Origin of the sequence: Pseudoxanthomonas beigongshangi (genome assembly GCF_016820515.1) — a bacterium.
In the GTDB taxonomy this organism is placed as follows: Bacteria; Pseudomonadota; Gammaproteobacteria; order Xanthomonadales; family Xanthomonadaceae; genus Pseudoxanthomonas_A; species Pseudoxanthomonas_A beigongshangi.
Genome location: NZ_JADHDV010000005.1, coordinates 55,327 through 165,934 on the forward strand (window position 1 = coordinate 55,327; position 110,608 = coordinate 165,934).

105 protein-coding genes and 1 pseudogene (2 of these 106 running past the window's edge) are annotated in these 110,608 nt (G+C 68.2%); 64 read left to right on the forward strand and 42 right to left on the reverse strand.

The features are described from left to right. The 4 genes from IQ458_RS05220 to IQ458_RS05235 form a co-directional block, all read left to right on the forward strand. On the forward strand, positions 1–177 hold the 3' portion of the coding sequence (locus tag IQ458_RS05220; protein ID WP_203322125.1) for a bifunctional 2-methylcitrate dehydratase/aconitate hydratase. The gene continues 1,275 nt to the left of window position 1, outside the view; 177 of the gene's 1,452 nt are visible here — the last part of the coding sequence; its start codon lies off the left edge, out of view; its stop codon occupies positions 175–177. Between the two features lie 202 nt (positions 178–379). Continuing rightward, positions 380–1,471, forward strand: coding sequence for an OmpA family protein (locus tag IQ458_RS05225; protein WP_203322126.1), 1,092 nt, complete (start codon positions 380–382; stop codon positions 1,469–1,471). 215 nt (positions 1,472–1,686) lie between these two features. Then, on the forward strand, positions 1,687–2,187 hold the full coding sequence (locus IQ458_RS05230; RefSeq protein WP_183638590.1) for a hypothetical protein: 501 nt from the start codon (positions 1,687–1,689) through the stop codon (positions 2,185–2,187). Positions 2,188–2,210: 23 nt separating this feature from the next. Further along, positions 2,211–2,999, forward strand: a complete 789-nt coding sequence (locus tag IQ458_RS05235; RefSeq protein WP_192199258.1) for a pseudouridine synthase — start codon at positions 2,211–2,213, stop codon at positions 2,997–2,999. A gap of 181 nt (positions 3,000–3,180) precedes the next feature. Here the strand turns inward: IQ458_RS05235 and kbl are convergent, their stop codons facing one another. Continuing rightward, entirely contained in the window at positions 3,181–4,380 is a 1,200-nt protein-coding gene (gene kbl, locus IQ458_RS05240) for a glycine C-acetyltransferase (RefSeq protein WP_192199259.1), read from the reverse strand. A gap of 170 nt (positions 4,381–4,550) precedes the next feature. Here kbl and IQ458_RS05245 point away from each other — a divergent pair, with 170 nt between their 5' ends. From IQ458_RS05245 to IQ458_RS05270, 6 genes are all read left to right on the forward strand, one after another. Beyond that, positions 4,551–6,017, forward strand: a complete 1,467-nt coding sequence (locus IQ458_RS05245; protein ID WP_203322127.1) for an OprO/OprP family phosphate-selective porin — start codon at positions 4,551–4,553, stop codon at positions 6,015–6,017. Between the two features lie 14 nt (positions 6,018–6,031). Then, positions 6,032–7,051, forward strand: a complete 1,020-nt coding sequence (locus IQ458_RS05250) for a sulfate ABC transporter substrate-binding protein (protein ID WP_203322128.1) — start codon at positions 6,032–6,034, stop codon at positions 7,049–7,051. 37 nt (positions 7,052–7,088) lie between these two features. Further along, a complete protein-coding gene (gene cysT / locus IQ458_RS05255) occupies positions 7,089–7,949 on the forward strand; it encodes a sulfate ABC transporter permease subunit CysT (RefSeq protein WP_203322129.1) in 861 nt (286 codons plus the stop codon). Then, positions 7,946–8,908, forward strand: coding sequence for a sulfate ABC transporter permease subunit CysW (gene cysW / locus IQ458_RS05260; RefSeq protein WP_203322130.1), 963 nt, complete (start codon positions 7,946–7,948; stop codon positions 8,906–8,908). Before cysT ends, cysW begins: the two co-directional genes overlap by 4 nt. A gap of 9 nt (positions 8,909–8,917) precedes the next feature. Next, entirely contained in the window at positions 8,918–9,997 is a 1,080-nt protein-coding gene (locus IQ458_RS05265) for a sulfate/molybdate ABC transporter ATP-binding protein (RefSeq protein ID WP_203322131.1), read from the forward strand. Between the two features lie 134 nt (positions 9,998–10,131). Further along, positions 10,132–10,941 carry a TorF family putative porin gene (locus tag IQ458_RS05270; RefSeq protein ID WP_183638566.1) on the forward strand — a complete coding sequence of 270 codons (810 nt, stop codon included), beginning with the start codon at positions 10,132–10,134 and terminating at the stop codon, positions 10,939–10,941. Positions 10,942–11,076: 135 nt separating this feature from the next. Here IQ458_RS05270 and tdh read toward each other — a convergent pair whose 3' ends face one another. Next, positions 11,077–12,111 carry an L-threonine 3-dehydrogenase gene (gene tdh / locus IQ458_RS05275; RefSeq protein ID WP_183638563.1) on the reverse strand — a complete coding sequence of 345 codons (1,035 nt, stop codon included), beginning with the start codon at positions 12,109–12,111 and terminating at the stop codon, positions 11,077–11,079. A gap of 206 nt (positions 12,112–12,317) precedes the next feature. Here tdh and IQ458_RS05280 point away from each other — a divergent pair, with 206 nt between their 5' ends. The 8 genes from IQ458_RS05280 to IQ458_RS05315 all read left to right on the forward strand — a co-directional run bounded on the left by IQ458_RS05280 (position 12,318) and on the right by IQ458_RS05315 (position 21,181). Further along, positions 12,318–14,489, forward strand: a complete 2,172-nt coding sequence (locus IQ458_RS05280; protein ID WP_203322132.1) for a S46 family peptidase — start codon at positions 12,318–12,320, stop codon at positions 14,487–14,489. 124 nt (positions 14,490–14,613) lie between these two features. Next, positions 14,614–15,258 (forward strand): histidine phosphatase family protein, encoded by a 645-nt coding sequence (locus tag IQ458_RS05285; protein ID WP_183638557.1) that lies wholly within the window; start codon positions 14,614–14,616, stop codon positions 15,256–15,258. Between the two features lie 21 nt (positions 15,259–15,279). Next, entirely contained in the window at positions 15,280–15,858 is a 579-nt protein-coding gene (locus tag IQ458_RS05290) for a hypothetical protein (RefSeq protein WP_183638553.1), read from the forward strand. A gap of 2 nt (positions 15,859–15,860) precedes the next feature. After that, the gene (gene folC, locus IQ458_RS05295) at positions 15,861–17,138 is read left to right on the forward strand and encodes a bifunctional tetrahydrofolate synthase/dihydrofolate synthase (protein WP_203322133.1); all 1,278 of its coding nucleotides are present in this window, start codon (positions 15,861–15,863) and stop codon (positions 17,136–17,138) included. Between the two features lie 67 nt (positions 17,139–17,205). Continuing rightward, complete coding sequence (locus IQ458_RS05300; protein ID WP_183638547.1) at positions 17,206–18,198, forward strand: SPOR domain-containing protein; 993 nt, start codon at positions 17,206–17,208, stop codon at positions 18,196–18,198. A gap of 16 nt (positions 18,199–18,214) precedes the next feature. Further along, positions 18,215–18,802 (forward strand): CvpA family protein, encoded by a 588-nt coding sequence (locus IQ458_RS05305; protein WP_225562510.1) that lies wholly within the window; start codon positions 18,215–18,217, stop codon positions 18,800–18,802. 21 nt (positions 18,803–18,823) lie between these two features. Continuing rightward, the gene (gene purF / locus IQ458_RS05310; protein ID WP_183638541.1) at positions 18,824–20,293 is read left to right on the forward strand and encodes an amidophosphoribosyltransferase; all 1,470 of its coding nucleotides are present in this window, start codon (positions 18,824–18,826) and stop codon (positions 20,291–20,293) included. Between the two features lie 69 nt (positions 20,294–20,362). After that, positions 20,363–21,181, forward strand: a complete 819-nt coding sequence (locus IQ458_RS05315; RefSeq protein WP_203322134.1) for a ferritin-like domain-containing protein — start codon at positions 20,363–20,365, stop codon at positions 21,179–21,181. Positions 21,182–21,574: 393 nt separating this feature from the next. On the opposite strand, the gene lpxH is transcribed toward IQ458_RS05315, so the two are convergent. Next, on the reverse strand, positions 21,575–22,324 hold the full coding sequence (gene lpxH, locus IQ458_RS05320) for a UDP-2,3-diacylglucosamine diphosphatase (protein WP_183638535.1): 750 nt from the start codon (positions 22,322–22,324) through the stop codon (positions 21,575–21,577). A gap of 190 nt (positions 22,325–22,514) precedes the next feature. Between lpxH and gltX the strand changes: the two genes are divergently transcribed. Both gltX and IQ458_RS05330 read left to right on the forward strand, forming a co-directional pair. Further along, positions 22,515–23,921, forward strand: coding sequence for a glutamate--tRNA ligase (gene gltX, locus IQ458_RS05325; protein WP_203322135.1), 1,407 nt, complete (start codon positions 22,515–22,517; stop codon positions 23,919–23,921). Positions 23,922–23,934: 13 nt separating this feature from the next. Next, complete coding sequence (locus IQ458_RS05330) at positions 23,935–24,435, forward strand: transcriptional repressor (RefSeq protein WP_203322136.1); 501 nt, start codon at positions 23,935–23,937, stop codon at positions 24,433–24,435. A 111-nt stretch (positions 24,436–24,546) separates the two neighbouring features. On the opposite strand, the gene IQ458_RS05335 is transcribed toward IQ458_RS05330, so the two are convergent. The 3 genes from IQ458_RS05335 to IQ458_RS05345 form a co-directional block, all read right to left on the reverse strand. Beyond that, positions 24,547–25,773: an MFS transporter gene (locus tag IQ458_RS05335; RefSeq protein ID WP_203322137.1), complete on the reverse strand. Its 1,227-nt coding sequence runs from the start codon at positions 25,771–25,773 to the stop codon at positions 24,547–24,549. After that, positions 25,770–26,207 (reverse strand): MarR family winged helix-turn-helix transcriptional regulator, encoded by a 438-nt coding sequence (locus IQ458_RS05340; RefSeq protein ID WP_203322138.1) that lies wholly within the window; start codon positions 26,205–26,207, stop codon positions 25,770–25,772. Before IQ458_RS05340 ends, IQ458_RS05335 begins: the two co-directional genes overlap by 4 nt. 220 nt (positions 26,208–26,427) lie before the next feature. After that, positions 26,428–28,611, reverse strand: coding sequence for a TonB-dependent receptor (locus IQ458_RS05345; RefSeq protein WP_203322139.1), 2,184 nt, complete (start codon positions 28,609–28,611; stop codon positions 26,428–26,430). Positions 28,612–28,707: 96 nt separating this feature from the next. On the opposite strand from IQ458_RS05345, the gene IQ458_RS05350 reads away from it, so the two are divergent. Both IQ458_RS05350 and IQ458_RS05355 read left to right on the forward strand, forming a co-directional pair. Continuing rightward, the gene (locus tag IQ458_RS05350) at positions 28,708–29,115 is read left to right on the forward strand and encodes a MerC domain-containing protein (protein ID WP_183638521.1); all 408 of its coding nucleotides are present in this window, start codon (positions 28,708–28,710) and stop codon (positions 29,113–29,115) included. Between the two features lie 113 nt (positions 29,116–29,228). Next, positions 29,229–29,405 (forward strand): 30S ribosomal protein THX, encoded by a 177-nt coding sequence (locus tag IQ458_RS05355; protein ID WP_203322140.1) that lies wholly within the window; start codon positions 29,229–29,231, stop codon positions 29,403–29,405. 108 nt (positions 29,406–29,513) lie between these two features. Here IQ458_RS05355 and IQ458_RS05360 read toward each other — a convergent pair whose 3' ends face one another. From IQ458_RS05360 to IQ458_RS05380, 5 genes are all read right to left on the reverse strand, one after another. Then, entirely contained in the window at positions 29,514–30,146 is a 633-nt protein-coding gene (locus IQ458_RS05360; protein WP_203322141.1) for a LysE family translocator, read from the reverse strand. Positions 30,147–30,233: 87 nt separating this feature from the next. Beyond that, entirely contained in the window at positions 30,234–31,466 is a 1,233-nt protein-coding gene (gene hutI / locus IQ458_RS05365) for an imidazolonepropionase (RefSeq protein WP_203322142.1), read from the reverse strand. A gap of 26 nt (positions 31,467–31,492) precedes the next feature. Then, entirely contained in the window at positions 31,493–31,999 is a 507-nt protein-coding gene (locus IQ458_RS05370; RefSeq protein ID WP_203322143.1) for a methylated-DNA--[protein]-cysteine S-methyltransferase, read from the reverse strand. After that, positions 31,996–33,519, reverse strand: coding sequence for a DNA-3-methyladenine glycosylase 2 (locus tag IQ458_RS05375; RefSeq protein WP_203322144.1), 1,524 nt, complete (start codon positions 33,517–33,519; stop codon positions 31,996–31,998). The genes IQ458_RS05370 and IQ458_RS05375 overlap by 4 nt, the downstream gene beginning before the upstream one ends. Before the next feature lie 49 nt (positions 33,520–33,568). After that, positions 33,569–34,852, reverse strand: coding sequence for an alkaline phosphatase family protein (locus tag IQ458_RS05380; RefSeq protein WP_203322145.1), 1,284 nt, complete (start codon positions 34,850–34,852; stop codon positions 33,569–33,571). A gap of 56 nt (positions 34,853–34,908) precedes the next feature. Here IQ458_RS05380 and IQ458_RS05385 point away from each other — a divergent pair, with 56 nt between their 5' ends. After that, positions 34,909–35,442: a YybH family protein gene (locus tag IQ458_RS05385; protein ID WP_183638504.1), complete on the forward strand. Its 534-nt coding sequence runs from the start codon at positions 34,909–34,911 to the stop codon at positions 35,440–35,442. Here the strand turns inward: IQ458_RS05385 and IQ458_RS05390 are convergent, their stop codons facing one another. Continuing rightward, positions 35,443–36,180 (reverse strand): ThuA domain-containing protein, encoded by a 738-nt coding sequence (locus IQ458_RS05390; RefSeq protein ID WP_183641155.1) that lies wholly within the window; start codon positions 36,178–36,180, stop codon positions 35,443–35,445. 140 nt (positions 36,181–36,320) lie between these two features. Here IQ458_RS05390 and IQ458_RS05395 point away from each other — a divergent pair, with 140 nt between their 5' ends. Beyond that, entirely contained in the window at positions 36,321–38,507 is a 2,187-nt protein-coding gene (locus IQ458_RS05395; protein ID WP_203322146.1) for an amylo-alpha-1,6-glucosidase, read from the forward strand. Between the two features lie 107 nt (positions 38,508–38,614). On the opposite strand, the gene IQ458_RS05400 is transcribed toward IQ458_RS05395, so the two are convergent. Then, entirely contained in the window at positions 38,615–38,971 is a 357-nt protein-coding gene (locus tag IQ458_RS05400; RefSeq protein WP_183641153.1) for a DUF1428 domain-containing protein, read from the reverse strand. Positions 38,972–39,210: 239 nt separating this feature from the next. On the opposite strand from IQ458_RS05400, the gene IQ458_RS05405 reads away from it, so the two are divergent. From IQ458_RS05405 to IQ458_RS05435, 7 genes are all read left to right on the forward strand, one after another. Further along, entirely contained in the window at positions 39,211–39,921 is a 711-nt protein-coding gene (locus IQ458_RS05405; RefSeq protein ID WP_235996629.1) for a GNAT family N-acetyltransferase, read from the forward strand. An 86-nt stretch (positions 39,922–40,007) separates the two neighbouring features. Then, complete coding sequence (locus IQ458_RS05410) at positions 40,008–40,628, forward strand: glutathione S-transferase family protein (protein ID WP_203322147.1); 621 nt, start codon at positions 40,008–40,010, stop codon at positions 40,626–40,628. A gap of 98 nt (positions 40,629–40,726) precedes the next feature. Next, positions 40,727–41,239 (forward strand): hypothetical protein, encoded by a 513-nt coding sequence (locus tag IQ458_RS05415; protein WP_225562512.1) that lies wholly within the window; start codon positions 40,727–40,729, stop codon positions 41,237–41,239. 76 nt (positions 41,240–41,315) lie between these two features. After that, positions 41,316–41,708 (forward strand): SpoIIAA family protein, encoded by a 393-nt coding sequence (locus tag IQ458_RS05420; RefSeq protein ID WP_183638495.1) that lies wholly within the window; start codon positions 41,316–41,318, stop codon positions 41,706–41,708. Positions 41,709–41,973: 265 nt separating this feature from the next. After that, positions 41,974–42,801 carry an AraC family transcriptional regulator gene (locus IQ458_RS05425; RefSeq protein WP_203322148.1) on the forward strand — a complete coding sequence of 276 codons (828 nt, stop codon included), beginning with the start codon at positions 41,974–41,976 and terminating at the stop codon, positions 42,799–42,801. Positions 42,802–42,877: 76 nt separating this feature from the next. After that, a complete protein-coding gene (locus IQ458_RS05430; RefSeq protein WP_183638490.1) occupies positions 42,878–43,852 on the forward strand; it encodes a DMT family transporter in 975 nt (324 codons plus the stop codon). Between the two features lie 43 nt (positions 43,853–43,895). Further along, positions 43,896–44,351 (forward strand): nuclear transport factor 2 family protein, encoded by a 456-nt coding sequence (locus tag IQ458_RS05435; protein WP_203322149.1) that lies wholly within the window; start codon positions 43,896–43,898, stop codon positions 44,349–44,351. Between the two features lie 367 nt (positions 44,352–44,718). Here the strand turns inward: IQ458_RS05435 and IQ458_RS05440 are convergent, their stop codons facing one another. Both IQ458_RS05440 and IQ458_RS05445 read right to left on the reverse strand, forming a co-directional pair. Next, positions 44,719–45,354: a cation efflux transmembrane domain-containing protein gene (locus IQ458_RS05440; protein ID WP_183638487.1), complete on the reverse strand. Its 636-nt coding sequence runs from the start codon at positions 45,352–45,354 to the stop codon at positions 44,719–44,721. A gap of 74 nt (positions 45,355–45,428) precedes the next feature. Further along, on the reverse strand, positions 45,429–48,098 hold the full coding sequence (locus tag IQ458_RS05445; protein ID WP_328805087.1) for a bifunctional diguanylate cyclase/phosphodiesterase: 2,670 nt from the start codon (positions 48,096–48,098) through the stop codon (positions 45,429–45,431). Positions 48,099–48,596: 498 nt separating this feature from the next. Between IQ458_RS05445 and IQ458_RS05450 the strand changes: the two genes are divergently transcribed. From IQ458_RS05450 to IQ458_RS19850, 4 genes are all read left to right on the forward strand, one after another. Further along, positions 48,597–48,890, forward strand: a complete 294-nt coding sequence (locus tag IQ458_RS05450; RefSeq protein ID WP_183638484.1) for a MoaD/ThiS family protein — start codon at positions 48,597–48,599, stop codon at positions 48,888–48,890. Position 48,891: 1 nt separating this feature from the next. Next, positions 48,892–49,992 carry a WD40/YVTN/BNR-like repeat-containing protein gene (locus IQ458_RS05455; protein ID WP_203322150.1) on the forward strand — a complete coding sequence of 367 codons (1,101 nt, stop codon included), beginning with the start codon at positions 48,892–48,894 and terminating at the stop codon, positions 49,990–49,992. Between the two features lie 248 nt (positions 49,993–50,240). Next, positions 50,241–51,290 (forward strand): COG3904 family protein, encoded by a 1,050-nt coding sequence (locus IQ458_RS05460; RefSeq protein WP_203322151.1) that lies wholly within the window; start codon positions 50,241–50,243, stop codon positions 51,288–51,290. A gap of 62 nt (positions 51,291–51,352) precedes the next feature. Then, positions 51,353–51,550, forward strand: coding sequence for a DUF6500 family protein (locus IQ458_RS19850; protein ID WP_203322152.1), 198 nt, complete (start codon positions 51,353–51,355; stop codon positions 51,548–51,550). A 42-nt stretch (positions 51,551–51,592) separates the two neighbouring features. On the opposite strand, the gene IQ458_RS05470 is transcribed toward IQ458_RS19850, so the two are convergent. From IQ458_RS05470 to IQ458_RS05480, 3 genes are read right to left on the reverse strand one after another with little or no spacing between them, the layout of a single operon-like run. Continuing rightward, positions 51,593–51,811 carry an RNA-binding S4 domain-containing protein gene (locus IQ458_RS05470; RefSeq protein WP_183638476.1) on the reverse strand — a complete coding sequence of 73 codons (219 nt, stop codon included), beginning with the start codon at positions 51,809–51,811 and terminating at the stop codon, positions 51,593–51,595. 37 nt (positions 51,812–51,848) lie between these two features. Further along, complete coding sequence (locus IQ458_RS05475) at positions 51,849–52,511, reverse strand: serine/threonine protein kinase (protein ID WP_183638473.1); 663 nt, start codon at positions 52,509–52,511, stop codon at positions 51,849–51,851. 6 nt (positions 52,512–52,517) lie between these two features. After that, a complete protein-coding gene (locus IQ458_RS05480; protein ID WP_225562528.1) occupies positions 52,518–53,012 on the reverse strand; it encodes an RNA polymerase sigma factor in 495 nt (164 codons plus the stop codon). A 243-nt stretch (positions 53,013–53,255) separates the two neighbouring features. On the opposite strand from IQ458_RS05480, the gene IQ458_RS05485 reads away from it, so the two are divergent. After that, positions 53,256–55,175: a DEAD/DEAH box helicase gene (locus IQ458_RS05485; RefSeq protein ID WP_203322153.1), complete on the forward strand. Its 1,920-nt coding sequence runs from the start codon at positions 53,256–53,258 to the stop codon at positions 55,173–55,175. Positions 55,176–55,234: 59 nt separating this feature from the next. Here the strand turns inward: IQ458_RS05485 and IQ458_RS05490 are convergent, their stop codons facing one another. Next, a complete protein-coding gene (locus tag IQ458_RS05490; RefSeq protein WP_183638466.1) occupies positions 55,235–55,624 on the reverse strand; it encodes a hypothetical protein in 390 nt (129 codons plus the stop codon). 193 nt (positions 55,625–55,817) lie between these two features. Here IQ458_RS05490 and ku point away from each other — a divergent pair, with 193 nt between their 5' ends. Next, a complete protein-coding gene (gene ku, locus IQ458_RS05495; protein WP_203322154.1) occupies positions 55,818–56,732 on the forward strand; it encodes a non-homologous end joining protein Ku in 915 nt (304 codons plus the stop codon). A 40-nt stretch (positions 56,733–56,772) separates the two neighbouring features. Here the strand turns inward: ku and IQ458_RS05500 are convergent, their stop codons facing one another. Then, a complete protein-coding gene (locus IQ458_RS05500; RefSeq protein WP_183638462.1) occupies positions 56,773–56,973 on the reverse strand; it encodes a hypothetical protein in 201 nt (66 codons plus the stop codon). A gap of 64 nt (positions 56,974–57,037) precedes the next feature. On the opposite strand from IQ458_RS05500, the gene ligD reads away from it, so the two are divergent. Next, the gene (ligD, locus tag IQ458_RS05505; protein ID WP_203322155.1) at positions 57,038–59,632 is read left to right on the forward strand and encodes a DNA ligase D; all 2,595 of its coding nucleotides are present in this window, start codon (positions 57,038–57,040) and stop codon (positions 59,630–59,632) included. Between the two features lie 25 nt (positions 59,633–59,657). Here ligD and IQ458_RS05510 read toward each other — a convergent pair whose 3' ends face one another. The 5 genes from IQ458_RS05510 to IQ458_RS05530 form a co-directional block, all read right to left on the reverse strand. Then, positions 59,658–60,956, reverse strand: coding sequence for an acetamidase/formamidase family protein (locus IQ458_RS05510; protein ID WP_203322156.1), 1,299 nt, complete (start codon positions 60,954–60,956; stop codon positions 59,658–59,660). Between the two features lie 283 nt (positions 60,957–61,239). Beyond that, positions 61,240–62,799, reverse strand: coding sequence for a serine hydrolase domain-containing protein (locus tag IQ458_RS05515; protein WP_203322157.1), 1,560 nt, complete (start codon positions 62,797–62,799; stop codon positions 61,240–61,242). Positions 62,800–62,917: 118 nt separating this feature from the next. After that, entirely contained in the window at positions 62,918–63,682 is a 765-nt protein-coding gene (locus tag IQ458_RS05520) for a LytR/AlgR family response regulator transcription factor (RefSeq protein WP_203322158.1), read from the reverse strand. Beyond that, on the reverse strand, positions 63,679–64,764 hold the full coding sequence (locus IQ458_RS05525; protein ID WP_203322159.1) for a sensor histidine kinase: 1,086 nt from the start codon (positions 64,762–64,764) through the stop codon (positions 63,679–63,681). Before IQ458_RS05525 ends, IQ458_RS05520 begins: the two co-directional genes overlap by 4 nt. Positions 64,765–64,842: 78 nt before the next feature. Further along, positions 64,843–65,421 carry a Cif family virulence factor gene (locus IQ458_RS05530; protein WP_203322160.1) on the reverse strand — a complete coding sequence of 193 codons (579 nt, stop codon included), beginning with the start codon at positions 65,419–65,421 and terminating at the stop codon, positions 64,843–64,845. 238 nt (positions 65,422–65,659) lie between these two features. Here IQ458_RS05530 and IQ458_RS05535 point away from each other — a divergent pair, with 238 nt between their 5' ends. From IQ458_RS05535 to IQ458_RS05555, 5 genes are all read left to right on the forward strand, one after another. Then, a complete protein-coding gene (locus IQ458_RS05535; protein ID WP_203322161.1) occupies positions 65,660–66,067 on the forward strand; it encodes an MliC family protein in 408 nt (135 codons plus the stop codon). A 254-nt stretch (positions 66,068–66,321) separates the two neighbouring features. Then, positions 66,322–68,712: a putative bifunctional diguanylate cyclase/phosphodiesterase gene (locus IQ458_RS05540; protein ID WP_203322162.1), complete on the forward strand. Its 2,391-nt coding sequence runs from the start codon at positions 66,322–66,324 to the stop codon at positions 68,710–68,712. A gap of 39 nt (positions 68,713–68,751) precedes the next feature. Continuing rightward, positions 68,752–69,471 carry a pseudouridine synthase gene (locus tag IQ458_RS05545; protein ID WP_203322163.1) on the forward strand — a complete coding sequence of 240 codons (720 nt, stop codon included), beginning with the start codon at positions 68,752–68,754 and terminating at the stop codon, positions 69,469–69,471. Positions 69,472–69,476: 5 nt separating this feature from the next. After that, the gene (locus IQ458_RS05550) at positions 69,477–70,637 is read left to right on the forward strand and encodes an AAA family ATPase (RefSeq protein ID WP_203322164.1); all 1,161 of its coding nucleotides are present in this window, start codon (positions 69,477–69,479) and stop codon (positions 70,635–70,637) included. Positions 70,638–70,740: 103 nt separating this feature from the next. Beyond that, the gene (locus tag IQ458_RS05555; protein ID WP_183638435.1) at positions 70,741–71,163 is read left to right on the forward strand and encodes a universal stress protein; all 423 of its coding nucleotides are present in this window, start codon (positions 70,741–70,743) and stop codon (positions 71,161–71,163) included. 142 nt (positions 71,164–71,305) lie between these two features. Here the strand turns inward: IQ458_RS05555 and IQ458_RS05560 are convergent, their stop codons facing one another. Beyond that, on the reverse strand, positions 71,306–72,262 hold the full coding sequence (locus IQ458_RS05560; protein ID WP_203322165.1) for a DMT family transporter: 957 nt from the start codon (positions 72,260–72,262) through the stop codon (positions 71,306–71,308). Positions 72,263–72,328: 66 nt separating this feature from the next. Between IQ458_RS05560 and IQ458_RS05565 the strand changes: the two genes are divergently transcribed. The 3 genes from IQ458_RS05565 (at position 72,329) to IQ458_RS05575 (ending at position 75,140) form a co-directional block, all read left to right on the forward strand. Further along, positions 72,329–72,670, forward strand: coding sequence for a TfoX/Sxy family protein (locus IQ458_RS05565; protein WP_203322166.1), 342 nt, complete (start codon positions 72,329–72,331; stop codon positions 72,668–72,670). A gap of 238 nt (positions 72,671–72,908) precedes the next feature. After that, positions 72,909–73,556 carry a Pr6Pr family membrane protein gene (locus tag IQ458_RS05570; RefSeq protein WP_203322167.1) on the forward strand — a complete coding sequence of 216 codons (648 nt, stop codon included), beginning with the start codon at positions 72,909–72,911 and terminating at the stop codon, positions 73,554–73,556. A 300-nt stretch (positions 73,557–73,856) separates the two neighbouring features. Continuing rightward, the gene (locus tag IQ458_RS05575) at positions 73,857–75,140 is read left to right on the forward strand and encodes an MFS transporter (RefSeq protein WP_203322168.1); all 1,284 of its coding nucleotides are present in this window, start codon (positions 73,857–73,859) and stop codon (positions 75,138–75,140) included. A 78-nt stretch (positions 75,141–75,218) separates the two neighbouring features. Here IQ458_RS05575 and IQ458_RS05580 read toward each other — a convergent pair whose 3' ends face one another. Together IQ458_RS05580 and IQ458_RS05585 are read right to left on the reverse strand one after the other, a co-directional pair. Next, a complete protein-coding gene (locus tag IQ458_RS05580) occupies positions 75,219–76,037 on the reverse strand; it encodes a DUF72 domain-containing protein (RefSeq protein ID WP_203322169.1) in 819 nt (272 codons plus the stop codon). A gap of 17 nt (positions 76,038–76,054) precedes the next feature. Then, on the reverse strand, positions 76,055–76,480 hold the full coding sequence (locus IQ458_RS05585; RefSeq protein ID WP_183638418.1) for a VOC family protein: 426 nt from the start codon (positions 76,478–76,480) through the stop codon (positions 76,055–76,057). Between the two features lie 144 nt (positions 76,481–76,624). On the opposite strand from IQ458_RS05585, the gene IQ458_RS05590 reads away from it, so the two are divergent. After that, positions 76,625–77,659, forward strand: coding sequence for a lipid A deacylase LpxR family protein (locus IQ458_RS05590; RefSeq protein ID WP_220094201.1), 1,035 nt, complete (start codon positions 76,625–76,627; stop codon positions 77,657–77,659). A 20-nt stretch (positions 77,660–77,679) separates the two neighbouring features. Further along, positions 77,680–78,156, forward strand: coding sequence for a ribonuclease E activity regulator RraA (rraA, locus tag IQ458_RS05595; protein WP_203322170.1), 477 nt, complete (start codon positions 77,680–77,682; stop codon positions 78,154–78,156). Between the two features lie 146 nt (positions 78,157–78,302). On the opposite strand, the gene IQ458_RS05600 is transcribed toward rraA, so the two are convergent. Next, positions 78,303–80,111: a DUF885 domain-containing protein gene (locus tag IQ458_RS05600; RefSeq protein ID WP_203322171.1), complete on the reverse strand. Its 1,809-nt coding sequence runs from the start codon at positions 80,109–80,111 to the stop codon at positions 78,303–78,305. 122 nt (positions 80,112–80,233) lie between these two features. Between IQ458_RS05600 and IQ458_RS05605 the strand changes: the two genes are divergently transcribed. The 4 genes from IQ458_RS05605 to IQ458_RS05620 all read left to right on the forward strand — a co-directional run bounded on the left by IQ458_RS05605 (position 80,234) and on the right by IQ458_RS05620 (position 84,893). Continuing rightward, on the forward strand, positions 80,234–80,581 hold the full coding sequence (locus tag IQ458_RS05605) for a GFA family protein (protein ID WP_141455997.1): 348 nt from the start codon (positions 80,234–80,236) through the stop codon (positions 80,579–80,581). Positions 80,582–80,589: 8 nt separating this feature from the next. Further along, complete coding sequence (locus tag IQ458_RS05610; RefSeq protein WP_203322172.1) at positions 80,590–81,375, forward strand: DUF4349 domain-containing protein; 786 nt, start codon at positions 80,590–80,592, stop codon at positions 81,373–81,375. A 43-nt stretch (positions 81,376–81,418) separates the two neighbouring features. Further along, on the forward strand, positions 81,419–82,303 hold the full coding sequence (locus IQ458_RS05615) for a DUF2785 domain-containing protein (protein ID WP_203322173.1): 885 nt from the start codon (positions 81,419–81,421) through the stop codon (positions 82,301–82,303). 178 nt (positions 82,304–82,481) lie between these two features. Next, complete coding sequence (locus tag IQ458_RS05620; protein ID WP_203322174.1) at positions 82,482–84,893, forward strand: TonB-dependent receptor plug domain-containing protein; 2,412 nt, start codon at positions 82,482–82,484, stop codon at positions 84,891–84,893. A 21-nt stretch (positions 84,894–84,914) separates the two neighbouring features. On the opposite strand, the gene IQ458_RS05625 is transcribed toward IQ458_RS05620, so the two are convergent. Next, positions 84,915–85,841, reverse strand: a complete 927-nt coding sequence (locus tag IQ458_RS05625; protein WP_183638404.1) for a LysR substrate-binding domain-containing protein — start codon at positions 85,839–85,841, stop codon at positions 84,915–84,917. Between the two features lie 158 nt (positions 85,842–85,999). Here IQ458_RS05625 and IQ458_RS05630 point away from each other — a divergent pair, with 158 nt between their 5' ends. The 3 genes from IQ458_RS05630 to IQ458_RS05640 all read left to right on the forward strand — a co-directional run bounded on the left by IQ458_RS05630 (position 86,000) and on the right by IQ458_RS05640 (position 87,913). Continuing rightward, positions 86,000–86,860 carry a DMT family transporter gene (locus IQ458_RS05630; RefSeq protein ID WP_183641137.1) on the forward strand — a complete coding sequence of 287 codons (861 nt, stop codon included), beginning with the start codon at positions 86,000–86,002 and terminating at the stop codon, positions 86,858–86,860. After that, positions 86,857–87,099: a cyclase gene (locus tag IQ458_RS05635; protein ID WP_203322175.1), complete on the forward strand. Its 243-nt coding sequence runs from the start codon at positions 86,857–86,859 to the stop codon at positions 87,097–87,099. Before IQ458_RS05630 ends, IQ458_RS05635 begins: the two co-directional genes overlap by 4 nt. A 67-nt stretch (positions 87,100–87,166) precedes the next feature. Further along, the gene (locus IQ458_RS05640; protein WP_203322176.1) at positions 87,167–87,913 is read left to right on the forward strand and encodes an SGNH/GDSL hydrolase family protein; all 747 of its coding nucleotides are present in this window, start codon (positions 87,167–87,169) and stop codon (positions 87,911–87,913) included. An 87-nt stretch (positions 87,914–88,000) separates the two neighbouring features. On the opposite strand, the gene IQ458_RS05645 is transcribed toward IQ458_RS05640, so the two are convergent. From IQ458_RS05645 to IQ458_RS05660, 4 genes are all read right to left on the reverse strand, one after another. Continuing rightward, entirely contained in the window at positions 88,001–89,407 is a 1,407-nt protein-coding gene (locus tag IQ458_RS05645) for a DUF2867 domain-containing protein (RefSeq protein ID WP_203322177.1), read from the reverse strand. Between the two features lie 36 nt (positions 89,408–89,443). Next, positions 89,444–89,758 carry a metalloregulator ArsR/SmtB family transcription factor gene (locus IQ458_RS05650; protein WP_183638387.1) on the reverse strand — a complete coding sequence of 105 codons (315 nt, stop codon included), beginning with the start codon at positions 89,756–89,758 and terminating at the stop codon, positions 89,444–89,446. 183 nt (positions 89,759–89,941) lie between these two features. Then, positions 89,942–90,856, reverse strand: coding sequence for a peptidylprolyl isomerase (locus IQ458_RS05655; RefSeq protein ID WP_192199304.1), 915 nt, complete (start codon positions 90,854–90,856; stop codon positions 89,942–89,944). A 66-nt stretch (positions 90,857–90,922) separates the two neighbouring features. Then, entirely contained in the window at positions 90,923–91,195 is a 273-nt protein-coding gene (locus tag IQ458_RS05660) for a metal/formaldehyde-sensitive transcriptional repressor (protein WP_183638380.1), read from the reverse strand. 63 nt (positions 91,196–91,258) lie between these two features. Between IQ458_RS05660 and dmeF the strand changes: the two genes are divergently transcribed. The 4 genes from dmeF (at position 91,259) to IQ458_RS05680 (ending at position 94,143) form a co-directional block, all read left to right on the forward strand. Beyond that, complete coding sequence (dmeF, locus tag IQ458_RS05665) at positions 91,259–92,278, forward strand: CDF family Co(II)/Ni(II) efflux transporter DmeF (RefSeq protein ID WP_183638377.1); 1,020 nt, start codon at positions 91,259–91,261, stop codon at positions 92,276–92,278. Positions 92,279–92,408: 130 nt separating this feature from the next. Next, positions 92,409–92,726 (forward strand): hypothetical protein, encoded by a 318-nt coding sequence (locus tag IQ458_RS05670; protein ID WP_192199306.1) that lies wholly within the window; start codon positions 92,409–92,411, stop codon positions 92,724–92,726. 146 nt (positions 92,727–92,872) lie between these two features. Further along, the gene (locus IQ458_RS05675; RefSeq protein ID WP_183638373.1) at positions 92,873–93,235 is read left to right on the forward strand and encodes a PadR family transcriptional regulator; all 363 of its coding nucleotides are present in this window, start codon (positions 92,873–92,875) and stop codon (positions 93,233–93,235) included. Then, positions 93,232–94,143 (forward strand): sensor domain-containing protein, encoded by a 912-nt coding sequence (locus tag IQ458_RS05680; RefSeq protein WP_203322178.1) that lies wholly within the window; start codon positions 93,232–93,234, stop codon positions 94,141–94,143. Before IQ458_RS05675 ends, IQ458_RS05680 begins: the two co-directional genes overlap by 4 nt. A gap of 82 nt (positions 94,144–94,225) precedes the next feature. Here IQ458_RS05680 and IQ458_RS05685 read toward each other — a convergent pair whose 3' ends face one another. The 5 genes from IQ458_RS05685 to IQ458_RS05705 all read right to left on the reverse strand — a co-directional run bounded on the left by IQ458_RS05685 (position 94,226) and on the right by IQ458_RS05705 (position 102,738). Then, positions 94,226–96,370 carry a prolyl oligopeptidase family serine peptidase gene (locus IQ458_RS05685; RefSeq protein WP_203322179.1) on the reverse strand — a complete coding sequence of 715 codons (2,145 nt, stop codon included), beginning with the start codon at positions 96,368–96,370 and terminating at the stop codon, positions 94,226–94,228. A 47-nt stretch (positions 96,371–96,417) separates the two neighbouring features. Continuing rightward, entirely contained in the window at positions 96,418–98,556 is a 2,139-nt protein-coding gene (locus IQ458_RS05690) for a TonB-dependent receptor (RefSeq protein ID WP_203322180.1), read from the reverse strand. A gap of 136 nt (positions 98,557–98,692) precedes the next feature. Then, positions 98,693–101,059: a TonB-dependent receptor gene (locus tag IQ458_RS05695; RefSeq protein ID WP_203322181.1), complete on the reverse strand. Its 2,367-nt coding sequence runs from the start codon at positions 101,057–101,059 to the stop codon at positions 98,693–98,695. 15 nt (positions 101,060–101,074) lie between these two features. Next, entirely contained in the window at positions 101,075–102,166 is a 1,092-nt protein-coding gene (locus tag IQ458_RS05700; protein ID WP_203322182.1) for a FecR family protein, read from the reverse strand. Then, positions 102,163–102,738 carry an RNA polymerase sigma factor gene (locus IQ458_RS05705; RefSeq protein WP_183638358.1) on the reverse strand — a complete coding sequence of 192 codons (576 nt, stop codon included), beginning with the start codon at positions 102,736–102,738 and terminating at the stop codon, positions 102,163–102,165. The genes IQ458_RS05700 and IQ458_RS05705 overlap by 4 nt, the downstream gene beginning before the upstream one ends. Before the next feature lie 431 nt (positions 102,739–103,169). On the opposite strand from IQ458_RS05705, the gene IQ458_RS05710 reads away from it, so the two are divergent. Next, on the forward strand, positions 103,170–103,388 hold the full coding sequence (locus IQ458_RS05710) for a DUF6289 family protein (protein WP_183638355.1): 219 nt from the start codon (positions 103,170–103,172) through the stop codon (positions 103,386–103,388). 75 nt (positions 103,389–103,463) lie between these two features. Here the strand turns inward: IQ458_RS05710 and IQ458_RS05715 are convergent. Continuing rightward, a pseudogene (locus IQ458_RS05715) lies at positions 103,464–104,705 on the reverse strand (polyhydroxyalkanoate depolymerase); the annotation flags it as partial. Between the two features lie 80 nt (positions 104,706–104,785). After that, the gene (locus IQ458_RS05720) at positions 104,786–105,382 is read right to left on the reverse strand and encodes a class I SAM-dependent DNA methyltransferase (protein ID WP_183638349.1); all 597 of its coding nucleotides are present in this window, start codon (positions 105,380–105,382) and stop codon (positions 104,786–104,788) included. 144 nt (positions 105,383–105,526) lie between these two features. Here IQ458_RS05720 and IQ458_RS05725 point away from each other — a divergent pair, with 144 nt between their 5' ends. After that, positions 105,527–105,988: a CopD family protein gene (locus IQ458_RS05725; RefSeq protein ID WP_328805089.1), complete on the forward strand. Its 462-nt coding sequence runs from the start codon at positions 105,527–105,529 to the stop codon at positions 105,986–105,988. A gap of 744 nt (positions 105,989–106,732) precedes the next feature. Here the strand turns inward: IQ458_RS05725 and IQ458_RS05730 are convergent. Next, on the reverse strand, positions 106,733–108,436 hold the full coding sequence (locus IQ458_RS05730; protein WP_203322183.1) for an alkaline phosphatase family protein: 1,704 nt from the start codon (positions 108,434–108,436) through the stop codon (positions 106,733–106,735). 140 nt (positions 108,437–108,576) lie between these two features. On the opposite strand from IQ458_RS05730, the gene IQ458_RS05735 reads away from it, so the two are divergent. The 3 genes from IQ458_RS05735 to IQ458_RS05745 form a co-directional block, all read left to right on the forward strand. Further along, on the forward strand, positions 108,577–109,914 hold the full coding sequence (locus IQ458_RS05735; protein WP_203322184.1) for a dicarboxylate/amino acid:cation symporter: 1,338 nt from the start codon (positions 108,577–108,579) through the stop codon (positions 109,912–109,914). Further along, positions 109,898–110,323, forward strand: coding sequence for a GNAT family N-acetyltransferase (locus tag IQ458_RS05740; RefSeq protein ID WP_183638337.1), 426 nt, complete (start codon positions 109,898–109,900; stop codon positions 110,321–110,323). Before IQ458_RS05735 ends, IQ458_RS05740 begins: the two co-directional genes overlap by 17 nt. A gap of 87 nt (positions 110,324–110,410) precedes the next feature. Continuing rightward, a protein-coding gene (locus tag IQ458_RS05745) for a M16 family metallopeptidase (RefSeq protein WP_203322185.1) crosses the window boundary here: on the forward strand, positions 110,411–110,608 show its 5' portion. Its footprint extends 1,176 nt past the window's final position; 198 of the gene's 1,374 nt are visible here — the first part of the coding sequence; its start codon is at positions 110,411–110,413; the stop codon falls past the right edge of the window.

Genomic DNA, 110,608 nt, shown 5'->3' on the forward strand with positions numbered 1-110,608 from the left:
GGCCACCGGCGTCGGCGGCAGGAGGGCATGCCGCTGCTGATGGCCAAATGCGAGGCGGCACTGAGGAGGTGCCTGCCGGAGGACCAGGTCGACCACCTGATGGCGTTGGCGAGGACCCCGGAGCGCCTGGATGCGCTGGCCATGGACGACCTGATGGCGCTGTGCCGGGCCGCATGAATTGCCGGCACGGACGAGACAATTTCCTTGGCCGGGTGGACTTGTTATGGTACCGTTAACGCTGTCTTCACTTCCTCCCGCATAATCTGTTCAGGATGGCGAGCGTGACGGCCGTCCGCACAACCATAAGAAAGCTGGAAAAAACGCGAGTTTTAAGTACGTCGGTTTTTCTACAACTGCTGATTTAGACAAGGAGCTGCAAATGAACAAGAAACTGCTTTGTGCCGCGCTGCTGAGCGGTCTGAGCCTGGCGCAGGCTGCTTCCGCCCAGGAGTTCGACGACCGTTGGTACCTGACCGGTTCCGCCGGCATCAACGTCCAGGACAACGACCGCAACACCGACGACGCCCCGTTCGGTGCCATCGGTCTGGGCAAGTTCATCAGCCCGAACTGGTCGCTGGATGGTGAAATCAACTACCAGAACACCCAGTTCGAAAAGAACGTCAACCTGAACTGGAGCCAGTACGGCATCTCGCTGGACCTGCGCCGCCACTTCTGGCTGTCGGACCGCAACTGGCATCCGTACCTGCTGGCCGGCCTTGGCCTGCAGCGTTCGGAAGAAGAGTTCGACGCGTTCCCGAACGCGAACTCGCCGGGTGAGCGCAAGGACAACAACTTCGCCGCCAAGCTGGGTGGTGGTATCCAGGCCAAGCTGGGCCGCGTCGGCGTCCGCACCGAACTCGCCTACCGCATCGACTTCGACGACCAGGCCATCGGCCCGTCGTACGACGGTTCGATCGATGACGGCGACGACTTCGCCGATCTGCTGGCTTCGGTCGGCATCATCATCCCGCTGGGTCCGGAAGCCGCTCCGCCGGCCCCGCCGGCTCCGGCACCGGCTCCGAGCTGTGCGGATTTGGATGACGACGGCGACGGCGTCAACAACTGCGACGACAAGTGCCCCGGTTCGCAGGCTGGCCAGACCATCGGTCCGGACGGCTGCCCGGTCCCGGTTTCGATCGACCTGAAGGGCGTGAACTTCGACTTCGACAAGTCGGTGCTGCGTCCTGACGCGGTCGCCATCCTGGGCGAAGCCGTCGAAATCCTGAAGCGCTACCCCGACCTGAAGGTCGAAGTCGCCGGCCATACCGACGCCGTCGGTACCGACGCCTACAACCAGGGTCTGTCGGAGCGTCGCGCCAAGGCCGTGTACGAGTACCTGACCAGCAATGGTGTTGACGCTTCGCGTCTGATTGGCCCGAACGGTTACGGCGAGAGCCGTCCGATCGACACCAACGACACCAAGGAAGGCCGTGCGCGCAACCGTCGTACGGAACTGAACGTCCAGAACTAATCGGACGTCGCTTCCCGCAACACGCAAAGCCCGGCCTCGTGCCGGGCTTTGTTTTTGCATCGCCGACAGGGCACGCCAGTGCGCTCTTCCGCCGCCTCGTCCGTGCGCACAGGCACAGAAGCGTCAACCACTTGGCGGAAACAGGTGAGGCTTTTCTTGATATCGCGAACGACGCTTCTTACACTGCGGATTCGTTCGATTGCCGGGGTATCCGCATGCGCCATCTTCTCCTTGCCGGGCTGACCGGCCTTGTCGCCATCCCCGCCGCGAACGCCGCCCAGAACTGCAGTGGCAGCCTGGTCCAGCCCCCGTTGCCGGTTCGTGCCACGGTGCTGGAACCGGTGGCGTCCGAGTTCACGCCCACGGTATCCCAGCTGGGTGCGCCCAGCGGCGTGCTGACGCAGGCGTTGGACGAGGCGCTGTCGGTGGATCGGGTCCTGATGCGTCTGCGCATCGAAGGTTGCCAGAACGTGGCCAAGGCGATGCCCGCACTGCCCGCGGCGGCCAATGCGAACGATCCTTCGGGCTACAAGCCGAAGACCCAGTACGACAACACGCCGTGGCGCTTCGACATGAACCAGAACGGCAAGCGGATGACCGCCGAGGAATTCGACGCCTGGATGAAGGCACGCGGCGTGCGCGTGGCCAAGGGCGCCGGCACCGCAGCCCCCGCGCCGGCGGCACCGGCCGCACCCGCGCCCGAAGCCAAGAAGTAATCCCGACCTGCGCAGCGGCGGCCATGGCCCGGCATGACCATGGCGCCCGCGCGCGTCCACGCAACGCATCGAACGGGCCAGTTGTCGGCGATCGCGCCGTGCCGCCGCGCCATGGGTTGGCGCGCGTCCTTTCCAAGCTCGGGGTCTGTTCCCGTACTGAAGCCGCCCGCTGGGTCCTGGCCGGTCGCGTCGCCGTTGACGGTCGGGTTGTCCGGGATCCCGAATTCCCGATCCTCCAGGACAGACACCGCCTCAGCGTCGATGGCGTGTCCGTCGGCGCCGGCGAGCGTTTCTACCTGATGCTCAACAAGCCGCGGGGGCTGCTGACCACCGCCCGCGACGAGCAGGGACGCGATACCGTCTACCGTTGCTTCGATGGCGCCGGGCTACCGTGGATCGCTCCCGTCGGGCGGCTGGACAAGGCCAGCGAAGGCCTGCTGTTGTTCTCCAACGATCCCCAGTGGGCCGCCGCCATCACCGATCCCGCGCGCGGACCCGACAAGACCTACCACGTCCAGATCAATCGCATTCCTGACGACGCACTGCTGGAGAACCTGCGCAACGGCGTCGTCGCGGGCGATGAAATCCTGCGGGCGAAGTCGGCGGTGCTGCTGCGTGCCGGGGAAAAGAACGCGTGGTTGGAAATCCAACTGGATGAAGGCCGCAACCGGCAGATACGACGCCTGCTGGAAGCCTTCGACATCCAGGTACTGCGGCTGATCCGGGTAGCGATCGGCCCCTTGGCGCTTGGCGCACTGGCGAAGGGGACCTGGCGTCCCCTGACCATGGACGAAGTCGGTGCCCTCCCGTAGAGCGGAGCTCGCTCCGCCGCTTTTCCAGGGAAGGCCCCAGCCGAGCAAGCTCGGCTCTACGGGAACGCATGGAGCGGAGCTTGCTCCATTGTTTTTTGAGGGAAGGCCCGAGCCGAGCAAGCTCGGCTCTACGGGAACGCGTGGAGCGGAGCTTGCTCCGCTGCTTTTGGCGGTAGCCGCCTCAGCCCTTCAACACCCCAAGCTCCCGCCCGATTCGGGTGAACGCGTCGATCGCGCGATCCAGGTGCTCGCGGGTATGCGCGGCGCTCATCTGGGTGCGGATGCGGGCCTGGCCCTTGCCGACCACCGGGAAGAAGAAGCCGATGGCGTAGATGCCTTCTTCCAGCAGGCGCGCGGCAAAGCGCTGCGCCAGCGGCGCGTCGTACAACATCACCGGGCAGATCGGATGCACGCCGGGCTTGATGTCGAAACCGGCGGTATCCATGCGCTCGCGGAAGTAGCGGGTGTTTTCCTGCAACTGCTCTCGCAGGTCACCGGCCGAGGACAGCATCTCGAAGGCCTTGATGCCGGCCGCGACCACGTGCGGCGGCAGCGAATTGGAGAACAGGTAGGGGCGCGAGCGCTGGCGCAGCAGCTCGATCACTTCCTTCTTCGCGGTGGTGAATCCGCCCAGCGCACCGCCCATCGCCTTGCCGAGGGTGCCGGTGAAGATGTCGATGCGGTCCAGGACGCCCTTCACCTCGGCCGACCCGCGGCCAGTGGCGCCGAGGAAACCGGTGGCGTGGCATTCGTCGATGTGCACCAGTGCGTTGTACTTCTTCGCCAGGGCGGTGATCTCGTCGAGTGGGGCGATGAAGCCGTCCATCGAGAACACGCCGTCGGTGGTGATCAGCTTGGTCCGGCAGCCGGCGGCGTCGGCTGCCTGCAACTGCGCCTCCAGATCGGCCATGTCGCAGTTGGCGTAGCGGAAGCGCTTGGCCTTGCACAGGCGCACGCCGTCGATGATCGAGGCATGGTTGAGCGCGTCGGAGATGATCGCGTCGTTCTCGTCCAGCAGCGGTTCGAACAGGCCGCCGTTGGCATCGAAGCAGGCCGCGTACAGGATGGTGTCCTCGGTGCCGAAGAAGTCCGCGATGGTCTTTTCCAGTTGCTTGTGCAGGTCCTGGGTGCCGCAGATGAAGCGCACCGAGGCCATGCCGAAGCCGTGGCTGTCCAGGGCCTGCTTGGCGGCGGCGATGACATCGGGGTGGTCGGCCAGCCCGAGGTAGTTGTTGGCGCAGAAATTCAGCACCGTGCGTCCGTCGGCCAGGGTGATCTCGGCCGATTGCGGGCTGGTGATGATGCGCTCGGACTTGAACAGGCCCTGCGCCTGCAGGTTCTCCAGCTCGGCGGCGTAACGGGCGGTCAGCGATTCGGACATGGACGGCTCGGGGACGGAGGAAAGTCGCCATTTTAACGGCCTCCGCCGTGTCCCTGCCGGTGTCATGCCGATGCGGCATAAGGAACGCCCCTCAAGTCATTTCCCGGCGACGATGTGCATCCGCAGCATCAACGGTTCCGGTCGAAAGGCCACAGACGGGAAACCTTGCGATGCGTGGACACGGGCAGGCGGTGCGGGCGAAACAGCGGATCACGCGGCTGGCCGCCGTGCTGCTGTGTTCGCTGGCGTTGCCGGTGGCCGCGCAGCAGCACAAGCCCACGGTCGAGGAACTGCAGCAGCGGCTGGAGGCGCTGGAGCGCCGCCTCGGTGGCACCGTCGCCACGGAGGCTGGCGAGGGGGGCGAGGTCGGCCTGGCGGATCTGGACCAGCGCCTGCGGGTGCTGGAACGGCGCCTGGAACTGCAACAGGAAGAACAGGTGGCCAAGGCGAAGGAGGCGCCGGTCATCGCGGTCAACGACAAGGGCGCCTCGTTCAAGTCGGCCGGCGGCGATTACGAGATCCGCCTGCGCGGGCTGATCCAGGGCGATGGCCGGTTCTTCCTCGACGATCATGCGCCGGCGCAGAACGACACCTTCCTCCTGCGCACCGCGCGACCGACGATCGAAGGCTCGCTGGGCAAGCTGGTCGGCTTCCGCCTGACCCCGGAATTCGCGGGCGACAACGCGAGCATCGTCGATGCCTACGTGGATCTGCGCTTCGATCCCGCCTACACCCTGCGGATCGGCAAGTTCACCTCGCCGGTGGGCCTGGAACGGCTGCAATCGTCTTCTGCGCTGTCGGCGGTGGAACGTTCGCTCCCCAGCGAACTGGCGCCCAACCGCGACATTGGCGTACAGCTCCAGGGCGAAGTCGCCGATGGCCGCTTCAGCTATGCGCTGGGCGTGTTCAACGGGACAGTCGATGGCCGCGACGCGGTCACCAGCAATCCAGACAACGAGTTCGAGTACGCGGGCCGGGTGTTCTTCGAGCCGTTCCGCAACGATGCCAATGCGCTGTCCGGGCTGGGGTTCGGACTGGGCGCGAGCATCGGCGACAAGCGCGGCACCGGCAACAACTTCCTGCCGCGTTATCGCACGGCGGGGCAGGCGCAGTTCTTCACCTATCGCTCGGCGGTGAACGCGGACGGCGAGCATTTCCGGTGGTCGCCGCAGGCGTACTACTACCTGGGCCGGTTCGGTCTTCTGGGTGAATACATCCAGTCGCGCCAGGAAGTCGTGATAGCCAGCGGGGTGAATGCCGGACGCCGCGACAAGCTGGAAAACACCGCCTGGCAGGCCACCGCGCAGTGGGTGTTGACCGGCGAGGATGCCGGCTACCGGGGCGTGGTGAAGCCGTCGCGCCCGTTCCGTCCGGGCGAGGAGGGTTGGGGCGCGTTCGAACTGGTTGCCCGCTACGGTGCGCTGGACATCGATGACGATGCGTTCCCGCTGTTCGCCGATGCTGCCACATCCGCACGCCAGGCCCGCAACTGGACGCTCGGCCTCAACTGGTATCTCACCAGCAATCTCAAGCTTGTCTTCAACTACCTGGACACGACCTTCAAGGGCGGTGCCGCCGACGCCACCGATCGCGAGGACGAGAAGGCGATCTTCTCGCGCCTGCAGGTCGCTTTCTGATTCCGGAGATCCCCATGAGCCACCATTCCCTGCGACGCCACCTGCGCACCCTGCTGATCGCCTTCGGCCTGACCGTGGCCGCAGCGGCCGGCGCGCGCGACGTGAAGTTGCTGAACGTTTCCTACGATCCCACCCGCGAGTTCTATCGCGAGTTCAATGCCGCCTTTGCCAGGGAGTGGCAGCAAAAGAAAGGCCAGAAGGTCGAAGTCGAGACCTCGCACGGTGGCTCCGGCAAGCAGGCGCGTGCGGTCATCGACGGGCTGGAAGCCGACGTGGTGACGCTGGCGCTGGCCTACGACGTGGATTCCATCGCCCAGCGTGCGCGCCTGTTTCCGGCCAACTGGCAATCGCGCCTGCCGGAGAACAGCGCGCCGTACACGTCCACCATCGTGTTCCTGGTGCGCAAGGGCAATCCGAAGAAAATCAAGGACTGGGTGGATCTGGTGAAGCCGGGTACCTCGGTGATCACGCCGAACCCGAAGACGTCCGGCGGCGCGCGCTGGAACTACCTCGCCGCCTGGGCCTATGGCCTGAAGATCTTCAAGGGCGACGAAGCCAAGACCCGCAACTTCGTGCGCGCGCTGTTCCGCAACGTGCCGGTGCTGGACACCGGCGCACGCGGCGCCACCACCACCTTTGTCCAGCGCGGCATCGGCGACGTGCTGCTGGCGTGGGAGAACGAGGCGTTCCTGTCGATCGAGGAGCTGGGGCCTGACAAGTTCGACATCGTGGTGCCGTCGCTGTCGATCCTGGCCGAGCCGCCGGTGGCGCTGGTCGACAGGAACGTCGACAAGCACGGTACCCGCGAGGCCGCGCAGGCCTATCTGCAGTTCCTGTACTCGCCGACCGGACAGCGATTGGCGGCCAAGCACTACTACCGGCCGCGCTATCCGCAGTACGCGGCGCCCGCCGACGTGGCACGGTTTCCGAAGCTGGAACTGGTGACCATCGACAAGGTGTTCGGTTCGTGGGCCAAGGCCCAGGCCACGCACTTCGCCGATGGCGGGGTGTTCGATCAGATCCAGGCGAAGTGAGCATGCGGCCTTGGCGTATTCCTGTCGGAGGCCGTGAATGGCCGCCGTGATTGATGCGCGGGCGAATCCGGTACGCCGTCGCCGGATCATCCCCGGCTTCGGCCTCAGCCTTGGCTACACGCTGGCTTGGCTGGGCCTGATCGTGCTGATTCCGTTTGTGGGGCTGTTCGTCAAGGCGAGCGGCCTGGGCCTGGAGGGCCTTTGGCGGATCTGGACCGAGCCGCGCGTGCTGTCGGCGCTGTGGGTGAGCTTTGGAACCGCACTGGCGGCGGCGGCATTCAACGCGGTGATGGGTACCTGGGTGGCATGGGTATTCGTGCGCTACCGGTTCCCCGGCAAGCGCCTGTTCGACGCGATGATCGATCTGCCGTTCGCGCTGCCGACCGCGGTGGCCGGCATCGCGCTCACCGCGCTGTACGGACCGACCGGTTGGCTGGGGCGCTGGCTGGAAGCGGCGGGATTGAAAGTGGCCTATACCCCGCTGGGCATCACCGTGGCGCTGGTGTTCATCGGCCTGCCGTTCGTGGTGCGGGTGGTGCAGCCGGTGCTGGTCGAAACCGAGCGCGAACTGGAGGAGGCCGCCGCGACCCTGGGCGCGAACCGCTGGCAGACCATCCGCCGCGTCGTGTTGCCGGGCCTGTGGCCGGCGGTACTGGCCGGATTCGCGCTGGCGTTCGCGCGCGGGGTCGGCGAGTACGGTTCGGTGATCTTCATCGCCGGCAACCTGCCCGGTGTATCCGAGATCGCGCCACTGTTGATCACCATCAAGCTGGAGGAATTCGATTACGCCGGCGCGACCGCGATCGCCGCGGCGATGCTGTTGCTGTCGTTCGTCCTGCTGCTGGCGATCAACAGCCTGCAATCGCGGCTGGCGCGCACCGCGCGGAGCCAGGGATGAGCGAGGCCATATCCGTCGTGATCCCGCTGCCGCATGATTCCCTTGCCGAGGTTTCTTCCGAAGCCAGGGCGCACCGCAGGCGATCGGCAACCACCGAACCGCGCTGGGTGCAGCTGCTGCTGATCGCCGGCGCGCTGGGTTTCCTGCTGGCGTTCCTGCTGCTGCCGCTGCTGCTGGTGTTCGTGGAAGCGCTGCGTGGCGGATGGACGGCGTTTCTCACCGCGATCCGCGAACCCGATGCGCTGGCGGCGATCCGGTTGACCCTGCTGGTCACCGCCATCGTGGTACCGCTGAACCTGGTGTTCGGCGTCGCCGCGGCTTGGGCGGTCAGCAAGCACGAGTTTCCCGGCAAGCGCTGGCTGGTGACATTGATCGATCTGCCGTTCGCGGTCTCGCCGGTGGTGGCGGGCCTGATCTTCGTGCTGATCTTCGGTGCGCAGGGCTGGGCCTGGCCGCTGATCGACGAGGGCTGGCGTTTCTCGCTGCCGCTGGTGGGCGAGGTGACGCTGCAGTTGCCGAAGATCATCTTCGCGCTGCCGGGCATCGTGCTGGCGACGATCTTCGTGACCTTTCCCTTCATCGCCCGCGAACTGATGCCGCTGATGGAGCAGCAGGGCATCGACGAGGAGCTGGCCGCGCTCAGCCTCGGCGCCAGCGGCTGGCAGGCATTCTGGCGGGTGACCCTGCCCAACATCCGTTGGGCGTTGCTGTATGGCGTGCTGCTGTGCAGTGCGCGCGCGATGGGCGAGTTCGGCGCGGTGTCGGTGGTATCCGGGCATATCCGCGGGCGGACCAACACGCTGCCGCTGCACGTGGAAATCCTCTACAACGAATACGCCTACGGCGCCGCGTTCGCCGCCGCGTCACTGCTGGCGCTGTCCGCGCTGGTGACGCTGGCGCTGAAGTCGTACCTGGAATGGCGCCACGGCGAGGCGCTGGCCGCCAATCATCGGCACTGAGGCAGAAGCATGGGCATCACCATCGAACACGTGGGCAAGCAATTCGGCGATTACGCGGCGCTGCAGGACATCCGGCTGGAGGTGCGGCAGGGCGAACTGCTGGCGCTGCTGGGGCCCTCCGGATCCGGCAAGACCACGCTGCTGCGGATCATCGCCGGACTGGAACACGCCGATCGCGGCCGCGTGCTGCTGGACGGCGAGGATGCGGCCGGGCTGAGCGTGCAGGCACGCCGGGCCGGTTTCGTCTTCCAGCACTATGCGCTGTTTCGCCATCTCGACGTGGCCGACAACATCGCCTTCGGCCTGCGGGTCCGGCGCGGTGCGCAGCGCTGGCCCGAGACGCGCATCCGTGCGCGCGTCGAGGAACTGCTGGCGCTGGTGCAGTTGGAAGGGCTGGGCGGGCGCTATCCCGCGCAACTGTCCGGTGGCCAGCGGCAGCGGGTGGCGCTGGCGCGCGCGCTGGCGATCGAACCACGCGTGCTGCTGCTGGACGAGCCTTTCGGCGCGCTTGACGCCCAGGTACGCCGCGATCTGCGCCGCTGGCTGCGTGAACTGCACGATCGCACCGGCCTGACCACGCTGTTCGTCACCCACGATCAGGAGGAAGCGCTGGAGCTGGCCGATCGGGTGGCGATCCTCAACGGCGGCAAGCTGGAACAGGTCGGCACCCCGGCCGAGATCTACGACGCGCCGGCCTCGCCCTTCATCTATTCCTTTGTCGGCGCGGTCAATCGCTTGCCCGCGCACTGGCACCAGGGCGAGCTGCGCGCGGAGGGCGGAACCCTGTCGCCGGGCGGACGCGCAGGCGGCGAAGGTGCGGCGGAACTGTTCGTGCGGCCGGAGGACCTGCGCGTGGATCCGGCCGGCCACGGCTGGCCGGCGACGGTGCTGTCCGGCCAGCGCAACGGACCGCGCCTGCGCCTGCGGGCGGAACTGGCCGGCTCGGGCCGGGAGGTGGAGGTGGAACTGCCGGCCCACGAGGCTGGCTACGCGGCCGGGCAGCGCCTGCATCTGGTGCCGGCGCGGTTCGGCTGGTTCCCCGCGAACGTGGACGGAGCTGGGGGCGGAATGGCGGCTTCGGGCACTTGACGGCGGCGATTGTTGCATCGCAATATCCGGCAGACGGTTAAAAAACCGTAAACACGTGCTTCAGGCACGTGTCCAAGGTCGGAGTGGGACCGGCCTGCGCGATCAACGCCGATACCAACCTGGAGAGAGCCCGGATGAAGCCAGTCAAATTGTGTACCGCCCTTGCCGTCGCCCTGTTGGCGGCGGTTCCGTTCGTTTCGTTTGCGCAGGAGGCCGCGGCGGAAGCCGAGGCCGAGTCCGAATCCCCCGTCACCTGGTCGGTCGCGGTTACCACCGACTACGTCTTCCGTGGCGTTTCCCAGACCGACGAAGGTCCCGCCTTTCAGCCGGGCCTGACCTACACCGCGCCGTTCGGCCTGTACGTGGGCGTTTGGGGCTCCAACGTCGACTTCGGCGATCCGGATCCGGAAGCCGGGCTGCGCGGCCCGAACTTCGAACTCGATGCCTTCGTCGGCTACAGCTACGACTTCAACGACAGCTGGAACCTGGACGTCAGCGCGGTCCGCTACACGTACCACGGCGCCAGCTCCGGCGTGCCGAGCGGCGACTACAACGAGTACATCGCCAAGCTCACCTGGGCCGGCCCGGTGGAAATCTCCGGCATGCTCGCCTACGCGCCGGACTACGGTGATCTGACCCCGAAGGCCAAGGAGAGCTATGCCAACCTGGCCGCCGCCTACGAGTTCGGCGAAAGCGGTTTCTCGGTCGGCGCCTCGGTCGGCTACACCTCGATCGACAACGGCGAGGAATGGATCGAGGGCGAGCGCTTCAACTATGGCGTCACCGATTACTTCGACGGTGCGCTGACCCTCAACAAGACCTTCGGTCCGGCCACCGCGACCCTCGGTTACTACACGACCTTCGGCTCCGATGCCGACGTGCTGAAGGCCGATGGCGACATCTACGACAACCGGGTCGCGCTGACGATCAGCATCGGCAACTGAGTCTGCCGCATGCGGGCAAGGAAAAAGGGCGCCGCAAGGCGCCCTTTTTTGCGGTTGGCTGTTGCGAAGCACCTTCGGTGCTTGCCCCCATCCGCCTTCGGCACCTTCCCCCGCTCGCGGGGGAGGAACCAGGACTCAGGTCCAGCTCAGTACGACCTTGCCGGCCTTGCCCGCTTCCATCAGGTCGAAACCCTTCTGGAACTCGTCGATCGGCAACTGGTGGGTCAACACCTTGCCCAGCGGGAAGCCGGACAGCACCAGTTGGGTCATCTTGTACCAGGTCTCGTACATCTTGCGGCCGTAGATGCCCTGCACGGTCAGGCCCTTGAAGATGATCCGATCCCAGTCCACGCCGGCGCCCTTGGGCAGGATGCCGAGCAGGGCGATCTTGCCGCCGTGGTACATGCAGTCGAGCATGTCGTTGAACGCGCGCGGGTTGCCGCTCATTTCCAGGCCCACGTCGAAGCCTTCCATGTGCAGGTCGGCCATCACCTCCTTGAGCGAGGTGTTGGCGACGTTGACCACGCGGGTGGCGCCCATGTCGGCGGCCAGTTTCAGGCGATAGTCGTTGACGTCGGTGACCACCACGTTGCGTGCGCCGATGTGCTTGCAGATGCCCGCGGCAATGATGCCGATCGGACCGGCGCCGGTGATCAGCACGTCCTCGCCGATGACGTCGAATTCCAGCGCGCAGTGCGCGGCGTTGCCGTAGGGATCGAAGAACGCGGCCAGCTCGCTGGGGATCTGGTCCGGAATCGGCCACAGGTTGCTGGCCGGCATCACCATGTACTCGGCGAATGCGCCGTCGCGGTTGACGCCGATGCCGACGGTGTTCGGGCACAGGTGCGGGCGCCCGCCGCGGCAGTTGCGGCAGTGGCCGCAGACGATATGGCCTTCGGCCGAGACGCGCTGGCCAACGGTGTAGCCGGTGACGCCGGGGCCGATCTGGGCGATGCGACCGACGAACTCGTGGCCGATCACCAGGCCCGGGCGGATGGTGCGCTGGCTCCATTCGTCCCACAGGAAGATGTGCAGGTCGGTACCGCAGATGGCGGTCTTCTCCAGCTTGATCAGCACTTCGTTCGGGCCGGGCTGCGGCACCGGCACCTCTTCCAGCCAGATGCCCTTGGCCGCTTCGCGCTTGACCAGCGCCTTCATCATTTGCGTCATGGAATGTGTTCCGGACCGGGACGGTGAGGGCGCGGATTATACGCGGGCGGCCGGAACCGTATGGTAAGGCGCCGCCCGTGCTGGCTTTCGTTCCGTCGGATGCCGGCGCGCGCGCGGGCGCCCACGGACCTAGGCCGAAAGTCATGGTCGGCCCGGCGGCCCCGACCGTTACAATCTAACGCTCATTTTTCCGAGGGGATGTACCCATGCGCCTTAACCTGCTTGCTGCCTCACTCGCCGTGGCCTGCCTCGCGCCGGCCGGCCTCACCCATGCCGGAGAGGGCATGTGGGTGCCGCAGCAACTTCCGGAGATTGCCGGCCCGCTGAAGAAGGCCGGCCTGAAACTGTCGCCGGAGCAGTTGTCCAACCTGACCGGCGACCCGATGGGCGCCGTCGTCGCGCTGGGCGGCTGCACCGCCAGCTTCGTCTCCCCGCAGGGCCTGGTGGTCACCAACCACCATTGCGCGTATGGCGCCATCCAGCTCAATTCCACCGCCGAGAAGAACCTGATCAAGGATGGTTTCAACGCGCCCACCCTGGCCGACGAGGTCAGCGCCGGTCCGAACGCGCGCGTCTACGTGCTGGACGAGATCAAGGACGTGACCGCCGAGGCCAAGGCCGCGATCGCCGCCGCCGGCAACGATCCGCTGGCGCGTACCCAGGCGCTGGAAGCGTTCGACAAGAAGCTGGTCGCCGACTGCGAGGCCGAAGGCGGCTTCCGCTGCCGCCTGTACAGCTTCTCCGGCGGCAACACCTACCGGCTGTTCAAGAACCTGGAAATCAAGGACGTGCGCCTGGCGTACGCGCCCCCGGGCAGCGTCGGCAAGTTCGGCGGCGACATCGACAACTGGATGTGGCCGCGCCACACCGGCGATTTCTCGTTCTACCGCGCCTACGTCGGCAAGGATGGCAAGCCGGCCGCGTTCTCCAAGGACAACGTGCCGTACCAGCCCAAGCATTGGCTGAAGTTCGCCGACCAGCCGCTGGGCGCCGGTGACTTCGTGATGGTGGCCGGCTATCCGGGTTCCACCAACCGCTATGCGCTGGCCACCGAGTTCGACAACACCGCCAGCTGGACCTACCCGACCGTCGCGCGCCATTACAAGGCGCTGATCGAAATGGTGAAGGCGGCCGGCAAGACCAACCCGGACATCGCGGTGAAGTACGCCAGCAGCATGGCCGGCTGGAACAACACCAGCAAGAATTTCGAGGGCCAGCTGGAAGGCTTCAAGCGCATCGACGCCGCCGGCCAGAAGCATGCCGAGGAGACCGCGGTGCTGAACTGGCTCAAGGGCCAGGGTGGCCAGGGCAAGGCGGCCCTGGACGCGCACGCCAGGCTGGTGGCGCTGGCCGAGCAGGCCAAGAGCACCCGTGATCGCGATCTGGTGGTCGGCCAGTTCGGCAACAGTGGCGTGATCGGCGTGGCGAGCACGCTGTACCGCCTGGCGATCGAGAACGAAAGGCCCAACGCCGAGCGCGAATCCGGTTACCAGGAACGCGATCTGCCGGGCATCGAAGGCGCGATGAAGCAGATGGAGCGCCGTTACGTGCCGGCGATGGATCGCCAGATCCAGCAGTACTGGCTCAACGAGTACGTCAAGCTTCCGGCCGCCCAGCACGTGGCCGCGGTCGACGCCTGGCTGGGCGGCAATGACGCCGCCGCGGTCAACCGCGCGCTCGACAAGCTGGCCGGCACCCAGCTGGGCAACACCGAGGAACGCCTGAAATGGCTGAAGGCCGATCGCAAGGCGTTCGAGGCCAGCAACGATCCGGCCATCCAGTACGCGGTGGCGGTGATGCCGACCCTGCTGAAGCTCGAACAGGAGCGCAAGACCCGGATGGGCGAGGCGCTGGTCGCGCGCCCGGTGTTCCTGCAGGCGCTGGCCGATTACAAGAAGAGCCAGGGCGAGTTCGTCTATCCGGACGCCAACCTGTCGCTGCGCATCACCTTCGGCAACGTGATGGGTTACGAGCCCAAGGACGGCGTGGCCTACACCCCGTTCACCACCCTGGAAGGCGTGGTGGCCAAGGAGACCGGGCAGGATCCGTTCGACTCGCCGAAGGCGCTGCTGGACGCGGTCAAGGCCAAGCGCTACGGCGGCCTGGAAGACAAGCGCATCGGCTCGGTGCCGGTGAACTACCTGTCGGATCTGGACATCACCGGCGGCAACTCCGGTTCGCCGGTGCTGGACGCGAACGGCAAGCTGGTCGGCCTGGCCTTCGACGGCAACTGGGAATCGGTCAGCTCCAACTGGGTGTTCGATCCCAAGATGACCCGCATGATCGCGGTGGACGGCCGTTACCTGCGCTGGATCATGCAGGAGGTCTACCCGGCGCCGCAGCTGCTGAAGGAAATGAACGTTCCCGCGGCGAAATAAGCGGTAACCAAATGGTCTGACCTTCGAAAAAAGGGCGGAACCGGGCGACGGGAGCGGTATGATCCGCTCCCGTTGCCGTTTCCGGGGTTGGAAATGGCGCTCCCCCAGCCGGAATCCCCCACGCATGCGCATCCTGCTTGCCCGCCACGGCGAAACGCCGTGGAACGCCGAAGGCCGCTACCAGGGCCAGATCGACATTCCCCTTTCACCCATTGGTGAATCGCAGGCGCAGGCGCTGGGCCAACGGTTGCAGGATCTTCCGATCTCCCGCGCGGTGGCTTCGCCGCTGACGCGCGCGGCCACCACGGCCCGCTACGCGCTGGGTGCGACGCGTGCCGATATGCTGACCACCGACGAGGATCTGCAGGAAATCGCCCACGGCGAGTGGGAAGGCCTGCTGGCCAGCGAAATCCACGAGAAGGATCCGGCGCGCCTGCAGGCGTGGCGCGAGGAACCCGACACGGTGCTGATGCCGGGCGGCGAATCGTTGCGGCAGGTGCTGGACCGCTCGTGGCGTGGACTGGCGCGCGCGGCAGAAGGCCTGGGTGATGGCGACACCCTGCTGGTGGTCGCGCATGACGCGGTGAACCGGGTCATCCTGTGTCGCGTGCTCGGCCTGCCGATCGCCAAGCTGTGGACCTTCCGCCAGGCGCCGACCACCCTGAACCTGCTGGAAGGCCCGGACGTGGAGCGGCTCGAAGTGGTGCGCCTGAATGATTGCGCCCACCACACGCCGTTCTTCGGCGAAGCCAAGCACCGCGCGCTGTAACCCGCTCGCAGGGCGTCCGGCATGGGCTGGAAGCAGGGCGCGTTCGGCACCGAACAGCCGACCCGCGAACAATGGATCAGCACGTCGGCGGCAATAGCGGTGCTGATCCTCGTGTTCGTCGGCATGTTCGTCGACTTCGCACCGGCGCCGGCATTGCGGGGTATCCACGTGGCGGTGATCTTCCTGATCGTCGGCGTGATCGAGACCGCGCTGCTGTTCGCCCATGCCAGCCGCAAGGGACGCATGGGCCAATTCGTGGATCGGGGCCTGCTCCGGTTCCTGTTCCTGCTGCTGGCCATCCCGTTGATGCTGGGCTTAGTTTCCTGGCTGATCGCCATCAAGACCCTGCCGTGGGCGTTCACCCGCGTCTTCGGCAACGAAGTCCGCGAAATCCACGCGATGGAAACCCGCTACAGCCGCAGCCGCCGTTCCTGCGACCATCGGCTGTACGGCGGCCCGATGGAAGGCGCGTTTCCCTCCTATCTGTGCATCCGCGAAGCGTTCTACGATCGTCATCCGAATCAGCAGGTCGAGGTCGTATTGGCCGGCCGCCGCTCCGCGCTGGGTTTCAGCATCCAGCACGTCTACTCACAGGATTGAACATGGTTTCCTCTCTTCCGCAGACCCTCGATGACTGGCTCGCCTACATCGAGCGCCAGCATCCGAAATCAATCGAGATGGGCCTGGAGCGCGTGCGCGCGGTGGCCGACGCGCTGGGACTGGCCCGGCCGGCCGCGCAGGTGATCACGGTGGGCGGGACCAACGGCAAGGGCTCGACGGTCGCTTTCATCGAATCCATCGCCCGCGCCGCCGGCTGGCGGGTGGGCGCGTACACCTCGCCGCACCTGCTGCGCTACAACGAGCGCGTGCGCATCGATGGCGACGAGGCCGGCGACGCGCAACTGATCGCCGCGTTCGCCGCGGTGGAGGCCGCGCGTGGCGAGGTGCCGTTGACCTATTTCGAATTCGGCACGCTGGCGGCGTTGTGGCTGTTCCAGCAGGCGCAGCTGGATCTGGCGGTGCTGGAAGTGGGCCTGGGCGGACGCCTGGACGCGGTGAACCTGATCGATGCCGACGTCGCGGTGATCACCACGGTGGACATCGATCACGTCGACTGGCTGGGACCGGATCGCGAGAGCATCGGCCAGGAGAAGGCCGGCATCGCACGCGCATGGAAACCGCTGGTGCTGGGCGAGATCGATTCGCCGTCCAGCGTGCTGCGCCACGCCTACGCGATTGGCGCCAACGCATTGCGGCTGGGCAGCGATTTCTTCCAGGAACCGATTGACGGGCAGCGCTGGCGCTGGCGCGAGGTCGGTGCGGAACTGGAACTGCCGAATCCATCCCTGGCCGCCCCGATCCAGCGCAACAACGCCGCCGCGGCGATCGCCGCGCTGCGCGCGCTCGGCACTCCGCCGCCGGAAGCCGCGTTCGCCGAAGGCATCGCCGCGGCGCGTCTTCCGGGGCGTTTGCAGGCCTTGGTGCGCGACGGCGTCGACATCGTCGTCGACGTCGGCCACAACCCGCAGGCCGCGCGCGAACTGGCGGCATGGCTGCGCGCGCAGCCGACCGCGCCGACGCAGTTGGTCTATGCCGCGCTGGCCGACAAGGACGCGGCGGGCGTGGTGGCCGCCTTCGATGGACTCGACGTGCGCTGGCATCTGGCAGGACTGGAGCCTGGAACCGCGCGCGGACAGGACGTGGACGCGCTCGCCGCGCGACTGGGGGAGACCGCCGCCGCGAACGGAAGCCGTCACGCCAGCGTGGCCGATGCGCTGGCCTCGGCGCGGGACGGGGCGATCAACGGCTCGCGGATCCTGGTCTTCGGTTCCTTCCACACCGCCGCCGAAGCGCTGCTCGCCCTGCGTTCATCCGAATGACGGGAAGCCCGGAATCGGCACCGTATAATCCCTGCGGCATTCTCGCCGCGGCGTAGCGTGGGTTCTGATGGATACTGCTCTGAAACAGCGTCTGATCGGCGCGATTGTCCTGGTCGCGCTGGCGGTCATCTTCCTGCCGATGCTGGTCAAGGGACCGGCCCCCGACAGCGGCGTTTCGGATGTGCCGCTGAAAGTGCCCGATGCGCCCGAAGGACAGTATGAAACCCGCGAACTGCCGCTGGTCACGCCGGACGGCGCCCCCGCCAACGGCGCGGTCGGCCTGCCCGCGGCGACTCCGGCGACCTCGCCCGATGCCGCCGCGCCGGCCGATCGCGGATTGATGCCGGCGGCGACCGCCGGCGGCAACTACGCGGTCAGTTTCGGTGCCTACGCGACTGCCGCCGACGCCGATGCGGTCATCGCCCGGCTCAAGCAGGGCGGGTTGCCCGGTTACCGCGAGGCCGCCACCATCAATGGCCGCAGCGCCTACCGCGTCCGCATCGGACCCTATCCGGATCGCGCCATCGCCGAATCCCGGCGGCTGGAAGCGGTGAAGATCCGCAGCGACGTGAAGGCCCAGGTGGTGGTGCTCGATGCCGGCGCGGAGACCGCCTCGGCTCCGGCCGCCGCGACGACCACGCCCTCGGTGGCCCAGGCCGCCGCCCCGGCACCCGCGGTGACCACCCAGGCGCTGCCGCCGGAACCGGCCAGACCCGCGCCGGCCAAGCCCGTTCCGGCGCCGGCCACGACGGCCGCCACCGCCCCGGCCAAGCCCCCGACCGCGCCGGCGGCCAAGCCGGAGCCGCCCAAGCCGGCCGCCAGCAACGTCGGCTTCGCCGTGCAGTTGGGTGCATTTTCCAAGCCCGAGGAAGCCACCGCGCTGCGCGACAAGGTGCGCGCCGGCGGCTTCAGCGCCTTCGTCGAGCAGGTCCGCACCGACAAGGGCACCCTCAGCCGCGTGCGGGTGGGTCCGGTGGCCAGCCGCGCCGACGCCGATCAGCTGAAGGCGCAGGTGGCGGCCAAATTCGGCATCAGCGGCATGGTCCGTCCGCATCCCTGATGCCTGACGGATGCCGATGATCGACCTCGTGCTGGCCGCCGTCATCGGCGCGTCGGCCCTGTTCGGCCTGCTGCGCGGTTTCATCGGCGCACTGGCGTCGTTGCTGGCCTGGCTGCTGGCCGGCTGGGTGGCATTCCACTACGGCGCGCAGGTCGCCGGCATCCTCGCCGAGGGCGGCACGCCGGGCGCGACCGAACTGTTCGGCGGCTATGCGCTCAGCTTCATCGTGGTGATGATCGTGGTCGGCCTGGTCGGCTGGCTGGTCCGGCTGCTGGTCAAGGCGATTGGCCTGTCGGCGCTGGACCGCTTGCTGGGGCTGGCGCTGGGCCTGGCGCGCGGCGCGCTGGTGGCCTGCATCCTGATCCTGCTGGCCGGTTTCACCGACCTGCCGCGCGAGCCGTCCTGGGCGCAGTCGCGGCTGGTACCCGTGCTGCTGCCGGGCGCGCAATGGCTGAGCCGCTGGCTGCCGGAATGGACCGTATCGGAACTGGATTTTGGCTTCGGCGCTCCGGCAGGCGATAATGGCGTCCTTCCCGCCTTGCCCCCGCCGCTGGACGAAGCCGGCGCGCAGCAAGCTCCAGATTCCCCGCCAGCTTCGAACTGATCGAACCGGAGAGCGTCATCCATGTGCGGTATCGTCGGCATCGTCGGCAACCAGAATGTTGCCGGCCAGCTCTATGACGGGCTGACCGTCCTTCAACACCGAGGGCAGGACGCCGCCGGCATCGCCACCGCCGACGGCACCCGCCTGCGCGTGCACAAGGACAACGGCCTGGTCCGCGACGTGTTCAACGCCAAGGCCATGAGCGTGCTGGAAGGCCGCGTGGGCATCGCCCACTGCCGCTATCCCACCGCCGGTTCCGAGGGCATGGACGAGGCGCAGCCCTTCTACGTCAATTCACCCTACGGCATCGCCCTGGCGCACAACGGCAACCTGATCAACACCGAGGCGCTGCGCCAGGAAGTGTTCGCCCAGGATCGCCGCAACATCAACACCGAATCCGACAGCGAAGTGCTGCTGAACGTGTTCGCCCACGAACTGGACCTGCAGCGCACGCTGTCGCCGGAAACGGCCATCCGCGCGGTCGCCGGCGTGCATCGCCGGGTGCGCGGCGGCTATGCCGTGGTCAGCGTGGTGCTGGGCCTGGGCCTGGTGGCGTTCCGCGATCCCAACGGGATCCGTCCGCTGGTACTGGGCAAGCGCGAGCACAACGAGGGCTTCGAATACATCGTCGCCTCCGAGTCGGCGGCGCTGGACATCCTGGGCTTCCAGCGGGTGCGCGACGTGCTCCCGGGCGAGGCGCTGGTGATCACCGCGCGCGGCGAGCTGTTCTCCGAGATCTGCGCCGAGCCGAAACAACACGCGCCCTGCATCTTCGAATACGTCTACTTCGCCCGCCCGGACTCGATGATCGACAACGTGTCGGTGCACAAGGCGCGCATGCGCATGGGCGTGAAGCTGGGCGAGAAGATCCTGCGCCTGCGCCCTGATCACGACATCGACACCATCATCCCGATTCCGGATACCTCGCGCGACGCCGCGCTGGAGATTTCCAACGTGCTGGGCGTGAAGTACCGCGAAGGGTTCATCAAGAACCGCTACGTGGGCCGCACCTTCATCATGCCGGGCCAGAGCGAGCGGGTGAAATCGGTGCGCCGCAAGCTCAATCCGATCCACCTGGAATTCCGCAACCGGGTGGTGCTGCTGGTCGACGATTCGATCGTGCGCGGCACCACCTCGCAGCAGATCGTGCAGATGGCCCGCGACGCGGGCGCGCGCAAGGTCTATCTCGCGTCGGCGGCGCCGCCCGTGCGCCATCCCAACATCTACGGCATCGACATGCCGGCGGTGGACGAACTGGTCGCGCACGATCGCAGCGTCGAGGAAATCGAGAAGCTGCTCGGCTGCGACTGGCTGGTCTACCAGGACCTGGAAGACCTGGAAGCGGCGGTGCGCGAAGGCAATCCGCAACTGACCAGGTTCGATTCGTCCTGCTTCGACGGCGAGTACGTCACCGGCATCGAGTCCGGCTACTTCGAGCGCATCCAGCAGGCGCGTTCGGACGAAGCCAAGCGCAAGCGCCGGGTGTCTTGAGGGCGGGGATTGGGGATTCGGGATTGGCAAAAAGCCGGGAACGAATTACCTGAAGCATCCAGACTTGTCATGAGTGCTTTGCCGGGCAATCTGTTCGACGCCGCGCGCATCTGCCTGGATGCGGCGATCGTCGATGACAAGGTGGCGTTGACCCAGCGGTTCGCCGACGCCTTCCAGCGCGGCGAACTGGCGGTTCCGACGGAAGCACCGGCACCCGAACCGATCCGCATGCCGGGGCGACCGCCGCGACCGGCGCTGGTGCATCCGCGCGATCTGCCGCGCCGCGGCCTGGGCAATCCGCAGGGCAGGGCGGCCTTCATCCATGCCATCGCGCATATCGAGCTCAACGCCATCGATCTGGCGTGGGATGCGGTGTATCGGTTCCGTGGCCTGCCGGCGGATTTCTACGCCGACTGGGTGGGCGTGGCCTGCGACGAATCACGTCATTTCATGCTGCTGCGGGATCGCCTGCGCGGGTACGGCCATGACTACGGCGACTTCGACGCCCACAACGGCTTGTGGGAAATGACCGAGAAGACCGCGCACGACGGCCTGGCGCGGATGGCGCTGGTGCCGCGCGTGCTGGAGGCGCGCGGGCTCGATGTCACACCCGGAATGATCGTCAAGCTGCGTGAACTGGGCGACGATGCCACGGCCGACATCCTGGAAATCATCCTGCGCGAGGAAGTCGCGCATGTCGCCGCCGGGTCGCGTTGGTACCGCTGGTACTGCGAACACGCCGGCATCGAGCCGCGCGAGCGATTCCGCGAATTGTTGAAGGAGTACGCGGGCGGCTACCTGCATGGTCCGTTCAACCTGCAGGCGCGGTTGATGGCAGGCTTCGACGAGGACGAACTGCTCGCCCTGCAGGCGGAAGCGCAGCGTTAGCGGAGCAAGCTCCGCTTTACGTGTAGCGCCGAGCTTGCTCGGCGGTGGGACGTTTCGGTGTGTGGAAGGCGCCAGCGGAGCAAGCTCCGCTCTACGTGTAGCGCCGAGCTTGCTCGGCGGCGGGGGCGTTGCGGTGTGTGGACGGTGCCAGCGGAGCAAGCTCCGCTCTACGTGTAGCGCCGAGCTTGCTCGGCGGCGGGGGCGTTTCGGTGTGCGGATGGCATCAGCGGAGCAAGCTCCGCTCTACGTGTAGCGCCGAGCTTGCTCGGCGCGGGGGCGTTGCGGTGTGTGGACGGTGCCAGCGGAGCAAGCTCCGCTCTACGTGTAGCGCCGAGCTTGCTCGGCGGTGGGGTGTTTCGGTACGCGGATGGCATCAGCGGAGCAAGCTCCGCTCTACGGGGTGAAGGGCAGGGATTCGAGGATCCAATCGTTCGCGTCCACCCGCAGCACCGAGCCCTGTTCGTACCAGTCGCCCAGCACGATGCGCCGGCAGGCGCGGCCATCGATGCCGAGGTCGTGGATGGCGGGACGGTGGGTATGACCGTGGATCAACGTATCCACGCCAAACCGGCGCAGGGTGGCTTCCACGGTGGCCGGGGTCACGTCGGTGACGGTTTCGAACTGCGCACGGTCGTCCTGGATCATGCCCTGCTGGCGTGCCTGGCTGGCAGCGCGCGCCTGCGCGGCGAACGCCAGGCGCGCGGCCAGCGGTTGGCCGAGGAACTGTCGTTGCCAGGCCGGATCGCGGGTCTGCGCGCGGAACTGCTGGTAGGGGACGTCGTCGGTGCACAGCAGGTCGCCGTGCATCAACAGGGTCGGGCGGCCGTACAGGGTCACCACCGCCGGATCCGGCAGGATGCGCATGCCGGCGCGCCGGGCGAAAGCGTCCCCGACCAGGAAATCGCGGTTGCCGCGGATGAAATACACCGGCACGCCGAGATCGACCACTTCGCGGATGCGGTCGGCCACGTAGGCGCCGGTTTCGGACGGGTCGTCGTCGCCGACCCAGGCTTCGAACAGGTCGCCCAGGATGTACACCGCCTCGGCCTGGCGCCCTTCGCGATGCATGAAGGCACCGAACAGTTCGGTGATGGCCGGGCGTTCGGCATCCAGGTGCAGATCGGAGATGAAGAGCGTGGTCATGGGGGGATGATAAGGCAGCCGGGATTGGGGATTCGGGATTGGGGATTGGGGGTTGGGGGTTGGGGGGATAAGCCATTCGCGGAGGAAACCGAAGTTTTCATGCGGTCGAGCTTTTCCGAATCCCCAATCCCGAATCCCCAATCCCCGCCTTCAAGGTAAAATCGCCCCATTCAGTTTGCCGAGTCCGTCCATGACCTGCCGTACCCGTTTCGCCCCCAGCCCCACCGGCTACCTGCATATCGGCGGTGCCCGCACCGCGCTGTACTGCTGGCTGGAGGCGCGGCATCGCGGTGGCGATTTCATCCTGCGCATCGAGGACACCGATCGCGAGCGCAGCACCCAGGCCGCCATCGATGCGATCCTGGAAGCGATGGACTGGCTGGGGCTGGACTACGACGAAGGCCCGATCTACCAGACCCAGCGCGTCGATCGGTACCGCCAGATCGCCGAGCAGCTTGTCGCCGACGGCAAGGCGTACTACGCCTACGAGAGCAAGGAGGAACTCGACGCCATGCGCGAGGCGGCGATGGCCGCCCAGCAGAAGCCGCGCTATGACGGCCGCGCCCGCGACCTGAACCTGCCTTGCCGCGAGGATCCCAACCGGGTGATCCGGTTCAAGAATCCCACCGAAGGCAGCGTGGTGTTCGACGATCGCATCAAGGGCCGCATCGAGATCAGCAACAGCGAACTCGACGACATGGTGATCTTCCGTCCGGACGGCTTTCCCACCTACAACTTCGCGGTGGTGGTCGATGACTGGGACATGCGCATCACCGACGTGATCCGTGGCGACGACCACATCAACAACACCCCGCGCCAGATCAACATCTACGAGGCGCTGGGCGTGCCGGTGCCGAAGTTCGCGCACATGCCGATGATTCTGGACGAACAGGGCGCCAAGCTGTCCAAGCGCACCGGCGCGGCCGACGTGATGCAATACAAGGACGCCGGCTACCTGCCGCACGCGCTGATCAACTACCTGGCGCGGCTTGGCTGGTCGCACGGCGACCAGGAAATATTCAGCCGCCAGGAGCTGATCGACCTGTTCTCGGTGGAGGACGTCAATTCCAAGGCCGCGCGCCTGGACATGGCCAAGCTGGGCTGGGTCAACCAGCATTACCTGAAGTCGGACGAGCCGGATGCCATCGCACCGCACCTGGAATACCAGCTGCGCAAGCTGGGCCTGGATGTCGGGCAGGGTCCGCGTCCAGCCGAAGTGGTGGTGGCGATGCGCGATCGCGTGCAGACGCTGAAGGAAATGGCCGAGCGCGCCGCCGTCTGGTACCTGCCGCTGGAGAGCTACGACGAGGCCGCGGTCGCCAAGCACCTCACCGCCGCCGCGCACGCGCCGCTGGCCAAGGCGCGGGAGCTGCTGGCGCAGGCTACGGAATGGACCGTCGAGTCGGTGTCCGCCGCCCTGCACGACACCGCCGCCGCGCTGGAAACCGGCATGGGCAAGGTTGCCCAGCCGATGCGGGTGGCGATCACCGGTACCCAGGTCAGCCCGGACATTTCCCAGACCGTCTACCTGGCGGGTCGCGAGCAGGCCTTGAAACGCATCGATGCAGCGCTTATCAAGACAGGCGGAGCTGCCTGAAACGAGGGACCCCATGCCCAAGACGCATAGTTGTACGGATCCGAAGCACCATGTCAGCGACGCGCGCGGTTTCGTGCGCGCCGTCGAACACGCGTGCCAAGAGCGCGGTCTGCGGCTGACACCGATCCGTACCCGCGTGCTGGAACTGATCGCCGACGCCGGCAAGCCGGTGAAGGCCTATGAACTGCTCGACTGGGTGCGCGCCACCAAGGGCGTGGGCGCGGACGCCCCGCCGACGGTATATCGCGCGCTGGACTTCCTGATGGCGAACGGTTTCGTGCACAAGCTGGAATCGGTCAACGCCTTCGTCGCTTGCCATCATCCCAACAGCGCCCAGCATTCGGTGCCGTTCCTGATCTGCGACCGCTGCCACAGCGCGGTGGAGCTGGAGGATCGCGAAGTGGTGGATCAACTGGAGCGGCGCGCCAAGGCGCTGGGCTTCCAGCCACAGGCGCAGACCCTGGAAGTGCACGGCCTGTGCGCCCGCTGCGCCGAAGCCGCCAGCGCGGATTGAGTTGGAATGCAATTGTGTTGTGGGAGCGACGTAAGTCGCGATGCCTTTCGCGTACCGCTCATCGCGACTTACGTCGCTCCCACAAGGGACATGCAGGCGTCATCCGGATGATCAAGCCGTCGCCAGCTTGAGCCTCGGTGCGTTCTCGCGGATCGGCAGGTTGGCTGCGGCGGCCAGCAGCGCCAGCGCCATGTCGGCGTACCACATCAGCGAATAGTTGCCGAAGCGCTCCATCACCACGCCGCCGAGCCAGGCGCCGAAGAAACCGCCCAGTTGATGCGACAGCAGGGTCAGGCCGAACAGCGTGCCCAGATAGCGCGGACCGAACAGCTTGCCGACCAGGCCGGCGGTCGGCGGCACGGTCGCCAGCCAGGTGAAACCCAGCGCCGCGGCGAACATGTAGAAGGTGAGCGGCGTCGGCGGCGACAGCAGGTAGATCGCGATCATCACCGCGCGGCTGGCGTACATCACCGCCAGGATCCACTTCATCCGGAAGCGCTGGCCCAGCGCACCCGCCGCGAGGCTGCCGGCGACATTGAACAGGCCGATCAACGCGATGGACGCGGCGGACACACTGGCCGGCAGACCGCACAGGGCGATCTCGCCGGGCAGATGGGTGACCAGGAAGGCGATATGCACGCCGCAGGTGAAGAAGCCCAGATGCAGCATCCAGTAACTGCGATCACGCAGGGCGATACGCAACTGTTCGCGCAGGGTGATTTCCACGGTGGGCGGCGCACCGTCGGAACCCGCGGCAGGCGCCGGCACCGCTCGCCGACGCAGCGGCCAGGCCAGCGGAATCGCCGCCAGGGAGGCCAACGCCAGGCCGTACATCGCGGTGGCCCAGCCGGCGACGCTGATCATCATCTGCACCAGCGGCGCGAACACGAACTGGCCCATCGAACCGCCGGCGTTGATGAAACCGGCGGCGAAGGAACGCTGTTCCGGCGCCATCTGCTGCGCGGTGGCGCCGATCAGGATGGAGAAACTGCCCGCGCCCGCGCCCGCGGCGGTGAGCAGGCCGAGGGTGAACATCAGGCCCCATTGCGACTTCATCCACGGCGTCATCGCCAGGCCGATCGCCAGCAGCACCGCGCCCAGCACCAGTACACCGGTCGAGCCGCGCTTGTCGGCGAACGCGCCGAACACCGGCTGCACCGCGCCCCAGGTGAACTGGCCGATCGCCATCGCGAAGCTGATCGCGGCGATGCCGACACCGGTGCTCTCGTGGATCGGCGCGACGAACAGGCCGGTGGTCTGGCGCGCGCCCATCGTGATCATGAGCGTGGCGGCGGCGGCGAGCAGCAACGCCCAGGGCATGCGGGAGCTGGCGGTCATTCTGCGGCCTCCTGGTCATGCAGGCGTTCGGTCAATGTGTCGAGATCGGCATGCAGGCGGGCGACCGCGTCGGCACCGAACGCCTCGTCGATGATCCCTTGTGCGCGCTGCCAGTGTGGGCGTGCCGCCTCCAGCCGCTGGCGGCCGGCATCGCTCAGTTGCAGCAGGCGTTGGCGCGCATCCTCGCCGCGCGTCTCGGCCAGCAGGCCGACGGCCAGCAGCGGTTTGAGGTTGCGGGTGAGGGTGGTGCGATCCATGCCGAGTTCGTCGGCCAGGCTGCCGAGCGTGCGCGGCGATTCGCCGGCGCGGCGCAGGATGCTGTACTGATTGAGGCTCAGATCCACCGCCGCCAGTTCGCGGTCGTAGATCTGGGTGACCCGACGGGTCGCCCGGCGCAGATGGAAGCAGGTGCAAGGGCTTCGGAAGGAAGACATGGACGCGGACCCGGGGCGGGAGCTGGATTATATGTGCATATACACATAAATCAACAACTAGCCGTAGAGCGGAGCTTGCTCCGCTGGAACGATCCGTTCGCGGGAGAGTTGAAGCCGCCGGGCAAGCCCGGCGCTACAGGCGGGCCCGTTCTGTGGTCCCCATAAGCAAAACGGCCACCCTTGCGGGTGGCCGTGCTTCGCACAGGCGGAGAGAGGCCCGTCAGAAGTAGGCGCGGATGCCGAACGCCACGCCGCGGCCCGGCAGCGGCGAGAAATCACGCAGCAGCGAGGTATGCGGGCGGGCTTCCTTGTCGGTCAGGTTGCTGCCGTCCAGGAACAGTTCCCAGCTGGTTTCCGGCCGATCCCAGCGATACGCCAGGTGCGCATCGACCAGGGTGTAGCCGGGGCTGGGCTCCTCGTTCTGCGCGACGTCGTCCTGCTTGGCGTAGCGAACCGCCCCCACCGATGCGCGCCAGCCGCCCAGCGACCAGTTCAGGTCGGCACCGAGGCGGGCCGGGGCGATGCGCGGAAGATTGCCGCCCTGGGCGAGGTCGATCGTGTAGCGATGGAAGTGGTCGTCGTGCGGCACGGCGAGCTGCACGCGACGCGTGCCCGTGCCGTCCAGCTCCGCACGCACGCGGTCGCCGAACAGGCGCAGATCCCAGGCACCGGCCTGCTCGGAATCAACCAGCTTGATCCGTGCTTCGGCTTCCACGCCCTTGAACTTCGCATCCTGCTGCGTCCACAGCCGCACCGGCAGCCCTTCCTCGACACCGGTGTCGGCCAGGTAGATGAAGTCCTTGAAGTTGGTCTGGTAGACCGCCAGCTTGAAGTCAATGCGATCGGTATGCGCGTGCAGGCCGATTTCCGCGCGGCGGCCACGCTCCTTGTCCAGATTGGCGTCGCCGACCTCGATCGACTGCGTGGCGACGTGCGTGCCGCCGGCGAACAGTTCCTCGTTGGTGGGTGCGCGCTCGGAGCTGTCCAGGCCGAAGCGCAGATCGAAGACCGGATTGATGCGCCAGATCGCCGCACCCGACAGGCTGGTCACGTCGAAATCGCGGTTCGCATGGCCTTGCGGATCCAGCTTGACCTGCTCATGGCGGCCACCGAGTTCGAGTTTCCAGGGGCCGAAGTCCTTTTCCTGCACCACGAACATGCCGAGGGTATCGGTGAGGGTATCCGGGACGAAGGCTTCCTCGCCGATCGCGCCGAAATCGCTGCGGCCATACTGCAGGCCGAACGCGCCACGCCAGCCATGGAACTCCTTCTGCACCGCTTCCAGGCGCAATTCGCGGCCGCGGTTGGTGAAACGGGTGGCCGGCATGCCCCCTTCCAGTTCGACGTGCTCGTAATCGTTGTAGGCGCCGCGCAGGTTGATCGCCTGCAGGAACGAGAACGGATCGTAGACGCCGGCCTTCACGTCGATGCGGTTCTGCACCATGTCGATGCGGACCGGACCTTCTTCCTCGTGCGCTTCCTCTTCCTCGCCTTCGTGCTCGTGGCCGTGGCCGTGGCCGTCGTCATGCACGTGCGCGCCGGCGGGAATGCCGTAGTTGTTGCGGTAGGTGCTGGCGGCCAGGCCGAAGTACGCCTTTTCGCCCAGCCAGGTCGCGCCGACCGCGCCGGCGCGGGTGCGCACCGAACTGTTCGGCAGCGTGCCCTTGGGCTGCTCTTCCTCGTGCGCGTGATCCTCTTCGCCTTCGTCATGGTGTTCGAGCACCGCGTAGCCGGGAATGTCGTAGTCGTCGGTGTTGCGTACCAGGCCGTCCACATGCAGGACCCAGTTGCCGTTGACCCCGTCGAGCCGGAACATGCCGCTGCGCTCGTCGTTGACGGTGTTGCCGCGTACTTCCACCCGGCCGCTGAAAGGATCTTCCGGAAGGGTGTCGGGCAGGCGGCCGTCGACCACGTTGACCGCGCCGCCGATCGCGCCGCTGCCGAACAGCAGGGTGGCGGGGCCTTTCAGCACTTCGATCTGATCGGCCAGGAACGGCTCGATGCTGACCGCGTGGTCGGCGCTGACGGTGGAAGCATCCATCGAGCCGATGCCGCCTGACAGCACCTGCACGCGCGGGCCTTCCTGGCCGCGGATGATCGGGCGGCCGACGCCGGTGCCGAAGAAGGTGGTCTGCACGCCGGGCAGCTTGGAGACGGTGTCGCCCAGGGTGGCGGCCTTGCTGCGGTCCAGTTCCTCGCCGACCAGCACTTCCACCGGCTTGGCCAGCGATTCCGCGCTGCCCTTCAGCGGCGAGGCGGTCACCACCACGGCGTCCAGGTCCCGGGGAGTGCGGGTCGTGTCGGCGTCGGCGGCGATCGCCGTGGCGCCGGCCGGAACGAGGACGGCGACAGCCAGGGCACGGGCGAGCAGATGGCGGCGGGGGAGGGAGCGGAATGGCTTCATGTGGGAGGCGGTCCGAATGAATGGAGGGGGACTTGACGGATGTTATAATATACCAATACCGAAAAGGTACCCCTCCCGGAAGTCATACTTGCCGCCATGAACGAACGTTTCCGCCGCCTGCTGGATCGCTTTGGTGCCACCGGTTCCCTGATTTGCGCCGTCCACTGCGCGCTGACCCCGTTCCTGCTCGCGGCGATTCCGTCGCTGGGCCTGTCCGCCTGGCTGGGCGACGGTTTCGAACGTGCATTCGTGGTCTTCGTGACCGTGCTCGGCCTGTTCAGCCTGCTCTGGGGCTATCGTCGCCATCGCGCATTCCGGGCGCTCGGGCTCCTGATCGTGGGTCTTGTCACCCTCTGGGCGGGGGTGCTCTACCCACCGCTGCACGAATCGGCAATCGTCCACGCCGTCGTCATGACCCTGGGCGGCACCCTGGTCGGGCTGGCCCACGTGGTCAACCTGCGCCTGAACCACTGGCACATCCACGACGCCAGCTGCGCGCACTGAGACACGCGGGTCAAGGCTTTCAGGCCCCGCTGTGATAGGCTTTGCGGCCTCGCGCACGGCCCCGCCCGGGTCGTTTCGCCAGCGCGGCAATTCAATGAATCAGGAGAACAACGATGGGCAAGGGTGACCGCAAAACCGCCAAGGGCAAGCGCTACGTGTCCAGCTACGGCAACGCGCGCAAGAGCACCATGGCCAAGGCCGGTGTCGCCGCGACGGCGACCACCAAGAAGACCGTGGTGAAGGCGCCGGCCAAGAAGGCCGTGGCCAAGAAGGCCGTCGCCAAGGCCTGAGCCTTTCGTACCGGATCCGCGGATCCGGCGACGGGAAAAAGAAAACCCCGGCTCGCGCCGGGGTTTTTCTTTGCGCCGATACCGCGTGGCCTGCGTGCTCCCGCCCTGTCAGCGCCGGCCCTCGACCAGCATGCGCGTCGCCAGGCCGGCCAGCACGGTGCCCATCAGCCAGCGTTGCGCGACCTGCCACAGTGGGCGTTGCCCGATGAACAGGGCGATCGAACCGGCCATGGCGACAATCAACGCATTGACGCTGACGCTCACCGAGATCTGGGTGAACCCGAGCAGCAGCGACTGGGACAGCACGCTGCCGTGCGCGGGGTCGATGAACTGCGGCAGCAGCGACAGGTACATCACCGCGACTTTCGGATTGAGCAGCGTGGTGGCGAAACCCATCGCGAACAGCTTGCGGGGGCCATCCTGGGGCAGGTCGCGTACCTGGAACGGTGAGCGCCCGCCGGGTCGGATGGCCTGCCAGGCGAGGTAGAGCAGGTACAGCGCGCCGGCGAGCTGCAATGCGTCGTAGGCGTAGGGAACCGCCATCATCAACGCGGTGATGCCAAAGGCCGCGCAAAGCACATAGAACACGAAACCCAGGGCAACGCCGCCCAGCGAAACAAGGCCGGCCATGCGTCCCTGGGAAATCGACCGGGACACCAGGTAGATCATGTTCGGACCCGGTGTCAGCACCATGCCCAGGCAGATGAGGGCGAAGGCGACCAGGGTGGACGACTGCGGCATGTCGGTATTCTCGGCGGGAGGAAAGTGTGGGAGCCGCGCCACTGGCGAAGGTTCGTCGCCAGCGGGAGCGAAGGGAGCGGCGAATCGTCAGCGCACCCGCCGGCCATCGGCATACACGCCCGCCACCAGCTCGCCGCCCAGCCAGTAGCTCAACTGCGCGGGCTGGGCGATGTTCCAGAGTACGAAATCCGCGCGCCGCCCGACCGCGAGCGCACCGCGATCCGCCAGGCCAAGTGCGCGCGCGCCTTGGGTGGTGGCGCCGCGCAGTGCTTCTTCCGGAGTCAGCCGGAAGTGCGTGCAGGCCAGCGACATCGCCAGTCGCAGCGACTGCAGGGGCGCGGTGCCGGGATTGCAGTCGGTCGCCACCGCCATCGGCACGCCGTGGGCGCGGAACGCCTCCAGCGGCGGCAGCCTGGTTTCGCGCAGCACGTGGAAGGCACCCGGCAGCAGCACCGCGACCGTGCCGTGCCCCGCCATCGCGCGCACGCTGTCCTCGGAGGTGTACTCGACGTGGTCCGCCGACAGGCCGTCGAACTCGGCGACCAGCGCGGCGCCATGACCGTCGCTCAACTGATCCGCATGCAGCTTGACCGGCAGGCCGAGTGCGCGCGCGGCCTCGAACACCCGGCGGGTCTGCGCGGCATCGAAGGCGATGCGCTCGCAGAAGGCGTCCACCGCATCGACCAGCCCTTCGGCATGCAGCTGCGGCAGCCATTCGCATACCGCGTCGATGTACGCGTCGGCGCGTCCGCTGTATTCCGGCGGCAACGCGTGCGCGCCAAGGAAGGTGGTGCGCACGGTGATGCCGAGCTGCTCGCCGATCCGGCGCGCGACCCGCAGCATCTTGCGCTCGTTGGCCAGATCCAGGCCGTAGCCGGACTTGATTTCCAGGGTGGTCACGCCATCGGCGAGCAGCGCGCGCGCGCGGGGCAGCGACTGCGCCAGCAGTTCGTCCTCGCTGGCGGCGCGGGTGGCGCGCACGGTGGACACGATGCCGCCGCCGGCGCGAGCGATTTCTTCGTAACTGACGCCTTGCAGGCGCTGTTCGAACTCGCCGGCGCGATCCCCGGCGAAAACGGTGTGGGTATGGCAGTCGACCAGGCCCGGGCTCACCCATTGGCCTTCGGCATGCAGCGTCGGGCGATCGCCATCGTCGCCGAGACGCTCCCAATCCACGCGGGAACCGACGAAATCGAGCAGGCCGTCGCGCCAGGCCAGCACGCCCTGCTCGATGACGCCGTAGCCGGCATCGCCAGTCAATGTGATCAGGTTTGCGTCCAGCAGGACGCCGTCGGAGGGATGCGTGGAAGAAGCGCTCATGCGGCCATTTTAGAACGCCGTGGTATTCAACCGAACAAATCGCCCGCCGGCAGCGCGCCCTCCAGGGTCAGCAGGTACTGCTTGGTCGGCAGGCCGCCGCCGAATCCGGTCAGACTGCCGTCCGCGCCAATCACGCGATGGCAGGGCAGCACGATGGGCAGAGGATTGCGCCCGTTCGCCGCGCCGACCGCGCGGGTAGCGGTCGGCTTGTCCACGCGCCGCGCCAGTTCCGCGTAGCTGATGGTCTGTCCGTAGGGAATGTCGGCGAGCGTGTGCCAGACGATGCGCTGGAAGTCGGTTCCCTGCGGCGCGAGCGGCAAATCGAACTGCTGGCGCTCGCCGCGGAAGTACTCGCCCAGCTGGCGCGCGGTTTCGCGCATCACCGCGTTGTCGCCCGGTTGCCAGTCCGGTGAACGCTTGTACGGATGGCGCGGATTGTCGAATTCGATCACGCGCAGCGCGGCATCGTCGGCCACCAGCAGCAGCGGGCCGACCGGGCTGTCGATGTGGCGGTAGTGCAAGGGAGTGTTCATGGCGTGGACACGGGCAATGGTGAAGCGGGCAAGGGTTTGGGAGCGGGCATGCTGTCGCGCCACAGTTGGATCACCGCGTAGGCGCGCCAGGGGCGCCACGCCTCGGCGCGGGCGGTGAGGGCTTTCGCGGTCATCCGGCTGCCGTCGGTGGGCACGGCTTTCTGCAATACCAGATCGTCGGCGGGAAATGCGTCGGGATGGCCGAGCGCGCGCATGGCCATGTAGTTGGCCGTCCACGGACCGATGCCCGGCAGGGCGACCCAGCGCGCGGTGAAATCGTCCAGCGTGCGTTCGCCGCGAAAATCCACGCGGTCTTCCAGCAGTGCGCGCGCCATCGTGTTGATGGTGGCGGCGCGGGCACGGGTCAGGCCGATCGCGGTGAGATCGACATCGACCAATGCCTCGGCGGAGGGGAACAGGTGCGCGAGTCCGGTGCCGAACGGGACCGGCAACGGGGTGCCATGCCGCTGGGCCAGGCGCGCCGTGAGCGTGCGCGCGGCGGCCACGCTGACCTGCTGGCCGATGATCGCGCGCACCGCGATCTCGAAGCCGTCCCAGCCGCTGGGCAGGCGCAGGCCGGGGCGCTTGCGCAGCAGCGGGCGCAGGCGCGAATCGGCGCCCAGCGCCCGCGCGATCGCCTGCGGATCCGCATCCAGGTCGAACATGCGGCGGATCCGGTTGACGATGGCGAGCAACTGCGCCGGCGCGGCGCCATGCAGTTCCAGCCGCAGCGCGTGATCGTCGGGCTTCGCGCTCCAGCGGCTGACCCGCAACCAGCCCGGCGCGTCGGCGCCGCCGATGACGCGCGCGTAGCTGTCCGCGTCCACGTACTCGACGCCGGGCAGGGCGCGGCCGCGCAGGAAGTCCAGCATGGCCTCGAAGTCATACGGTGGCCGGTAACCAAGCCGCAGGGCGACGCCTTCGTCTTCCACCGTCGATTCGCGCTTGCGCAGATCGCGAGGCGCCATCCGGTAGGCCTCGCGGAAGGTGGTGTTGAAACGGGTCAGGCTGCCGAATCCCGCCGCCAGCGCGACCTGGGTGATTGGCAGGCGCGTCTCGGTGAGCAGTTGCTTGGCGAACAGCAACCGACGGGTACCGTGCACGCCGACCGGGCTGGCACCCAGCCGATCGTTGAACAGGCGCCGCAACTGGCGTTCGCCCAGTCCCAGCGAACCGGCCAGATCCGCCAGCGGGCGATCGGCCAGCGCGCCCTGGTCGATCAGCTTCAGTGCCCGTGCGACGGTTTCATCGCCCCGCCGCCAGGCGCCGTCGCTGGGCGACAGTTCCGGCCGGCAGCGCAGGCAGGGGCGGAAGCCGTCGGCCTCCGCCGCGGCGGCGTTCGGATAGTAGGTGACGTTGGCCGGCTTCGGCGCCGGCGCGGGACAGATCGGCCGGCAGTAGATGCGGGTGCTGGTGACGGCGGTGAAGAACAGGCCGTCGAAGCGTGGGTCACGGCTCAGCCGCGCCTGTTCGCAGACGCGGTGATCGGGCAGGCCGGCGGGGAGGGGGGCGGAGGACATGCGTGCAGGCTAGCACCGCCCACGGCCCCCGACTCACCGTTTTCGGACATCAATGCCGGGATGGTGAAGCAGCCTCGGCGTCGCTCAGGATCGGCAGCAGGGTCCGCGGATCGCCATCGTTGGGCGCGGGCGTGACGCCCAGCAGGCGGGCCAGCAGCGGATAGACGTCGACATTGTCGAAGCCGGGCACGACAAGGCCGTGCCGGAACGCTGGACCGCGCGCCAGGAAGATCGCGCGCATCGAGGGCAGCGCCGGGTCGTAGCCATGCGAGCCGCCGCCCTTCCAGCCGTTGCGGCGCCACCGTTCGACCGCCTCGCGTTTCACCAGCAGCCAGCCTTCGTCGGCCTGGCAGACGATGGCGGGCACGCGCGGATGGGTGCCGTAGTGCCAGCGCGCGGGCATGTCCTGCTTGCGCCAGCATTCGGCGTGATCGCGTCGGCCGAGCAACTGCCGCTCGGCGGCGGCCTCACGGCCGGGGCGGGGGTTGAAACCGACCACCTGGCCGACGGTGATGGCATCCGCGTCATCCGGGGACACCCGATCCTCGATGACCATCACGCGCTCGGGCGACGTCGCGGTCATGCCGTGATCGGAGACCACGATGAGGTTCACGCGATTGCGTTCGCCGCGGGCGTCGATGCCGTCGACGAGCTGGCCGATGGCGGCATCGATCGCCTTCAGGGTGTCCTCGACATTGCGCGAAGCCGGGCCGTTGTCATGGCCGGCGGTGTCCACGTGCTCGAAATACAGCGTGATCAGGCGCGGCCGCTCGGTCGCCGGCAGATCCAGCCAGGCCTGCACCTGGCGCACGCGATCATCGATGGCGAAGGCCTTGTCGAACGGGAACCATTGGGTGGGGCGGACGCCCTGCACGGCGGCTTCGGAACCCGGCCAGAACATGGTCGCCGTACGCAGCCCGGCCTTCTCCGCGCCAACCCAGATCGGTTCACCGCTCCACCAGCGAGAGTCGCCCACCGCTTCGCGGTCGCTCAGCGAAAAGTTGCCCAGGTGCTCGTCGAACATCGTGTTGCTGATGATGCCGTGATGATCCGGGCGCAGGCCGGTGACCAGGGTGTAATGGTTGGGGAAGGTCAGCGAGGGGTAGGAGGGATTCATCCACTCGGCGCGCACGCCGTCCTCGGCCAGCCGGGTCAGATGGGGCGTGATGCCGCGCTGGAGGTATTCGGCGCGAACGCCGTCGAGCGAGATCAGCAGGAGGGTGGCGGGTTCCCGGGGGGGAATGGAGGCGGAGTGCGGAGCGCGGGTCGCGCAGCCGGCCGACAGCAGCAATGCGGCGGCCAGCCACGCGGCCCTGACGAATGGCAGGCGCATGGAAGGACGGATGGGAATGGAATGCGCAAAGCTTGGCAGGTTTCGGAGAACTTCGCATGACAGACGGTCTACGACTTTCGGCCCTGCTGGGGCTGGCGGGCCTGGCGACGGGCGTCGCGGCCGTTGAGCCGCCGCCGCACCCGGGGATGGCAAGCGACGCGCGATGCGCGGTTTGGACGCGGGAACTCGGCTTCGCCGACGCCCTCGCACGGCACGACGCCACCGCCTTCGCCGGCTTCCTCCACGCCGACGCGGTGTTCGGCGTGGGTCATCAGCCCACCCGCGGTCGTGACGCCATCGTGGCCGACTGGATGCCGCTGATCGAAGGCAAGGCGCTGGAACTGCGCTGGTATCCGGAGCGGGTCTCGGTCGGCGGCGACGGCCGCACGGCCTACTCCAGCGGTCCGGCGCTGTACCGCAATCCGAAGGACGGCAGCCATCGGCTGGGACGCTTCGGATCGGTGTGGCAGCAGGATCGCGACGGTCAGTGGCGGGTGATTTTCGACGACGGCGTGCGTCCGCTACCGGTCGACGAAGCGGGGGTCAAGGCGTTCGAGGCGGGACGCCGCGATGCCTGCCCGGCCGCCTGATCAGCACGCGTCCGCGCGTCCGGTCACGTAGCGCAGGCCGCGCCGGAGATGACGCAGGAAGGTCGCGTCCGAATACATCGCCATGTCATGGCCCAGCCCCGTGTACCAGGCACGGCCGCCTTCGAAACCGTGGCACCAGGCGATCGGATGATCATCGCCCATGGTCCCGCCGGTGTAGTCGTGCTCGTCCACTGTCGCGATCACTTCGGCCGAACCGCGCGGGTTGCGCCGGTAGTTGTAGATTTCGTCGGTGACCCGCCATTCGCGTCCACGCGCCGCGATGCCATCGTGGCCGAAACGCACGCGGGTGGTCTGCAGCCCGGGTGGATGGCCGAGGAACCACGCACCGACCAGTTCGCCGTACCACGGCCAGTCGTATTCGGTATCCGCCGCCGCGTGCACGCCCATGAAACCGCCGCCTGCGCGGATGAAGCCTTCCAGCGCCCGTTGCTGTTCCGGATCCAGGATGTCGCCGGTGGTGTTGACGAAGATCACCGCGCGGTAGCGCTGCAATCGAACCGGCGCGAACACCGAGGCATCCTCGCTGGTATCCGCATCGAGTGACTGCCGGCGGGCGATCTCGCGCAGCGCGGTCACCGCCACGGGGATGGAATCGTGGCGGAAACCGGCGGTCTTGCTGAAGATCAGCACGCGCGAGGGCGGGGCAGCCGCGATGGCCGCCGCGGAAACCACGCAGCACATCGCCAACACCAGGGCGCGGAGAAGGATTCGCGGCATCATGCGGCGAGTCTGCCACAGCGGCCGGATGGTTTCAGTGGACACCATGCTGCGCTGCAATTGGCGGTCATGCGGGGCGATGGCTTAGGGTGCGAACCAGGAACATCCGCCGCAGGACGCGCTTCCCCACGAGGTTCTCCATGCGCCATTGGCCGGGTCTGCTCTGCCTGTTGCTGTCATTCGTGTCGGTGCCGGTTTCCGCGGCGGAACCGGCGTCGACGTCGTACGAACTTCCGCGCTGGTCGATTGAACAGCCGCGCGAGAACCGCTACCTCTCGGCGCACGGCCTGCGAGCCTTCGCCGGGGGGTATTCCGAGGACGGGCTGGAACTGTGGACGTTTCCGTTGCAGATCGCGGCAGGCTATCGGCCTGGATTCGTGATCGACGGAAAGATGCGCGACGGGCTGGCCTATCTGGTTTCGGCGGAAGTGGATCCGCTGGGGATGACCCGGCACTACGCGGGGCCGGGTTTTTCGCTGCGCGAGCGCGTGGAGGCGCGTGGCCGTTTGCCCGGTGTCATCGTGCGCTACGAAATGGAAGGCGAAGACATCGGACTGGAAATCCGTTTCCGGCCGTCGCTCAACCTGATGTGGCCGGCGGCGGTGGGCGGGCAGGAGCTGGCCTGGGACGCGCGGGCGAAAGGATTCCTGATCAGCGAACCACGCAGGCAGTTCCGTGCGCTGGTGTCCTCGCCGCAGGCGACGGAGCACAGCGAGCCGAACAACGATCGGCGTGGCAGCGAGTTCGGCCTGCCATTGTTCCTGCGCCTGCAGCCGCAAGCCTGCGGCACGAAACGTTGCGCGGAACTGCTGTTCGCCGGCCAGAGCGAGGCGGACGAGGACGTGCATGCCACCACTGCGGCATTGCAACAGCCCGCGTCGGCGGAAGACGCGGCGCGTTTCGTGTCCTCCGAACGGCTCCGCGTCACCACGCCCGATGCCGATGCCAATCGGGCACTGGGCTGGGCCCAGATTGCGCTGGAGCAGGCGTGGACCTGCAACGCCCGGCTGGGCTGCGGCCTGGTCGCCGGTTACGGGCCATCGCACGGCGCGCGGCGTCCGCAGTACGCGTGGTATTTCGCCGGTGACGGACTGGTCGGCACGCGTGCGTTGATCCACGAAGGACGCTTCGAGCGCGCGGCGGAGGAACTGGCGTTCATCCTGCGCTACCAGCATCCGGACAACGGCATGATCTGGCACGAGATGTCGCAGAGCGCGGGCTTCCTGGACTGGGCCGGCGACTATCCGTACATGTACGTGCATGTCGACATCGCGTTCGATTTCATCGGTGTGCTGGCTGAATACGTCCGCGCCAGCGGCGACACCGGATTCCTGCGCCGGCACTGGCCCGCCGTCCTCAGGGCCTACCGCTATTGCCTGTCCACGCGCGATCCCGATGACGGCCTGCCGCGCGTGCCGGCCGACAAGATGAGCGCGAACGAGCAGGATCGCCTGACCGACGAGTTGACCCTGTCGGCGGCCTGGGTCGAGACCGCGCAGGCCATGTCGGCGTTGGCGCGGGTGCAGGGTGACGAAGTACTGGGTCGCGAAGCCGCCAGTGCCGCCGGGCAGGCGCGCATCCAGTTGCGCAAGCGTTATCGCGACGAGGCCGGCCGGCGCTGGATCAGCGGCTTCAGTCACGCCGGCAAAGCCGGGGAAAGCACCTCGCCGGCGGATCTGGCGGCCATCCGTTCCGGGGCGGCCACGGATGCGGAAGTGGACGCCACGCTGGGCCAGCTCTCACGGCCGGCCTACCTTGCCGCGTGGGGACTGCGCAGCCGGCCGGACACGGCCGCCGACTACGACCCGGAAGCCTATTCGCGCGGCAGCGTGTGGGGGCTTGGCACCGCGATGGCGGCCGAGACCCTGTGGCGCGCGGGCAGGCCGGAGCAGGCGGCGACGCTATGGCGCAGCCTGGTGTCCTGGGCGGGCGCGGATTCGCCGGGGCACATGCACGAGGTCATGCGCGGCGATCGTCCGGAGCCGCAGCGCGAATCGGTGCCGGAACAGACCTGGTCCTCGGCGGCGTTCCTGTCCGCGGCTGTCCACGGCATGCTCGGACTGGACGTGGATGCGCTGGCGAAGCGGCTGCGGTTCGCACCGCGGCCGCCGGCCGGCTGGGATCGCCTGGCCGTCGAAAATGTCCGCATCGGCGACGGCCGTGTCGATCTGCGTTGGCGCAGCATCGCCAATGGCGCCGAACTGGAAATTGAAAACCGCGGGGCGCCGTTTCTGCTGCTCTGGGAACAAGGGCAGGGCGAAGGCGCCAGGCCTGTCGTGATCGAGCGACGCATCGCCACCGGGCACACCCGGTTGGGTGTGCCCTGAGCGGGCGCATGGGTCAAGGCATCGACGGGTGACGGGTTTGCCCAGCCACGGACGACACCGCGCGCAGGAGCAGCGGAGCGAGCTCCGCTCCACGGTTCTCCGGGGGATTACTTTTTCAGATCCACCACGGGCGCGAAGCCACCAAAGATCATCCGCTTGCCGTCGAAGGGCATGGGATTGGCGGCATCCATGCGCGGATCCTCCATCATCTTTTTCATGCCGACGTCGCGGGTCGCCTTGTCCGGCCATTCGATCCAGGAGAACACCACGGTCTCCTCGTCGGTGGCCTTCACCGCGCGGCGGAAATCGGTGACTTGCCCGTCCGGGACGTCGTCGCCCCAGCATTCGATGACGCGGATGGCGCCGAGCTCCATGAAAATCGGATCGAATTCGCCGGCATGGGCGATGAACTTCTCCTTGTTGGCGTTTGGCACGGCGATGAGGAAACCGTCGATGTACGACATGGTGGAGCTCCTGTGCTTTGAGAGGAATGAAAGGTCCGGGATACGGGCCTTCCTGGTGTCGACGAACGGGCAAGGCGGAAATCGACAATGGCCGGGGCCCTGTTCAGGCAGGGGCCGCGAGGACAGCGGTCCATGCGGCGCCATCAGATATGCCGGAGGGACCCGGGTGTTGGCGTGACGGCACGGTTAACATGGGCGAACGCCGGGATGCGTCCGCTGCATCGCCGCGAACGCACCGCATGACGATGAATACCGAAGTCCTCGAACCTCGCGTCCACGCCGCACTCGACAATCCGTTCTGGTCCGCGCTGCAAAGCCTGCACAGCGGCATCGCGCTGCGTGCGGGCGCGGTGGCGCGCTACCCCGCCGAATATGCACCGTTCCTGGGCGTGGCGAGCGCCGCCGACGGGGACATTGGCGCGGAGCTGGAGGTGCTGGTCGCGCCCGGCGAATCCGTCTACCTGATCGGGGTGGTACCGGAAGCACCGCCGGGCTGGCGGCTGGAGACGTTCCGGCCGCTGGCGCAGATGATCCGCACGACGCCGCTGCCGGTGGCCGAGGGGCCGGAGATCCTGTCGCTGGGCGAATCGCATCGCGCCGACGTGCTGGCACTGACCGCGCTGGTCTATCCGCACTACTTCCGTGAACGCACCATGGACATGGGCCGCTACTTCGGCATCTACCAGGACGGACGCCTGGCCGCGATGATCGGCGAGCGCCTGGGAACGGGAGAGTGCCGCGAGATGAGCGCGATCTGCACCCACCCGGATTTCAACGGCCGCGGCTACGCCGGCCGGCTGACCGCCATGCTCGTCAACGACACGCTTGCCCGTGGCGCGTTGCCGTTCCTGCACGTGAGCCACGAGAACCCGCGCGCGCTGCAGTTGTATGAGCGGCTGGGTTTCCGGCATCGGCGCGACATCGGATTCTGGTCGCTGCGGCGGGCCTGAACGCGGCGATCGAAACGCCACGGTTGAAAGGTTCTTCCGTCGTCCCAATCCGGAGGATTCACCTTTCTCCGGCACGCGGGGTATCCATGCAACTGCTCTACCAGACCCATTCGCCCTATGCGCGCAAGGCGCTGGTGTTCGCCCACGAGGCCGGCCTGGCCGATCGGCTGGAGGTGATCCACCACGAGACCAGCCCGGTGCTGCGCAACGAGGCGGTGTTCCGGCAGAACCCGTTGGGCAAGGTGCCGGTACTGCTGCGCCCAGGACAGCCGGCGATCTTCGATTCGGACGTGATCTGCGCCTATCTCGACACCCTGCATACCGGCGCGCGGTTGATTCCCGCCGACGGCGAAGCGCGCTGGCATGCGCTGCGGGTGCAGGCGGTGGCGCAGGGATTGTGCGAGGCCGGCATCGCGGTGCGCTGGGAGACCGTGCGCCGTCCCGAACCGCTGCGCTACCCGCCGCTGCGCGACGGCTACATCGACAAGCTGCTGGCCAGCTACGACTGGCTGGAACAGGAACTGGACGTCGATGCGCCGCCGCATGTGGGACACATCGCGGTCGCCACCGCCCTGGACTGGCTGGCGTTCCGCGAACTGCCGCCGTTCCGGCCGGCACGGCCGCGTCTGGCGGCCTGGTTCGACGCCTTCGCGCAGCGTCCGTCGATGCGGGCCACGCCGCTATCCGGCGACACCCACGACGCCTGAGCCGGGTTGCTGTCATGTTCCTGTCATTTCATCGCAGCAGGATCTTCACGAAACCGTAAAGCGCGCCCATGCCGGACGCGCCGGGCAAGGGCAGACACATGAAGATCAAGGCTTGGCTGCTGGCGGGATTGGCGATGGCGTGGATGCCGGCGGCGTTCGCGCAACAGGAGCCAAAGGCCCCGCACGTCAACATCGAACAGCGGCTCACCGCCGAGCAGATGCGCGCCACCGGCCTGGACCAGCTCACCCCGGCGCAACTGGAACTGCTCAACCGCCTGCTCGGCGAACAGGTCGAGGCGCGCGCGCAGGAGCGCGCAGAGGTCATCGCCCGCACGCAGGCGCCGGAGCGCCGCCCACGCGATGAAAGTTCGCTGATTGGCCTCAACGACGAGCCCATCCACGCGCGCCTCAAGGGCACCGTGGCCGGTTGGGAGCCGGGGACCGTGTTCGAACTGGACAACGGCCAGCAGTGGAAGGTCCTGAAAGGCAAGATGAAGCTGTCGCGCCCGCTGGAATCGCCCGAGATCGTGGTGGTGCCCGGCGTGGCCGGACGCTGGTTCCTGCAGGTCGAGGAAGACACGCCCAAGGCACGGGTCTACCGGATCGATTGAGGCCCTTGCCGGCGTTGACGTTTTCGCGACGCGCCCGCGGTGAGCATGCGATGAAACCCATCGCAGGAGTCCGCGCATGATCGAAGGCATTCCCGCCCCGCCGCACGTGGCGGCCTTCCGCTTCAGCGGCCAGCTCACCGGCGAGGACTACGACCGGTGCATCGCCGAGATCGAGGCGCGCCTGCACGAGTACCGCCGCATCGGCATCTTCACCGATCTCGCCGGCATGACCGGCCTGAGCGCCGAGGCGATGGCCAAGGATCTGCGCTACGCGGTGCAGAAGTTGGGCGAGTATTCGCGCTTCGCGCGCGCGGCGGTGGTGACCGACAAGCAATGGCTGGGCCGGATTTCCGAGTTCGCCGGGCACCTGCTGCCGGCGACGGAAGTGCGCGCGTTCGAGCCCGCCGAAGCGGAGCAGGCGCTAGCGTGGGCCGCCGAGGTCACGCCCGAGGGCAACGATCCGCCCTGACCCCGGGGGCGCTCCGGAATATCGCGGGCGCTCAACCCAGCAGGGCGCCGAGGCTGGCGCTCACCGCCGCGCCGAGCAGCAGGAAACCCAGCATCGCGAGCCAATGCAGCGAGCGGATGTAGAAGGTTTTCATCGAATCTCCCTGCGCCGGTCCCGCCGGGGTCCGTCGCGGCCTTTCCGTGGCCCCTGTACGCGCATCAACGCCGCACGGGGGCGGCGGCGGCCAAAGGCGGCGAGGGTGGCCGACCGGTGGCATGATGAGCCGATGCAAGGCGTGCCGGAACAATTCGAATCCCCCCGTGACGCGGCCCAGTTCCTGCACCCGCCGCACCGGCCGGGCGTGGAACTGTACCGCGCGCATATCGTCCGGCACGCCTTCGATCCGCATACCCACGAGGCGTTCGGACTGGGCGCCATCGAATCCGGGGCGGAACGCTTCCGCTATGCCGGCGCGGATCACCTGGCATCGGCCGGTTCGCTGGTGCTGATGAACCCCGAGGCGTTGCACACCGGACGCGCGGAAACCGAGGATGGCTGGCGCTACCGGATGATCTATCTGGATCGCGCGGCGCTGGAGGAGATCACCGGCGAATCCGGCTGGTGGTTCGCCGATGCCGTGCGCCCGGATCCCACGCGCGCGTCGCGGGTCACCGCGCTGCTCGATGCGCTGTGGCACGCGCGCGCCGAGCCACTGGCCTTCGATGGTCTGCTGCTGCAACTGCTGGAGACCTTGCGGGACCATGCCCATGTCGGCCGGCCCGAGGGCGCGGAACGCACGCAGCGCTTCGGCGGCGTCATCGACTACCTGCACGCGCACCTGGACCAGCGGGTCAGCCTGGAGTCGCTCGCGGCCGTTGCCGGGCTCAGCCCGTTCCATTTCCTGCGCCGGTTCCGCGACCAGTATCACGTCACTCCGCAGCAGATGCTGATGGCCCTGCGCGTGCACGACGCCAAGCGGCGCCTGGGCGCGGGCGAGTCCCCGGCCGACGTGGCCGCGGCCACCGGCATGGCCGATCAGGCCCACCTGACCCGGGCGTTCGCGCGCCGCTACGGCGTCACCCCGGCGCGCTACCAGCGCCAGGTGCGCGGCTGAGCCGGCGCAATCTGGTGCAAGACGGGACCGGGAACGCCTTCTAGAGTCGGTGTTTTCCGGACGGACGAACACGACGATGTGGGTGGGAACGCTGTACGCGCTGGCGGCCGGGCTGATGTGGGGCCTGGTGTTCGTGGGGCCACTGCTGTTGCCGGAGTATCCCGCCGCATTGCAATCGGTGGGACGCTACCTGGCATTCGGCCTGATCGCGCTGCCGCTGGCCGCCTTCGATCGCGCCGAACTGCGCCGGCTGCGCGCGGCCGATTGGCGCGAGGCGCTCAAACTCGCGGCCATCGGCAACCTGCTGTACTACCTGTGCCTGGCCAGCGCCATCCAGCGCGCCGGCGCGCCGGTGCCGACCATGATCATCGGCACCCTGCCGGTGGTGATCGCGATCAGCGCCAACCTGCGCAACGGCCACCGTGACGGACGCCTGCCCTGGGGCCGGCTGGCGCCTTCGCTGGTGCTGATCGTGCTGGGCATCGCCTGCGTCAACCAGGTGGAACTGCAGGCACTGCGCGACGACCCGCAGGCCGATCCATGGCGATACGCCAGCGGCGCGCTGCTGGCGCTGATCGCGGTGGCCTGCTGGACCTGGTATCCGCTGCGCAACGCCGATTGGCTGCGCGCGCATCCGGATCGCAGTCCGCGCGCGTGGGCGACCGCGCAGGGCGTGGCGATTCTGCCGCTGGCGCTGCTGGGTTACGCGCTGCTGTGGGGCGTGATGAAGCTGCGTGGCGCGGACTTCCCGATGCCGCTGGGACCACGCCCGGAGTTCTTCATCGCCCTGATGGTGGCGATCGGCCTGTTCGCCTCGTGGCTGGGCACGCTGTGCTGGAACCAGGCCAGCCAGCGCCTGCCAACCGCGCTGGTCGGGCAGTTGATCGTGTTCGAGACCCTGGCGGCGCTGGCCTATGCGTTCATGCTGCGCGGGCAGATGCCACGCCCGCTGACCCTGATCGGCATCGGTCTGCTGATCGGCGGCGTGCTGTGGGCCGTGCGGGTGAAACCGGAACCGGTGCTGCGCGCCGAGGACGGCCACGGCCTGTAGCGACGCGTTACCATCGCCGGCAATCCCGGAGCGGGGCAGGGCGATGCGAAAGGCGATGTGGGGAAGGGCGACTGTGCTGTGGGCGCTGCTCGCGGCGTCTTCCTGGGCGCAGGCCGGCGAAGCCGAGGACCGGCGCGACATCCTGGCGGTGGAAACGATCCTGTGCCGTGCATTCGAGGGCGGCGACGCGAAAACCCTGGAGCGCCATCTGGATCCGGGCTTCACTCTGGTCGATTCGCGCGGCGTGGTCACCGGCCTGGCCGCCAACCTCGCCGAAGTGGCGAGCCGGGAACCGCGCTACCGGGTGTTCCGCAATCGGGACCAGCGGATCCGCCTGCATGGCGATGCGGCGATCGTCACTGGAGTGACCCACGTCGAGGGTGATTCGCAGGGACAGGCGTTCACCGCCGATTTCCGTTTCACGGATACCTGGATCCGGTATCCCGACGGTTGGAAGCTTGCCGCCAGTCACGCCAGCCGGTTGGCCGAGGCCCCTTAGCGGCGATTGCCTCCCGTAGCGCCGAGCTTGCTCGGCGGGGCGTGTCCGAAGCCGCCGGCCATGCAGGGCAGCGGAGCAAGCTCCGCTCTACGCGTGGGTTCAGGGCCGGACGTTGCCTGTCGCGCCGAGCTTGCTTGGCGGGGCGTGTCCGAAGTCGCCGGCCATGCAGGGGCAGCGGAGCAAGCTCCGCTCTACGCGTGGGGTTCAGGGTCGGTCCCTGTAGCGCCGAGCTTGCTCGGCGGGACGTGTCCGAAGCCGCCGGCCATGCAGGGCAGCGGAGCAAGCTCCGCTCTACGCGTGGGTTCAGGGGCGGACGTTGCCTGTCGCGCCGAGCTTGCTCGGCGGGACGTGCCCGAAGCCTGCAGGTTCAGGCATGCCTGGGCGCGGTCTCGCGCCAGGCCGCCCAGGCGCCGGACAGCACCCGCCAGGCCGAACGCAGGAACAGCAGCAACAGGGCTGCGCCGACCAGCAGATCCGGCCAGCCGGCGCCGAACAGCCACACGCCCGCGGCGGCGACCAGCACCGCCAGTCCTTCGTAAACATCGTTGCGCGAGCATTCCCAGGCCGAGGCCAGGTTGACGTCGCCGGAACGGTAGGGCGTCAGCAGGCGCAGGCAGATCAGGTTGGCGCCCAGGTTGAGCAGGCCGACCACGCCGATGGTCTCGAACAGCGGCACCGTCGGGTGCGCCAGCCGCCAGCCGATCTGCGCGGCCACCGCGACCGCGGCGGCGAGTATCAGCAGGCCCTTGAACAGCGCGACCTGCGCCTTGGCGCGCGCGCTGGCGCCCACCACCATCAGGCTCAGCGCGTAGGTGGCGGCGTCGCCCAGGTTATCCAGGCTGCCCGACAGCAGCGAGGTGGAGCGGCTGTACAGCGCCGCCGCGATCATCATCAGGAAGGTGGCGAGGTTGATCGCCAGCACGATCGACAGCACCCGCCGCTGGCGCGCTTCCAGCGCGGCGACGTCGATGGTCTTGCCGCAGCCACAGCAGGAGTCGGACATGTCGGACAGCTCGTGAAAAGACGCGTGAAGAGCGACGCGCCGATTCTAGCGCCACCGGAGCCGGAACGATGGAATCAGGCCGCCTGCCGGTGGCGCTGGAACAGCACCCGCTCGGGCCGGTGCAGCGCCATGCCCTGGCCGAAATCCACGCCCAGTCCGGTCAGGGTGGCGATCATTCCGGCATTGCCGACCCATTCGGCGACCACGCTCAGCCCACGCTGGTGGCCGATCTGGGCGATGGCGCTGACGATGGTGCGGCTCATTGCGTCGGTTTCCAGATCGCGGATGAAACTGCCGTCGATCTTGATCACGTCCACCGGCAGGTTCTTGAGGTAGCCGAAGGAGGACATGCCGGCACCGAAGTCGTCCAGCGCGATCCGGCAGCCCGCCTTGCGCAGCCGCTCGATCACCTGCACCACCTTCAGCAGGTTGCGCACCGCCACGGTCTCGGTGATCTCGAAGCACAGCCGCGACGGCGGCACCCGGTGCTCGGCGATCAGCGCCAGGATGAAGTCCGCCAGGTCCTCGTCCTCGATGCTGGCGCCGGACAGGTTGATCGCGCACTGCTGCAAGGGGCGACCATCGGCATGCAACTGGCCGAAGTGGGTCAGCGCGGCGCGGATCACCCAGCGATCCACCATCGGCATCAGGCCGTAGCGCTCGGCTGCCGGCAGGAACGCGCCCGGCAGGACGATGCGGCCGTCCTCATCGCGCAGGCGCAGCAGCAGTTCCACCCGCGCGCCGTCCTCGCGGCGGCCGTCCAGCGGCACGATTTCCTGGTAGTCCAGCAACAGGCGCTGTTCCTCCATCGCCCAGCGCAGGCGGTTGGCCCACTCCATCTCGCCGTAGCGGCGGGTGGCCTCGTCGTCGTCGCTGTAGACGTGGATGCGGTTGCGGCCGTTTTCCTTGGCCACGTAGCAGGCGGTGTCGGCCCAGGACAGCAGATCCTTCAAGGTGGGATTGTCCTGGTCCACCACCACCACGCCGATGCTGGCACTGACCGTGTAGGTGCGTTCCTGCCAGACGAACATCTGCGATTCGATGCCGGTGCGCAGCCGCTCGGCCAGGGTGCGCGCGCTGGCCGTGTCGACGTCGAACGCGAGCAGGCCGAACTCGTCGCCACCCAGCCGCGCCAGCAGATCATCGCCGCGCAATTGCATCCGCATCGCCAGCGCCAGTTGCGCCAGCAGCTGATCGCCGGCGGTATGGCCGGACACGTCGTTGATCAGTTTGAATTGATCCAGGTCGATGTACAGCAGCGCACAGGAGCGGCCGCCGCGACGGCGATCGGCCAGGGCCTGTTCGATCCGCCGTTCGAACTCGCGCCGGTTGCACAGTTCGGTCAGCGCATCGTGGGTGGCCTGGTAGCTGAGCCGTTCGGTCAGTTCGCGCTGCTCGGAGATGTCGGTGGCGACCACCAGCAGGCGGGGCTCGTCCTCCATCTCGACCCGGGCGATGGACGCATTGGCCCAGAATTCACCGCCCAGGCCGATCAGCAGCGCCTCCACGTTGCCCCAGTAGTCGCCGGTGCGGGCCGGCTGGCGCACGCGTTCGCGGAAGGCCGGATCGGCGAACAGCGCGGTGAGCGGCACGCCGGCCGAGACGACATCGCCCAGCCGCTGCCGCGCGGCCTGGTTGGCATACAGGATGCGACCGTCGCCGTCGGACAGCAGGACCAGCGCCGGCAGCAGTTCGTTGAGCGCGCGGAACTGCGCCTCGCTCTGGCGATAGAGCGCGCTCATCTCGTGACCGAGCGTGATCGCGCGCTGGCGGGTGGTGGCCAGCGACCACAGCAACGCCGCCAGCAGCAGGCTGATCACCGGACCGGCGGTGAGGATGACCCGCAGGCGTTCGCTGTCCAGCACGGCCGGGCGCGGCCACATGCGCAATTCCCAGCGACGCCCGCCGAATTCCAGCAGTTGCCGGTACAGCCGGGCGTCCTGCTCGGCGCGGGTGCCGGATTCGTAGAACGGCCCGATGTCGGTGGCGTCCAGATCGCGGACGCTGACCCGGAAGGTGTCCAGCACCGGGCCCTGCAACGCGTCATTGACCAGCGGATCCAGCCGCAGGCTGACCGCGAGCGCACCTATCTCGCGCGCGCGCCGCGCGGTCACGTCGAGCGGTTCCGGACCGTCGGAATAGACCGGCAGGCGCACGGTCACGCCGAGCCGCTGGTGACTGCCGGGCACCGTCTGGCGCAGCACGAACGGGGCGGACAGCACCACGCTGTTGCTGTCGCGCGCGCGTTCCAGCGCCAGCAGGTTCTCGCGCTGGCTGGCGATGTTCAGGCCCAGCAGCACCTCGTTGCCGCGGAGCGGGGTGATGAACTGGTAGCGATAAGCCGATGGCCCGCCGGCGACACCGTCGATCCGGGTCGCGAACGCGGTGGCCACCCGCGCCGGACCGATGCGCTGGCGCTGCAGGTTTTCGGTGACCTGGGTGAAACGGATCTGGTCCATCCGGTCGTTGGCCAGGAACACGGTCTGCATCGCGCGCAGTTCCGAGGCCACGGTCTGCAGCGGCGCACGCAACTGTCGCGTGGCCACCTGGGCCAGGCCGCGACGTTGTGCATCGGTGCGCTCGTTCAGGTCGCGCCATTCGCTCAGCGCCAGCCAGAACGTGAAGGCCAGCCCGGCCAGCAGCACGGCCAACGCCCAACGCCACGCGCCGGTGCGCGGCCGTGCATGCTCCGCGTGCGAATGCACCGCCGTCGCCGACGACGGATGGGGTGACGTATCGATCACGGAATCCACCTGTCCATCGGAAGGGCGCGCACTCCCGCGCACCGATCCGTGCGCGCACGCGCGGACGCAGTGTGGAACGGAGGAATGTGGCTGTCGACCCCGGACCGCCGGATTCCCCGATGGCAGGCCGATTGGCTGGGCCCCATGGGGTCTCCTCAACGGGCACGTCTGGTGTCCGGTATCGACCCGCGCGACCGCTTCTTGAGCGGATCGCGGGCTGGCGGATGGGGTTGCCGGGTCCATTGAAGCGAGAAGCGGGGAAAGCGGTCGCGGGTGCTGCTGCGGTGCGGCGAAACTGAATTCCGCGCCTGGCATTCGCGTCGTCAGCTACGGGGAAAATCGCAAACCGCGCGGTCCGCGCGGGCGCCACGGGCGAAGCCGGCCGCGACAATCCGCGTCGCTGCAAGCGGACCCGACGCCTCCTCGCGGCGTTGCGCCATGCGGCGCCGCGGGCGGGGCGCTATCCTCCGTGGCTGTCTGGGTGGCAAGGACCCCGTGATGGCCAGGGTGGTGCTGGCGCCGGCGCTGACGCGCTGGCTGCCGCAAGCCGAAGCACGTTCCGGCGGCGAGCTGTGCATGCAGCTGGCCGGCGCCAGCGTGGGTGAACTGCTGCAGGCCGTGTTCGACCTGCATCCCACGCTGCGTGGCTACGTGCTCGACGAGCACGGCGCGGTGCGCCACCACGTCGCGGTATTCGTCGATGGCCAGTGCCTGCGCGACAAGCGCGATCTCGGCCAGGCCGTCGGCGACGATGCCGAACTCTACGTGATGCAGGCGCTGTCGGGAGGCTGACATGTCGGATCGATTGCTGGTGTCTTCACGCAAGGGATTGTTCGTGCTCGCGCGCGACAACGGCGGCTGGCGAATCGCCGATACCGCCTTCCTCGGCGACAACGTGGCGCTGGCGCTGGCCGACCCGCGCGACGGCAGCTGGTACGCCGCGCTGGATCTCGGCCACTTCGGCGCCAAGCTGCATCGTTCCACCGACCAGGGCCGGCAATGGGAAGAGGTGGGCGTACCGGCCTATGGCGAAGGCGACCAGGTGGTGCCTGGCGACGGCAAGCCGGCGCAACCGGCGGCGCTGCGCCTGATCTGGTCACTGGAAGCGGGCGGGCCGGACGAACCGGGCCGGCTGTGGGCGGGCACCATTCCCGGCGGCCTGTTCCGCTCCGACGATCACGGACGCAACTGGCAACTCGTGCGTGGCCTGTGGGATCGCCCCGAACGCGGCCAGTGGTTCGGCGGCGGATACGATCATCCGGGCATCCATTCCATCTGCGTGGATCCGCGCGATCCGCGCCGCCTGCGGGTGGCGATCTCCAGCGGTGGCGTGTGGCGCAGCGACGACGGTGGCGACAACTGGAGCCAGACCGCGCAGGGCATGATCGCGCGCTACATGCCGGAAGGGCAGCAGGGCGATCCCAACATCCAGGACGTGCACCGGCTGGTGCAGGCGCGCGCCACGCCGGAGGTGTTCTGGGCCCAGCACCACAATGGCGTGTTCCGCAGCACCGCCGACGGCGGCGACTGGTACGAGATCACCGACGTGCCGCCCTCGGTGTTCGGCTTCGCGGTGGCGGTGCATCCGCGCGACGCGGATACCGCGTGGTTCGTGCCGGCGGTGAAGGACGAGAAGCGCTATCCGGTGGATGCGCGACTGGTGGTCGCCCGCACCCGCGACGGCGGGCGCAGCTTCCAGACCCTGCGCACCGGACTGCCGGCGGAGCAGTCCTACGATCTGGTCTACCGGCACGGCCTGGCCGTCGACGCCAGTGGTGATCGGCTGGCGTTCGGTTCCACCACCGGCGGTTTCTGGACCAGCGATGATCAGGGCGAGCATTGGCAGGCGCTGCCGGCCCGGCTGCCACCGGTCCACGCGGTGACCTTCGCCTGAGATCGCGGCCACCCACCGTCTGCCGGGAGCGAGCGGCATGTCGATCGAGATGCCGATGCGCTGCGCGTTCCCTGCCTGCGTCGCGTGACGTGGGCGGTTGGCCTTTGGGGTCTGCCGCAGATGTCGCGGGACTCGCGAGCTGAACCGGTCGAGGCCGCATTCACCACCGATTCGGCCCCCGGCGCACTCCGGGCCCTAGACTAGCGGCTCTTTCCCACGTCCCGCCGCCTTCCGTGCCCATGCGTCCCGTGTCCCTGTTGTCCTGGTGTGTGCTGTGCGCCGTCCTGCTGGCCGGATGCCGGGCCGAGCCCCCTGCGCCGCCGGCACCGGAGAAGCCGCGTACCGAGACCACCGCCAGCAGCGAGGACAACGGCGCCATCAGCGCCGGCCCGGTCAAGCCGGCGCCGCGCAAGATCGATCTGGCACGCACCACCGACTGGCCGGAGGCGCCGCTGACCGCCGGGGTCACCTGGGTCAGCTGCGAACTCGACTACGCGGAGCACGGTGACGGCGTGGCGCTGGACAAGCTCGACTTCCAGAGCCTGCTCGATGCGGTCAAGCCATGCCAGGCCGCCGGGGTGATGCGGGTGCGCTACACGGGAAAGATCAACGCCGAATTCACCTCGCTGATGGAACGCATGTCCAACGTCGCCAACCGGCTGGCGATCGAGAAGCGCGTGCTGGACATCGATTCCAGCGGTGGCCGGGTCGAGGACGGCATTCGCGCCGGCGACATCATCGGCGCCTCGCACTGGACGCTGTGGGTACGCGACGGCGCGATCTGCCACAGCTCCTGCCTGCTTATCCTCGCCGCCGGCGACAACCGGGTGATTGCCGGCAAGGTCGGCATCCATCGGATGATGCGGATAAATTCCGGTGCCAACTCGCGCGCCGAGCTGGCCGAGGAACTGCGCCAGGTCTACGGCCAGTTGAAGGATTACCTGGAGCGCAACGGCGCGGCGGTGACGGTGGCGGATCTGATGATGACCGTGCCCAACCGCAAGCTGCGCCTGCTGACCGCCACCGAGCTGGAAGAATATGGCTTGCAGGGCACCAACGCGGCGCAGGACGATCTGGATCGCATCCAGCTGACCCGCAAGTGCGGCGAGGAATTCGTGCGCCGCAAGGACGACTTCATGCTGGCCTTCGATCGCCAGTGCGGGCAGACCGAGACCGCGCTGGAAGACATCAATACCTGCGGTCTGGAGCTGCGCAAGAGCTTCGGTTTCCCCGACGGCACCTGCCCGATGGAAAGCCCGATGGCCGAATTCGACCGCGACGCTTCCGGCGTGCTGTAGGGGCGCGGTGTTCAGGACAGGGAAACGGCGTGAGGATTGAGCTTCGGCGGAAAATCATCGAAGTGTGCGATCGGAAGATCGCGCAGAAGGGGCCGGAGGTGGGTCTGTCGTTCTACGCTTTCTTCGCCAATCGCAACGATGATCCCGAGCGGCTCATGGAAGCCGCGGAGTGGTGGATACGCACGCATCGGCTGGATCACTTCGAGAAAGCGGTGAAGATCCGGGCGATGGTCGCGGCGATGGATTCGCCAAGGGACTGAGCAGCAGGCCGGGGCGGTCGTTTGGCTCGCCGCGTCATCCGGTCAGCTCGCGCGGACGTGGATCTCGATGTCGTCGAGCGCAACGACCTGCCCATCCCGGATCTTGCAGGTCTTGCGCAGTTCGACCGCACCGTCCACCCGCACCGCGCCGGAAGCGACCAGCGCCTTGCCCGCGCCGCCGCTGTCGACCAAGCCGATCAGCTTGAGCAACTGGTTGAGTTCGACGTATTCGCCGTCGAGTTCGAAATCGAGCATCTGCATCGCGGCAGTTTAATCGCAATCCCGGCCGGCCCGCGCCTCACTCGCGTTCGAAGCGGGCCAGTTCGTCCAGCACGCGCTGGCTGCGCTGGATGCTGCTGCCGCCCAGGGCGTCCTCGAAGCAGGCATCCGAACCGGCGCGCCGGCGGCGCCAGCGATGGATCCAGGCGGAGGCGATCAGGCCGGGGATGCCGATCGCCAGGCACACCACCAGCATGCCGGGCGCGGCCGGGGTCAGGTTGCCGCCGACCACGGCGCCCAGGGCGATGACGAAGGGCAGCCACAGCAGCCACCAGGACAGGCCGGCGATCATGCCGTTGCAGATGTAGAAGCGCCGCAGCCGGGCCAGGTGGCGCTGGATGGTCAGCACCGGCGCGGAATAGTCGATCAGGCCGATCAGGCCGAGCGTCAGTCCGGCCATCGCGGTGGTCGCCACCCCGTAGGCGTGCACGAGGATGCCGGATACCAGCAGCACCGGCAGGTCGCGGTGCGGGGTCCAGCAGGCCACCCCCAGCACGATCATCGCCACGCCGAACACGATCTGGATGAGCTGTCCCCAGAACAGCGGACGCAGGCTGCTGCGCGCCTTTTCCAGCCGCCCTTCGCGGAACAGGTGCAGGCTGAGTTGATCCTGCCGGGTCATGCGGCGCTCCAGCGCCTGCCAGGCGGCCTTCAGTTCATCGGTTTCCATGAGCGTGTCCATGTGGGGTCAGAGTTCGTTGCGGATGCGTTGCTTGAGCCGGCTGATCTTGGTGGCGACATTGGTTTCGCTGATACCCAGGATCTCGCTGATGTCGCGATAGCCGCGGTCCTCCAGGTACAGCAGCAGGAGCGCGCGATCGAGTGGGGCCTGCGCGTGGATGAAGCGATGCAGGGCGCGCACCTGCTGCTCGGCCTGCGGATCTGCCGCGTGCGGATCGGCGATGTCGTGCAACTGATCGTCCAGCGGCACCGCGTGGCGGTGGCGTCGGCTGTTGTCGCGCACGAACGAGATCGCGACATTCAACGCGATCCGGTACATCCAGGTGGAGAACGGACGCGCCGGATCGAAACGTGGATAGGCCTGCCAGAGCTGGCTGGCGATTTCCTGCGCCAGCTCGGCGCGGTCGTCGGGATTGCGGCAATAGGTGCCGGCCACCTTGAAGACGATGCCCCGGTGTCGTTCCAGCTGTTCCGCGAACCCCTGCCGCGCGTGTTCCGCCATGTCTGCCACGTGTTCCATTTCCCGCCCGTGCCGATTGTGCGTGTCGGAAGGGTGATTCGCGGCGGTGGGGAAAAAATCACGGAGTGCCGCCTGAGGGGGCTAAATCGGACAGAATCCCCGCCAAATCAAGGATTTGCCTGAACGGCGAGGCGGGGCGACCCGCAGGCCGACAGGACAGGAGGGGGCCTGAAAGCGCACAATACGCTGCTTGCGTGCGCACTCCGCGACGCCCCGGAGTCCTCCATGTCCCCCGAATCCTCCCCGTCTTCGCTCGTTTTCGCCGATCTCGGCCTGTCCGCGCCGGTCATGGCCGCGGTCACCGAAGTGGGCTACGAAACCCCATCCCCCATCCAGGCCGCCACCATCCCGGCGGTGCTGGCCGGCCGCGACGTGCTGGGCCAGGCCCAGACCGGCACTGGCAAGACCGCGGCCTTCGCGCTGCCGCTGCTGTCCTCCATCAACCTGGCGGCCGACAAGCCGCAGGCGCTGGTGCTGGCGCCGACCCGCGAACTGGCGATCCAGGTCGCCGAGGCGTTCCAGCGCTACGCGGCGAAGATGCCCGGTTTCCACGTCCTGCCGATCTACGGCGGCCAGAGCTACTACCCGCAGCTGCAGGCGCTCAAGCGCGGCGTGCATGTGGTGGTGGGCACCCCCGGGCGGGTGATCGATCACCTGGAGCGCGGCTCGCTGGATCTGTCCGGCCTGACCACGCTGGTGCTGGACGAAGCCGATGAAATGCTGCGCATGGGCTTCATCGATGACGTCGAGACGGTACTGAAGAAGACCCCGGAATCGCGCCAGGTCGCGCTGTTCTCGGCGACCATGCCGCCGGCGATCCGGCGCATCGCCCAGACCTACCTGAAGGATCCGGTCGAGGTCACCATCGCGGCCAAGACCACCACCTCGGCCAACATCCGCCAGCGCTACTGGTTCGTCAGCGGCCTGCACAAGCTCGATGCGCTGACCCGAATCCTGGAAGCCGAGCCGTTCGACGGCATGATCATCTTCGCCCGCACCAAGGCGGCGACCGAGGAACTGGCAGGCAAGTTGCAGGCGCGCGGCCTGGCCGCCGCCGCCATCAACGGCGACATGCAGCAGGCGCAGCGCGAGAAGACCATCCAGCAGTTGAAGGATGGCAAGCTGGACGTGCTGGTGGCCACCGACGTGGCCGCGCGCGGCCTGGACGTGGAGCGCATCAGCCACGTGCTGAACTACGACATTCCGTACGACACCGAAAGCTACGTGCACCGCATCGGCCGCACCGGCCGCGCGGGCCGCAGTGGCGATGCGATCCTGTTCGTCACCCCGCGCGAGAAGGGCATGCTGCGCGCCATCGAGCGCGCCACCCGCCAGCCGATCCAGGAAATGCAGTTGCCCAGCGTCGAGGCGGTCAACGATCGCCGGGTGCAGAAGTTCCTCAGCCGCATCACCGACACCCTGGCCGCCGGCGACACCGGCGAGTTCCGCAGCCTGGTCGAAGCCTACGAGCAGGAGCACAACGTGCCGGCGGTGGACATCGCCGCCGCCCTGGCGCGACTGCTGCAGGGCGACACGCCGCTGTTGCTGCCGCCGGAACAGCGGCGCGACGCGCGTGCGCGCGGCGAACGTCCCGTGCGCGAGGAACGACCGGTGCGCGAACCGCGTCCGGAACGCGCCGAACGCAGCGAGCGGCCGGCCCGTCGCGAGCACCACGAACACACGCACGAGCGCGCGCATGACGAGGCGGCCGCGCCGCGCATCGAGCGCCCGCGCTTCGACAAGCCGCCGCGCGCCGAACCCGAGGTCGGCATGGAGACCTTCCGCATCGAGGTGGGTCACATGCACGGCGTCAAGCCGGCGAACATCGTCGGCGCGATCGCCAACGAGGCGGGCCTGGAAGCGCGCTACATCGGCCGTATCGACATCCACGACGACCATTCGGTGCTGGACCTGCCCGAAGGCATGCCGTCCGAGATCCTGTCGCACCTGAAGAAGGTGTGGGTGTCCGGCCAGCAGTTGCGCATCCATCGCGTGGGCGAGGACAGCGGCCACGCGCCGCCGCGCCGCCAGCAGCGTCCGGAAGGACGCCCGCCGGGCAAGCTGGGCGGCGGTTTCGCCAAGAAGGCGCGCGACGGTGCGCCGAAGCCGCACCGCAAGGGAAAGCCGGCGCCGCGCCGCGACTGAGCGTCGCGGCGGACGGCGCGGGTGTTCATCAACGCACGGCTGGTCAATCGTAAGGCGGGTCAGCCGTAGGGCTGGCGCAGCGGAAGCGGGCGCATGCCGGCCGTGCGCGCCTGTCCGTCATCGCCAAGCGGGGCGCCCATGCGCTGCCAGACTTCGCGCAGCAGGTTTTCCATGTGGTGCCAGTCCAGCCGCTCGAAGTGATCGAAGCGTTCCTCGTAGCGTTGTTCCAGCGTATGCAGCAATCCCTCCAGCGGCACCTGGTGGTATTGCAGGTAGCTGTCGTACGCGAACATCAGGCTGGGTTCGTAGCGGCTGAACGAGGTCCCCGGCTGGTAGAACCCGGATGAGGGAATCCCTTCGCGCCATTCTTCCAGTTCGGCCTTCACGTCCACCACCTCGCACTTGCCGGGGACGGCCTGCCGCGGGGGATACCGATGGATGCTGCCCATGCATGTCCTCCTTTCTGACGGGAGCGCCCATCATGGCCGTCGCGCTCGTCACGAATGTAAACAACGCATGGAGAAAGCATTAAGTCTTGACGTCCGTCGCGCTTCTGCGGCGCTCCAGGGAGGGCTTTCGTTCACCTGCCCATCATCGCGCAGGCACTAACAAGGAAAGCGACAATCGCCGCGAGGACGCGCCATGGCACGCCCCATCTGGACAGGCACGCTTTCCTTCGGCCTGTTGAACGTACCGGTCTCGCTGATGTCCGGCGAGCGCAAGGTCGATCTGCACTTCCGCATGCTGGACTCGCGCGACCGCAAGCCGATCCGGTTCGAGCGGGTCAACGCCGAGACCGGCGAGGAAGTGCCGTGGAAGGACATCGTCAAGGCCTACGAGTACGACAAGGGCAACTATGTGGTGGTGGAAGAGGAGGACATCCGCGCCGCCGCGCCGGAGAGCCACGAGACGGTGGAGGTGGAGGCCTTCATCGAGCGCGACGCGATTGATCCGCGCTACTTCGAGAAGCCCTACGTGCTGGTGCCCGGCAAGAAGGCCGAGAAGGGCTACGTGCTGCTGCGCCGCACGCTGGAATCGACCGGCCGGATCGGCGTGGCCCGGGTCGTCATCCGCACCCGCGAATACCTGTCCGCGGTGATGCCGCTGGGCGACGCGCTGGTGCTGATGCTGCTGCGCTATCCACAGGAACTGGTGGATCCGGAGGACTACAAGCTGCCCTCCGGGAGTGCCTCGTCCTACCGCATTTCGGCCAAGGAAGAGGAAATGGCTCGGCAACTGGTGGAATCGATGGCCGGCGACTGGTCACCCGACGCCTACCATGACGAATTCCGCGCACGCCTGCAGGCGATCATCCGCAAGCGGATCAAGTCCAAGGGCGCGACCGCGCGCGTCGAGGAGCCGGAGCGCGAGGAAGAGGCCACCACCAACGTGGTGGACTTCATGGCGTTGCTGCAGAAAAGCCTGGCGGAAAAGAAACGCACCCCGGCGAAGAAATCGGCGGCGAAGAAGGCTCCCGCGCGCAAGCGCGCACGCAAGACGGCGACCAAGGCCGCCGGCAAGCGCGCGACTAAGAAGGCGGCCACGCGCAAGCGTTGATCGTCCCGGATGCGCGGCACGCCGGGGCGCCGCGCGGCGGTCAGCCGCGTTCGTCTTCCACCGATGCCTGCAACGCGGCGGCCAGGCCGGCGTCGCCGGACACCAGTTCGGTCCAGCGCAGTTCGACGCCGCGCCGGCGGCCCTTTTCGGTCAGCTTCAATCCGACCGGATCGATCACCAGGGTGTAGGCGACATCGTTGAGGAGCAACTCACGGCGCAGGGGCTTGTCCAGTGGAGTCATCTTCATACATCCCGTTGACGGAATCCCGACCATAGTGGACCCCGTGTGATGATCAGGTTCACCGATGAGTCTGGTGGAGTACCAGCGCAAGCGGCACTTCGGGCGCACCCGCGAGCCGGCCCCGGGGCGTACCGGACGCGCGGCGCGGCCGATTTTCGTGGTCCAGTTGCACCATGCCAGCCATCGCCACTACGACTTCCGCCTGCAGGTCGGCGACGCGCTCAAGAGCTGGGCGGTGCCGAAGGGTCCGAGCCTGGATCCGCAGGTCAAGCGGCTGGCGGCAGAGGTGGAGGATCATCCGATTGCCTATGCGGACTTCCAGGGTGAGATTCCGGAAGGCGAATATGGTGCCGGCCACGTCGCCTTGTTCGATCGCGGGCTATGGGCCACCCGCGGCGATCCCGAGGCGCAGCTGGCGAAGGGTCACCTGCGCTTCGAACTGTTCGGCGACAAGCTCAAGGGCGGTTGGCACCTGGTGCGCACCGGACGCGCCTCGGCCAGGCCGCAGTGGCTGCTGTTCAAGGACGAGGACGACTACGCGGCACCCGGCGAGGCCGACGACATGCTGGACGACGTGGCGGCACCGACCGCGGGCACGCGCCGGGGGCGGGTGGTGAAGCCAGGCGTGAAAGCGCGCAAGACGGCGTCGCGCAAGACCGCCACCGGAACACGCGCGCGTGTTTCCCCGCGCACCATCGAACAGCGGCGCAAGCGCGCGCTGGCGCTTGCCGGCGCGCGCCGCGCGCGCCTGGTGGACGGACCGTTCAAACCCCAGTTGGCGATGCTGGGCAGCGCGCCGCCGATGGGCGATGACTGGCTGCACGAGGCCAAGTGGGATGGCTATCGCCTGTTGACGGTCATTCGCGCGGGACAGGTGCGGATCTGGTCGCGCAATGCGCTGGAGTGGACCGCGAAGGTGCCCGAGATCGTCGATGCGCTGGCGCAGCTGGGATTGCAGGAAGCCGCGCTGGACGGCGAACTGATCGCCGGCGCCGGTACCCAGGCCGACTTCAGCGTGCTGCAGGCCACGCTCTCCGGCGAGAAGAACGCACCGCTGTCGTACGTGCTGTTCGATCTGCTTCATCTGGAGGGCGTGGACACCCGCAGCGTCGCGCAGGTCGATCGCAAGCACCTGCTCGAAACCGTGCTGAAAAAGGCCAGGCCGCCCATCGCCTACAGCCCGCATGTGCAGGGACACGGCGATCTGGCGTTCGCCGCGGCGGCCGAACGCCACCTGGAAGGCATCATCTCCAAGCGTGCGGACGCTCCGTATCGGGCCGGGCGTGGCGACGACTGGCGCAAGAGCAAGCGCCAGGAGAGCGATGAATTCGCGGTGGCGGGCATGACCCCGCCGAAGGGCAGCCGCGCCGGCTTCGGCTCGCTGCTGCTGGCCCGGCCCGACGGCCGCGGCGGTTGGCGCTTCGCCGGACGGGTGGGTACCGGCTTCAGCCAGGCCACCCTGGCCGAACTCGGGGAAAGGCTGGGCCGGCGCGCGCGCGCCACGCCCACCGTCGACATCCCCGAAGGGCTGGACACCGATCTGCGCGGCGCGCGCTGGTTCCCGCCGGAAGTGGTGGTGGAAGTGTTCTATCGCGGTGTCGGCAACCAGGGATTGCTGCGGCAGCCATCGCTGAAGGGGCTGCGGCCGGACAAGACCGCGGCGGATCTGCGCTCATCGGACCGGAAGGCGGACATGGCGGACATGGCGGACAAGGCGAACGGCAAGACGGCGGGTGGGAAGACCGGCACGACGGGCAAGCGGGGTACCCGGCGCGCATCGGCCGCGGACGACGGCATCGAACTGACCCATCCGGGCCGGGTGGTCTATCCGGACACCGGCAAGACCAAGCAGGACGTGGCCGATTACTACGACACGGTGATGGCATGGCTGTTGCCGGAAATCAGCGGACGGCCGCTGTCGATCATCCGCTGTCCGCAGGGGGCGACGCGGCCGTGCTTCTTCCAGAAGCATCTGGCCGCCGGCATGCAGTACGTGGACAGCGTGCCGGTCGAGGAGGAGAGCGGACAGACCGAGGATTACCTGGTGGCGCGTGACGCGCGGGCGGTGCGCGAACTGGTCCAGTTCAACGCGCTGGAGTTCCATCCGTGGGGCGCGCACGCGGACGATCCGGATCGCGCGGATCGGGTGGTGTTCGATCTCGATCCCGGCGCCGACGTATCGTGGGCTGAAATCGTGGCCGCCGCGCGACAGATGCGCGGCCTGCTGGAGGAAGCGGGCCTGCAGTCGTTCGTACGCACGTCCGGCGGCAAGGGGCTGCACGTGGTGGTGCCGCTGAGACCGGCCTGCGGCTGGGATCAGGTCAAGCCGTTCGCGCACGCCTTCGCCGAATCGATGGCGCGGATGGAGCCGCTGAAGTACGTCGCCACTTCCAGCAAGCGGTTGCGCAAGGGGCGCATCTTCATCGACTACCTGCGCAACGGGCGCGGGGCCACCAGCGTGGCGTCGTTTTCGTTGCGCGCGCGCCCGGGCGCGCCGGTGGCGATGCCGTTGCGCTGGGAAGAACTGGGACGGGTGAGGGGCGGCAACGCCTTCGATATCGATTCGGCGCCGGCGCGGTTGCGCCGGCTCAAGCAGCACCCCTGGGCCGGCATCGAACGGATTCGCCAGAACCTGGCGGGACTGACGCGCGGCGATTGAACGCGGCGACCGTGCCGCGATTTTTTCACTCGCCCCTGGGCGACGCGCGCAGCGTGGCCAGGCTGGCCTTGTCCAGCATCGCCGCCACGCCCGCGTTGCGGCCGGCCAGGGTGATGATCCGGTATTCGACCGCCGCCCCCAGCAACTGGCTCGCCTCGGACAGGCCGAGCCGGTAATCCTGCTGCAACCACTGGATCAGGCCCTGGGTGGCGGCGCGCACCGCTTCGTCCAGCGAACCCGCCTGGCCGATCGCCATCAGCCGGGTGGCCGATTCGACCCGTGGCGTGGCCAGCGCCCGCTTCTTGATGACGGCCACGCTGAATTCCACGTCCATCGAGGTTTCCAGGCCGTACTGCGATGTCTCGCCGTCGCCCTGCGCGGCGTGGGCATCGCCCAGGTAGAGCAGCGCGCCGGGTTGCGCGACCGGCAGGTAGACGGTCGTGCCCTCGACGATCTGGTTGAAGTCCATGTTGCCGCCGAAGCGGCCGCTGTCGCCGGCCGACATGGGTGGAAAACCGAAACCGGGCGCCACCGCGATACCGCCGAGCATCGGCCGCAATGGAATCGACAGCCCTTCCAGGCCACCACCTGCCGGTGGGTGGGCGAAACCGCGCTCGCGATCCAGCCGCCAGCGTACCGGCTTGCCTAGCCCGTTCGCCTGCGCCGCCAGCGCCAGTCCCTGCGCGCGTCCCACCAATGCGTCGAGGCTGTCGGCGTGATCGCGGTTGGGACGCAGGCGGTGCAGGGTGACGGCGAGGACGTCGCCGGGTTCGGCGCCATCGACATAGAAGGGACCCACCTGCGGATTGCCGAACAGCGCGCGGGTGACGCCGTGTTCGTCCACGCCGCCGGAATCGAGCGTGCGCGTGCGCACCGTATCGCCGGGCCAGAGCAGCAACACCGGCGCACGATGCGCGCTGAATTCGTTGGCATAGTCCGTGGGTACGAAATCGAGGATGCGCGCGGTCGCGGGCCGCGCTGGCAGGCGGGTCGCGGTGAAGGCATGTTCGGCGCGGCGCCCGGGCTGGTTGGGATCGGGGAAGTCCGCCGTTCCCGCCAGCCTGTCGCCGGTCTGCATGCCGCTCAGGTGGTAGCGCCGGTCGCCGGCGATGGCGGTCAGCCGCAACCGGTTGTCCTGGAGACTGCCGGTCAGCGGGTCGCCGTCCAGCGAGCCGTCCAGCCGGGCGCCCACGCGGGTCAGTTCCAGCGTTTGATAGACCGGATTGCCCCACAGATCGATCACCACCCGCCAGCGTTCGGGTTCGGTGGCGCTGGCGGGAAACCAGCACAGGCAGCAGCACAGCAGGACGAGGCGGGCGAACATGCGCGGGCTCCGAGGGAATCTTCCGGAGGAGATGCGGCGAGGGGGCGGGATCGTTGCGGGTCGGTTTGGATTCCTGTTGCAGGGGGACGCCTGCCGTGCGTGGCACCTGGAGAAAATCCCCCTCAGTCCCCCTTTTTCAAAGGGGGAGGCACAGCCGGAATGCGAGTGCTTCCGCCAACGTGGAGTCCGGAGGAGTGAGCCCCCTTTAAAAAGGGGGCGGGCACCTGCGAAGCAGGTGACGGGGGATTGGCTCCTGGCGCGAAGCAAGGCGATCGGCCGCGACTCAACGCGACGGCACACGCCGGTAGTAGGCCCGCCCTTCGCCCAGCGACAAGGTCAGTCCGCGGACCTCGCCTCCGGCGTCACGATGGAAGGTATAACCGGTGGAGAACACGGTGGGCGCGATGAAGCGATTGGAGGCGAGTGGCTGCAGCGCGCCTGTTTCGTCTGGCAGGACCACCGACAGCACCTGCCCGTCAAAGCGGATGTCAAGCGTGGCGGCGCCGTTGTCGAACGCGTCGGCCAGCGGTCCGCGCAGATCCTCCGGCACCCGGGTGTCGCGAACGTAGTGCCCGGCGTAGTCGGCGACGCGCGCGCTGGCCGCATCCAGGTCAATCGTGCGCAACAGTGGATTGACGCCGTGGCCGAATGCATCGGACAGCGCGTTGCGGATTTCGCCGCGCAGCGCCCAGCCGTTCTCGCCGTTGGTGAGGATGACCAGGCCATCGCCGGTTTCCAGGTAACCCTCGATCCAGGCGTGATAGCTGTCGTTGGAACCGCCGTGGTGGAACACGCGCTGTTCGCCGACGCCTTCCAGGCGTGGCCCCAGACCGAAGTTGCCCGGTGCCACCTCGGTCATCATCTGGATCGCCAGCGGATGGGGCAGGTAGCCGTCGCGGCCCTGGTAGCTGCGGATCAGCGCGCCGACGAAAGCACCCAGATCGTGGGCGCTGGTCCACAGGCCCGCTGGCGCCTCCTGCGGGAAGGTCTGCCATCCGCGCGGCAGCGCGACCGGGTGGCCTTCCGCATCGTGGGCGGAGGCGACATTGCCACGTGCGGCGTCCGCCGGATCCCGGAAGGTGCTGCGTGCCATGCCGAGTGGCGTGAACACTTCTGCACGCCCGCTGGTTTCCAGCGGCGCGCCGCTGACGTCCTCGATCATCCGCTGTTGGATGAGCGTGCCGCCGCCAGAATAGTCGACCAGCCGGCCGGGCCGGTGCTGCAGGCGGATCGCCGGCGTGCGCGCGGGCGGCAATCCTTCCAGTGTCTGCAGCAGGGTGGGCGTGGCCTCGCCGGGCAGGTAGTCGGGGAAGCCGTGCACGTTGAGTCCGGCGGTGTGCGACATCAGCATGCGCAGATTGACCGGAGCCGGTGGTACCTCCCGCCAGGCGGGTAGTCGCCAGCCACGCAGTACCTGGTTGATGTCGGTGTCCAGATCCATCCTGCCCTTCGCGACCAGACGCAGCGACACTGCGGCGGTCACCACCTTGCTGATGGAGCCGACATTGAAGAGCGTGTCGGCATCCACCGGCGTGTTCCCGTCGGCGCGCAGCACACCATAGCCCGCGGCGGCCACCAGCCGTCCATCGCGGATCACCGCGACCGCCACGCCGGGCACGCGGTGGTGCGCCATGCGTTCGCGCAACGACCAGCGCGGTTCGGGCGTGCCGGCTGGGAGCAGGTTGGGCCGCAGTCCGTGCTCCAGCGCGGCGAGGGAAGATGCATTCCCCGCTTGCTGCGCGAGCACGGGCAGGGCGGCTGCCGCCAGCCACAGGCCGGCGAGCACGGCATGGAAACGAGAGGCGATGGCGGGGCGTGGAAAAAACGCGGAAGTCCGGTGCATGCGCGGGTCTGCGAGTGGTGGAAGTCCGGACTCTAGGGCGCGTGGCCGCTGCCGGGTGCACCGCTGCGGCCGACCGTGCGGCCGATGCGCCCGTCCGTGCGGGAGCCGCCGGGGAAGCTCAGGCTGGAGGCTGGAGATGCGCCAGCAGGGCGTCGATGTAGGTGCGGCTGGCACGCAGCGGGGTACCGTCGCGCAGGCGCAGCAGGGCGTCGCGATTGGGTAGCGCCTGCAGTTCGCTCACGCAGTCGACGCGCACGATGGCCGAACGGTGCACGCGCAGGAATCGCAGCGGATCCAGCCGCGTGGCCAGCCGTTGCAGGGACTCGCGCAGCAGGTGGCGCTGGCCGCGCGCGTGCAGCACGGCGTAATCGCCGTCGGCCTGGATCCATTCCACTTCGTCGACCTCGACGAAGGTCAGGCGCCGGCCGACCCGCACCGAAAAGCGGCGTGCCGGCGGCGGTGTGTGGTCGGCATCCGGCGCGGCTTCTTCCGCGCCGGTCGTGTCGGCGCCCGACATGCGCCAGTGATGCAGCTGGCGCGCGCGCGCGAGTGCTTCGGCAAAACGTTCGTCGTCGATCGGCTTGAGCAGGTAGTCGATGGCCCTGAGTTCGAATGCGCGCAGGGCGAAGCGATCATGCGCGGTCAGCAGGATGCTCAGCGGCTGGCGGCCGGCGGGCAGCGCCGCCAGCATCGACAGGCCGTCCAGGGTGGGCATCTGCACGTCGACGAACACCACGTCCACCGGCTCCCGGCCCAGTCCTTCCAGCGCCTGCCGGCCATCGGCGTACTCGCCGGCCAGCACGATGTCCGGATGCGCGGCGAGCCGCGCGATCACCCCGCGCCGCGCCAGCGGTTCGTCGTCGACCACGGCCACCCGCATCATGCGGCGGCCTGCGCCTGCGGCGCGGTGATGGCCACGCGGAATGGCAAATCGAGGCTGACCCGGTAGCCGTGGCCGTCGGGCCGCGGGCCGGCGTGGAAATGGTGATCGTCGGGATACAGCCGCGCCAGCCGCTCGGCGACGTTGCGCAATCCGACCGCGGCATCGCGTGGCGCGGTCGGCGCGATGGCGGCGTCCATGTCGTTGTCCAGTTGCAGCAGCAGGCGCTCGGCGTGGCGGCTGATCCGGATGTCGAGACGTCCCGGCGTCGCGCGTGGCGCGATGCCGTGCCGGATCGCGTTCTCGACCAGCGGTTGCAGCAGCAGGTACGGCATGGCCGCGTGCAGCAGTTCGGCGTCGATGCGCCAGGCCAGCTGGAGGCGTTCGCCGAGGCGCGCCTTCTCGATGTCCAGATAGGCATCGGTCAAGGCGATTTCCTCGGCCACGCTGACTTCGTGCTGGCCGCCGCCTTCCAGGCTGGCACGCAGGAACCCGGCCAGCTGGCTGATCATGCGGCGCGCGTCGTGGCCGCGTTCCTCGGCGACCAGGGTGGAGATGGCGTTGAGGGTGTTGAACAGGAAGTGCGGATGCAACTGGTAGCGCAACGCGCGCAGTTCCGCGTCGCGCGCCAGCAGATGCGCCTGCTCGCGCTGCTGCTTCTCGTGCTTGAGCTCCACGTAGTAGGCGATGACGGCGTGCATCGCGCAGAACGCGATCAGCGCCAGCCAGCAGCTCTCCAGCCCGTTGAACAGGCCCGCGAAACGAAATTCGTCCGCGCGCGACCAGCCGGCGGACAAGGCCATCAGATCGCCGAGCAGGTTGTTGAACACCGACATCGCGTAGGTCGCCAGCAACAGGATGCCGGCGGTCAGGGCGATCGGCAGGCGCCGTCGCCACAGTCCGCGTTGCAGCGCCGCCAGCGGCGGCAGCCAGGCCAGGAACGCCAGCAGGTACAGCGTCCGATAGGCGGTGGCGTGGCCGTGGCCCAGCGCCGGCAGCGCCATCACCACCAGGCACAGGCCGATTGGCAGGCCGGCCAGCAAGGGCAGCCAGAAAGGCGGTTCGGCGGAAGGGCGGATGGTCATGGGCTCGGCGACTGCCATGGCGAAAGGGGGGCGGAGGCGGGCGGCGCCATGATGCCATCGCCGCCCCCTGCGCCGGCATCAGCCGGCGGTCGCCGGCTTCGGCGGCAGGTTCATCGACCAGATCACCGACACGATCCGCCAGCCCTGTTCGGTGCGCACCAGATGCCACGCCTCCACGCCGCTGTTGGTTTCGCGGCCACCCTCGTGGAAGGAGTAGTCGAACACCACCGAGGCGACATCGGCATCGCCGTCGATGCGCAGGTTGCGGAACTTCTCCTCGGTCGACCGGGGTTCGGTGACGATGCCGTCGATGAAGGACACCGGATTGTGCTGCGGGTCTGGCTTGACCTTCTGCGTCTCCGGCCGCTTGCCGCGCAGGCGCCGCAGGCTTTCGTCGCCGATCGCGCTTTCCCACGCCACGGTTCCGGGCAGGAACAGGGCCAGGAAACCCGGCTTGTCCTTGGCGATGATGGCGGTGCGGAAGCGTTCGACCACTTGCTCGATCGCGGCCCTGTCGGCGGCGGACATCGGTGCGGACATGGAGGAGGATCCGGCGGTGGAAGCCGACGCCGGGGCCGCCTGCGCGCCGGCGGCAAAAGGCGTGGCCAAGACGGCCAGCGACAGCAGGCAGGCCAGGCGGGTGCGTTGCGGGATCATGGGTGGTTCCATGCAAGGGAGGGAAGCGCCATTACACGGGCAGGCGCACGGGAACGTCAGGGCCTGGCGGGCGGTATGCGGCCAACGGGTAGGCCGTTGCGCCGAACGGTGAGGCGGACACGTCCGCGTGCGGGCCGGCGCGTGGTCCGGCCGTTGCATGCACCCGCTCGCCCGCCTTCACTCCGCGCGAACGCGGCGCGCATACGCTCCTGCGTCGGGCATCCTCCAGGAGGTCGCGATGCATACGGGCATCATGCCGCCGCTCCTGCTCGCCATCGCCTTGGCGCTTGCCGGTTGCGGGCAGGACCGGGAGGCGCGGCAGGCGGTGCATGCGGAAGCGCCGGCAACACCCGTGCCGCCGGTGACGACGCGGGCGCAGCCGCCGGCCGACACGGACGCCACCACCACCTACCTGTACCAATGCGGGGACTGGCAGGTCACCGCCAACTTCGACGGCGAGGAAAGGGTCGATATCTCGTTCAATGGACGCGTGCTGGAACTGCCGCGCCGGCCGTCGGGCGCGGGCGCGCGCTACGCCGACGGGGCCGGCAACCTGTTCTGGGTGGTCAGCGAAGGCGAGGCCCTGCTGAGCCTGCAGGGGCAGGCGGACCGTCGCTGCACCCGGCCGCCGCCGGCGTTCCGATGAGCGGCACCCACGATGGGCGGCGCGATGCTCCCCGGCGGTGGCGGCACGGTTAAAGTCCTGGCTCCGGACGCCGATGTCATGGCGACCGTACCGCCGTCGCCAGGGGACGGCGCCGGCGGATCCCGGGTCCGTGGCGCAGGCGAGGTGGCATGGCCGGGGGCGAGCTTGCGTGTCGTGATCGTGGCACGTAAGGTCGGGACGGGCATCGTAGGGGAAGCGATGTGGTGAAGGGGCGTTCGCGCGCGAGTCACGAGATGGTCAGGGACGACGGTGGCAAGGGCCTGCCCGCACGGGTGGCGGCGATCATCCTGTTCGCCGCGCTGGGTGCGCTGCTGACCGCGACGGTGCTGGAGATCCAGGCCGGGGCCACCGCCTACATCGTCGGCGAAAGCCACTGGTCCAAGGCCCAGCAGACCGCGGTGTCCGCGTTGTACCGTTACGCGGCACACGGCGATCCGGCGGATCTGGCCCGGGTCCGCCAGGCGCTGCGGGTGCCGCTGGGCGATCGCGCCGGCCGCGAGGCGCTGGATCGACGTCCCATCGATATTCCCGCCGCGCGGCGTGGATTCCTCGAGGGCGGCAACGCGCCGGCCGACATCGACCGCCTGATCCGGATGTACCGGCTGTTCGCGCGCGCGCCGTATTTCCGTGAATCCGTGCGCCTGTGGAAGCAGGCGGAAGTGGACATCCTGCACCTGCAGGCGCTGGCCGACGACATCGAGCGCCGCCGCCGCGCCGGCCGCATCGGCGCCGCCGAAATCCGCCACCACCAGCGCACCCTGCTGGCGATGGATGCGCGCCTGCGCGTGGCCGAGCTCGCGTTCTCGCAGTCGCTGGTGGACGGCGCGCGCTTCCTGCGCGGCGCGCTGACCGCGCTGGCGGTGCTCGCCTTCTTCGCGCTGGCGGCGTATGCGCTGGCGGTCATGCGCCACACCCTGCGCCGGATCCGCCGCACCGAGACCGAGTTCCGCGCGGCTTTCCACCAGGCCGCGGTCGGCATGCTCAAGCTGGATCGCGAGGGCCGCATCACCCAGGCCAACGAGGTGCTGGCGCAGATCCTGGCGCGGCCGCTGGAGGAATTGCGGCGCGGCCATTTGCAGGATCTGCTGCATGCCGAGGATCTGCATGTCGATGCCGACGGCCGTCCCGACTGGGCGCGGATGCTCGAACCGGGCGAACGCCGCTTGCGCCGCAGCGACGGCAGCAGCCGCTGGGTGCGCTGGAGTGCCTCGGTCATCACCGGCGGCGACCGCGAGGGCGAGCGCATCTTCGCGGTGGTGGAGGACGTGTCCGAAGCGCGCGAGCTGGCCAGCGAGATTGCCCACCAGGCCAGCCACGACGATCTCACCGGCCTGATCAACCGGCGCGAGATCGAGCGCCGGCTGGGCCAGATCACCCTGGCGGTGCAGCGCCAGCCGGCCCGGCATGCGCTGTGCTTCGTCGATCTGGATCAGCTCAAGCTGGTCAACGACACTTGCGGCCACGCCGCCGGCGATCGCTTCCTGCGCCAGTTCGCGCACGCGCTGGCCTCGCAGCTGCGCGGCGAGGACTGGGTGGGACGGCTGGGCGGCGACGAGTTCGCGATTTTCCTGGCGCACGCGACCCTGGAGGATGCCGAACGGGTGGCGCAGCGCATCCACGCCCGCCTGGCCCAGTCGGCCTTCCACTGGAACGATCGCAAGTTCGGCCTGGGCTGCAGCATCGGCGTGGTCGAGATCAATCCGGATACCAGCGACGCCGACTGGTTGCTGCGCGCGGCCGACACCGCCTGCTACCTGGCCAAGGAGGAAGGCCGCAACCGCATCCGCTGCTATCGCGAGACCGACGAGGCGTTCGCGCGCAGGCAGACCGAACTGGACTGGGTGGCGCACATCCAGCTGGCCATCGCCGAGGACCGCCTGCTGCTGTACGCCCAGCGGATCAAGCCGCTGCGCGGCGAGGAGCGGCTGCAGTACGAAGTGCTGGTGCGGATGATCGATCACGAGGGCCGCATCCACGGCCCGGGCTATTTCCTGCCGCCGCTGGAGCGTTACGGCCAGGCGATGATGCTGGATCGCCACGTGCTGGCCTCCACCCTGGAGCTGATCAGCCGCGACACCCGCCACCTGCTCAGCCTGGATCTGTGCCACGTCAACGTGTCGGCGCAGTCCATCGCCGATCCGCTGTTCCGCCAGTTCGCCGCCGAGCAACTGGATCGCCATCCCGGCGTGGCCAACAAGCTGTGCTTCGAGATCACCGAGACCGCGGTGATCGGCAACCTCACCGATGCCTGCCTGTTCATCGAGGCCATGCGCGCGCGCGGCTGCCGCATCGCCCTGGACGACTTCGGCAGCGGCTTGTCCTCGTTCGCCTATCTCAAGAGCCTGGACGTGGACATCCTGAAGATCGACGGCGCCTTCATCCGCGACCTGGGCCGGGACAACGTCGATCTCGCCCTGGTCCGCTCGATGGCGCAGGTCGGCCGGGCGCTGGGCAAGCGCACCATCGCCGAATGGGTGGAGAACGAGGCGGCGATGGTGCGGCTGGCGGAAGTGGGCATCGACTACGCCCAGGGCTACGCCATCCACGCGCCGATGCCGTTGGCGGGCCTGATCCGCGAGTGGAAGGCGACCCGGCCGGATCCGATCGGGGCGATGTCCGGCTGAACCGCTGTGGCCGGGCCGGGAATCGTCGATAATTCGCGCATGACCACCCGCCTCAACAAGCACATCGCCGAAACCGGCTTCTGTTCCCGCCGCGAGGCCGACCGCCTGATCGCCGAGCGCCGCGTCACCGTCAATGGCCGGCCCGCGGGCGTGGGCGCGGTGGTCGGCGAGGACGACGAGGTCCGGGTGGACGGCCAGCCGCTGAAGGCGCGCACGGTGAAGGCTGGCAAGCGCAGGCATGTCTACATCGCGCTGAACAAGCCGGTCGGCGTCACCTGCACCACCGAGGGTTCGGTGAAGGGGAATATCGTCGACTTCGTCGGCCACGAACAGCGCATCTTCCCGATCGGCCGCCTGGACAAGGATTCCGAAGGGCTGATCCTGATGACCAGCAACGGCGACATCGTCAACCAGATCCTGCGCGCGGAGAATCGCCACGAGAAGGAATACCTGGTGGCGGTGAACAAGCCGGTCACCGACGAGTTCCTGCGCGGGATGGCGCGCGGCGTGCGCATCCACGGGCAGATGACCCTGCCGTGCCGGACCAGCCGGATCGCCAAGTTCGGCTTCCGCATCATCCTCACCCAGGGCTTGAACCGGCAGATCCGGCTGATGTCGGCCGAGTTCGGCTACCGGGTCACCCAGTTGCGCCGCGTGCGCATCGACAACCTCAAGCTGGGCGCGCTCAAGCCCGGCCAGTGGCGCAACCTGACCGACGCCGAATTGCGCGGATTGTTGCCGCAGCACCAGGACTGGTAGCCGCCGTGCTGCGCACGCTGGCCATCGGCAACTACCGTTCGCTGCGCGAACTGGAGATGCCGATGGCGCGGCTCAACCTGATCACCGGCGCCAACGGCAGCGGCAAGTCCAATCTCTATCGCGCGCTGCGCCTGCTGGCCGAGACCGCGCAGGGCGGGGTGGTGCGCGCGCTGGCGCGGGAAGGCGGCCTGCCGTCAGTGCTGTGGGCGGGGCCGGAACAGTTCAGTGCCGGCATGCGCCGCGGCGAGGTGCCGGTGCAGGGTGGACCGCGACAGGCGCCGGTGGCGCTGCGGCTGGGATTCGCCGGCGAGGACTTCGGCTATGCCATCGATCTGGGACTGCCGGTTCCGTCGATGTCGGCGTTCGCGCTGGATCCGGAAATCAAGCGCGAGGTGATCTGGAGCGGGCCGTTCCTGCGCGAGGCCAACGCGCTGGTGGATCGTCGCGGGCCGATGGCGCGGATCCGCGAAGGGCGTGGATGGCGGGTCGTGGCCGAACACCTGACCCCGTTCGAAAGCCTGTTCACCCAGATCGCCGATCCGGTCAGCGCGCCGGAAGTGCTGGACCTGCGCGAGCGGATTCGCGGCTGGCGCTTCTACGATCATTTCCGCACCGACGCCGAAGCGCCGGCGCGGCTGCCGCAGTTGGGCACCCGCACGCCGGTACTGAGCCACGACGGCCACGATCTGGCGGCGGCCTGGCAGACCATCCGCGAGATCGGCGATCGCGCGGCGCTGGATGCGGCGGTCGAGGATGCCTTTCCCGGCGCGCAGGTGGAGGTGGACGTCCGCGACGGACGGTTCCAGCTGGTTTTCGCCCAGCACGGCCTGCTGCGGCCGCTGTCGGCGGCCGAACTGTCCGACGGCACCCTGCGCTACCTGCTGTGGATCGCGGCCCTGCACACGCCGCGCCCGCCGCCGCTGATGGTGCTCAACGAGCCGGAGACCAGCCTGCATCCGGACCTGCTGCCGGCGCTGGCGCGGCTGATCGCGCAGGCGGCGCAACGTGGTCAGGTGTGGGTGGTGTCGCACGCTTCGCGGCTGATCGCCGCGCTGGAGGAACACGAGGACTGCCACACGGTCCAGCTTGAAAAGGCGCTGGGCCAGACCGGCGTGGCGGGGCAGGGCCTGCTGGCCCGGCCGGCCTGGCACTGGCCCGAGCGCTGAATACATGCGGCGCCGCTTGATCGCGATCAAGGTCGCGCCGGCGCGGACCCGATAACTTGGATGGGCCGGGATCCCACCGGCATCTTTCCCAAGGAGCCGCGCGATGAAGATTCTGTTGGCCGTCGATGAAAGCGAGACCGCGCTGCAGGTCGTCAAGCATGCCGCGCAGTTGGCCAAGCAACTGTCGGCGCCGCCGTCGATCGCCCTGGTCTATGTCAACCTGCCGCTGCCCAAGGCGGTGGCCAAGGAACTGGGCGTGGATGGCTCGGAAGCCTATTACGCCGACACCGCCGCGGCGGTGCTGCGCAAGGTGCGCGCGGCGATGAAGCGCAATCGCTTGCCATTCACCGAACACCGCGCGGTGGGGCCGGTGGCCGAGACCCTGGTGCGGCTGGCCAAGGCCGATCGCGCCGATCTGATCCTGATGGGCAGCCACGGTCGCGGCACCCTGAAGAGCCTGCTGCTGGGCTCCGTCGCCAGCAAGGTCATCGCCACCAGCCCGGTGCCTGTGATGGTGGTGCGCTGACGGTTCGTTCGGCCTGCGCCTTGCTGGCGTGTCTGAATGATCCTTCCGGGCGAGTGACCCGAAAGAGCAAATCTCCGGTCACCTGCTTCGCAGGTGACCGCCCCCCTTGAAAAAGGGCGCTATCGAACGCAAAGGCGGCTGCTCAATCCACCAGGTTCGTGGCCTCGGAAGTTCCGAGCACTTCCGGGTGATGCACCACGCCGGTGGCCTTGCGCCGTTCCAGCAGCGGATGCAGGAACACGGCGGCCAGGATGATCGCCACGCCCAGATAGAACAGCGGGGTCAGCTCGCGCTGTTCGCCCAGCAGCACGATGGCCAGCAGGATCGCGTAGATCGGTTCCAGGTTCGTCACCAGTTGCACGCCGTAGGCGGTCAGGTGGCGCAGCGCCACCAGCGACAGCGCGAATGGCAGCAGCGTGCACAGCAGCGACAGGGCGACCAGATAGGCGCCGTCGCGCAGGCCAGGCACCACCAGCAAATCACCGGCGAAGGCGGGGAACAGCAGCGGCATCAGCGGTGCCAGCGCGGTCAGCAGCAAGGTGCCCGCACCGAGTTCCAGCGCGGTCACGGTGAGCGGATCCGCGTGTTCGACCAGGCGTTTGTTGAGCGAGCCGAACAGCGCCACGAACAGGGCCGACACCGCGCCCACCGCGACGCCCAGGCGCATGCCGTCCGGCACGCCGCCGACCACCAGCGCCACGCCGGGCAGCACGGCCACGCCGAACGCGAGTTCGCGCGCGGAGAACGGACGCCGCGCCAGCCACGGTTCCAGCACCGAAGTGAACGCCGGCGCCAGCGCGATGCAGGTTGCCGCCACCGAGGCGTTGGCCAGCTTGATCGCGCCGTAGAAGGTCAGCCAGTGCAGCGCCACCAGCGCGCCGATACCGGCGTAGGCCAGCATCAATCGCGGCGACATGGCGCGCAGGCCGCGCCAGACCCGCGGCAGCAGCGCCAGCGCGACCACCACCAGCAACATGCGCCACCACACCAGCGGCAGCGCCGGCAAGGTGATGAGCTTGCCGAGGATGGCGGTGAAGCCCCACAGCAGCACGCAGAAGTGGATTTGCAGTTGCGCTCTGGCGTGCGGGGTCATCGGCATGCGCGTATTGTGGCCGAAGCGGCGCGCACTGGCGACGCCGCCACGCCCGGGTCCGCACGAGGCACCATGCACGCGCATCACGAATTCGCTGAACACCTGCGCGAGCTGCTGGCCGGCGTGGGCGCGGTGCGGCTGCGGCCGATGTTCGGCGGCCTTGGCGTCTACCTGGACGACTGCATGTTCGGCCTGATCATGGACGAAACCCTGTACCTGAAGACCGATCCGGCCAGCGTCGACGCGTTCCGCGACGCCGGCGGCGAACCTTTCGTCTATCGGCCGGTGCGGGACGGCCATGTGCCCGGCTACTGGACGCCCCCGGCCGAGGCACTGGAGTCGGCGGCGGCGATGCGGCCGTGGGCGCAGCGGGCGCTGGAGGCCGCGCGACGACGGCCCGCCCGAAGACGCTGATCCCCAGCCGGCGGACTTTTGCCCACATCACCCCCGCCAGCCCCCTCCCCGCAAGCGGGGAGGGCTGGGGTGGGCGCAACCGAGGTCGATACCCTCTGACAACCCAACAACAATCCGAAGCCCGCATCCTTCATCCACGGACAGGCCCGCGCTCCCAGCCCGCAAACGCACGGCAAGCCGCACAGTTCCGCCCGGTTTTATGACAGGCTGTCGCCCGTCTCCCGATACCACTTCGCCGATGGAACCTGGCCCGACCCCGAAAGGACGCGCGTTCGCCGCTATCGTCGCGGTGGTCTCGGCGGCATCCGTGGTGCTGCAGTACCTGCTTCTGCTCGAGTTGACCCGCGACAATGTCGGGGTGGCGCTGGGCACGCTGCGCTTCCTCAGCTACTTCACCATCCTCAGCAACCTGGGCGTGATCGCGGTGTGCGTGACCGCGCTGCGCGGTGCCGACGGATTCTTTTCGCGGCCGCGCGTGCGTGGCGCCATCGCGCTGTACATCGGCGTGACCGGGCTGATCTACCTGTTGATCCTGCGCCACCTGTGGCAGCCGCAGGGACTGCAATGGTGGGCCGACACCGGCCTGCACTACGCCACCCCGCTGCTGTATGTCGGGTGGTGGTTGGCGGCCGCGCCGCATGGCCGCTTGAACCTGCGCGACGCGGTGGCCTGGCTGCTGTTCCCGCTGCTGTATCTGGCGTGGGTGCTGCTGCGCGGCGCCTGGCTGGGCGAGTACCCGTATCCGTTCATCGATGCCGGCAAGCTGGGCTACGCCCGCACCGCGATCAACGCGACCGGCATCCTGGTCGTCTTCCTGCTGCTGGGCGGCATCCTGCTGGCCCTGGATCGCCTGCTGTCGCGACGCCGGCACGCCCCGAATCCCTGAAATCCCTTGCAGGTGCGATGGAAGCCGCGACCGCATCACTCCAGGTGGCTACGGACGGACAACAAGCGAAGGCAAAAGCTCGCGACTCATGTCGCTCCCACAGGATGGGAAATCGCCCATCCCCGCCCTTGTGGGAGCGATGTGAGTCGCGATGCTCCTGGCTTTTGAGTTGACCCTTCGAAAGGGTCGCGACTTACGTCGCTCCTACAGGAGGGGCGTGTTTCCGTCCTTGGGGTGGCGGTGGACGAGGGGCCGCCGGGCATGCCATGTTCGCCGCCTTCGGCGAACGCGGGACCGCGCATGACTTCCATCGAAGGGCAGCATCACCGGGCGTTCAACCGGCAGGACGGCAAGACGCTCGGGCTGGCCGCGCTCGGTGGCGCGCTGGAGTTCTATGACTTCGTGGTGTTCGTGTTCTTCACCCGCGTCCTGGGTGAGCTGTTCTTCCCGCCGGGCACCGAGCCGTGGCTGGCGCAGTTGCAGGTGTATGGCATTTTCGCCGCCGGTTACCTGGCGCGTCCGCTGGGCGGCATCGTGATGGCGCATTTCGGCGATCGCGGCGGGCGCAAGCGCATGTTCACCCTCAGCGTGCTGCTGATGGCGGTGCCGACCCTGCTGATCGGCCTGCTGCCGACCTATGCGCAGATTGGCCTGTTGGCGCCGCTGCTGCTGTTGCTGTTGCGCATCGTGCAGGGCATCGCGGTGGGCGGCGAGGTGCCGGGCGCGTGGGTGTTCGTGGCCGAGCACGTGCCGGCGCGACACGTGGGCTTCGCTTGTGCCAGCCTGACCGCCGGACTCACCGCCGGCATCCTGATCGGTTCGCTGCTGGCGGCCTGGATCAATACGACGATGACCCCGGCCGAGGTCGCCGGCGGCTGGTGGCGGCTGCCGTTCCTGCTTGGCGGTGCGTTCGGCCTGTTCGCGGTGTTCCTGCGCCGCTGGCTACAGGAGACGCCGGTGTTCGTGGAGATGCGCGCGCGCCGGCAGCTGGCGGAGGGTTTGCCGGTACGGCAGGCGCTGGCCGGACACGCGGGCGCGGTGCTGCGTTCGATGCTGGCGTCCTGGCTGCTGACCGCCGCGATCGTGGTGGGCGTGCTGCTCACGCCCAACCTGGTGCAGTCCTCGTTCGGACTGCCGCCGGCATTGGCGTTCCAGGGGGGCAGCGTGGCGACGGCCGCGCTGATCTTCGGTTGCCTGGCGGCGGGCTGGGCGGTGGACCGCTTCGGCGTGGCGGCCACGCTGCTGGTCGGATCGCTCGCGCTGGCCGCGTCGATCTATGCGCTGTACCTGCCGCTGGCGGCGGGGGATGCCTCGCAGTTCGTGCCGCGCTATGCGCTGACCGGTTTCTGCATCGGCGTGGTCGGCGCGGTGCCGGCGTTGATGATCGCGGCGTTCCCGCCGGCGGTGCGGTTCTCCGGCGTGTCGTTTTCCTACAACGTCGCGTATGCGCTGTTCGGTGGCCTGACCCCACCGCTGGTGGCCTACCTGTCCACCCATCTGGGCAAGACCGCGCCGGCGCACTACGTGGCCTTCGCCTGCGGCATCGGCGTGCTGGTGGCGCTGCTGTCCATGCGGCGCGGTTGACCTTCTTGTGGGAGCGACGTAAGTCGCGAATCGGTGAGTATCGCGACTTACGTCGCTCCCACAGGTTGCAAGACGGTGCTACAGCCGCTCGATCAGCGCCATCGCGGCGGCGGGGTTGCGCTCCTTGGCGGCGCTGATGAAGTAGACGAACACGTCGCGCGGCGCATCGCCGGAGCGGGGCGCTTCGACGTGCGGCAGGTCGGCGGGATCGCCGCCTTCGGCCCATTGCCGGGCGCGCTTGGCCCAGGCATCCAGTTCCGCGTCCGGATAGCCGCTGGCGATGTCGCTTTGGGTGCCCATCAGCCGCGCGTAGACGAAGTCGGCGGTGAGGTCGGCGAAGCGCGGATAGTCCGGCGAATCGGTGAACACCGTCGCCATGCCATGGCGACGGGCGAGGGCGAGGAAGTCCGGGGTGATGAAGGCCGGATCGCGCACGTCCAGCACATGGCGCAGGCGCCGGCCGGCGGCCTCGCGCGGCAGCAGGTCCAGGAACGCGGCGAAGTCGTCGGCCTCGAGCTTGCGCCCGGCCTCGAACTGCCACACCAGCGGGCCGAGCTTGTCCTTGAGTTCGGCGATGCCGCCGATGAAATCCTCCACCTGCACCCGGGTCTTCGCCAGCACCCGCGATTGCACGATCCGCTTGGGCGCCTTGGCCGAGAACAGGAAGCCGTCGGGGGTCTCGTCGCGCCACTTGGCGTAGGTCGCCGGCTGCTGCGCGCCGTAGTAGGTGCCGTTGATCTCGATGGCGTTGACGTGGCGGCTGGCGAACTCCAGTTCGCGCCGCTGGACCAGGCCGGCGGGATAGAAATTGTTGCGCCAGGGCGCGAACACCCAGCCACCGATGCCGACCCGGATGGCCTGGGGGGCGCCGTGGGCGCCGGAGAACAGATCAGTCATGCGGGCAGCCGGTCCGGTCAGGTCTTCCAGGGATCATAGCTGCCGAACCACCACAGATGACCCTCCGGATCCTTGCACGCATAGCCGCGCCCGCCGTAGTCCTGATCCGCCAGTTCGATGACGATCTCGGCGCCGGCGGCCTTGGCCCGAGCGTAGTGGGCGTCGGCGTTGGCGACGATCACGCAGGGGCTCTGGGTCTCGCGCCCGCCGGCATCGCCGGGCTGGACGATATGCCGCCCCCATTCGCCGCCGCCGGAGGCGGAGCCGAGCATGATCATGCCGTTGCCAAAGGTGAGCTGGGCGTGGTGGACGGTGTCGCCGTCGGCGTAGACCGCCTGGCGCTCGAACCCGAACGCCTCGCACAGCCAGTCGATGGCGGCGCGGGCGTCGCGATAGCGCAGGCAGGGGATGATGGTCGAGGTGGTGGAGGCTGCCAGGCTCATGCGGTGCTCCGGGGACAAGGGGCGACCGGCAGGATAGTCCGTGCCGCCGGGACCCCTGTGAAAGCATTCAGTTTGCGTTATCGTGTCGCCGTCCCGGACGCCCCCACCCATCGCCCGGTCTCCCTCCCGTACCGGAACTCCCCCATGCGCTCGACAGGAACCCTCCTGCTGGCTGCGATGGCACTGTGCAGCTTCTCCGCCGCCGCCCGCGACTATTGCAACGAATCCACCGATCTTCCGCCCACGGTCAACTTCCGGGTCGACAACGATCTGTTCGGCCACCAGGACCAGGGCTACAGCAACGGCGTGATGCTCACGCTGGTCTCGCCCAACCTCAAGGATTACACCGACGATCCCTGCCTGCCGCGGTTGGCCCGCTGGATCAACCGCCATCTGGACGCGCTGACGCCGGAAGGCTTCGAGCAGCAGAACATGGTGGTCAGCTTCGCGCACGGCATCTTCACTCCGACCGATCCGACCCGTCGCGACGTGATTCCCGATGACCGACCGTATGCCGGCGTGTTGCTGGCGAGCCTGGGCTACAACGCCCGCAATGGCGACCACCTGCGCACCACCCAGTTGCAGTTCGGCATCGTCGGCCCGTCCGCGCTGGGCAAGCAGGTGCAGAACGAGGTCCACAAGATCACCGGCGGCGACAAGTTCGAGGGCTGGGACAACCAGCTGCGGGACGAGCCGGTGTTCCGCATCGTGCACGAGCGCATGCGCCGGTTCGCCCCGGAACAGGAAGGCATCTGGAGCTGGGACGCGGTCGGCCACTACGGCGGCACGCTCGGCACGCTGACCACCTATGCCAATGTCGGTGGCGAAGTGCGTTTCGGCCGTTACCTGCCCAACGATTTCGGCAGCACGCCGCTGCGGCCGGCGGGCGAGAACACCGCGCCGACCGGCAGCCGGATTCCACCGGACGTGCTGGGCTTCCACATGTTCCTGACCACCGACGCACGCTGGGTGCTGCGCGACATCACCCTGGACGGCAACACCTTCAAGGACAGCCACAGCGTGGACAAGCGGGCCTTCGTCGGCGAGTACGGCTATGGTCTGGCCTTCATGTACGGTCGCTGGAAATTCGCGTTGGCCCGCTACCACAGTACCCGCGAGTTCGACGGGCAGAAGGAACGGCCGGTGTTCGGCAGTTTCACCATCAGCCGCACCTTCTGAGCAGCGCCACGGAGACAGCGATGGACTGGACCACGCCGGATCTCTGCGACACCCACCCCGAGGTACAGGTCGCCGAGCCGCTGTTCCGTGGATTCGGCGGCCGGGTGGCTTTCCATGGCGCCATCGCCACGGTGCGCTGCCACGAGGACAATTCGCGGGTGCGCGAACTGGCCGGCACGCCGGGGCAGGGACGGGTGATGGTGGTGGATGGCGGCGGCTCGCTGCGCCGCGCGCTGCTGGGCGATCAGATCGCGGCGACCGCGGCGCGCAATGGCTGGACCGGATTCCTGATCCACGGCGCGGTGCGTGATGTCGAGGTGCTGGCGCAACTGGATCTGGGCGTGCAGGCGCTGGCCGCGCACCCGATGAAGACCGAGAAGCGCGGCCTGGGCGAAGTGGATGTGCCGGTGCGCTTTGCCGGCGTCGATTTCCATCCCGGCCACTGGCTGTACGCGGATGCCAATGGCGTGATTGTCAGTGCGCGGAAGTTGGTATGAGCGCGTGCAGGCGCCCCCCTGTGGGAGCGACGTAAGTCGCGATTCTTTGAAATGAAGGGTTCGCGACTTACGTCGCTCCCACAGGGACGATCATCGGTTTCCCGAGAGAAAGGGGCGGAAGGAAAACCCCTCCCGCCCGCCATCGATCACTGGATCGGTTCGTCCAGCATCAGTTCGCGCACGAAACGCACCGGCGGTGCGCCGTAGGACAGCACCTGGTCGTGGTAGGCCTTGGCGTTGAACTTGTCGCCGAGCTTGGCTTCCATCGCCTTGCGCAGATCGAAATGCTCCTGCGCGCCGACGAAATAGGTCGGCAGCTGCGCCGAGCTGAGCTGCGCACGGGTCCACTTGCCGGCGGCCTCGCGTTCCTGCTGGAAAGTCTGCCGGACCATCAGGTCCATCGCCTGTTCGCGGCTCCAGCCGTCCACGTGCACGCCCTGATCGAGGATGGCGTTGCCAATGGTGCGCAGGTAGAACTTCAGCTGCACCAGCCGGAACAGCGGATCGTTGTCCAGGTAACCGGCGTCGGCCATCATCCGCTCGGTGTAGACCGCCCAGCCTTCGGCGAACAGGCCCGAACGCAGCACCGCGCGCAGGGTCGAGGGGAACTTGGCCGAATGCCAGCCTTCCAGATAGTGCCCCGGCGTGCCTTCGTGGATGCTCAGCAGGTGGATCATCCGGCTGTTGTATTCGCGCAGGAACGAGTCGACCTGCGCCTGGCTCCAGTCTTCCGGAATCGGCGAGATCGCGTAGAAGGTCTTGAGGTTCTTGTCCAACGGACCCGGCGAATCGCAGTACGCCACCGCCACGCCACGCTGGAATTCCGGCATCGGGATGATATCGACCGGCGCGTCCGGCAGGGTCACCAGATCCTTGGCGCGGACGAAGTCGGTGGCCGACTTCAGCGCGGCCTCGGCATCGGGCACGACCTTGTCGCGTGCCGGGCGCTCGGCATAGGCCAGTTCCAGCGCCGCCTCGATGGCCTTCTGCTGCTGCTCGTCGCTGGGCGAGGCCGGCAGCGCGGGCGCACCCGGCTTGTCCTTCAGCACCTGCTGCGCGATCGCGTACATCTCGCCACGCACACGCTTGAGCTCACCCTCGGCGCGCTGCTTGATCTCCGCGCGCGACAGCGAGGAGAGCAGGGCGAACTTGAGCTTCTGGTCGTAAATCTTCTCGCCGACCCGGAAATCGCCCTTGGCGTTGGGCACCAGGGTCTTGTCCAGCCATTGCTGGTGTTCCTCCACTGCCTTCTTCAGGGTCCCGGTGGCCGCGGCCAGTCGCTGCTGCTCGGCTTCCGGCAGTTCCTTCGCGTGCGGGGTGATGAAGCTGTCGACGATGCTGAGGATGCCGGCGTTCTGCTTGGCGACCGTCTCGGCGTGGATCTTCGGCACCCGCGCCGGATCCAGGTTGGCGCGGGCCTGCGCCAGCAGGGTCGGGATTTTCTCCATGCGGTCGATCGCCGACTTCAGGCGATCCGGCAGCGGCGCGAACTCGCGCGCCATCAGGTTGTACAGGGCGCCACCGGCCAGGCCGCTGTAGACCTGCGGATCCCAGGCCCAGGACTGCAGGGTCTCGTTGCCCCAGGCGTCGTATTCCAGCTGGTTGCGCAGGATCGCCGCGTCCACCTGGTTCTCGCGGGACAGCTTCGAAACATCCATCGCGCCCAGTTCGGCCAGCATCTTGCGGCTGAACTCCAGGCTCTTCTTCCGGCCTTCGGCGCTCAGGTCGTCGATCTCGCTGTCGTAGCGGTGTTCGCCAATCTGGGTGGCGCTGACCGGCGACAGTTGCAGCCAGCCTTCGAGCGCTCGCTTGGACAGGTCGGCGAAACGCGCGTCGGCCTGCGCGTCAGCCGCGGCGGCCGTGGCCGCGGGGGCATCGCCGGGGGCGGGTGCATCGGTCTTCTGGCAGGCGGCCAGGCTGGTCAGGAGGGCAAGGGCAAGCAGGCTGTGGCGCATCGACATTCTCGCGGCAGTGCACAAAGGACGGGGCCGACACCTTAGCCGCTGGGCCGCCCCGCCGCATCTGCCATTCGATTACCCTTGTGGCTCCGATGCCCACCAGCAGGAGCAAACGAAAGATGAAACACCAGGGAAGTTGCCATTGCGGCCGCATCGCGTTCGAGGTGGAAGGCGACATCGCCGAGGTCTACGACTGCAATTGTTCGATGTGCCGCCGCCGCGGCGGGCTGCTGTGGTTCGGACCGCGGTCCGCGTTCCAGCTGACCCGCGGGGAAGGCGACGTGGGCACCTACACCTTCAACAAGCACGCCATCCAGCACCGCTTCTGCCCGAACTGCGGCATCGCCGTCTACGGCGAGGGTGACAACCCGAAGAGCGGGCCGATGATCGCCATCAACGTGCGCTGCCTGCCCGATGTGGAGCTAGCGACGCTGAAAGTGGTGCCGATCGACGGCGCGAGCTTCTGAGGACGCCCATGATCACCGGCAAACCTGTCCTGCGCGTGGGCGCGGGAGCAATGCTGGCGCTGCTGCTTGCGGCCGGATGCGCGCGCCACGAAAGTGGCGCCGCCGCCGCGCCGGCATCCGCCGTGCGCAATTCCGACGGCGCGATGCTGGCGTACGAACACGACGTGGAAATCCTGCTGGAGGAGAAGGCGATTCCCGACCGCCTCAAGGCCAGCCAGCAGGCCTGCGGCAGCGGCAAGTTCGGCCAATGCAGCGTGCTGGAGGTCAGCCAGCAGGGAGGCGACCATCCGCGCGCCAGCCTGACCGTGCGCATCGTTCCGGAGGGCGTGGAGCCTTTCATCGCGCAGGCGGCGAAGGGCGCAGACATCGGCAGCCGCAATACCCGGGCGGAGGATCTGGCGCGGGCGGTCGGCGACAACCACCTGCTGCAGGACCGGCTTGGCCGCGAGCGCGAGCGCCTGCTCGAATTCCAGCAGCGCCGCGATCTGGCGGTGGCCGACATGATCGCGTTGTCGCAGCAGTTGGCCCAGGTCGAGGCGCAGTTGCAGGCGGCGCAGCAGGAAGGCGCGCAGCATCGCCATCGCATCGACACCCAGCGCGTGACCCTCGGACTCGTCCCGCCCGGCGGGCAGAGCGGGCGCGGCGAGATCCGCCAGGCGCTGCGCGATTTCACCGCTACCCTGTCCACCGGCACCGCGTGGACGATCCGGGCGGTGGCGTTCCTGATCCCGGTCGGGCTGGTGCTGTGGGTGCTGATCAGCCTGGTGCGGCGCTGGCGGCGCAGGAAAGCCTGATCGGAGCCTCGCTTCGCCTTTCATCTTTCACGGAGAACCGGACATGTGGCATCGCATCGCGTTGACGGCAGCATTCCTCTTGTCCACGCCGGCCTGGGCCGGCTGCCCGCCGGAAGGCACGGACGCGGCGTCGCTTCGGCTGCTGAAAGAGCAGAAGTTCGCGATGGAGGACGCGGCCGCGCGCGATGCGCTGGCGATCGGGCTGGTCGATTGCCTGTCCGATCCCGATCCCGAAGTCCGCGACGGCATCGCCTACGAGGCGATCACGACGTGGTTGCGCGGCGACCAGTTGGCCGAACCGGTGCGCCGGCAACTGCTGGAGCGGCTGTACGCGCAACTGGATGGCAAGGATCCCGAAGGCTTCACCCATCCGTTCGCGGCGCTGATGCTGTCCGAGGTCGCGCGCACGGATCGCCTGCAACCCTGGTTGAGCGCGGACGAGCGCGCCGACATGGTCAAGCGCGCGACCCGCTACCTGGCCTCGGTGAACGACTATCGCGGATTCGACGCGAAGGAAGGCTGGCGCCATGGCGTGGCGCACGGCGCCGACTGGCTGCTGCAACTGGCGTCCAACGATCAGGTCAATCGCGATCAGGTCGAACAGATCCTGGCGGCGCTCACCTTGCAGATCGTGCCCGAGCAACCGCATGCCTACGTGTTCGGCGAACCCGGGCGGTTGGCCCGGCCGGTGATCTTCATCGCCCGTCGTGGCGTACTGAGCGATGCGGAATGGCAGGCCTGGTTCACCGGCCTGCCGCAGCGCCTGGGCAATCAGGAGCAGGCGTATCGCGACGTCGCCTGGCTGGCGCGCCGGCATGATCTGATCGCCTTCCTCGGCAGTTTTTACCTGGAAGCGGATCAGTCCGCCGATGCGAAGGTGCAGGCGCTCAAGCCGGCAGTGGTGGCGGGGATCAAGGCGGTGCCGTGAAGGCGGCGTGAGTTCGCCAAGCCGGTCGCGATCAGGTTGTGAGGTACGCCGCGCCGGTGCGGTAGCGCGGGTTACGTTCTCGCGTGGAAACGGTTTTGTCTCTGGTCGCTCATGCGGACCCGGGCGTAGATTCGGGCAGGCGCGCAACGCGCTTCCATACGCCAACCGGGGATCGCCTATGCAACGGAACCGTCTGTCCTTCTTCGTGCGTTGTTCCCTGGTGTTGATGGCGGCCACGCAGGGCGTCGCCGCACAGGACGCCACCACGCAGCAGCAGGCGCAGCCGGACGCCGGACAGACGGAAGCGACCACCCTGGATCAGGTCACCGTGCTCGGCTCGCGCCGGGTGGTGCGCAGTTCGGATACGCAGTCGCCGGTGCCGGTGGACGTGATCCCGATGGCGCAGGCGGCAGAGCAGGGCGCCCAGTTCGACCTCGCCCAGACCCTGCAATACACCGCACCCTCGCTGATTTCCACGCGCCAGACCGGCGCCGACGGCGCCGACCTGATCGACGGCGCCGCATTGCGCGGGCTGGGTTCGGATCAGACCCTTGTGCTGGTCAACGGCAAGCGCCGGCACACGGTGTCGCTGGTGAACATCTACGGCGCGCGCGATCGCGGCAACACCGGCACCGACCTGAACTCTTTGCCGATGCTGGCCATCGACCGGGTCGAGGTGCTGCGCGACGGCGCGGCCGCCCAGTATGGTTCCGACGCGATTGCCGGGGTGATGAACATCGCCCTGAAGCGTCGTCCCGGTTGCGAGGCGATCGCCGGCTGGGGCCAATACTCGCGTGGCGACGGCGAGAACTGGATCGCTTCGGCCTACTGCGGCCTGGCCCTGTCCAACGGCGGCCACTTCGCGGTGACCGGCGAATGGCAGGACCGGGATCGCTCCAACCGCGCCACCGCCGAGAATCCGCTGCGCATCATCGGCGACAGCCAGGTCAAGAACAAAACCCTCTACCTCAACGGCGATCTTCCGCTGACCGAATCCGCCGAGTTCTACTTCACCGCCGGCATGCAGGATCGCGATGCGTCATCGGCGGCGTTCGCGCGCGAGGGCATCGGTTCGGAGGACATTCCCTCGCGCAATTCGGCGGCGATGTATCCGGACGGCTTCGTGCCCTTCATCAACGGCGATCTGCAGGATCGCTACAGCATCGCCGGCCTGCGCGGCGACATCGGCCAGTGGCATTGGGATGTCTCGCACACCTACGGTTACAACGAACTGCGCTACACCATCGACCATACCCTCAACGCGTCCATCGCCAACCAGGATCTTCTCAATGGCGGCGCCGGCATCAGCCCCAGCCGCTTCGACGCCGGCGGTTTCTCGTTCAAGCAGAAGACCATCAACGCGGACGTGTCGCGCTACTTCGACAACGTGTTGCACGGCCTCAACCTGGCCTTCGGCGCCGAGCACCGGCGCGAGGACTACCGTATCCGCGCGGGCGAACCGGGTTCCTATCTCGACGTGGACGGCGCGGGCGAGGGCGGCAATCCGGGCAGCCAGGGTTTTCCGGGATTCCAGCCGGGCGACGTGACCGACAAGCATCGCGACAGCTGGGCCGCGTACGCCGACGTGGAAATCGACTTCACCGAGCGCTTGATGCTCGGCCTGGCCGCGCGCTACGAGGACTACAGCGATTTCGGCAACACCCTCAACGGCAAGCTGGCGATGGCTTTCCGGATGAGCGACGCGTTCCTGTTGCGCGGCTCGGTGAGCACCGGCTTCCGTGCGCCCTCGCTGCAACAGAAATATTTCTCCTCCACCATCACCGATTTCATCAGCGGCGAACCGGTGGACGTGGTGATCGCGCCCAATGGCGGTGCGCTCGCCAACCTGGCCGGGATTCCCGCGCTGAAGGAGGAAACCTCGCGCGGCGGCACCCTGGGCTTCACCTGGTCGCCGACCGCGGCGGTCTCGATGACCCTGGATGCCTACCGCATCGAGATCGACGACCGGGTGGTGCTGAGCGGCGAGTTCGACACCAGCGATCCGGTCATCGGCGCGGCGCTGGAGGCGCTGGACGTGGGCCTGGCGCGCTTCTTCTTCAATTCGGTGGACACCCGCACCACCGGCGTGGATCTGACCCTGTCGTGGGAGGCGCAGGCGGGCGCGGGCAAGCTCAGCACCTACCTGGCCGCCAACTACAGCAAGACCGAGGTGACCCAGGTGCATACGCCGCCGGCGCTCGCCGGTCGGGAGGAGGTGTTGCTGTCGCCGCGGGATCGCCTGTTCGTGGAAAACGGCGCGCCGCGCAACAAGGCGGTGCTCGGATTCGACTACGCGCTGGATCGCTGGGACTTCGGCATGAAGATCATCCACTTCGGCTCGCAGACGCTGGGCACGTTCTCCGGCCCGCCGGTGCCGGACCAGCATTACAAGGCCAAGACCTCGGCGGACCTGAGCATCACCTACAGCTTCACCGACAACGCCAAGTTGACCCTTGGCGGCGCCAACGTGTTCGACGTGTTTCCGACCCGGCAGGATCCCAACGAGACCGACAACGGCCACATCTACGAGAGCGTGCAGTTCGGTCTGAACGGCGCGTCCTATTTCGCGCGCTTCTGGTATCGCTTCTGAGCCGGAACGGGCGGGTGGATTTCAGCGTCCCAGCAAATCCGCCGGAATCGGCGGCAACGGCGTGCGCTCGTCCTCGGCCTCGGCCTTCAGCCAGTCGATGAAGGCCAGCGCGGCCGGACGCGGCGCCTTGTGCGAGGGATGCACCACGTAATAGGCGAAGCGCGCCTTCAACGACGGGCCGGGCAGGCGGATGAGTTCGTAGCGTTGCAGGTAAGGCTGCGCGATGACCCTGCGCGCCAGCGCCGCGCCCACGCCGTAGACGCTGGCGCGCATCACGTCGGTGCTGTCGCTGAAACTGTGCATCTCCGGCAGTCGCAGGCCGCGCACGCCGGCCGCGCGGAACCAGTCGCGCCAACCCTGCAGGGCCAGATCGGTGACCAGCGGCAGGCGGGCGATGTCGCGCGGCGTCCTCACCGCCTCGACACCGGGCAGGCCCGGCGAGGCGACCGGGAACAGTTCGTCGTCCATCAGGTGCTGCGCGGTCAGACCCTGCCACTGGCCCGGACCGTGGCGGATGCCCAGGTCGGGGCCGCCCTCGTCGAAGCGGGTGAGCGCGGTGCCGGTGTCCAGTTGCAGGCGGATATGCGGATGCAGGGCGGTGAAGCGCGGCAGCCGCGGCACCAGCCAGCAATAGGCCAGCGAGTGCAGGGTGGTCACCCGCAGCACCGAAACACCGTCCGCATGGCGCAGGTTGGCCGCGACTCCCTCGATGTCGGTCAGCGCGGCGGTGGCCGCGTCCGCCAGTTGCCGGCCCTCCTGGGTCAGCTTGACCCCGCGCGCGTGGCGCTGGAACAGGGCCACGCCCAGCAATGATTCCAGTTTGCGGATGTGGTGGCTGACCGCGCTGGCGGTCAGGTGCAGTTCCTCCGCGGCATGGGCGAAATTCTGGTGCCGGGCGGCGGCGGCGAACACGCCCAGGGCGGGCAGCAGGGCGGGGCGCAGATTCATGGGGAGACATTAACCAGATTTGTGGCTCGCCCGCATAATATGCGCTTGTGGGCCTTGTGGCGCGCGCCAGAATGGCCGAGACACAAAACAGGTGAACGGCGATGGCGGGCAACGGCGCGGTGGCGGATGCGGGCAAGGCGGATTCGCTGGGAGGCGGGATGACACGTGACTGGCGAACCCCAATCGAACTGCTGGTCCTGGGCGCCATCTGGGGCAGCTCGTTCCTGTTCATGCGCATCGCGGCCGAGCCCTTCGGCGCGTTCGCGCTGGTGGATATCCGGCTGACCCTGGGCGCGCTGGTGCTGCTGCCGTTCCTGTGGCGCGACCGCGCGGTGTTCACCCGCGCGATGTGGCCGAAGCTGGCGATCATCGGGCTGATCAACTCGGCCATCCCGTTCCTGCTGTTCGCCTGGGCCGCGCAGCGTTCGCCGGCCGCCATCGGTGCGATCTGCAACGCGATGACGGTGCTGTTCGCCGCGCTGATCGGCTTCCTGTTCTTCGGCGAAAAGATCGGTACCCGCCGTGCCATCGCGCTGCTGGTCGGCTTTGGCGGCGTGGTGCTGCTGGCGACCAGCAAGGCCGGCGGCATCAGCGTCGGCATGGCGGTGGTCGCAGGCTCGACCGCGGCGCTGCTGTACGGCGTGGGCGTCAACCTGGTCCGCCGTCACCTGGGCGGCATTCCGCCAGCGGCCGCGGCCGCGGCCACACTGGGTTGCTCGGCGCTGCTGCTGGCGCCGTTCGCCGCCACCCACTGGCCGACGAACGCCATCTCGCCGCTGGCCTGGGGCAGCGCGATCGCGATTGGCGTGCTCTGCACCGGCTATGCCTTCCTGCTGTACTACCGCCTGATCCAGCGCATCGGCGCCGCCCGCGCGGCGACCGTGACCTACCTGGTGCCGCTGTTCGGCGCGGCCTTCGCCTGGCTGTTCCTGGGCGAGCCGGTGACCCCGGCGATGCTGGCCGCCGGCCTGCTGATCCTGGGCAGCGTCGCCTTCAGCCAGCGGGCGCCGAAGCCATGAACGACATCGCGGCGGCCGCGCAGAAGCGGGTGGTGTTCGATTTCGAGATCGACTTCAGCAATGGCGGTGGCCTGCAAGGGCAGGACTTCCGCCTGGATTTGCACGGCGACGACATCGAAGACGCCGCGCTGGCCGACTACATCGTGCGCGACCTGCGCCTGCTGATGGTCGGCGCGGTGCGCATCCGCAACAAGCGCATCATCCGGGAAGCGCACAAACGGACCGAAGGCGACGCCTGAACCCTGGCCTGACCGTTTCGCTCGCGCCGACGTACACTGCTGGCGGATTCGGTTTCCGGGACATGCGATGAAACGTTGGCTGGCAGGGGGATGGACGGTGCTCGCGCTCGCTTCGCTGGCGCAGGTGCCGGCGAACGCGCAGGACGGGAAGGAAACGAGCGCGCGGGCGGCCGCTTCACCGGCCGTGGCGCCAAGCGCGCCCTTGAACCCGGAACAGGTCGCCTCGGTTCCGCTCAGGCAGGCGCTGACCGACTGGCCGCAACTGGCGCGCTACCGCGAGGACAACGCGGCGCTGCCGCCACCGGCACCCGGCGAACAGCGCGTGGTGTTCTACGGCGACTCGATCACCGATGGCTGGGGACGCGTGGACGGCACCGTGTTCTTTCCCGGCAAGCCCTACGTCAATCGCGGCATCTCCGGGCAGACCACCGCGCAGATGCTGGTGCGGTTCCGCCAGGATGTAATCGCCCTGAAGCCGGCCGTCGTCGTCATCCTCGCCGGCACCAACGACATCGCCGGCAACACCGGCCCGGCCACGCTGGACATGATCGAGGACAACCTGCGCTCGATGGCCGAACTGGCGCGCGCCAACGGCATCCGCGTCGTGCTGGCCTCGGTGCTGCCGGTCAGCGACTATCCGTGGCAACCGGGCCTGCATCCGGCCGGCAAGGTCCGCGATCTCAACGCCTGGATGCGTGGCTACGCGCGCGACACCGGCGCGGTCTACCTCGACTATCACGGCGCGATGAGCAATGCCGAAGGTGGACTGGACGCCCGCCTGGCGGCGGACGGCGTGCATCCGACTCTTCTGTGAGTTCAGGCGGCTCCAGCTAGAGCGACAGCAGATTTTTCTGAACTCAGATACGCGGGAAACCCGATGTTTGATTACGGCACCCAAAGGTCAGGCAAACAGACCGTCGCTGGCGACCAGCACTTCACTGCGCTCGGCCGCCTTTTCCACCGCCGCGCGCAGCATCGCCGGCGCCACGTAGGTGCGGTGCACGCGGTCAATCAGGGCCAGGTAGACGTGGCCGAACGGGTTGCTGCAACGGACGCGGGTGCCGAGGCTGATGTCGATGCGATCGTCGGACACGATCCGCACACCCACGCAGGAGCGGAATACCAGATGGCGATCGTCCGCGCCCAGCACCACTTCGGCGAGGCGGTCGCCCTGTATCACCTGCTGCGCCAGCACCGGGAAGCGATCCAGGAACAACCGATCACGCTGCGGCGACAGCAGCGATGACACCGGGCAGCCCAGCGGCGAGGTGCGCAGCCGCAGCGGCCTGACCAGCACGTTGCGCAGTGTCATCAGCGCGCTGACGCCCGCGGGCCGATGCTGCAGGAAACCGTCCAGCACGTCGGCCAGCACCCGCGACGCGCGCAGGCCCATGAATCCCTCTCCACGCACGCTCAGCACGAAGGTGTCCTGATGGTGGAATTCACCCGCGAGTTCCTCGCGCAGCAGCGAGTGCGGGAGAGGTTCCGCCAGCGCGCTCACGCGCGGACCGCGTCCGGCGATGTAGCCGCGCGCATGCCGCCAGCGGGATATCGCGCCGCGCAGGTTGCCCAGCACACCACGCACCCGCGCGCACAGGCGTTGCCGGGAACTGCCGGGCGCGGCGTCGAAGGCCAGCGCGACGGTGGGAATGGCGGCGGCGTCCGGCATGTCTTCCAGCAACGCAAGCACCGCATCCGGCAGCAGCTCTGTCAGCGAAGCGAGGTTGGCGTCGCCGCTGAGCACGCGATCGCGTTCGGCCTGCGGCAAGGGACCACCCAGTTCGTCGGTGTGGCAGGACAGCGCGAAGAACACCGGGTGGGTGGAACCGGCGTGCGGCGCGGCGAACTGATGCCAGGCGCCGTCGCCGAAGCGGACGGTGAACAGGCTGTCCGGCGGCAGCCGCACATGGTGCAGCGCGTCGATGAAGCTGTGCGGATCGGCGGCGATCTGCGCGTCGGAGGCGGTGGAGAAGCGCAGCAGCGCGCCCGCGCTGCCGGTGACCGCGGTGAAAACCCGGTGGCCGGCGTGGCGGTGGAAGGGATGGCCCTGCGGACCCACCGCGAAGGTATAGAGCGCGGTGGCGTCGCCCTTGTCGAAATCGGTACCGGCCAGCTTGGTCGAGGGTTCGTCGAGTTCGTCGATGAAATGGGGATGGGCGCGCTGGCGCGCGGTGGCTTCGGCATACATGCGGTCACCGGCGCCGTGACCGAGCTGCGCGATCAGGAACACCTCCACCGGAAGTCCTCCCGTGCGCGAGCGGATGCGCGCATGGGGAAAGGTGGCGACCGGTTCGGTGGTGCTGGCCATGGTGTGGAATCCTGTCGTGCTGCGGGCGAGGGGAACTCAGCGGGCCTTGGCGGTGCGCCGGCGCGCTTCGCGTTTTAGCGGCCCGGCGGTGGGGCAGATCTCGAAGGCGAAGCCGGTGAGGGTATTGACCAGGCTGTCCGGCACCAGCCGGTAGAACACGTACTGGCCTCGCCGCTCGCTGCTGACCAGCCCGGCGTTCTCGAGTACCGACAGATGCCGCGAGATGGCCGGGGCGCTCATCTCGAAGCGCTCGGCAATCTCGCCGGCGGTCAGTTCCTGCGCGGACAGGTAGGCGAGGATTTCCCGGCGGGGGCGGGAAGCCAGCGCTTCGAAGATGCGGTCGACGGCCATGTAATGATTTAACCAATTAACGTATTGGTTAAATATCGGGCGCGCCCACCGGCATTGTCAAGCCCGCTCCCGGCCGTTGGTCGGAATGCAGGCGCGGCGGTGCTCCCTCCCTGAAATGCAAACCCCCTCTCCGGGAGGGAGAGGGGCCGTCGGCCGGCGGCGCGAGCCGGCGCCGGAGAAACGTCAGCCCTGCTTCGGTGCGCGCACCGGCAGCGGCACGTTGCACAGGTCGATGTGGCCGGCCGGCCGCACGTACCAGGCATCGCGGCGGTTGCGGCGCGCCTCGGTGGCGTCGGCGAAGGTCTTCGAATCGGTGCGCAGCAGCTGCAGCGCGGTGCGCTCGGCTTCCGGCACGTCGCTGGCGAGGCGGATCGCCTTGATCGGCGTGTAGTCGGCGGGCTTGTCGTACATGCCCATCGGATCCGGGCCGCGCTTGATCACGCTCAGCAGTTCCATCCCCTTCACCACCCGGCCGACCACGGTGATGTTGCGGTCCAACTGGCGCGGCGACTGGCCGATCACCACGTACAGTTCGGTGGCGTTGCTGCTGTCCGGCGCGGTGTCGCGGCCGGCGCCGAGGGTGCCGTAGCAATGCGCCATCCAGGCCTGGCCGGTGGCCGGATCGCGTCCGGCCTGGAAGCCGTCGACGAAACCGACCTGCGGCGCCCAGCCGTCGGCGTCGGGCAGGCGATCGAAGCGCAGCCCTTCGGCCTTGCGCTCGAACTCCGCCGGCAGCTTGGCCTTGGCGCTGCCGATCGACTTGCGCTTGGCTTCGTCCTCGGTCGGATCACCGAACTGCACCACCCAGTTGTCCTGCGAGCGGTAGATGTTGAGGCCGTTCCAGAAGCCCTCGTGCGCCAGCGTGCGGATGTTGCCGACATGCTCGGGCGCGAATGCCGGCGCCAGCTCGATGATCACCCGGCCGCTTTCCAGCTCCATGTACAGCGTGTTGGCCGGATCCAGGGTCCGCCAGTCGCCGGCCGGCGACGCGTCGAGGATTTCCTGGGCGCTGCGGTACTTGGCCGGTTCGGCGGCCGACAGCGGCAGGGCGGCGGCCAGCGCCACGGCGGAGGCCAGCAGGGTGGTGCGCAGGGACATGGGCGATGCGTTCCGGTGATGGGATGGCCGGATTCTACGCACAGTCGGCGCTTCGTCGCGCGCGGCCTACTTGAAGTAGCTGCGCAGCATGCCGGCCAGGGCCTCGGCTTCGGCCTGCCGGGTGCCGGCGTCGTCTTCGGCGACGAGGTGCTCGTGCAGGTGATCGTCGAGCAGGGCCAGCATCAGCGATTGCGCCGCGCCGCGCACGGCGGCCGCCTGGGTCAATACCGCGAGGCAGTCGGTGCTTTCGGCGATGGCCTTGTCGAGCGCTTCCACCTGCCCCTTGAGGCGACGGACGCGGGTCTGCAGGCGGCTGCGATCACGGCTGATATGCGACATGGAACGAATATACCCCCGGGGGGTATAGAATGCGAGTGCTTCCCTCGTCCCCATTCCGCCACCATGACCCTGTCAGCCGCCGCCGCCGCCCGTCGCCACGAACACGTCTTCGATGAAGGCAACCCGCTGGCCGAACGCAACACCCGCCGCGCGGTGCTGTTGACCGCGGCGATGATGGTGGTGGAGATCGCCGGCGGCTGGTACTTCAACTCGATGGCGCTGCTGGCCGATGGCTGGCACATGAGTTCGCACGCGCTGGCGCTGGGACTGTCGGTGTTCGCCTACCGGTTCGCGCGCCGCCATGCGCAGGACCACCGCTTCGCGTTCGGCACCTGGAAGGTTGAAGTGCTGGGGGGCTACACCAGTGCGATCCTGCTGCTCGGCGTGGCCGCGCTGATGGCGATCCAGTCGGTCGAACGCCTGATCCATCCGGTGGCGATCCATTACCGCGAGGCCATCGTCATCGCGGTCGTCGGCCTGGGCGTGAACCTGCTCTGCGCCTGGTGGCTGAAAGACGGACACGCGCACCACCACCACGGGCATGCTCATGCGCACGATCACGGGGATCACCATCACGGTCACGCTGGACATCACCACGCAGCGCGCGCGCATGACGGGCACTCCCATGGCCACCACGTGCATCCCGGCCATCACGATCTGAATCTGCGCGCCGCCTACCTGCACGTCGTCGCCGATGCCGCCACCTCGGTGCTGGCGATCGTCGCGCTGGCGGCGGGCTGGATCTGGGGCGCGCGCTGGATGGATTCGGTGATGGGACTGATCGGATCGGCGCTGGTGCTGAGCTGGGCCTGGGGCCTGCTGCGCGCGAGTGGGCGGGTGCTGCTGGACGCGGAGATGGATGCGCCGGTGGTGGAGGAGATCCGCGAGGTGATCGCGGCCGAACCCGATACCGAAATCACCGACCTGCATGTCTGGCGGGTTGGCCGGGACAAGTACGCCTGCGAGGTGGCGCTGGTCGCCGCGCGGCCGCATTCGCCGGATCACTACCGGCGTGCGTTGCAGGTGCACGAGGAACTGGTCCACGTCACCGTCGAGGTGCATGAGGCGCATCCGCCGGGTTGAGGGAGGCGGGGCACGCCGGCGCCAGGTATTCCCCTGATCGCGCGTCTCAACCGGCGCGACCGCGCTGCGGACAATCGGCCTCCACGCGACGACGGGGACATGGCCGATGCAGGATCGATGGGATTGGAGTGTGGCGCGGGCCTACGCGCCGACGGCGGCGGCGCTGGCCGCCGCGTTCGTGGCTTCGCTGGCGGTATCGCAGGCGCGGGCGCAACCCGTGTCGGCCGCCACGCCGGCCGGCTGGGACTGGACGCCCTATGCGCTGTTCGTCCTGGCCGGGGCGCTGGGGCTCTGGACGACCGCCCGCCTGTGGAGGACGCGGCGGACCGCCGATCTGCTGTGCCGCTGTGGCGGGCTGCTGGGCCCGGAGCGCCCGGGACGCGGCGGGGAACTGCGCTGCGTCTGCCGCGCCTGCGGCCGGAGCTGGCGGCGCCGCGGCCGCGTTTGAACGACGTCATCACCGCTGCCGGCCACGCGGATGCTTGCTGGCCGGGTGGTGAGGCCGGTCATCCGGCCCAGTGACTAATAGCACATTCGCTATAGTCAACTTCGCAATAGCATCGTCTCCACGCTAGTCCCCCGGAGACCGCCAAGGTGGAAGCCGATACCTACCTGAAGAAGTTCCAGAAGGAGCTGAGCGCCGGTACGGTGTCGCTCGCCCTGCTGGCCGTGCTGGCCCAGGCCGGCGAACCGATGTACGGCTACCTGATCGCCAAGCAGCTCGAACGCGTCGGCGACGGTGTGCTCAGCGGCAAGCAGAGCGCGCTGTATCCGGTGCTGCGCAACCTGGAGGGCGCCGGCCTGCTCGACAGCTTCGTCGAGCCTTCCATCGCCGGTCCGCCGCGACGCTACTACCGCATCACCGAGGCAGGGCGGGAGACCCTGCAGACCTGGGCGGCCGCCTGGCGCGCCACCCGTGATTCCGTCGATTCCGTCCTGTCGGGGATAACCGCATGAACACCACCACCACGCCGCGTCTTCCCACTTCCATCCCCGAATACCTGGAGCAGTTGCGGGCCGCGCTGGCCGGCGCGGATCCGGCGCTGATCCAGGACGCCCTGTACGACGCCGAGGAGTACCTGCGTTCGGAACTGGCCGAGCAAGCCGGCAAGAGCGAGGCCGAGGTGATCGCCTCGGTGGCCGGCAGCTACGGCGCACCCGAGGAGGTCGCCGACATCTATCGCGAGACCGAAGTGACGGTGACCCGCGCGCTCAAGCCGCCGGCGCCGCCGAAGCGCCGCTCGGCGATTGGACGCTTCTTCGGCGTGGCGGCGGATCCGCGCACCTATGGCGCGCTGTTCTACATGCTGCTGTCGCTGGCGACCGGCGTCTTCTACTTCACCTGGGTGGTCACCGGTGCCAGCCTGTCGGTCGGCCTGCTGATCCTGATCATCGGCATCCCGCTGCTGATGCTGTTCCTGGCCTCGGTGCGGGTGCTGTCACTGGTGGAGGGCCGCATCGTCGAAGCGCTGCTGGGCGAACGCATGCCGCGCCGACCGCTGTACACCCAGCGCGACAAGCCCTGGCTGACCCGGATCAAGGAGATGTTCACCGACGGCGGCACCTGGACGGCGATGCTGTACTTCCTGCTGATGCAACCGCTGGGCGTGCTGTACTTCAGCGTGGCGGTGACCCTGCTGAGCCTGTCGCTGGGCCTGGCCGCCGCGCCGCTGGCGCTACTGCTGCCGCACGCCGGCATCTGGTTCGACGACTGGAGCCTGGCCTACGACGCGCCCTGGCTGCTGCCCTTCGTCTGCGCGTCCGGCGTGCTGCTGCTGTTCGCCACCCTGCATCTGGCGCGCGGCGTGGGCAAGGTGCACGGCTGGCTCGCCAAGCAGTTGCTGGTGCGCACGCCGGTGGTGTGAGCCCACCCGGTTCCTGCCGCAAATGCAGAAAGGGGCCCGCATCGCGCGGGCCCTTTTTTTCGGTCGAATGCGGCGCGCGCTGTCAGTTCGCGGGCATCAGCCGGTCAATCAGGAAACTCATCCGCAGCGCCATCAGTTCCGGATTGCGCAGGGCATCGCTGACCCCATGTCCACCTTCCTCGTCCTCGTAGAAGTAGGTGGTGGCGCCGGCATCGGCCAGCCGGTGGGCGAGCTTGCGCGCATGGCCGGGACCGACCCGGTTGTCCTCGGTCGAGATGGTGACCAGGAACGGCGGATAGCGCGTGCCCGGGCGGACATTCTGGTACGGCGAATACTTGAGCATCGCGGCGAGCTGTTCCGGCACGTCGGGGTTGCCGTACTCGTTCATCCATGCCGCACCCATGCCCATGTGGCGCATCCGCACCAGATCGGTCAGCGGCACGTCGCTGACCACCGCCGCGAACAGGTCCGGCCGCTGCGTGCCCAGCGTCGCGGTGAGCAGGCCGCCGTTGGACATGCCGAAGATGCCGATCCGGTCCGGCGCGGTGAAGCCGCTGCGGATCAGGTGCTCGGTGACGGCGATGAAATCGTCGTACGAGTTCTGCCGCTTCTCGCGGATCGCGGCGGTGTGCCAGGCCGCGCCGCGCTCGCCGCCACCGCGCATCGCCGGAATCGCCAGCGAACCGCCGCGTTCCAGCCACAGTTTCAGGGCCGGACCACCGACGATGGCGTCGAAGTAACCCGGACGCACCGAGATGCCGAAGGCGCCGTAGCCGGTCATCAGCAGCGGCTGGGGGCCGGGCTTGGGATGGCGCGGTTTCAGCAGGAAATAGTCGACCGAGGTGCCGTCGCGCGAGGTGGCCGAACCGATTTCGGTGGTGAAACCGGCGCCGTCCATCAGCACCGGATCCTGGGCCAGCAGGCGCCGCGGCTCATCGTCGCGCAGCAGGTACTGGCTGCGGGGGGTGACGAAACCGGCGACCGAGATTGCCAGTTCGCGGCGGTCACGCTCGTCCGCGCGCAGGCTCACGGTGTCGCCGGCCGCCACGTCCAATACCTTGCGGGTGGTCCAGCGGCCATCGCCGTCGTCGTCGCGCGCGGCGACCACGCGCTGGCGCAAGTGCTGGTTGATGATCAGGAACACTTCGTCGCGCGTGGCCGCCAGCCCGCCGAAGCCGGCATCGACAAACTCGTCCGCCGCCGGCACGTATACCGCCGACACGCGCTTGCCTTCCGGCGTGGCGGGATCCGCGTCATAGGCGATCACGGTTTCGGCGCGATACGGCTGGCCCTCGATGGTCGCGTCCTTGGCCAGTTGGACCACGATGTGGCGCGCGGAGGTCGCCAGCACGCCGAACGGCTTGATCGCCTGCGGCAGCGGCAACGTGCGGGACGCGCCGCTGGCATCGACCAGGCTGACTTCGAAGGTCGAATAGTCGATCGCGCGGGTCAGTACGGCCTGCACGCGGTCGGTTCCGACGGTGGTGGCCTGCACGATCGCATCGCCCGGCTGGCCCTGGAACGCCGGCTTCACGTCCGCCAGCGCCTGGCCGCGCTTCCACAGGCCGAACGCGGCCGGCCAGCCGGCCAGCGATTTCGGCTGATCGCCCAGCGTGTGGCCGACCAGCACTTGATCCGCGCTCATCCACTCGGCGAACGCGCGCGACTTGCCGACCCGGAAGCCGCCATCGACGAAGCGCGCGGTGGCGAGATCGAATTCGCGGATTTCCACCTCGTCGCCACCACCGGGCGAGAGCCGCAGCAGGCAGCGCGCGTACTCCGGCGCCAGGCAACTGGAGCCGAAGCTGTAGACCTGCAGTTCGAACGGAATGCCTTCGCGCTTGCGCAACTCGGCCACGTCCAGCACGATCTTCCACTCGCCGGCCACGCCTTGCGCGTCGCGTGCGGCGGTCTGCAGCAGGCCATAGGGATGCGCGGCGTCGCGATACAGGCGCACCGCGCGTTCGCCCAGCAGGTACTGGTCCGGTTCGGCCGGCGCCTGCGCCAGCGCCGAGCCGAGTTCGCGGCTGACGGTGGCATGCGAGGGTAGCGCGCCCAGGCGCGCGCGCGCCTGGGCGGTGGCCTGGCGGGCCCAGGCCAAGGCCTGGGCCCCGTGCGGATCTTCCAGCCATTGCAGCGCGTCGGCATCGGCGGCGCGGGATGCCGCGGGCAGGCAAAGCGCGAGGCCCAGCGCGAGCGCGGGCAGCATTCGTTGCGTGAACGTCATGGGATCGGATCTCCGGTGAGCGAGTGTGTGATGGGGAATGGGGCGCATCAATAGTCGTAGCGGAACAACACGCCGAAGGTGCGCGGCTGCGGGCGATTGGATGCACCGAGTCGGATCAGATTTCCGTCCGAATCGAACTCGCTCGCGCCGCGCGCGTTGATCGCGCCGTCCTCGTCGGTCAGGTTGTTGCCATACAGGTACACGCCCCAGCCGGCGGGCGATTCCAGGCCGATGCGCGCGCCGGCCAGGGTCAGGGCGTCGCCCGGCGTGCCGGCGGTCAGCGCGGTTTCGCGCGCGGAGTCGTGGTGCACGTTGACCGAGGCCACGCCGCGCAGGTTCGCGCCGACGTCCCAGTTGTAGGCGGCCGAGGCATTCAGGCTGGTTTTGGGTACGTTGTAGACCGCGGTGCCGCGATGCAACGGCGTGCCGGGCACGTCGGCCGAGTAGGTCGCATCGACCCAACTGCCTCCGAACTGCAGGGTCAACGCGCGGACCGGGTTGTAGGTCACGCTCAGTTCGACACCCTTGTTGCGGGTGCCGTCGGAGTTGGTCAGGCCGTTGATCTCCGGCGTGATCGGCACGCGCACCGCGACGCCCTCCCAGTCGCTGTAGAAGACCGCGCCTTCCAGCAGCAACTTGCCATCGGCCAGCACCGACTTGGCGCCCAGTTCGTAGGTCCAGATCGAGTCGGCGGAGATCTGCGAGGGCAGGTCCACACCGTACTGTTCGGCCAGCTTGATGGATCCGATCGGCTGCAACTGTCCGGAACGGAATCCGCGCGCGGCCGAGGCATAGAAGGTAGTGCTGTCCGACGGCTTGTAGGACAGGCTCAAGCGCGGATTCCAGCTGTCGAAGGTGGCGTTGAGCGTGGACACGCTGCCATCGGAAGCCGCGTCGGCGGCGTCCACCTTGTCCTTGAAGTAGCGCAGGCCGGCGGTCACCGCCCAGGCCGGATTGGGCAGCTTGAGCGTGGCCTCGCCGAAGATCGCGTGGGCGTCGTTGGTCTGGCGCGAGTTGCTGGTCACGATGCCGGGAATGTCCAGCACATCCGCGCGTTCGGCCTTGCGCAGGTAATAGCCGACCGTCCAGTCCAGCCGGTGCTCGCCGGTCGAGGCCCAGCGCAGTTCGTGGGTGCGCACGCCGATGTCGATCGCCGCGTCCAGCGGAATGCCTGCCGCCAGCTCGCCGGTCTGCGGATAGCTGAGGTTGCCGTCGGAGAAGGTGTAGACGATCTGCGAGGCGTCCAGTTCGTAGGTGCTGGTCAGGCTGGCCGAGTCCCATTCGTTGTGGCTGGCCAGGAACGAGTTGTTGGTGCCGTCGTCGTAGGCGCTGTTGCTGGCGGCCTCGGAATCGGAGCGGTACTTCCAGTAGGCGAGATCGATGTTCCAGCGCTCGGTCGGTGCGAAGCGGACCTTGGCGCGCCAGGTGCGGATGTCGTTGTCGTTGACGTTCTTCGCGCCGGTGTTGGTGTTGTCGATCCAGCCGGGCGTGCGCTCGTCGGTGATGGCCAGGCGCAGGGCCAGGCGATCGTCCACCAGCGGGATGTTCACGTAGGCCTTGGCGCCGCGGCCATCGCCGCCGCCGCTCACGCGCGAACCATCCAGTTCCACCCCGGCGCCGAAACGGTTGAATTCCGGCTTGCGGGTGAGGATGCGCACTGTGCCGCCCATCGATCCCTCGCCGAACAGCGTGCCCTGCGGACCCTTGAGGATTTCCACCCGGTCGATGTCGAAGGATCGCGTGTCCGGATACCAGGGCACGGTCACGCCGGTGAACGGCGTCTCGTCGACGTAGTAACCATTGTCGTTGCCGCCCAGCGAACTGGAAACGCCACGGATCTGCACCTGGGTGAAGGCACCGCCGGTGTCGATGGAGGAAGCGCCAGGGGTGATGTTGATGACGTCCACCACGTTGCGCAGGCCCATCGCATCGATCTGCTCGCCGGTCACCGCGGTGATGGCAATCGGCACGTCGATCTGGCGCTCGTCGCGCTTGCGCGCGGTGACCGTGACCGCGCCCAGATCGACGGCATCGGAGGCTTGCGCCGACGCCTGCCCATCGGGCGTTGCGGTGGCCTGCTGGGCATGGACAGGCGCGCCGATCAGCGACAGCAGGATCGCGGCGGCCAGATGGTTGCGGATCGGAGAAACGGGACGCGACGTGACACGTGGCTTCGTGGACGACATGGATGGACTCCGGTTGATGACGGTCGGAAGGCCGGCATGCGCGGATATCCCCCCGCGCCCGCCGGTCACTCGATGCCATGACGAACCGGTGCAACAAAAGTGAAATGGGCACGGCGCGCAGGCGCCGGCGGCAGGATCAGAAGCGGTAGTGCAGTTCCATGCCGTAGCTGCGAGGACGCAGGCGGGTGGCATTGCCGTACGGGGCGCGGCCATCCACCGCGCCCTGTTCGTCGAGCAGGTTGTCCGCGTACAGATAGCTGCTCCATCCGCGCGCGGACTCCAGGCCCAGGCGCAGGCCCAGATCCAGGATCGCGTCGCCTTCGTCGCCTTCGACCAGGCCGGTCTGGCGGCGCGAGTGGTAGCTGGCGCGGCTGGCCGCGGTCAGGTTCATGTCCGGTCCAACCGGCCAGGCATAGGTGGCGGTGCCCGAGAGACTGGTGCGGGGCACGTTGTAGATCTGGGTGCCACGGCGCAGCGGCGTGCCCGGCACGTCGGCGGCATAGTGGGCGTCCAGCCAGGTCGCGCCCAATTCCAGCCGCAGTTGCGCCGCGGGCGCGTAGCTCATCCCCAGTTCCACGCCCCGCACGATCGCGCCGTTCGAATTGATCAACCCGTTGTGGGTGCCGTCGATCGGAACCCGCACCGGCAGATCATGCCAACGGGTGTGGAACGCAGCGCCCTGCACCAGCAGGCGGCCACCGGCGGTGATCTGCTTGAGTCCGATTTCGTAGGACACCAGCGAATCGGGTGGCAGCGTGGAGGGCAGGGTGATCCCGGCGGCGAGCGCGGCGGCCTGCGAGTCGGCCGGCTGCAACTGACCCGAGCGGAATCCGCCGGCGACGCTGGCATAAACCGTGCGTTGATCCGAGAACCGCCGGTTGACGCTCATCCGCGGCGTGAGCCGATGGAAGGTCGAGCGCAGGCGCGTGTCGCGTGTCGAGGACAGTGCCGTTCCGTTGACCTCGTCGGTGAAGTAGCGCAATCCGGCGGTGGTCGACCAGGCGGAATCCCGGGGTGTCAGCGTGAGTTCGCCGAACAATGCGTCCGCACGGTTGGACTGCCGGGCCACCGCGTATTCGCCATCGACGAACAGCGCATCGCGACGCAGTGCTTCGCGATGCGAATAGCCGACGATCCACTCCAGCGGGCCGGCACCGTGCGAGCTCCAGCGCAGCTCCGTGCTGTCCACGTCGATGTCGAGGGTTCCCCGGAGCGTGGACGTCGGCGTGAGCATCCCGTCGATCACGTATTCGAGCCGGGCATCCGACACCACCAGCAACAGCCGCGAGGCGGGCAGTTCCAGGCTGCTGTTGATGCTGTTGGCGCGCCAGCGGGACCGCGTGTCCTGATAGGCGTTGGTCTGCAGGACATCGGTGGCCGCGTAGCCGCCGCCCTCGGCAAGGGTGGTGGAACCGATGTGGCTGAAATCGGTCATCCAGGTGTCGCTGGCCGACCAGCGCAGGCGCGCGCGCCGGGTGGTGACGCGCTGCGGATTGATGTCGCGCCCGCCGTCGGGCGTGTCCACCCAGCCGGCCAGCGTTTCGCGGGTGGCGACCAGGCGCAGGCCGAGCCTGTCCGGCACCAGCGGCAGGTTGGCCATCGCCTTACCCATGCCGCCGTCGGCGCCGCCTTCGGTGCTGGACGCTCCCACTTGCACAGCGGCGGAAAACCGATCCAGTTCCGGCGCGCGGGTGAGGATGCGCACGGTGCCGCCCATCGAGCCTTCGCCGAACAGCGTGCCCTGTGGGCCCTTCAACACTTCCACCCGTTCCAGATCGAACGCGCGCGTGTCCGGATGCCACGGCACGGTGACGCCGGTGAAGGGAATGTCGTCCAGGTAGTAGCCGTTGTCGTTGCCGCCCAATGAGCTGGAGATGCCGCGGATCTGCACCTGGGTGAAGGCGGCGCCGGCGTCGACCGCGGCCACGCCGGGCGTCAGCCGCAGTACGTCGGTGGCGTTCTGCAGGCCCAGCGCCTCGATGCGTTCACCCGCGTGCACCGACAATCCCATCGGCACGTCCATCCAGCGCTCGTCGCGCTTGCGCGCCGACACCACCAGCGGCGCCAGGGTACGGGTGGGCGCGACCAGCGCGATCGGCTGCGGCGCGGGTTGTTCCGCGCGTGCCGGTGCGCGCGGCGACACGGTGATCACCCCGCCTTCCACGCTGAAAGCGTAGCCACTGCCTTCCAGCAGGCGTTCCAGCGCCGCCTCCACCGTCATTACCCCGCTGACCCCGGGGCTGCGGCGCGCGCCACCCAGATCACCGACGGCCGCCAGCGGCAGGCCGGCTTGCTGTGAAAAGCTCAGCAGGGCCTCGTCCAGCGGTTGCGCGGGAATACGGAAGGCCACGCGTGGCGAGGGCGCCGCCCACGCCGACAGGCAGAAGCCCAGCCACAGCAGCGCCAGTCCGCCCCGCCGCCGCCAGCCGGAAAGCTCCGTCCACCACGCCGGCGCCGGAGGGCGCATGCAATGGCGGACGGTGGCGGCAACGGCGGCTGGCAAGGACTGTGTTCCGGATCAGGGAGCGCCGTCTCCGGGAGGCACCGCGGGACGCTTCACCGGATTGTTCTGCGGTTCGTCGCTGGACAGCAAGATCTCGCCTTCGCTGCGCCGGACGTCCAGGTGCAGCGCCTTGGCCAGGCCGTCGATCCAGCGGTCGATGCTGGCAACCTCCCAGCGCCCGGTGACCTTGAGTTGCCCCAGGGCGGGATCCTGCAGGCGGATCGGGACGCGCGAATATCGGTTGAGATCGGTGATCACGCTGTCCAGCGGTTCGCCCTGGTAGACCACGGCGCCTTGCCGCCACGCAGTGGCGAGCGGCGCGTTGACGGCCTGCGGGGGCTGCAGGCCATTGGCGAGGCTGTAGCGGATCCGCTGGTTGCCGGTGGCCAGGTAGCGGCGAACATGCCCGTCCCCGGCTGCGCTGACCTGGACGCGGCCTTCGTCGACCACCACCGTCACTTCGCGATCGCCATGTTCGGCCACGCTGAAGCGGGTACCCAGCGCCTGGCTGAGGACGCCTTTGGCATCGACCACGAACGGCCGATCAGGCGCGTGCGCGACCTGGAAGTAAGCGCGGCCGTTGCGCAGTTCGATGTCGCGCCGGTCAGGGTGGTAGCGGACGCTGACTTCGGACGCCGCATCCAGTTCCAGGATCGAACCGTCGGCGAGGGTGATCTGGCGGCGTTCGCCGATGCCGGTGGCGAAGGACTGCGACGGGTCTTCCGGTGCACCGCGCGGGATCAGGAACCAGGCGAGCGTCACGGCCAACGCCACGCAGGCGGCGCTGGCCCATGCCCAGCCGCGACGCGAGCGGCGACGCAAGGGCCGGGCCGGCGCCGTGACGGGAGGCGCGGACTGGGACGGGGAGGTCGCGGGCTGGACGCTGCGCGCGGCCCGCGCGCGCAACACGGTGTCCGAATCCAGCGTTCCCGCCGCTTCCCACAACGCGGCCAGATCGTCGAAGGCCGCGGCGTTGGCCGGCGAGGCCATCCAGTCGCACCAGGCTTCCAGTTCCTTCGACGGCACATCCTCTTCCTGCATGCGAAGCAGCCAGTGGCCGGCCTCGCGCAGGGCCGTCTTGCGCGGCTCCGTGGATGTCGGGTTCATGATTGTTCTTCCTCCCACTCGTCCGTGATGCCGTCCAGGCGTTCCTGGCAGTACGTCAGTGCGCGCGCCACATGGATGCGGACCATGCGCTCGGTCAGGCCCAGTACGCCTGCCGCATCGGCAAAGCTCAATTGTTGCACCCTCACCAGCCGGAAGGCCTCGGCGCAGTTGTACGGCAGCTCCGCCAGCAGGGCGGGCAGCCGTTCCACCAGTTGCGCCGCGTTGGCGGAGCGTTCCGGACTGGTGCCCGGATCCGGCCACAGGTCCACGCCGTCCGGCGCGGGCTGCTCGGTATGGGCGCGGCGGCGCAGCAGGTCGGTTGCCAGGTTCTGCGCGATCCGGAACAGGTAGGCCCGGTGGAAACTGATGGTGGTTTCGTTGCCCAGGTTCAGCAGCTTGGCATAGGCCTCCTGCGCGACCTCCCAGGCGTCGTCGTAGGAGCCCAGCCGCAACTGCAGCATGCGCACCAGCGACTGGTTGAAGTCGCGGACCAGATCCTCGGCGGAGGCGCGCGCGCCGGCCCCGTCGGGGACCGGTGCGCCGGGAGGCAACTTGTTTCTGGATTCAGCCATGCCGGTAGAGACGAAGCGGGGAGTCGAAAGTGAAATGCCCGGTCCTGGCGGCTGTCCCGGCCCGGCCGCACGAGGCCGGGACAAGCATAGCGGGTGGTCGCGGGCCGGCGCCGTTCACGTACCCGCGGTCCTGGTCCCGGGTGATGGCGCATGGCGGTTCCGGAGGCGGGTTGACCGGCGGTGATGGTGGAAGCGGAGGTTTCCCCGCCACGGCATCGATGCATCGCGCACCAACGGTGGCATCGGGATCGGAAAGCAGCGAAGGTCGCCGGGATTCCGCGCCGGCGCCCGCGCGGCGGTGTGTGACGCATCCTGCACATCCCTGAATGCAGCCATCCGCCAACTTGGGGCATGGTTAACAGAAGCCGCGTGCGGGAATGTCTACGGTGTCGGCGCGGTCTTCCGCCGCGAACATCATGGAGATGATTGTTATGGCTCGTAACCGTGTTCTTGCAGTAGCGGCTTCGCTGGGATTCCTGGCGCTGGTGTCCTTCAACGCGGCAGCCGGTTGGCAGGGGACGTGGCACTACTACGACGAGGAAGGCGTGCTGGTGGGTTCGTGGACCGCCGGATGCGGCGCCGCCGATGGACGCTGGGGCGTGGTCACCGACAACAAGGTTTTCATACAGGGGTGCCGCGACGAGAGTTGACGGCAGCAGCAAAAAGCCCCGCTCGCGCGGGGCTTTCTGTTTGCAGGCGAGTGGTCGCGCGGGGGATCAGTCGGCGTACCTGGCGATGAAGTCGCGCACCTGCGGATACACCTTGTCGCGCCAGCGGCGGCCGCTGAAGATGCCGTAGTGGCCGGCGCCTTCAACCGTGATGTGCGCATGCCGCGCCTTGGGGATGCCGGTGCACAGGTCGTGCGCGGCGGCGGTCTGGCCCAGCCCGGAGATGTCGTCCAGTTCGCCTTCGATGCTCAGCAGCGCGGTCTTCCTGATCGCGGCCGGATTGACCAGTTCGCCGTTGACCTTCCACTTGCCGCGCGGCAGCAGGAATTCCTGGAACACCACCCGGATCGTGTCGAGGTAGTACTCGGCCGGCATGTCCAGCACCGCGTTGTATTCGTCGTAGAAGCGGCGATGCGATTCGGCGTCCTGCAGGTCGCCCTTGACCAGGTTGGCGTAGAAATCCCAGTGCGACATGAAATGGCGGCTGGGATTCATCGCGATGAAGCCGGCGTGCTGCAGGAAGCCCGGATACACCGACCGGCCCTGGCCGGGATAGGGCATCGGCACGCTGTGGATGACGTTGTTCTCGAACCACGACAGCGGGTTGCGCGTGGCCAGGCTGTTGACCTCGGTCGGGCTGCGGCGCGCATCGATCGGACCGCCCATCATCACCAGCGAACGCGGCGTGGCTTCGCCGCGCGCGGCCATGAGCGACACTGCCGCCAGCACCGGCACGGTCGGCTGGCAAACGCTGATGACGTTGAGGTTGTCGGCGCCGATGTGGCGAATGAACTCCTCCACGTAGGCGACGTAGTCGTCCAGGCTGAAGGCGCCCTCGGACGTCGGCACCATGCGCGCGTCGACCCAGTCGGTCACGTAGACCTTGTGATCGCGCAGCAGGGTGCGCACGGTGTCGCGCAGCAGGGTGGCGTGATGGCCGGACAGCGGCGCGACCACCAGCACCACCGGATCATCCTTCAGCGCCTTGATGCTGTCGGCGTCGTCGGTGTAGCGCTTGAAGCGCAGCAGCCGGCAGAACGGCTTCTTGATGATTTCCTGCTCCACCACCGGCACGGTGCGGCCCTCGACTTCCACCTCGTGGATGTCCCAGGCCGGCTTCTCGTAGTCCTTGCCGATGCGGTAGATCAGTTCGTTGCCGGCGGCGATGCGCTCGGCGCCGGGCAGGTTGGACAGCCAGCTGCCGGGCGCGGAAAAGATGCGCGCGTTGGCTTCGGCCATGTAGGCGAGCGGCGCCATCCAGGCACGGCCAAGTTCATGCCACTGGTACAGGAGAGTCATGGGCAACGGGAATCCCGGATTTGGTGCAGTCTGCTGCGGCGCAGCATAACGCAATCCGGGACCACCCGGAATCGGCCTGTTCAGCCAGCGCCCGGGATCTCCAGCGCGGCGGTTTCCGCGGCCAGGGCGGGCGCCAGCCAGCAGTGCGAGCCCACCGCGCGCAGGCCGGCGGCCTCGAACTGGCGGCGGTACCAGCGGCCCGGGCGCGACTGGAAGCCGTCGTGGTCGCCTTCGTATTCATCCTCGCGGGTGAAGGTTTCCAGGAAGGCCACGCCGCCGCACAGTTCCGCCAGCCCCGGCAGGCCGCGGCGCAGATCGCGCGTGGGCAGGTAATGCATCACGTCGGCGCAGACCAGCAGATCCACCGGCGGGCAGGGGCGCAGGTATTCGAAATCGGCGAACGTGGCCAGGTGCAGGTTGCGGCTGCGCCCGTAGCGGGCAATCGCGTACTCGCTGCTGTCGAAGCCCAGATAGCGCAGGCGCGGGCGCAGCTTCAGCAGCGGCGCGCGCCAGGGGCCTTCGCCACAGCCGATGTCCAGCACGGTGCGGATCGGGCGCTCCAGGTAGTACTCGGCGGTGGCCACCGCCAGCGCCACCTTGCGCGCGAGGCGTTGCGGTCCGCCGATCTCGCCGTCGCGATACCAGCGCTGGAAATAATGGGCGTCGTACTTCTTCATCGGAATGGAAACCTCGGCAAGCTCATCGGCAAGGATCCCGGTTTGCGAGGCGGAGTAAAAGGGGCGGCGATGGTGTTTCGGTTGGACAGCGGTCCGCGTGATGGCGGAGAATCCGCGCACCCTTCGCCCGCACCGGAGTCCCGCGTGGACAAAGCCAGCCTCTACTTCTGGGTCAAGACCTTCCACCTCGTGTTCGTGATCGCGTGGATGGCGACGGTGTTCTACCTGCCGCGCATCCTGGTCAATCTCGCCGAGACGACGGGACAGCCGGACGTGCAGGCGCGGCTGCTGCTGATGGGACGCAAGCTGTACCGCTTCGGCCACAACATGTTCGGCCTGGCGGTGATCCTGGGCCTGGTGCTGTGGCTGGGTTACAAGGTGATTCCGGGCTTTCCGACGATGGCCGCGCCCGGCGCCGGCTGGCTGCACGCCAAGCTGACCCTGGTGGTGCTGGTGCTGGCCCACTTCATCATTGCGGGCCGCTGGCTCAAGGGCGTGGAGAAGGGCCGCACGCTGCCGTCCTCCTTCACCCTGCGCCTGTTCAACGAAGCACCGGTGATCGTCCTGATCGGCATCGTCTGGCTGGTGCTGGCCAAGCCGTTCTGAATCAAGGGCGTCGCAGGCTTCAGCGCTCCCACCTTGTGGGAGCGACGTCAGTCGCGATTCGCGATGCCCGTCGATTCATTCCAAAAGCTCGCGACTCACGTCGCTCCCACAATCGGGATGCCTGTAGGAGCGACGTGAGTCGCGACCGGGAGAATTCCGCGCGCGTGCAGCCCAACGGTCGCGACTGACGTCGCTCCTACAAGGGAAATCAGCCCGGGCTTTCTGATTTGCGGTTCTTCTCGAAATCCGCCAGCTTCGGCAATTCCAAGGCTTCAGCGACGCCCATATTGTGGGAGCGACGTCAGTCGCGATTCGCGATGCCCGTCGATTCATTCCAAAAGCTCGCGACTCACGTCGCTCCCACAATCGGGATGTCTGTAGGAGCGACGTGAGTCGCGACCGGGAGAATTCCACGCGCGTGCAGCCCAACGGTCGCGACTGACGTCGCTCCTACAAGGGAAATCAGCCCGGGCTTTCTGATTTGCGGCTCTTCTCGAAATCCGCGGGCTTCGGCAATTCCAGGGCTTCAGCGACACCCACTTGTGGGAGCGACGTCAGTCGCGATTCGCGATGCCCGTCGATTCATTCCAAAAGCTCGCGACTCACGTCGCTCCCACAATCGGGATGTCTGTAGGAGCGACGTGAGTCGCGACCGGGAGAATTCCGCGAACGTGCAGCCCAACGGTCGCGACTGACGTCGCTCCTACAAGGGAAAACGCCCGGGCTTGGCCCGGGCGTTTCGGTTCATGGCTTCTTCTCGAAATCCGCTGGTTTCGGCAGTTCCACCGGTACGCCGTCGGCGTTGCAGGTGTTGGCCGCGCACAGGCGCTGGCGCAGCTTCGGCGTGGACTGGACGATGAAGTGGTAGATGGTGTTCTGCTCGGCGGTGCCGCGCACCGCGTCGCTGCCCGGGCCGATGGCCCAGATGCCCACGTCCTCGCCGCCGTGCGATTCGGACTTCAGCGGCACCAGCGATTCCTGCAGGTAGTCCGGATGCTCGGTGTCCACGGCGGTCAGGTCGGGCCGGCCTTCGCTGGTCTCGACGTTGCTGGGCGCATGGATGAAGCGCTTCGGACCGGCCTTCTGCTGGTTGCTCTCGCCGGTGTAGCCGGGGCCGTTGGCGTAGCTGAGCGTGGTGAACGGCAGGCCGGTCTGGTCGCGCGCCAGATCGCCGGGCACGTCATCCTCGCCACCCTGGCCGCGGACCTTGCCCAGGATCGGGTTGCCGCGCACCGGATAGCCGACGAAGTTCAGCGTGTGCGAGTGATCGGCGGTGACCACGATCAGGGTGTCCTCGCGCGAGGTCGCATCCAGCGCGGCCTGCACGGCCTCGGACATGGCGATGGTCTCGTCGAGCGCGCGGAACGCGTTGCCGTAGTGGTTGGCGTGATCGATGCGCGCGCCTTCGACCATCAGCACGTAGCCGTCCTGGCTGCGCGACAGCGTGTGGATGGCGGCACGGGTCAGTTCGGCCAGCGAAGGCTCGCCGGTGTCGGTGCGCGAGCGGTCATGATCGAACTGCATGTGATCCGGCTCGAACAGGCCCAGCAGGCGCGGCGCGTCCTTGGCCGCTTCCAGTTGCTTGCGGTTCCACACGTACTGGCCGCCCGGATTGGCCTTCAGCCACTCGGCCGGCAGATCGCGTCCGTCGAGGCGTTCGCCGACCTTGTCGTCGTATTCCGGGTCGCGCTGCTCGGTGCTGGTGAATTCGGCGCGGCCGCCGCCCAGCGCCACGGTCGGTCCGTGGCCGAAGCGCGAGGAGGTCAACAGTTGCTGGGCGATGTCGCGGCATCCCTGTTCGACCGCGGCCTTGGGCAGGTCGGTGTCGTTTTCCCAGTTGCGATCCGGTACGTGCGCGTAGGTCGCCGCCGGGGTGGCGTGGGTCAGGCGCGCGGTACTGACGATGCCGGTGGCCAGGCCGGCGCTGTCGGCCAGTTCCAGCCAGGTGAGCGCGGCCTTGCCGAGGCTGTCGGCACAGTCGTCGCGGCGTCCGGCGCTGACGCCGATCGCGCCCATGTGGGTTTTCACGCCGGTGGTGATGGCGGTCATGGTGCCGGCCGAATCCGGCGTCTGCGAATCGGTGTTGTAGGTCTTGCTGAAGGCGGTGTGCGGGAAGCGCTCCCAGCTCAGCAGGTTCTCCTCGCCCGAACCGCCCTTGCGCTGGCCGTCGAGGATGCGCGCGGCGGCGACGGTGGTCAGGCTCATGCCGTCGCCAAGGAACAGGATGACGTTCTTCGCGCGTCCGTTCATGGCGCCGTTGGCGGCGGCGCGGGCGGCGCCGTTGCGATACCACCAGGCCGGCGTCTCGCCGCCGGGATGGGCGACGACCGGGACATCGATGCGGGGTGCCGCCGTCGGGGCGGAGGAGGTCGCGGGCGTCGTGGCGCAGCCGGCGAGCAGGGTGGCGAGGGACATGCCCAGGACGGGCAGGACGGCGGTACGACGCATCAGGGACTCCAGGCAAGGCAACGGGGCATTATGGCCCGGTGACAGTGTCCTGTTCATGACACGCGGCCTTTCCAGCCATGCCGTCGCGTATGGGACGGTGCTGGGCTATCGTTCGGGATTCCGTATTTTCAGGGCTGCCGATGAAGCTGGTCTCCGCGTGGTTGAGGATCCCGTTCTGGCAACGGGTGGTCGGGGGCTTCGTGCTCGGCGCGTTGGCCGGCTGGTTGCTGGGACCCGCCGCCGACACCTGGTTCGGTCCGCTGGGCACGCTGTACGTCACCCTGATCAAGATGATCGCGGTGCCGCTGGTGTTCTTCGCGGTCATCAACGCGGTCTCCAGCCTGCATGGCCAGCAATCGGTCGCCGCGCTGGGCGGGCGGACCTTCCTGTGGTTCGTGGTCACCGCGGCGCTGGCGGTGGGCGTGGGCCTGGCGGTGGGCGTGATCGTCCAGCCGGGCGTGGGCGTGACCACGCTGCAGGTGGATCCCAACTACGTGCCCAAGGACGTGCCCAGTCCGATCAAGGTGCTGCTGGACGTGGTGCCGTCCAATCCGTTCCATGCGCTGACCGGCATCGGCACCACCAAGAACGCAGCGGGTGAAACCGTGCTGGCGGCGGGCAAGGGCTCGATCCTGCCGGTGATCTTCTTCGCCGCGCTGCTGGGCTTCGCGATGGTCAAGCTGGGCGATCGCGTGGCCGCGGCGCGCAAGCTGGCCGGCGAGAGCAGCGAAATCATGATCCAGGTCACCCGCTTCGTGCTGGAAGTGACCCCGCTGGGCACCTTCGGCCTGATCGCCTCGCTGGTCGGCGCCTATGGCTTCGGCAAGCTGCTGCCGCTGGCGAGTTTCGTCGGTGCGCTGTACCTGGCCTGCGCCCTGCATATCGTGATCACCTACAGCCTGCTGCTGCTCAGCCATGGCCTGAACCCGTGGAAGTTCTTCCGAGGCGCGGCTTCGGCGATGCAGGTGGCATTCGTCAGTTCCTCCAGCTTCGCCTCGATGCCGGCGGCGATCCGCGCGGTCACCCACAACCTGGGCGTGGACAAGAACTACGCCTCGTTCGCGGTGCCGCTGGGCGCGAGCATCAAGATGGATGGCTGCGGCGCGATCTATCCGGCGCTGTGCGCGGTCTTCATCTCGCAATACACCGGGCATCCGCTCAGTGCGGACCAGTACTTCGTCGTGCTGATCGCCTCGGTGCTGGGCAGCTTCGGCACCGCCGGCGTGCCCGGCACCGCGGTGGTGATGGCCACGGTGGTGCTGACCGCGGCCGGCCTGCCGCTGGAAACCATCGGCTACCTGTACGCGATCGATCGCGTGCTCGACATGATGCGCACGATGACCAACGTGACCGGGCAGATGGTGGTACCGGTACTGGTGGCCAAGGAAACCGGCCTGCTGGATCGCAACGTCTACGAGGCCGCGCCGACCAACCTCGGGCTGGAAGAGGGCGAGGGTTCCGATGAACGCGCCGTCTGATCCCTACGTGCTGGTCGAGCGCTTCCCCGGCGTCGAGGATTTCCGTCGGCTGCGCGCGGTCGCCGGGCTGTCGCCGAAGTCGCAGGAGGCCGCCGAGCGCGGCCTGCCCAACACCCTCTACGGGGTGAGCCTCCTGCACGAGGGCCGCGCCATCGGCATGGGCCGGATCATCGGCGACGGCGGCCTGTCGTTCGTGGTGGTGGACATCGCGGTGGAGCCGGAACACCAGGGGCGCGGGCTGGGCAAGCGCATCATGAACGCGCTGGATGCCTGGCTGAAGGCCAACACTCTGGACAGCGCGCACGTCTCGCTGATCGCCGACGGCGAGGCGAAACATCTGTACGCGCAATACGGCTTCGCCGATGTCGGCCCCGCCTCGGTGGGCATGCACTACGTCGTCCGCCGCTGAGGCAAGCGGGCCCGGCCATGACTTCCGGGCCGGGGCGGGCGTGACAGGGCGGCGTAGGCTGCGGGGACTCTACTGGGGAGATTCCCGATGCGCATCCGCACCGCCGCCGGTTTCGTGGCCGGCCTGCTGCTCGCGTTGCCGGCCATGGCGGCCGACACCGACCGCTGGACCGTCCCGGTCGCCGTCAAGAAACTCGACAACGGCCTGACCGTGGTCATCTCCGAGGATCACAGCTCGCCGGTGGTTGGCGTGAGCGTGGTCTACCATGTCGGTATGCGCCTGGAG

What these genes read in the sequence shown, in the direction of transcription:
- IQ458_RS05370 (WP_203322143.1), bottom strand. Translation starts at nt 31,999, where the DNA reads ATGAACACTCCCTTGCACTACCGCCACATCGACAGCCCGGTCGGCCCG.
- purF (WP_183638541.1), top strand. Translation starts at nt 18,824, where the DNA reads ATGTGCGGTATCGTCGGCATCGTCGGCAACCAGAATGTTGCCGGCCAG.
- IQ458_RS05290 (WP_183638553.1), top strand. Translation starts at nt 15,280, where the DNA reads ATGGGCTGGAAGCAGGGCGCGTTCGGCACCGAACAGCCGACCCGCGAA.
- IQ458_RS05420 (WP_183638495.1), top strand. Translation starts at nt 41,316, where the DNA reads ATGATCGAAGGCATTCCCGCCCCGCCGCACGTGGCGGCCTTCCGCTTC.
- hutI (WP_203322142.1), bottom strand. Translation starts at nt 31,466, where the DNA reads ATGAGCGCTTCTTCCACGCATCCCTCCGACGGCGTCCTGCTGGACGCA.
- IQ458_RS05600 (WP_203322171.1), bottom strand. Translation starts at nt 80,111, where the DNA reads ATGCGCCACAGCCTGCTTGCCCTTGCCCTCCTGACCAGCCTGGCCGCC.
- IQ458_RS05230 (WP_183638590.1), top strand. Translation starts at nt 1,687, where the DNA reads ATGCGCCATCTTCTCCTTGCCGGGCTGACCGGCCTTGTCGCCATCCCC.
- IQ458_RS05590 (WP_220094201.1), top strand. Translation starts at nt 76,625, where the DNA reads ATGCGCTCGACAGGAACCCTCCTGCTGGCTGCGATGGCACTGTGCAGC.
- ligD (WP_203322155.1), top strand. Translation starts at nt 57,038, where the DNA reads ATGAGTCTGGTGGAGTACCAGCGCAAGCGGCACTTCGGGCGCACCCGC.
- IQ458_RS05645 (WP_203322177.1), bottom strand. Translation starts at nt 89,407, where the DNA reads ATGGCCAGCACCACCGAACCGGTCGCCACCTTTCCCCATGCGCGCATC.
- kbl (WP_192199259.1), bottom strand. Translation starts at nt 4,380, where the DNA reads ATGTCCGAATCGCTGACCGCCCGTTACGCCGCCGAGCTGGAGAACCTG.
- IQ458_RS05355 (WP_203322140.1), top strand. Translation starts at nt 29,229, where the DNA reads ATGGGCAAGGGTGACCGCAAAACCGCCAAGGGCAAGCGCTACGTGTCC.
- IQ458_RS05510 (WP_203322156.1), bottom strand. Translation starts at nt 60,956, where the DNA reads ATGTTCGCCCGCCTCGTCCTGCTGTGCTGCTGCCTGTGCTGGTTTCCC.
- IQ458_RS05250 (WP_203322128.1), top strand. Translation starts at nt 6,032, where the DNA reads ATGAGCCACCATTCCCTGCGACGCCACCTGCGCACCCTGCTGATCGCC.
- IQ458_RS05430 (WP_183638490.1), top strand. Translation starts at nt 42,878, where the DNA reads ATGTGGGTGGGAACGCTGTACGCGCTGGCGGCCGGGCTGATGTGGGGC.
- IQ458_RS05565 (WP_203322166.1), top strand. Translation starts at nt 72,329, where the DNA reads ATGCACGCGCATCACGAATTCGCTGAACACCTGCGCGAGCTGCTGGCC.
- IQ458_RS05475 (WP_183638473.1), bottom strand. Translation starts at nt 52,511, where the DNA reads ATGGACACGCTCATGGAAACCGATGAACTGAAGGCCGCCTGGCAGGCG.
- IQ458_RS05490 (WP_183638466.1), bottom strand. Translation starts at nt 55,624, where the DNA reads ATGGGCAGCATCCATCGGTATCCCCCGCGGCAGGCCGTCCCCGGCAAG.
- IQ458_RS05360 (WP_203322141.1), bottom strand. Translation starts at nt 30,146, where the DNA reads ATGCCGCAGTCGTCCACCCTGGTCGCCTTCGCCCTCATCTGCCTGGGC.
- IQ458_RS05640 (WP_203322176.1), top strand. Translation starts at nt 87,167, where the DNA reads ATGAAACGTTGGCTGGCAGGGGGATGGACGGTGCTCGCGCTCGCTTCG.
- IQ458_RS05530 (WP_203322160.1), bottom strand. Translation starts at nt 65,421, where the DNA reads ATGATCCCGCAACGCACCCGCCTGGCCTGCCTGCTGTCGCTGGCCGTC.
- IQ458_RS05375 (WP_203322144.1), bottom strand. Translation starts at nt 33,519, where the DNA reads ATGTCCTCCGCCCCCCTCCCCGCCGGCCTGCCCGATCACCGCGTCTGC.
- IQ458_RS05455 (WP_203322150.1), top strand. Translation starts at nt 48,892, where the DNA reads ATGTCGGATCGATTGCTGGTGTCTTCACGCAAGGGATTGTTCGTGCTC.
- IQ458_RS05740 (WP_183638337.1), top strand. Translation starts at nt 109,898, where the DNA reads ATGAACGCGCCGTCTGATCCCTACGTGCTGGTCGAGCGCTTCCCCGGC.
- IQ458_RS05690 (WP_203322180.1), bottom strand. Translation starts at nt 98,556, where the DNA reads ATGTCGTCCACGAAGCCACGTGTCACGTCGCGTCCCGTTTCTCCGATC.
- IQ458_RS05245 (WP_203322127.1), top strand. Translation starts at nt 4,551, where the DNA reads ATGCGTGGACACGGGCAGGCGGTGCGGGCGAAACAGCGGATCACGCGG.
- IQ458_RS05410 (WP_203322147.1), top strand. Translation starts at nt 40,008, where the DNA reads ATGCAACTGCTCTACCAGACCCATTCGCCCTATGCGCGCAAGGCGCTG.
- ku (WP_203322154.1), top strand. Translation starts at nt 55,818, where the DNA reads ATGGCACGCCCCATCTGGACAGGCACGCTTTCCTTCGGCCTGTTGAAC.
- IQ458_RS05390 (WP_183641155.1), bottom strand. Translation starts at nt 36,180, where the DNA reads ATGCCGCGAATCCTTCTCCGCGCCCTGGTGTTGGCGATGTGCTGCGTG.
- IQ458_RS05315 (WP_203322134.1), top strand. Translation starts at nt 20,363, where the DNA reads ATGAGTGCTTTGCCGGGCAATCTGTTCGACGCCGCGCGCATCTGCCTG.
- IQ458_RS05535 (WP_203322161.1), top strand. Translation starts at nt 65,660, where the DNA reads ATGCATACGGGCATCATGCCGCCGCTCCTGCTCGCCATCGCCTTGGCG.
- IQ458_RS05300 (WP_183638547.1), top strand. Translation starts at nt 17,206, where the DNA reads ATGGATACTGCTCTGAAACAGCGTCTGATCGGCGCGATTGTCCTGGTC.
- cysW (WP_203322130.1), top strand. Translation starts at nt 7,946, where the DNA reads ATGAGCGAGGCCATATCCGTCGTGATCCCGCTGCCGCATGATTCCCTT.
- IQ458_RS05425 (WP_203322148.1), top strand. Translation starts at nt 41,974, where the DNA reads ATGCAAGGCGTGCCGGAACAATTCGAATCCCCCCGTGACGCGGCCCAG.
- IQ458_RS05700 (WP_203322182.1), bottom strand. Translation starts at nt 102,166, where the DNA reads ATGAACCCGACATCCACGGAGCCGCGCAAGACGGCCCTGCGCGAGGCC.
- IQ458_RS05520 (WP_203322158.1), bottom strand. Translation starts at nt 63,682, where the DNA reads ATGATGCGGGTGGCCGTGGTCGACGACGAACCGCTGGCGCGGCGCGGG.
- IQ458_RS05610 (WP_203322172.1), top strand. Translation starts at nt 80,590, where the DNA reads ATGATCACCGGCAAACCTGTCCTGCGCGTGGGCGCGGGAGCAATGCTG.
- IQ458_RS05335 (WP_203322137.1), bottom strand. Translation starts at nt 25,773, where the DNA reads ATGACCGCCAGCTCCCGCATGCCCTGGGCGTTGCTGCTCGCCGCCGCC.
- IQ458_RS05515 (WP_203322157.1), bottom strand. Translation starts at nt 62,799, where the DNA reads ATGCACCGGACTTCCGCGTTTTTTCCACGCCCCGCCATCGCCTCTCGT.
- IQ458_RS05450 (WP_183638484.1), top strand. Translation starts at nt 48,597, where the DNA reads ATGGCCAGGGTGGTGCTGGCGCCGGCGCTGACGCGCTGGCTGCCGCAA.
- IQ458_RS05480 (WP_225562528.1), bottom strand. Translation starts at nt 53,012, where the DNA reads ATGGCGGAACACGCGCGGCAGGGGTTCGCGGAACAGCTGGAACGACAC.
- IQ458_RS05285 (WP_183638557.1), top strand. Translation starts at nt 14,614, where the DNA reads ATGCGCATCCTGCTTGCCCGCCACGGCGAAACGCCGTGGAACGCCGAA.
- IQ458_RS05585 (WP_183638418.1), bottom strand. Translation starts at nt 76,480, where the DNA reads ATGAGCCTGGCAGCCTCCACCACCTCGACCATCATCCCCTGCCTGCGC.
- IQ458_RS05270 (WP_183638566.1), top strand. Translation starts at nt 10,132, where the DNA reads ATGAAGCCAGTCAAATTGTGTACCGCCCTTGCCGTCGCCCTGTTGGCG.
- IQ458_RS05280 (WP_203322132.1), top strand. Translation starts at nt 12,318, where the DNA reads ATGCGCCTTAACCTGCTTGCTGCCTCACTCGCCGTGGCCTGCCTCGCG.
- IQ458_RS05235 (WP_192199258.1), top strand. Translation starts at nt 2,211, where the DNA reads ATGGCCCGGCATGACCATGGCGCCCGCGCGCGTCCACGCAACGCATCG.
- dmeF (WP_183638377.1), top strand. Translation starts at nt 91,259, where the DNA reads ATGACCCTGTCAGCCGCCGCCGCCGCCCGTCGCCACGAACACGTCTTC.
- IQ458_RS05305 (WP_225562510.1), top strand. Translation starts at nt 18,215, where the DNA reads ATGATCGACCTCGTGCTGGCCGCCGTCATCGGCGCGTCGGCCCTGTTC.
- IQ458_RS05580 (WP_203322169.1), bottom strand. Translation starts at nt 76,037, where the DNA reads ATGACTGATCTGTTCTCCGGCGCCCACGGCGCCCCCCAGGCCATCCGG.
- IQ458_RS05625 (WP_183638404.1), bottom strand. Translation starts at nt 85,841, where the DNA reads ATGAATCTGCGCCCCGCCCTGCTGCCCGCCCTGGGCGTGTTCGCCGCC.
- IQ458_RS05380 (WP_203322145.1), bottom strand. Translation starts at nt 34,852, where the DNA reads ATGCGCCTGCCATTCGTCAGGGCCGCGTGGCTGGCCGCCGCATTGCTG.
- IQ458_RS05265 (WP_203322131.1), top strand. Translation starts at nt 8,918, where the DNA reads ATGGGCATCACCATCGAACACGTGGGCAAGCAATTCGGCGATTACGCG.
- folC (WP_203322133.1), top strand. Translation starts at nt 15,861, where the DNA reads ATGGTTTCCTCTCTTCCGCAGACCCTCGATGACTGGCTCGCCTACATC.
- IQ458_RS05435 (WP_203322149.1), top strand. Translation starts at nt 43,896, where the DNA reads ATGCGAAAGGCGATGTGGGGAAGGGCGACTGTGCTGTGGGCGCTGCTC.
- IQ458_RS05340 (WP_203322138.1), bottom strand. Translation starts at nt 26,207, where the DNA reads ATGTCTTCCTTCCGAAGCCCTTGCACCTGCTTCCATCTGCGCCGGGCG.
- IQ458_RS05685 (WP_203322179.1), bottom strand. Translation starts at nt 96,370, where the DNA reads ATGACGTTCACGCAACGAATGCTGCCCGCGCTCGCGCTGGGCCTCGCG.
- IQ458_RS05650 (WP_183638387.1), bottom strand. Translation starts at nt 89,758, where the DNA reads ATGGCCGTCGACCGCATCTTCGAAGCGCTGGCTTCCCGCCCCCGCCGG.
- IQ458_RS05545 (WP_203322163.1), top strand. Translation starts at nt 68,752, where the DNA reads ATGACCACCCGCCTCAACAAGCACATCGCCGAAACCGGCTTCTGTTCC.
- IQ458_RS05620 (WP_203322174.1), top strand. Translation starts at nt 82,482, where the DNA reads ATGCAACGGAACCGTCTGTCCTTCTTCGTGCGTTGTTCCCTGGTGTTG.
- cysT (WP_203322129.1), top strand. Translation starts at nt 7,089, where the DNA reads ATGGCCGCCGTGATTGATGCGCGGGCGAATCCGGTACGCCGTCGCCGG.
- IQ458_RS05440 (WP_183638487.1), bottom strand. Translation starts at nt 45,354, where the DNA reads ATGTCCGACTCCTGCTGTGGCTGCGGCAAGACCATCGACGTCGCCGCG.
- IQ458_RS05225 (WP_203322126.1), top strand. Translation starts at nt 380, where the DNA reads ATGAACAAGAAACTGCTTTGTGCCGCGCTGCTGAGCGGTCTGAGCCTG.
- IQ458_RS05655 (WP_192199304.1), bottom strand. Translation starts at nt 90,856, where the DNA reads ATGTCCCTGCGCACCACCCTGCTGGCCTCCGCCGTGGCGCTGGCCGCC.
- IQ458_RS05635 (WP_203322175.1), top strand. Translation starts at nt 86,857, where the DNA reads ATGAACGACATCGCGGCGGCCGCGCAGAAGCGGGTGGTGTTCGATTTC.
- IQ458_RS05405 (WP_235996629.1), top strand. Translation starts at nt 39,211, where the DNA reads ATGACGATGAATACCGAAGTCCTCGAACCTCGCGTCCACGCCGCACTC.
- IQ458_RS05330 (WP_203322136.1), top strand. Translation starts at nt 23,935, where the DNA reads ATGCCCAAGACGCATAGTTGTACGGATCCGAAGCACCATGTCAGCGAC.
- IQ458_RS05540 (WP_203322162.1), top strand. Translation starts at nt 66,322, where the DNA reads ATGGTCAGGGACGACGGTGGCAAGGGCCTGCCCGCACGGGTGGCGGCG.
- gltX (WP_203322135.1), top strand. Translation starts at nt 22,515, where the DNA reads ATGACCTGCCGTACCCGTTTCGCCCCCAGCCCCACCGGCTACCTGCAT.
- IQ458_RS05350 (WP_183638521.1), top strand. Translation starts at nt 28,708, where the DNA reads ATGAACGAACGTTTCCGCCGCCTGCTGGATCGCTTTGGTGCCACCGGT.
- IQ458_RS05705 (WP_183638358.1), bottom strand. Translation starts at nt 102,738, where the DNA reads ATGGCTGAATCCAGAAACAAGTTGCCTCCCGGCGCACCGGTCCCCGAC.
- IQ458_RS05555 (WP_183638435.1), top strand. Translation starts at nt 70,741, where the DNA reads ATGAAGATTCTGTTGGCCGTCGATGAAAGCGAGACCGCGCTGCAGGTC.
- IQ458_RS05485 (WP_203322153.1), top strand. Translation starts at nt 53,256, where the DNA reads ATGTCCCCCGAATCCTCCCCGTCTTCGCTCGTTTTCGCCGATCTCGGC.
- IQ458_RS05720 (WP_183638349.1), bottom strand. Translation starts at nt 105,382, where the DNA reads ATGAAGAAGTACGACGCCCATTATTTCCAGCGCTGGTATCGCGACGGC.
- IQ458_RS05710 (WP_183638355.1), top strand. Translation starts at nt 103,170, where the DNA reads ATGGCTCGTAACCGTGTTCTTGCAGTAGCGGCTTCGCTGGGATTCCTG.
- IQ458_RS05730 (WP_203322183.1), bottom strand. Translation starts at nt 108,436, where the DNA reads ATGCGTCGTACCGCCGTCCTGCCCGTCCTGGGCATGTCCCTCGCCACC.
- IQ458_RS05630 (WP_183641137.1), top strand. Translation starts at nt 86,000, where the DNA reads ATGACACGTGACTGGCGAACCCCAATCGAACTGCTGGTCCTGGGCGCC.
- IQ458_RS05615 (WP_203322173.1), top strand. Translation starts at nt 81,419, where the DNA reads ATGTGGCATCGCATCGCGTTGACGGCAGCATTCCTCTTGTCCACGCCG.
- IQ458_RS05500 (WP_183638462.1), bottom strand. Translation starts at nt 56,973, where the DNA reads ATGACTCCACTGGACAAGCCCCTGCGCCGTGAGTTGCTCCTCAACGAT.
- tdh (WP_183638563.1), bottom strand. Translation starts at nt 12,111, where the DNA reads ATGACGCAAATGATGAAGGCGCTGGTCAAGCGCGAAGCGGCCAAGGGC.
- rraA (WP_203322170.1), top strand. Translation starts at nt 77,680, where the DNA reads ATGGACTGGACCACGCCGGATCTCTGCGACACCCACCCCGAGGTACAG.
- IQ458_RS05470 (WP_183638476.1), bottom strand. Translation starts at nt 51,811, where the DNA reads ATGCAGATGCTCGATTTCGAACTCGACGGCGAATACGTCGAACTCAAC.
- IQ458_RS05560 (WP_203322165.1), bottom strand. Translation starts at nt 72,262, where the DNA reads ATGCCGATGACCCCGCACGCCAGAGCGCAACTGCAAATCCACTTCTGC.
- IQ458_RS05605 (WP_141455997.1), top strand. Translation starts at nt 80,234, where the DNA reads ATGAAACACCAGGGAAGTTGCCATTGCGGCCGCATCGCGTTCGAGGTG.
- IQ458_RS05345 (WP_203322139.1), bottom strand. Translation starts at nt 28,611, where the DNA reads ATGAAGCCATTCCGCTCCCTCCCCCGCCGCCATCTGCTCGCCCGTGCC.
- IQ458_RS05680 (WP_203322178.1), top strand. Translation starts at nt 93,232, where the DNA reads ATGAACACCACCACCACGCCGCGTCTTCCCACTTCCATCCCCGAATAC.
- IQ458_RS05735 (WP_203322184.1), top strand. Translation starts at nt 108,577, where the DNA reads ATGAAGCTGGTCTCCGCGTGGTTGAGGATCCCGTTCTGGCAACGGGTG.
- IQ458_RS05525 (WP_203322159.1), bottom strand. Translation starts at nt 64,764, where the DNA reads ATGACCATCCGCCCTTCCGCCGAACCGCCTTTCTGGCTGCCCTTGCTG.
- IQ458_RS05415 (WP_225562512.1), top strand. Translation starts at nt 40,727, where the DNA reads ATGAAGATCAAGGCTTGGCTGCTGGCGGGATTGGCGATGGCGTGGATG.
- IQ458_RS05400 (WP_183641153.1), bottom strand. Translation starts at nt 38,971, where the DNA reads ATGTCGTACATCGACGGTTTCCTCATCGCCGTGCCAAACGCCAACAAG.
- IQ458_RS05660 (WP_183638380.1), bottom strand. Translation starts at nt 91,195, where the DNA reads ATGTCGCATATCAGCCGTGATCGCAGCCGCCTGCAGACCCGCGTCCGT.
- lpxH (WP_183638535.1), bottom strand. Translation starts at nt 22,324, where the DNA reads ATGACCACGCTCTTCATCTCCGATCTGCACCTGGATGCCGAACGCCCG.
- IQ458_RS05385 (WP_183638504.1), top strand. Translation starts at nt 34,909, where the DNA reads ATGACAGACGGTCTACGACTTTCGGCCCTGCTGGGGCTGGCGGGCCTG.
- IQ458_RS05395 (WP_203322146.1), top strand. Translation starts at nt 36,321, where the DNA reads ATGCGCCATTGGCCGGGTCTGCTCTGCCTGTTGCTGTCATTCGTGTCG.
- IQ458_RS05575 (WP_203322168.1), top strand. Translation starts at nt 73,857, where the DNA reads ATGACTTCCATCGAAGGGCAGCATCACCGGGCGTTCAACCGGCAGGAC.
- IQ458_RS05570 (WP_203322167.1), top strand. Translation starts at nt 72,909, where the DNA reads ATGGAACCTGGCCCGACCCCGAAAGGACGCGCGTTCGCCGCTATCGTC.